Source organism: Streptomyces acidiscabies (assembly GCF_020010905.1).
GTDB lineage: Bacteria > Actinomycetota > Actinomycetes > Streptomycetales > Streptomycetaceae > Streptomyces > Streptomyces acidiscabies.
Window position 1 is genome coordinate 2,877,479 of record NZ_JAGJBY010000002.1, and the last position, 115,343, is coordinate 2,992,821.

At 70.8% G+C, this 115,343-nt stretch carries 86 protein-coding genes and 3 pseudogenes (2 of these 89 running past the window's edge); 46 read left to right on the forward strand and 43 right to left on the reverse strand.

Features of this window, described 5'->3' with window-relative positions:
• The 3 genes in view from J8M50_RS39355 to J8M50_RS39365 are tightly spaced (at most 24 nt apart) and all read right to left on the reverse strand, a layout consistent with a single transcriptional unit that may run on beyond the window.
• On the reverse strand, positions 1–660 hold the beginning of the coding sequence (locus tag J8M50_RS39355) for a UvrD-helicase domain-containing protein (RefSeq protein WP_010356358.1). 831 nt of this gene lie to the left of the window's left edge; the window shows 660 of its 1,491 coding nt (coding positions 1–660); its start codon is at positions 658–660; its stop codon lies off the left edge, out of view.
• A gap of 24 nt (positions 661–684) precedes the next feature.
• Positions 685–1,215: a hypothetical protein gene (locus tag J8M50_RS39360; protein WP_050987312.1), complete on the reverse strand. Its 531-nt coding sequence runs from the start codon at positions 1,213–1,215 to the stop codon at positions 685–687.
• On the reverse strand, positions 1,215–2,099 hold the full coding sequence (locus J8M50_RS39365; RefSeq protein ID WP_078481083.1) for a DUF6083 domain-containing protein: 885 nt from the start codon (positions 2,097–2,099) through the stop codon (positions 1,215–1,217). Before J8M50_RS39365 ends, J8M50_RS39360 begins: the two co-directional genes overlap by 1 nt.
• 1,264 nt (positions 2,100–3,363) lie before the next feature.
• On the opposite strand from J8M50_RS39365, the gene J8M50_RS39375 reads away from it, so the two are divergent.
• The gene (locus J8M50_RS39375; RefSeq protein WP_223786394.1) at positions 3,364–3,738 is read left to right on the forward strand and encodes a hypothetical protein; all 375 of its coding nucleotides are present in this window, start codon (positions 3,364–3,366) and stop codon (positions 3,736–3,738) included.
• Between the two features lie 149 nt (positions 3,739–3,887).
• Here J8M50_RS39375 and J8M50_RS39380 read toward each other — a convergent pair whose 3' ends face one another.
• Positions 3,888–5,045, reverse strand: a complete 1,158-nt coding sequence (locus tag J8M50_RS39380) for a hypothetical protein (protein WP_040837356.1) — start codon at positions 5,043–5,045, stop codon at positions 3,888–3,890.
• Positions 5,046–5,374: 329 nt separating this feature from the next.
• Here J8M50_RS39380 and J8M50_RS39385 point away from each other — a divergent pair, with 329 nt between their 5' ends.
• The 7 genes from J8M50_RS39385 (at position 5,375) to J8M50_RS39415 (ending at position 17,706) form a co-directional block, all read left to right on the forward strand.
• Positions 5,375–6,925, forward strand: coding sequence for a TIGR02677 family protein (locus J8M50_RS39385; protein ID WP_010357535.1), 1,551 nt, complete (start codon positions 5,375–5,377; stop codon positions 6,923–6,925).
• Complete coding sequence (locus J8M50_RS39390; protein WP_075660952.1) at positions 6,922–8,202, forward strand: TIGR02678 family protein; 1,281 nt, start codon at positions 6,922–6,924, stop codon at positions 8,200–8,202. The genes J8M50_RS39385 and J8M50_RS39390 overlap by 4 nt, the downstream gene beginning before the upstream one ends.
• Positions 8,186–12,460 (forward strand): TIGR02680 family protein, encoded by a 4,275-nt coding sequence (locus J8M50_RS39395; protein ID WP_158002824.1) that lies wholly within the window; start codon positions 8,186–8,188, stop codon positions 12,458–12,460. Before J8M50_RS39390 ends, J8M50_RS39395 begins: the two co-directional genes overlap by 17 nt.
• Before the next feature lies 1 nt (position 12,461).
• A complete protein-coding gene (locus J8M50_RS39400) occupies positions 12,462–13,730 on the forward strand; it encodes a Wadjet anti-phage system protein JetD domain-containing protein (RefSeq protein WP_010357540.1) in 1,269 nt (422 codons plus the stop codon).
• A 225-nt stretch (positions 13,731–13,955) separates the two neighbouring features.
• Complete coding sequence (locus J8M50_RS39405) at positions 13,956–14,642, forward strand: nucleotidyltransferase domain-containing protein (protein ID WP_010357541.1); 687 nt, start codon at positions 13,956–13,958, stop codon at positions 14,640–14,642.
• 356 nt (positions 14,643–14,998) lie between these two features.
• The gene (gene fusA / locus J8M50_RS39410) at positions 14,999–17,122 is read left to right on the forward strand and encodes an elongation factor G (protein ID WP_010357542.1); all 2,124 of its coding nucleotides are present in this window, start codon (positions 14,999–15,001) and stop codon (positions 17,120–17,122) included.
• A gap of 164 nt (positions 17,123–17,286) precedes the next feature.
• Positions 17,287–17,706 (forward strand): hypothetical protein, encoded by a 420-nt coding sequence (locus J8M50_RS39415; RefSeq protein ID WP_010357543.1) that lies wholly within the window; start codon positions 17,287–17,289, stop codon positions 17,704–17,706.
• A 9-nt stretch (positions 17,707–17,715) separates the two neighbouring features.
• Here J8M50_RS39415 and J8M50_RS39420 read toward each other — a convergent pair whose 3' ends face one another.
• Together J8M50_RS39420 and J8M50_RS39425 are read right to left on the reverse strand one after the other, a co-directional pair.
• Positions 17,716–18,108 carry an SCO5389 family protein gene (locus J8M50_RS39420; protein ID WP_010357544.1) on the reverse strand — a complete coding sequence of 131 codons (393 nt, stop codon included), beginning with the start codon at positions 18,106–18,108 and terminating at the stop codon, positions 17,716–17,718.
• Positions 18,109–18,180: 72 nt separating this feature from the next.
• Positions 18,181–19,128 carry an ATP-binding protein gene (locus J8M50_RS39425; protein WP_010357545.1) on the reverse strand — a complete coding sequence of 316 codons (948 nt, stop codon included), beginning with the start codon at positions 19,126–19,128 and terminating at the stop codon, positions 18,181–18,183.
• A 613-nt stretch (positions 19,129–19,741) separates the two neighbouring features.
• Here J8M50_RS39425 and J8M50_RS39430 point away from each other — a divergent pair.
• The 6 genes and pseudogenes from J8M50_RS39430 to J8M50_RS39455 all read left to right on the forward strand — a co-directional run.
• Positions 19,742–20,269: pseudogene (locus J8M50_RS39430) on the forward strand (GNAT family N-acetyltransferase); the annotation flags it as partial.
• A 608-nt stretch (positions 20,270–20,877) separates the two neighbouring features.
• Complete coding sequence (locus tag J8M50_RS39435; protein ID WP_010357547.1) at positions 20,878–22,371, forward strand: ABC transporter substrate-binding protein; 1,494 nt, start codon at positions 20,878–20,880, stop codon at positions 22,369–22,371.
• Positions 22,372–22,375: 4 nt separating this feature from the next.
• Entirely contained in the window at positions 22,376–24,139 is a 1,764-nt protein-coding gene (locus J8M50_RS39440) for an ABC transporter permease subunit (RefSeq protein WP_010357548.1), read from the forward strand.
• Positions 24,136–25,431 carry an MDR family MFS transporter gene (locus J8M50_RS39445; RefSeq protein WP_010357549.1) on the forward strand — a complete coding sequence of 432 codons (1,296 nt, stop codon included), beginning with the start codon at positions 24,136–24,138 and terminating at the stop codon, positions 25,429–25,431. The genes J8M50_RS39440 and J8M50_RS39445 overlap by 4 nt, the downstream gene beginning before the upstream one ends.
• A 34-nt stretch (positions 25,432–25,465) precedes the next feature.
• A complete protein-coding gene (locus J8M50_RS39450) occupies positions 25,466–26,122 on the forward strand; it encodes a hypothetical protein (RefSeq protein WP_040837727.1) in 657 nt (218 codons plus the stop codon).
• A gap of 36 nt (positions 26,123–26,158) precedes the next feature.
• Positions 26,159–26,836, forward strand: a complete 678-nt coding sequence (locus J8M50_RS39455) for a YcnI family protein (protein ID WP_010357551.1) — start codon at positions 26,159–26,161, stop codon at positions 26,834–26,836.
• Between the two features lie 83 nt (positions 26,837–26,919).
• Here the strand turns inward: J8M50_RS39455 and J8M50_RS39460 are convergent, their stop codons facing one another.
• Positions 26,920–27,777: a CDP-alcohol phosphatidyltransferase family protein gene (locus J8M50_RS39460; protein ID WP_010357552.1), complete on the reverse strand. Its 858-nt coding sequence runs from the start codon at positions 27,775–27,777 to the stop codon at positions 26,920–26,922.
• Positions 27,778–27,885: 108 nt separating this feature from the next.
• Here J8M50_RS39460 and J8M50_RS39465 point away from each other — a divergent pair, with 108 nt between their 5' ends.
• The 5 genes and pseudogenes from J8M50_RS39465 to J8M50_RS39485 all read left to right on the forward strand — a co-directional run.
• Complete coding sequence (locus tag J8M50_RS39465; protein ID WP_010357553.1) at positions 27,886–28,863, forward strand: zinc-dependent alcohol dehydrogenase; 978 nt, start codon at positions 27,886–27,888, stop codon at positions 28,861–28,863.
• A gap of 134 nt (positions 28,864–28,997) precedes the next feature.
• The gene (locus J8M50_RS39470) at positions 28,998–29,396 is read left to right on the forward strand and encodes a 6-pyruvoyl trahydropterin synthase family protein (RefSeq protein WP_010357554.1); all 399 of its coding nucleotides are present in this window, start codon (positions 28,998–29,000) and stop codon (positions 29,394–29,396) included.
• The gene (locus tag J8M50_RS39475; protein ID WP_010357555.1) at positions 29,393–30,616 is read left to right on the forward strand and encodes a glycosyltransferase family 4 protein; all 1,224 of its coding nucleotides are present in this window, start codon (positions 29,393–29,395) and stop codon (positions 30,614–30,616) included. Before J8M50_RS39470 ends, J8M50_RS39475 begins: the two co-directional genes overlap by 4 nt.
• Entirely contained in the window at positions 30,613–31,524 is a 912-nt protein-coding gene (locus J8M50_RS39480; RefSeq protein ID WP_010357556.1) for a methyltransferase domain-containing protein, read from the forward strand. Before J8M50_RS39475 ends, J8M50_RS39480 begins: the two co-directional genes overlap by 4 nt.
• Before the next feature lie 215 nt (positions 31,525–31,739).
• Positions 31,740–32,483 (forward strand): annotated as a pseudogene (locus tag J8M50_RS39485) (lysylphosphatidylglycerol synthase transmembrane domain-containing protein); the annotation flags it as partial.
• Positions 32,484–32,617: 134 nt separating this feature from the next.
• Here the strand turns inward: J8M50_RS39485 and J8M50_RS39490 are convergent.
• On the reverse strand, positions 32,618–33,400 hold the full coding sequence (locus J8M50_RS39490) for a creatininase family protein (protein ID WP_178854896.1): 783 nt from the start codon (positions 33,398–33,400) through the stop codon (positions 32,618–32,620).
• Positions 33,401–33,448: 48 nt separating this feature from the next.
• Here J8M50_RS39490 and ribA point away from each other — a divergent pair, with 48 nt between their 5' ends.
• The 4 genes from ribA (at position 33,449) to J8M50_RS39510 (ending at position 37,584) form a co-directional block, all read left to right on the forward strand.
• On the forward strand, positions 33,449–34,108 hold the full coding sequence (ribA, locus tag J8M50_RS39495; RefSeq protein WP_010357560.1) for a GTP cyclohydrolase II: 660 nt from the start codon (positions 33,449–33,451) through the stop codon (positions 34,106–34,108).
• An 80-nt stretch (positions 34,109–34,188) separates the two neighbouring features.
• Positions 34,189–35,334: an NAD(P)/FAD-dependent oxidoreductase gene (locus tag J8M50_RS39500; protein ID WP_010357562.1), complete on the forward strand. Its 1,146-nt coding sequence runs from the start codon at positions 34,189–34,191 to the stop codon at positions 35,332–35,334.
• Positions 35,331–36,380, forward strand: coding sequence for a saccharopine dehydrogenase (locus J8M50_RS39505; RefSeq protein ID WP_010357564.1), 1,050 nt, complete (start codon positions 35,331–35,333; stop codon positions 36,378–36,380). The genes J8M50_RS39500 and J8M50_RS39505 overlap by 4 nt, the downstream gene beginning before the upstream one ends.
• Positions 36,381–36,429: 49 nt before the next feature.
• Positions 36,430–37,584, forward strand: coding sequence for a saccharopine dehydrogenase family protein (locus J8M50_RS39510; RefSeq protein WP_010357566.1), 1,155 nt, complete (start codon positions 36,430–36,432; stop codon positions 37,582–37,584).
• Here J8M50_RS39510 and J8M50_RS39515 read toward each other — a convergent pair.
• The 3 genes from J8M50_RS39515 to J8M50_RS39525 all read right to left on the reverse strand — a co-directional run bounded on the left by J8M50_RS39515 (position 37,581) and on the right by J8M50_RS39525 (position 40,828).
• Positions 37,581–38,813 carry a serine hydrolase domain-containing protein gene (locus J8M50_RS39515; protein ID WP_010357567.1) on the reverse strand — a complete coding sequence of 411 codons (1,233 nt, stop codon included), beginning with the start codon at positions 38,811–38,813 and terminating at the stop codon, positions 37,581–37,583. The two genes, J8M50_RS39510 and J8M50_RS39515, sit on opposite strands and share 4 nt — an antisense overlap.
• An 84-nt stretch (positions 38,814–38,897) precedes the next feature.
• Positions 38,898–40,259 (reverse strand): MFS transporter, encoded by a 1,362-nt coding sequence (locus J8M50_RS39520; protein WP_010357568.1) that lies wholly within the window; start codon positions 40,257–40,259, stop codon positions 38,898–38,900.
• Complete coding sequence (locus J8M50_RS39525) at positions 40,256–40,828, reverse strand: TetR/AcrR family transcriptional regulator (protein WP_010357569.1); 573 nt, start codon at positions 40,826–40,828, stop codon at positions 40,256–40,258. The genes J8M50_RS39520 and J8M50_RS39525 overlap by 4 nt, the downstream gene beginning before the upstream one ends.
• Before the next feature lie 85 nt (positions 40,829–40,913).
• Between J8M50_RS39525 and J8M50_RS39530 the strand changes: the two genes are divergently transcribed.
• On the forward strand, positions 40,914–41,360 hold the full coding sequence (locus tag J8M50_RS39530) for a PPOX class F420-dependent oxidoreductase (RefSeq protein WP_029184349.1): 447 nt from the start codon (positions 40,914–40,916) through the stop codon (positions 41,358–41,360).
• Positions 41,361–41,418: 58 nt separating this feature from the next.
• On the opposite strand, the gene J8M50_RS39535 is transcribed toward J8M50_RS39530, so the two are convergent.
• Both J8M50_RS39535 and J8M50_RS39540 read right to left on the reverse strand, forming a co-directional pair.
• The gene (locus J8M50_RS39535) at positions 41,419–42,768 is read right to left on the reverse strand and encodes an MFS transporter (protein WP_010357571.1); all 1,350 of its coding nucleotides are present in this window, start codon (positions 42,766–42,768) and stop codon (positions 41,419–41,421) included.
• A 179-nt stretch (positions 42,769–42,947) separates the two neighbouring features.
• Positions 42,948–43,613, reverse strand: coding sequence for a TetR/AcrR family transcriptional regulator (locus J8M50_RS39540; protein WP_010357573.1), 666 nt, complete (start codon positions 43,611–43,613; stop codon positions 42,948–42,950).
• A 133-nt stretch (positions 43,614–43,746) separates the two neighbouring features.
• Here J8M50_RS39540 and J8M50_RS39545 point away from each other — a divergent pair, with 133 nt between their 5' ends.
• Positions 43,747–44,634: a shikimate dehydrogenase gene (locus tag J8M50_RS39545; protein WP_010357574.1), complete on the forward strand. Its 888-nt coding sequence runs from the start codon at positions 43,747–43,749 to the stop codon at positions 44,632–44,634.
• On the opposite strand, the gene J8M50_RS39550 is transcribed toward J8M50_RS39545, so the two are convergent.
• Genes J8M50_RS39550 through tkt form a run of 8 tightly spaced genes read right to left on the reverse strand, consistent with a single transcriptional unit; the run spans position 44,609 to position 54,956 of the window.
• Positions 44,609–46,063, reverse strand: coding sequence for a hypothetical protein (locus J8M50_RS39550; protein WP_010357575.1), 1,455 nt, complete (start codon positions 46,061–46,063; stop codon positions 44,609–44,611). The two genes, J8M50_RS39545 and J8M50_RS39550, sit on opposite strands and share 26 nt — an antisense overlap.
• Positions 46,064–46,114: 51 nt before the next feature.
• Positions 46,115–46,702, reverse strand: a complete 588-nt coding sequence (locus tag J8M50_RS39555; RefSeq protein ID WP_010357576.1) for a histidine phosphatase family protein — start codon at positions 46,700–46,702, stop codon at positions 46,115–46,117.
• Positions 46,703–46,710: 8 nt separating this feature from the next.
• A complete protein-coding gene (gene gnd, locus J8M50_RS39560; RefSeq protein WP_010357578.1) occupies positions 46,711–47,586 on the reverse strand; it encodes a phosphogluconate dehydrogenase (NAD(+)-dependent, decarboxylating) in 876 nt (291 codons plus the stop codon).
• 2 nt (positions 47,587–47,588) lie between these two features.
• Positions 47,589–49,238, reverse strand: coding sequence for a glucose-6-phosphate isomerase (gene pgi, locus J8M50_RS39565; protein WP_010357579.1), 1,650 nt, complete (start codon positions 49,236–49,238; stop codon positions 47,589–47,591).
• Positions 49,231–50,166, reverse strand: coding sequence for a glucose-6-phosphate dehydrogenase assembly protein OpcA (gene opcA / locus J8M50_RS39570; protein ID WP_010357580.1), 936 nt, complete (start codon positions 50,164–50,166; stop codon positions 49,231–49,233). The genes pgi and opcA overlap by 8 nt, the downstream gene beginning before the upstream one ends.
• Positions 50,163–51,728, reverse strand: a complete 1,566-nt coding sequence (gene zwf / locus J8M50_RS39575; RefSeq protein WP_010357581.1) for a glucose-6-phosphate dehydrogenase — start codon at positions 51,726–51,728, stop codon at positions 50,163–50,165. Before zwf ends, opcA begins: the two co-directional genes overlap by 4 nt.
• The gene (gene tal / locus J8M50_RS39580) at positions 51,725–52,864 is read right to left on the reverse strand and encodes a transaldolase (protein ID WP_010357582.1); all 1,140 of its coding nucleotides are present in this window, start codon (positions 52,862–52,864) and stop codon (positions 51,725–51,727) included. The genes zwf and tal overlap by 4 nt, the downstream gene beginning before the upstream one ends.
• Before the next feature lie 19 nt (positions 52,865–52,883).
• Positions 52,884–54,956, reverse strand: a complete 2,073-nt coding sequence (gene tkt, locus J8M50_RS39585; RefSeq protein WP_010357583.1) for a transketolase — start codon at positions 54,954–54,956, stop codon at positions 52,884–52,886.
• 160 nt (positions 54,957–55,116) lie between these two features.
• Between tkt and J8M50_RS39590 the strand changes: the two genes are divergently transcribed.
• On the forward strand, positions 55,117–56,025 hold the full coding sequence (locus J8M50_RS39590) for a helix-turn-helix transcriptional regulator (protein ID WP_010357584.1): 909 nt from the start codon (positions 55,117–55,119) through the stop codon (positions 56,023–56,025).
• Here J8M50_RS39590 and J8M50_RS39595 read toward each other — a convergent pair.
• From J8M50_RS39595 to J8M50_RS39620, 6 genes are all read right to left on the reverse strand, one after another.
• Positions 56,022–56,588 carry a hypothetical protein gene (locus J8M50_RS39595; protein WP_010357585.1) on the reverse strand — a complete coding sequence of 189 codons (567 nt, stop codon included), beginning with the start codon at positions 56,586–56,588 and terminating at the stop codon, positions 56,022–56,024. The two genes, J8M50_RS39590 and J8M50_RS39595, sit on opposite strands and share 4 nt — an antisense overlap.
• A 119-nt stretch (positions 56,589–56,707) precedes the next feature.
• On the reverse strand, positions 56,708–57,040 hold the full coding sequence (locus J8M50_RS39600) for a hypothetical protein (protein ID WP_010357587.1): 333 nt from the start codon (positions 57,038–57,040) through the stop codon (positions 56,708–56,710).
• A 146-nt stretch (positions 57,041–57,186) separates the two neighbouring features.
• Positions 57,187–58,572, reverse strand: coding sequence for a glycoside hydrolase family 16 protein (locus J8M50_RS39605; protein ID WP_010357589.1), 1,386 nt, complete (start codon positions 58,570–58,572; stop codon positions 57,187–57,189).
• Between the two features lie 196 nt (positions 58,573–58,768).
• Positions 58,769–59,515 carry an IclR family transcriptional regulator gene (locus J8M50_RS39610; RefSeq protein ID WP_010357590.1) on the reverse strand — a complete coding sequence of 249 codons (747 nt, stop codon included), beginning with the start codon at positions 59,513–59,515 and terminating at the stop codon, positions 58,769–58,771.
• Between the two features lie 3 nt (positions 59,516–59,518).
• Positions 59,519–60,865, reverse strand: a complete 1,347-nt coding sequence (locus J8M50_RS39615) for an MFS transporter (RefSeq protein WP_040837729.1) — start codon at positions 60,863–60,865, stop codon at positions 59,519–59,521.
• An 87-nt stretch (positions 60,866–60,952) separates the two neighbouring features.
• A complete protein-coding gene (locus J8M50_RS39620; RefSeq protein WP_010357592.1) occupies positions 60,953–61,492 on the reverse strand; it encodes a MarR family winged helix-turn-helix transcriptional regulator in 540 nt (179 codons plus the stop codon).
• Between the two features lie 92 nt (positions 61,493–61,584).
• Between J8M50_RS39620 and J8M50_RS39625 the strand changes: the two genes are divergently transcribed.
• From J8M50_RS39625 to fxsT, 9 genes are all read left to right on the forward strand, one after another.
• Positions 61,585–62,502 (forward strand): SDR family NAD(P)-dependent oxidoreductase, encoded by a 918-nt coding sequence (locus J8M50_RS39625; protein WP_010357593.1) that lies wholly within the window; start codon positions 61,585–61,587, stop codon positions 62,500–62,502.
• A gap of 14 nt (positions 62,503–62,516) precedes the next feature.
• Positions 62,517–63,383, forward strand: coding sequence for a 4-hydroxyphenyl-beta-ketoacyl-CoA hydrolase (locus tag J8M50_RS39630; RefSeq protein ID WP_010357594.1), 867 nt, complete (start codon positions 62,517–62,519; stop codon positions 63,381–63,383).
• A gap of 11 nt (positions 63,384–63,394) precedes the next feature.
• Positions 63,395–64,909 (forward strand): acyl-CoA synthetase, encoded by a 1,515-nt coding sequence (locus J8M50_RS39635; protein ID WP_010357596.1) that lies wholly within the window; start codon positions 63,395–63,397, stop codon positions 64,907–64,909.
• Complete coding sequence (locus tag J8M50_RS39640; protein ID WP_010357597.1) at positions 64,906–65,361, forward strand: MaoC family dehydratase; 456 nt, start codon at positions 64,906–64,908, stop codon at positions 65,359–65,361. The genes J8M50_RS39635 and J8M50_RS39640 overlap by 4 nt, the downstream gene beginning before the upstream one ends.
• A 120-nt stretch (positions 65,362–65,481) precedes the next feature.
• Entirely contained in the window at positions 65,482–65,637 is a 156-nt protein-coding gene (locus J8M50_RS39645; protein WP_158002825.1) for a hypothetical protein, read from the forward strand.
• 51 nt (positions 65,638–65,688) lie between these two features.
• Positions 65,689–67,629, forward strand: a complete 1,941-nt coding sequence (locus J8M50_RS39650; protein WP_010357598.1) for an FxsB family cyclophane-forming radical SAM/SPASM peptide maturase — start codon at positions 65,689–65,691, stop codon at positions 67,627–67,629.
• Positions 67,626–68,429 carry an AAC(3) family N-acetyltransferase gene (locus J8M50_RS39655; protein ID WP_010357599.1) on the forward strand — a complete coding sequence of 268 codons (804 nt, stop codon included), beginning with the start codon at positions 67,626–67,628 and terminating at the stop codon, positions 68,427–68,429. The genes J8M50_RS39650 and J8M50_RS39655 overlap by 4 nt, the downstream gene beginning before the upstream one ends.
• A 32-nt stretch (positions 68,430–68,461) precedes the next feature.
• Positions 68,462–70,015 carry a TIR-like protein FxsC gene (locus J8M50_RS39660; protein WP_141655626.1) on the forward strand — a complete coding sequence of 518 codons (1,554 nt, stop codon included), beginning with the start codon at positions 68,462–68,464 and terminating at the stop codon, positions 70,013–70,015.
• Positions 70,012–74,076, forward strand: coding sequence for an FxSxx-COOH system tetratricopeptide repeat protein (fxsT, locus tag J8M50_RS39665; RefSeq protein ID WP_010357601.1), 4,065 nt, complete (start codon positions 70,012–70,014; stop codon positions 74,074–74,076). The genes J8M50_RS39660 and fxsT overlap by 4 nt, the downstream gene beginning before the upstream one ends.
• A 7-nt stretch (positions 74,077–74,083) precedes the next feature.
• Here the strand turns inward: fxsT and J8M50_RS39670 are convergent, their stop codons facing one another.
• The 9 genes from J8M50_RS39670 to J8M50_RS39710 form a co-directional block, all read right to left on the reverse strand.
• Positions 74,084–74,977 (reverse strand): alpha/beta fold hydrolase, encoded by an 894-nt coding sequence (locus J8M50_RS39670; protein WP_010357602.1) that lies wholly within the window; start codon positions 74,975–74,977, stop codon positions 74,084–74,086.
• A gap of 135 nt (positions 74,978–75,112) precedes the next feature.
• The gene (locus J8M50_RS39675; RefSeq protein ID WP_029184352.1) at positions 75,113–75,934 is read right to left on the reverse strand and encodes a PaaX family transcriptional regulator; all 822 of its coding nucleotides are present in this window, start codon (positions 75,932–75,934) and stop codon (positions 75,113–75,115) included.
• Between the two features lie 29 nt (positions 75,935–75,963).
• Positions 75,964–77,637 carry a PHP domain-containing protein gene (locus J8M50_RS39680; RefSeq protein WP_010357604.1) on the reverse strand — a complete coding sequence of 558 codons (1,674 nt, stop codon included), beginning with the start codon at positions 77,635–77,637 and terminating at the stop codon, positions 75,964–75,966.
• Between the two features lie 17 nt (positions 77,638–77,654).
• A complete protein-coding gene (locus tag J8M50_RS39685; RefSeq protein WP_010357606.1) occupies positions 77,655–79,532 on the reverse strand; it encodes a LamG-like jellyroll fold domain-containing protein in 1,878 nt (625 codons plus the stop codon).
• 42 nt (positions 79,533–79,574) lie between these two features.
• Complete coding sequence (locus J8M50_RS39690) at positions 79,575–82,490, reverse strand: glycoside hydrolase family 2 TIM barrel-domain containing protein (protein ID WP_050987349.1); 2,916 nt, start codon at positions 82,488–82,490, stop codon at positions 79,575–79,577.
• Entirely contained in the window at positions 82,490–83,326 is an 837-nt protein-coding gene (locus J8M50_RS39695) for a carbohydrate ABC transporter permease (RefSeq protein WP_010357609.1), read from the reverse strand. Before J8M50_RS39695 ends, J8M50_RS39690 begins: the two co-directional genes overlap by 1 nt.
• A 12-nt stretch (positions 83,327–83,338) precedes the next feature.
• On the reverse strand, positions 83,339–84,292 hold the full coding sequence (locus tag J8M50_RS39700) for a carbohydrate ABC transporter permease (protein ID WP_010357610.1): 954 nt from the start codon (positions 84,290–84,292) through the stop codon (positions 83,339–83,341).
• Complete coding sequence (locus tag J8M50_RS39705) at positions 84,292–85,578, reverse strand: ABC transporter substrate-binding protein (protein ID WP_029184353.1); 1,287 nt, start codon at positions 85,576–85,578, stop codon at positions 84,292–84,294. The genes J8M50_RS39700 and J8M50_RS39705 overlap by 1 nt, the downstream gene beginning before the upstream one ends.
• A gap of 134 nt (positions 85,579–85,712) precedes the next feature.
• Positions 85,713–86,771, reverse strand: coding sequence for a carbohydrate kinase family protein (locus J8M50_RS39710; RefSeq protein WP_029184354.1), 1,059 nt, complete (start codon positions 86,769–86,771; stop codon positions 85,713–85,715).
• Positions 86,772–86,934: 163 nt separating this feature from the next.
• Here J8M50_RS39710 and J8M50_RS39715 point away from each other — a divergent pair, with 163 nt between their 5' ends.
• The 4 genes from J8M50_RS39715 to J8M50_RS39730 all read left to right on the forward strand — a co-directional run bounded on the left by J8M50_RS39715 (position 86,935) and on the right by J8M50_RS39730 (position 93,466).
• Entirely contained in the window at positions 86,935–87,699 is a 765-nt protein-coding gene (locus J8M50_RS39715) for a DeoR/GlpR family DNA-binding transcription regulator (protein WP_010357613.1), read from the forward strand.
• Positions 87,696–89,033 (forward strand): 6-phospho-beta-glucosidase, encoded by a 1,338-nt coding sequence (locus J8M50_RS39720; RefSeq protein ID WP_010357614.1) that lies wholly within the window; start codon positions 87,696–87,698, stop codon positions 89,031–89,033. Before J8M50_RS39715 ends, J8M50_RS39720 begins: the two co-directional genes overlap by 4 nt.
• 69 nt (positions 89,034–89,102) lie before the next feature.
• Complete coding sequence (locus tag J8M50_RS39725) at positions 89,103–92,147, forward strand: alpha-mannosidase (protein ID WP_010357615.1); 3,045 nt, start codon at positions 89,103–89,105, stop codon at positions 92,145–92,147.
• The gene (locus J8M50_RS39730) at positions 92,144–93,466 is read left to right on the forward strand and encodes an alpha-L-fucosidase (RefSeq protein ID WP_078481200.1); all 1,323 of its coding nucleotides are present in this window, start codon (positions 92,144–92,146) and stop codon (positions 93,464–93,466) included. The genes J8M50_RS39725 and J8M50_RS39730 overlap by 4 nt, the downstream gene beginning before the upstream one ends.
• 323 nt (positions 93,467–93,789) lie before the next feature.
• Here J8M50_RS39730 and J8M50_RS39735 read toward each other — a convergent pair whose 3' ends face one another.
• Complete coding sequence (locus tag J8M50_RS39735) at positions 93,790–94,935, reverse strand: ATP-grasp domain-containing protein (RefSeq protein ID WP_010357617.1); 1,146 nt, start codon at positions 94,933–94,935, stop codon at positions 93,790–93,792.
• A 294-nt stretch (positions 94,936–95,229) separates the two neighbouring features.
• On the opposite strand from J8M50_RS39735, the gene J8M50_RS39740 reads away from it, so the two are divergent.
• Entirely contained in the window at positions 95,230–96,102 is an 873-nt protein-coding gene (locus tag J8M50_RS39740) for a metallophosphoesterase family protein (protein ID WP_029184356.1), read from the forward strand.
• Positions 96,099–96,785: a 4'-phosphopantetheinyl transferase family protein gene (locus J8M50_RS39745; RefSeq protein WP_010357620.1), complete on the forward strand. Its 687-nt coding sequence runs from the start codon at positions 96,099–96,101 to the stop codon at positions 96,783–96,785. Before J8M50_RS39740 ends, J8M50_RS39745 begins: the two co-directional genes overlap by 4 nt.
• A 3-nt stretch (positions 96,786–96,788) precedes the next feature.
• Here J8M50_RS39745 and J8M50_RS39750 read toward each other — a convergent pair whose 3' ends face one another.
• From J8M50_RS39750 to J8M50_RS39760, 3 genes are all read right to left on the reverse strand, one after another.
• Complete coding sequence (locus J8M50_RS39750; protein ID WP_010357621.1) at positions 96,789–96,998, reverse strand: hypothetical protein; 210 nt, start codon at positions 96,996–96,998, stop codon at positions 96,789–96,791.
• 141 nt (positions 96,999–97,139) lie between these two features.
• Positions 97,140–97,667, reverse strand: a complete 528-nt coding sequence (locus J8M50_RS39755; protein WP_010357623.1) for a hypothetical protein — start codon at positions 97,665–97,667, stop codon at positions 97,140–97,142.
• Positions 97,668–97,699: 32 nt separating this feature from the next.
• Positions 97,700–98,347, reverse strand: coding sequence for a helix-turn-helix domain-containing protein (locus J8M50_RS39760; protein ID WP_010357624.1), 648 nt, complete (start codon positions 98,345–98,347; stop codon positions 97,700–97,702).
• A gap of 279 nt (positions 98,348–98,626) precedes the next feature.
• On the opposite strand from J8M50_RS39760, the gene J8M50_RS39765 reads away from it, so the two are divergent.
• Positions 98,627–99,298, forward strand: coding sequence for an MmyB family transcriptional regulator (locus J8M50_RS39765; protein ID WP_029184357.1), 672 nt, complete (start codon positions 98,627–98,629; stop codon positions 99,296–99,298).
• A 3-nt stretch (positions 99,299–99,301) separates the two neighbouring features.
• Here the strand turns inward: J8M50_RS39765 and J8M50_RS39770 are convergent, their stop codons facing one another.
• The 3 genes from J8M50_RS39770 to J8M50_RS39780 are packed head-to-tail and all read right to left on the reverse strand — an operon-like array spanning position 99,302 to position 101,459.
• Positions 99,302–100,243: a PDR/VanB family oxidoreductase gene (locus tag J8M50_RS39770; protein ID WP_010357626.1), complete on the reverse strand. Its 942-nt coding sequence runs from the start codon at positions 100,241–100,243 to the stop codon at positions 99,302–99,304.
• Complete coding sequence (locus J8M50_RS39775; protein WP_010357627.1) at positions 100,240–100,398, reverse strand: hypothetical protein; 159 nt, start codon at positions 100,396–100,398, stop codon at positions 100,240–100,242. The genes J8M50_RS39770 and J8M50_RS39775 overlap by 4 nt, the downstream gene beginning before the upstream one ends.
• Entirely contained in the window at positions 100,395–101,459 is a 1,065-nt protein-coding gene (locus J8M50_RS39780) for a Rieske 2Fe-2S domain-containing protein (RefSeq protein ID WP_010357629.1), read from the reverse strand. The genes J8M50_RS39775 and J8M50_RS39780 overlap by 4 nt, the downstream gene beginning before the upstream one ends.
• A gap of 395 nt (positions 101,460–101,854) precedes the next feature.
• Here J8M50_RS39780 and J8M50_RS39785 point away from each other — a divergent pair, with 395 nt between their 5' ends.
• The 4 genes and pseudogenes from J8M50_RS39785 to J8M50_RS39800 form a co-directional block, all read left to right on the forward strand.
• Positions 101,855–102,187 carry a DUF5132 domain-containing protein gene (locus J8M50_RS39785; protein WP_010357630.1) on the forward strand — a complete coding sequence of 111 codons (333 nt, stop codon included), beginning with the start codon at positions 101,855–101,857 and terminating at the stop codon, positions 102,185–102,187.
• A gap of 133 nt (positions 102,188–102,320) precedes the next feature.
• A pseudogene (locus J8M50_RS50305) lies at positions 102,321–102,461 on the forward strand (HMA2 domain-containing protein); the annotation flags it as partial.
• Positions 102,462–102,551: 90 nt separating this feature from the next.
• Positions 102,552–104,693, forward strand: coding sequence for an ABC transporter ATP-binding protein (locus tag J8M50_RS39795; RefSeq protein WP_267894014.1), 2,142 nt, complete (start codon positions 102,552–102,554; stop codon positions 104,691–104,693).
• Positions 104,694–105,316: 623 nt separating this feature from the next.
• On the forward strand, positions 105,317–115,343 hold the start of the coding sequence (locus J8M50_RS39800) for a non-ribosomal peptide synthetase (protein ID WP_010357633.1). The gene runs 13,529 nt beyond the window's last position; only the first 10,027 of its 23,556 coding nucleotides appear in the window; its start codon is at positions 105,317–105,319; the stop codon falls past the right edge of the window.

Here is a 115,343-nt window from a genome sequence, read left to right on the forward strand (position 1 = left end):
GACCCGCTCCAGGACGGGGTTGGTGTCCTGGGCCTCGTCTAGGAGGAGGAAGTCGGCCTCGATCTTCGGCTCGGTCAGGGCCCACATCTTCAGGTAGTGGTCGTGGTCGAACCGGACCACCCCGTCCTCGGCATTCTGCAGATCGTTCCATGCCTTTCCGACGAATGGCATGACGGCTTCGGCGAGTTGGGCACGCTCGTTCGGTGTGACCAGCCTGCGCAGAGCTGGCACATGATGGGGGGCCGGGGTCCTGTCGGCGGACTGGCAGAAGCGGGTGACCGTACGCAGCACGGTGTGGGACAGGGTCCGATGGCTGATCTCGTGATCACCGATACGGACGGGGGATCCCACGCCCAGGGCGCGCCCGATCCGCCAGGCGGGCTGGCGCGGGCTGTTGAGCCGGCGAGTGAACCGGTGGCCGACAGCCGCGAAGGCCGTGGCGTGAGCCGTCCTGCACTGCACGGAGCGCGGGAACCGGGTGGCGGCGTCGACGGCGATGTCCTTGTTGAAGGCGAGGTAGCGGCCTCGGCGTCGAGTGGTCGCGGCCAGCAGAGCCAGCGTGCTGGTCTTGCCGGTGCCGGCGCCGGCCTGCAGCACCATGTGGTGGCCGTCCCGGAAAGCGTCGACGGCGTGGGTCTGTTCGTCGGTGGGGATGTGCAACAGGGGCTCCGCAGTGGAGAAGGGTCAAGGGGTCGTGTGTACGGTGCTTCGCCTCAGGTCGTCCGCTTCGGGCGAGGAACCCGTTGGTTGGCGCCGGCGGTCGAGCAGGACGCGTGCCGCACACGCGAGTAGGGCTTCAGGCGTGTGATCGACGAGAAGGTCCTGGAGCTGTCTGGTCAAGTGGCGGGTGCGAGCTTGCTCGGCCCGTTCAAGTGCTCCTACGACGGCCTGGGCAAGGAATTCCGCGGGCTTCTGTCCCCGAGCTGTCGCGGCCTGGCGGATCGTGGAGTGCATGGTGCGGGTGAAGGCGACGTTGAGCAGGACCTGACCTGATGCGTCGGGGTAGTGGGTCGTCAGGACGTCGATGGGCAGGAGCCGGTCGAGTTCGTGGCGGAGGGACCGCAGCGCGTGTCGTGATGACTTCGCCCCGCGCACGGCCATCAGGCGGGTGCGGTCCGCGTTCGCGGCGAGCGGCACTCGGCGGCAGGCTCTGTGCAGTTCTGCTCGGGTGACCGGCCTGGTCAGGATGATTTCTACGGCATGCCGTCTTCTCATCACCGGACCGCCTTCTGCGCCCCGCCGCCCGGCTTCGGTCGGCGGCTGTGGGTGGGGAGACGTCGGTGTACGTACGTGTGGTGGACGAGCGGGTCGAAGGGTTCCCAGTCCGTCAGTTCCAGATCCGCAGCTGTTGGGGTGGCCGCGTGCTGAGGGCAGCGCTGTGTTCGCCAGCGGAGCTGTTCGGCGTACGTCAGGGAACTCAGGTCGTACAGGGCCATCATCTCGGCAGGCAGAGCCAGTTGCCCCTGGGTGGCCGTTGCGGGAACCAGTTTCCAGACGCCCGCTGGGCCGTCGGAAGCGAGCATCTTGAGGGTGCATTGGTCGCGTCGCCGAGTCTGGGCCACACACTGGAGCTCTTCCAGGGGGCGCGCGGCGAGGTACCGGACGAACAGGATCTGGACGACGGGTCTGGCGGGCCGGCAGGGGTCCTGCGGCTGCCGGGCCGCAGGACCCGTCGGTGCTGCCGCTGGGGTGAAGCTTCCGGCGTCCACCAGGCGGCGCGTGTTCACGGCCAACGTCCGACGGAGGCTCGTCAGCTCGGGGATTGCGGCGATGTCGGCAATACGGACTGGGCAGACACGGGCGTGGGTCAGTCGGCACCAGTCGCTGCCGTCTCCGGAGGGATACGCAAGGCCGGAGCTGACGTGCCAGCGGTGGTCGGCGGGCACCGCGGCCGTCGGCAACTCCTGGGGATGCAGGCGGACGGGACGATCCCGGACTCGCTGATACCACTCGACTTGATTGCCGCATTCACTGCAGCGGTCGCGCTGAGCACAACGCAGAAGTCTGCTGGGGCTGTCGGGATCGACACACAGCGAGCGTCGCGGGTGGGCTGGGACCGGGCTGCCGTCCAAGCGGCGGGGTACAGGTGAAGGGCGCATGTGCGCGAAGGTGCCAGCCCACACGCCGTAGAGCGACGTCTGGGCCGTGAATGTCCACCAAACAGCCTCATCAGGGCGACATGCGTTCGACTTGACGCCCAGGCGTTCGCATCGAGCTGCCCGATCGACTGAACACCCGCCAGGCCCGGACGGCTCGTCAGTCACTCATCGGTTGCGGGGGTTCATGCCCGGGGAACAGGGCACGAAGAGCTCATCGAGCGGAGTGCCGAGCGCGTGGGCGAGGGCGGGCATTGACTGGACGGTGCCGATCGTACGGCCCTGCTCGATCTCGATGAGGATCCTCCTGGCCAGGCTATTTCTGGCAGCGAGCTCGCCGTGGGGCCATCCCGCACCGCGCGCGGCCGGGCCATATCCAGACGCAGAGTCTCGAAGTCCGGGTCGGCGGGAAGATCGTCATCCACCCAGGGGAAGGTGCGGACACCGGCCCTGTCATTGCAGGCCGCTGCCTCATTTCGGCCTGTCAGGGGCGAGGGCGACGGGCAGAGGGCTGCACTAGCGTGTGCGCCCGAGTCCAGTCCGGCAGAGCGCCGGCGCAGTGAGCGACGGGAGGAAGACGCGCGCCATGAGGCTCTGCTCCGTACGCCCGGGAGTCCGGCGCACCTGGACGGTCGAACTGCGCCCGCAGGCCGGCGGACCGGTACTCGTATGCCAGCAGTGCACCCACAGCGGGCGGCCGCTCGTCGGCTCCGCCGCTCGAGCGGAGCTCTTGGCCCACCTGGCTGCGCACGCCAGTCAGGATCCGCTTCCCGCGCACCTGCGGACCTGTCAGTGCCACGAGCGGGGTTGTCGCCAGCATCCCCGCCACCGTGGGTGCGATGGCCCGATCCGGCTCCTCCTCGTCCGGGAACGAGGCGGACGCCGGTGGCGCCTCTCCGACGCCTGCACCTCGTGCGCGGCGGTCACCTCTCAGGCCGCCGTCGTCCCCGAAACAACCCTGGCCGCCACAGCTCCACCATCCGGACAGCCGCGCGCCCGACGCAGACGATCCCCAAGAGGGCCGGATAGCCAGATTCGGGTGCGCGAGATGCTGAACTATCTCTCCACTGCCCTGCCCGGGGAGACAGGAGCCGGTGCCCGCATGCTCGCCCTTCAGTGCGCACTACGCATGAACGACTCGGCTCAAGTCAGGCTGCCCTACGGCGTACTGCGCAGTCTTCGCCTCGAATCGGCTGCGGACGTATGGCGCGAGCTCGACGAAACAGGACTGTTGCGTACGCGTACCTGCCCATCCGCCCCTCGTGTGATGGCAGTTCAGATACTCGACGCGGGTCTGCTCACCCAACACCCGGCACGGCCCGACCGGCTCCGCGCCGCCGACTGGGCGTTGCGCGGCGCCTGCTCCGCTCGTACCTCTAACCCGCTACTACGACTTGCCGCCCTGTCCTTCGTCGCCCGCACTGCCCTCGGAAGTGATCACGGCGTGGCGGAGATGGACCATGTGGCGCGAGAGTGCGGAGTGCCTGCCGCCGCTCTTCCCCCGCTACTGGAGCAGTTGGTAGCTGCGGGGATTCTCATGACCTGGCAAGCGGCACTGGACACAGGACTGGACGGAGAGGTGTCATGGAGGCTGGGTCCGAAAGGGCTGCATCCGCGTTCTGCCATCGAGGACGCCAACTGAACGCCCTGGACTGGCTGATCCACCGCCAACGGCGACCTGAAACCAGAGTGAGGAAGTCCGGGGCACATCCGTCCGGCGGCCGGGAAGGCCGAGCTCGGCTACCTGTTCCTTCCGGAGGCGTGGGCCCACCCCAGGACGGTAGGACAAACTCAGGCCTCGGCGGGAAGGCCCCGGGACGCCACGAGCTCGTTGGTCAACTCCACCGTGGCCAGGTACCACCAGAAGATCCAGTCGAGGAAGGCTTCGCCGTAGTCGCCGCGCTGGTCGGCCCGACGGTGACGCAGGTCGAAACGGTTGGCGATCTCGAAAAGAGCGCCCTCGTCCTTTCCAAGGTGTTCCTTGATCAGAGCGCGGCGCTCCTCCAGGATGCGGGCGAGGTTGAAGATCGCCGACCTCTTGCTCTCGGCTGACGTTCCGCGTCCTCGGAAGAGTGCGATGGCGTGGTGCACGCCAGCGGTGATGTCGGGCGGGCTGTCATGAAGCGCTCGGTGCACGAGCTCGGAGCGGGCATCATCGGTGACGGCGACGAGTCGACCGAGGTCCTCTCCCTCTGCGGCCAGCTCGTACTCGATGCCGGCTTTGTGCAACAGCCGGTTCACGCGCCACCGGTACAGGATGCGAGCCGGGCCGTTGTGGAACTCCGCGTGATGCCAGCCGCAACCGCCGTAGCTGTGAAAGTGTCGCCGCCGGGGGCGGCTGATCAAGTCGTGGAACACCTCGACGAGGCCGTAGAAGGTGTCCTCGTCCCATGTCTGCGGAGCCAGGGGCCACAGGTCGGGACTTCCCAGTCGGCGCTCGATCACCTCCGAGGCGTCGGGCAGATCATCGTGGTCGTCCACGCAGTAGTGACCGAACGACTCAACCAGGTATCCGTTCTCGGCGAAGTCCCCGACGAGCCGTGCGAATTCCTCCTGGGCGTCCTGCTCTGCCCGGCTGCCGGGAGAGACGACGACGTTGCCGTGCCGCTGCGACCAGTACGGCCGGGGCGCAACCGCGTGCCGCAGCTCGGACGCTCGCTTGACGAGTTCCCCGAACCAGTCACGCCGATCCTCCACACTGGGCACGCGGCGCCAGCGGCTCGTCGTGGTGGCCCACGGGTCGTCCGCCGGATCTCTCCGGCCGGGTGCCTCCTCGAAGTCCAAGGCCGCGCCCCCTGCGAGGGTCTCCGTCAGGAACCACTTCGCCTGCTCCTCCCAGGAGGAGCCCGTCATCCGAAGAATGCGCTCTCCCTCGGTGACGAACAGCTCTATGGGCCAGCGGAGTTCGTAGTTACTGAAGTCCAAGCTCACCGCAACATCATCACCCATCTGCAGACGCCACGAACATGAGTTACGGGTCCTGTCCGAGTCCTGCTTGAGGTCCTGCCACTGCAGACAGCCGTGACCCGCCATGCCCAGGGATGCTGGAGGGGTGACTGCCCGTCCTGGTACTGCCGCACGGCATCGATTTCCAGAAGTTCCCGTCCTTGATCGAGAGCCGACACTATTGACCGGCCGGCCGCTTCACTGACACAAACACGGACGCCAGAGAACCAATCCGCTGTACCCTCCGTAAACGGGAGTTCTGCAGCGCAAGCGGCACCTGGTGGCATTGGGGGGCTCGATGCGTCTGTGATCAGGGGGCAGGAGTAGCGCAGGTGGCCGCATTCGGCGGGCGTATGAAGATCGTGGCTTACCTCAACCACGAGAAGACGCTGTTTTACCGCTTGGTCCTGGATGTATTGCTGGATGAGGAAGCCCGACTCGGCGTCCACCTCAGCACGGAACAGATCAGGCAGCGGGTCCAGGACAAGCTTGCGAGCGAGCCGGAACTGCTGGAGGCCCTTCCGGCGGTTGATGGCCTGCTTGAAGACCTGTACGGCTGGCGGAACGTGGACCGGATTCACAACACCCGTTACACCACCACGCCCGAGGAGTACCTTCAGCGAGACCATCTGTATCAGCTGACCTCGGCCGGCGCCCGGGTCCATCGCGAGATGACCCGGATCGACGAGGACATGTCCGATGCCGGCTCTCTGCAGGCCTCAATGCTTCCGGAGGTTCTCGCGTCCCTTGCGGCACTGTTGCGGGCCATTCGCGAGGAGGACTGCGACCTCAGCAGCACCCTCGGCGCTTTCCGACGCACGACCGAGGGATTCGTGCGGTTGTCGGAGGACGCGAAGCTCTTTGTCCAGGGCCTGGGCGGCTCGTTGGCTTCCGAGGAGATTCGGGACACCGAGGCGTTCATCGCCTACAAGAACGTCGTGGTGGGGTATCTGCAGTCCTTCACGGTTGTCCTACACCAAAGCGCCGCTCCGATTGTGAAGCTGATCATTCAGTTGGAGCGGGCGGGGCTTTTGGCCCGGCTCACCGAGATGGCGGCGCTTGAGGCCGCGCCCGTCCTGGGTGTCAGCCACGAGGAGGTCGTCCTGCGTGACGCGCAGCGGATGCAACAACAGTGGGAGGGGCTGCGCCGCTGGTTCGTGGCTGCCAGCGACCGTCCTCCGGTCGCCGAGTTGCTGCTCGACCGGGCCTCCGATGCAATCGCCTTCATCGTCATGACTATCGGGCACATCAACGACCAGCGGTTCCGGCGGGCGAGCAGGACGGCCGATCTGGTGGCCTTGGCCGGCTGGTTCGACGGCTTCGACAGGACCGGCGGCGGGCGCGATACCAGCGCCTTGTGGCGTACGGCTTTCGGCTCCTACTCATCCCGACACCTGGGCCATCCCGGTGCGTTCGAGGACGACTGCGATACGGGCCCCGAGGTCGGCTGGTGGCAGAGTGAGCCGGCTCCGGTGTCGGCAGAGTTGCGCTCGCGTGGCCCTCGGGCTCACACGGGAACTCCGCCGCGGGTCCGTGACCCGCGGCGTGCCAAGAGCCTGCTGGCCGCCCGGCAGCAGCAGGAACACGCGGCTACGGAGGCCGCGGAGCGGTCACTGGCAGACAGAGGCCCGGTGCGGCTGTCGGAGCTCGGTCAGTTGGACTCCGCCGAGGCGGAGGTCTTCCTGACCTGTCTTGGACTCGTTCTGTCCACGCACAGGCGAAGCAGGGGCATTCGACGTGCGCGTACCCCCGACGGCCGTCTGCTGATCACGCTGGGACCTGCGGCTGAAGGGGCTGCCGCCGCGGTGGAGCTGCGGGGCGGGGTGTTGAGCACTCAGGACTTCGAGTTGACGCTGCTGGTGGATGAGCGTGGGCGCCGGTGAACGCGTGGACAGGGCAGGAGGGACACGAACGCCGTGAGGTTGTTCGCGCCCTGCTGCACACCCCCGTGCTTCGGCGCGAGGGCCGACACAGGCGGCTGGTCGATCAGGCTCGTAGGCACGAGAAGGAACTACGCGCCTGGTTCGACCGGCAGTTGGGATGGCCGCTGGTGGTCGAGCGCGATCTGATACGGCTGCTCAAGATCCCCGAGAGTCCCGGGCGCTATCCCGATCCGACCGTCCCCACCCCGAGGCAGTGCGCACTGTACTGCCTGCTGTTGGCGGTTCTGGTCGACTGCGGTGGGCAGACCGTGATCAGCGAGCTCGCTGACCGTGTGACCGCACTCACAACCGCGCACCGCAGTCTGCGCAGGTTCGACGCCACCTCGACGCGGGAGCGCCGCGATCTGGTCGCGGCGCTCCGGCTCCTCGCCGAGGGCGGCGTGCTGCGGTCTCCCCGGGAGGCGGGCGTCACGGCCGACTCCGAACAGGCCTACGTCGCGGGTCAGGGCAACGCCCTCTACGACGTAGACCACCGCCTGGCCGCCTCGGCCGTGGTCTGCCCGGTCCCACCCAGTCAGGCCGAAAGCCCGGACGCGCTGCTGCGTGTCGCCGAAGACGAACCCGGGCTCGGGGCCAGGACCGATTCCGAGCTTCGGCAGGCACTCATGCGTCGTCTGGTCGACGACCCGGTCGTCTACGTGGAAGACCTGCCATCGGACCAACGGGAGTATCTGTCCGTTCACCGGGAGGAGTTGGCGGCGGAACTCGTCCTCGGACTCGACACCCGGGTAGAGGTGCGGGCCGAGGGCCTCGCGATCGTCGACTTCCGTTTCTCCGATTCCGAGTTCCCTGCGGCCAGCGCCGTCTCAGTGGCGGCGCTGGCCCTGGCCGACCTGCTGGCCGGAGAGGCCATCCCGGGGCAGACCGGCAGCTTCGTGGTCGGGCACGACCGTCTCCTCGAGCTGGTGGACCTGGTCGCGGAACAGATCCGCCGCGTCGTGCCGAACATCGAGCGCAAGCCCGTGGACGGCGCCGTCGTGCTGAGGTACTCCGTGCCCGTGCTGATGCAGTTCGGACTCGCCGATCCTCATGAAGACGGTGTACTCGTCCGTCCCGCCCTCGCCCGCTACCGCGACCCTTCCGGACGCGGGGCCCGTGTCACCGGGGAGGCATTGCTGCTCTTCGGCCAAGATCTCGATACGCCGCCCCGCCGCAGCAAGACACAGGCCACTCGCCCCTCGATTCCGGAAGGCCGCCCCGATGGCATCGTCGACTGATCGAACGCCGACACCCGCGCTGCAGCGCATTCTCGGCGGGGAGCTGCCCGTGCCGGAACGGGAGCGGTTCCAGCAGTTGCGCCTGGGTCTCATCGGTATGTGGGAGTACGAGGAGCAGGAGTTCGTCTCCTACCGCAACGGACTGATTCTGCGCGGGCGGAACGGGGCCGGGAAGACCAAGGTGATGGAGGTCACCAGCCCGCTGCTGCTGGACGCGCGGCTCAGCGCGCGGCGCCTGGACCCGTTCGGCTCGACTGCACGCCCGATGCGGGACAACCTGTTGCATCGAGGGCGCGGCCATCGCGTCGGGTACAGCTGGTGCGAGTACGGGCGCGTCACCGAGGACGGCAGCTACGAGTTCGTCACCATCGGCATGGGAATGAGAGGCAGCACGTCCGTCAAGGGAGGGGTCCACAAGCCCTGGTTTTTCGTCACCTCGAAACGTGTCGGCCAGGACTTCAGCCTGCTGAACGAGCAGAGACAGCCACTCCTGCGTAAGCAACTGGCGGTAAGGCTCGGCGCCAGCGACGTCTTCGAGGACCGGCGCGCGTACCGAACGGCTGTCGCGAAGCGCCTGTTCGGCGTCGGTGTCGGAAAGCTGGCCGCCCTGGTGGAACTCCTGCTGGTCCTGCGCAAACCGAAGTTGAGCGAGAACTTCAACGGCGAGCAGCTCAGCCGGATGCTGAGTAACGGACTGCCGCCGGTCAGTACGACGTTGCTGGACGACTTGGCCATCCGCTTCGATCAGTTGGCCCGTGACCGCGACGACCTTGAACAGCAAGAGCGGCATCAACTGGGCATGTCCACCTTCCTGTCGGTGTACTCCCGCTACGCGCGCCGGTGGACCAGGAGCGTCGCGGAGCGGTTGGCCGAGGCGGATTCTCAACTCACCAAGGCGCAACAGGGCAGTAAGAGCGCTGCTGAGGAGGTCGACCGGACTGGGAAAGCGCTGAAGGAGGGGCAGGAGCAGCGGCGGCGTTTCCTCGACGAGCGCGAGACCTTCCGGATTGCCGTCGAAGAACTTCGTACCGACCCGCTGATGGATCAGCATGAACTCCTTAGGCGGCTTCTGGAACAGGCCGAGGAAGCGGAAACGAAGCTCCCCGATCTCCGACAGCGGCTGAAGACGGCAGCGTCCGCCATCACTAAGGCGGAAAGCGCAGCCGCCAAGCAGTCCCGGCTTCTCGAAGCTGCCGCTGCCGTGCTCTTGGACGCCGAGCAGCAGGCCAAGACGCGGGCGGCCAAGACCCGCATCGAGGATGCTCATACCGAGCTCGCCGCATCTGTCCGCGAGGACCCCGCTCAGACGGAGGTCACGCTTTTGGGCCACGTGGAAACCCGCGCGAACGTTCTCCGCCGCGCCGTCGTCCTGGCCCAGGCCTCGCAGAACGCCAAGGCCGCACGCGACCAAGCAGACGAAGGCCTCCAAAAGACCTTGGCGCTGCGTGGAACGGCCAAGCGCACCGTGGACGAAGGCGAAAGACAACTCGCACGCCAGATAGCCGAGTTGCGGGTCAAGCTCGTCGACTGGAGCGAGCGGTGCAAGGAGTTGCGGCTGACTGACGGCGACCTGGGTGAGCTCCAGTCACTGACGCCGACCTTCGGACTTCCGGGCGCCACCACCCTCTCCCAGGAGGTCGCCCGTCTCGCCCGCCCCCGAGGCGACCTGCTCGCTCAACAGGCATCCGATCTGGCCACCGAACTGCGTGTCCTGCAGGAGGAAAGGGGCCGAACCGCCGCCCTGCGGCTGCGCGTCGCCAAGGAGAAGGATCCCCTTCCGACGGCCCCGACGCACGAGCGGCGGGATCGCAGCGAAGCCGCCGACGGTGCTCCGTTGTGGCGGCTGCTCGAGTTCGCCCCGGACATCGACGACCGGGCTCGGGCGGGCCTGGAGGCCGCCCTGCTCGGTTCAGGAGTACTGGACGCATGGGTCACCCCTGAGGGAGGCCTGCTGGACGGCAGCACTCTTGACAGTCTCCTGCCCACTGACCGGGAACCTGTGCTCGGCCGTTCCCTCGCCGACGTGCTGCACGCCGTCGACCACGAGATGGTCCCATCGCGGGTGACCACGAGCATTCTCGCTGCTATCGCGCTCGCCCCCTCAGACTCAGAGCAGTCGCCGGGCGATTGGGTGTCGACCAACGGCTCCTGGCGGATCGGCCCGGTCCACGGCCGTACCACGGCGACGCAGGCCGCTTTCATCGGCGCCGCTGCCCGCCAGGCCGAGCGCCTCCGTCGCCTGCAGTCGCTGGACAATCAGCTCGCCGAGCTGGACGGCCGGATCGTACAGATCGACAAGCGGCAGCAGCACCTCACCGAGCGGCAGGACGACCTGCTGGCCGAGTGCAACGAAGTCACCGACTTCGACCAGCCGCTGCGGGACTGCCGCGTGGCCCTATCGGCGGCCAGACACGTATATGAAGCGCACGACACACAAAGCAGACTCGACAAAGCCGCGCTGGACAAACGCGAGACCATCTGGAAGGAGGCGCGTGCAGAGCTCGATAGCTACTCCAGACAATGCTCGACCGGCACTCGGTTGGAAGCGCTCGCCACGGAGCAGCAGGCGCTCACCGAATACGCGACCAGTCTGGGAAACCTTTTCCGCCGTTTGGGCGCCTGGCTGGCCCAGGCAGAGCAGTGCACCAGCGCCGACGCACTGCTGACCACTTGTCGCGACCACCAAAAGCTGGTCAGGATCGACCTGGGCAATGCCGAGCGCGACGCCAAGACGAAGCGCCAACAACACGACGTGCGGCGCAGTGTCGTCGGGGCGGACGTCGACGACGTCTTGAAGAAACTCACCATTGCCCAGACGGGCCTCGCAAAGAACCTCGCCATGGAGAACAAGAGCCTGGCAGCACTGGAGGCCGCAAACAAGCGGGACACCCTCGCTCAATCGGCGTGCGCGCTGGCCCGCGAAGTCGTCGAGCAGCGAAAGCAGGCCTTGGACGACCAGGCCAGAGGGTACAGGGAACTCGACCGGCTCGGATTCCTCGCCCTGGTCTCCGCAGAGGGACCGGCCTTGGGATCCCTCGACGCTGTCACTGCTGCACTGGCTCTGATCCCGCAGCTCATCGACGATCCCTCGGATTCGCGCGCCCTCGACCAAGCACGGGACGAAGTGGACAGCGCCCGCCAAGACCTCGAGACCGTGTTGGCGGGCCCGGACTGGAAGGTACGAGCCGGCAACGAGGACCGGCTCGTCTCTGTTCGTCTGTTCCACAACGGTCAGCACCTCACTGTCGCGCAAGGGCTCGCCATCGTGCAGAGGGAGGTCCACGAACGGAACCGTTTGCTTGACGCGAGTGAACACGATCTGTTCACGGAAGTCCTGCTCGGACAGGTGGGGGACCATTTGCGCCGCCGCCGTGCGCGGGCCAAGGCGCTCATCGAAGAGATGAACAGGCTTCTCGGATTGCGCCGCACAGCCTCGGGGCACGTCATGCGCTTGGTCTGGGAGCCGGACCCCGACGAGGGTGAGGAGACTCGGGAGGCACTGGCGACGCTGGACCAGCAGGCCAACCGATTCCTGCCCGACGAGGCCCGCGAGCACTTGATCGCTTTCCTCAGCCGACAGATTGGCGTGGCCAGGGAGGCGGAAGGCGGTGTGGACTGGAAGAGTCACCTGCGCATCGCCCTCGACTACCGGACCTGGAGCCGGATCCGCGTCCAGTACAAGACCGGCCCGCAACAGAGATGGACAGACATCGACGCTGGCATGCACGGCAAAGGATCCGGCGGCGAAAAGGCCGTCATGCTACAGCTCCCGCTTTTCGCCGCTGCCGCGGCCCACTACGCCGGAGCTGCGCGGACCGCTCCGCGCCCGGTGTATCTGGACGAGGCGTTCGCCGGCATCGACGCCGAGATGCGTGGCGAGTGCATGGGACTTCTCGTCCAACTCGACCTCGACTTCGTCATGGCGAGCCACGACGAATGGGGTTTCTACGAGGAGGTCCCTGGTGTGGCGACCTACCAGCTGTTCCGCGACCCGCAGACGGAGGGAGTCCTCACCACCCCCATCCTCTGGGACGGGGCCCAGCGGCACCCCATGCTCGATCCGGCGCTGCTCGGTGGCAGCGGCCTCGACTTCGACGCTGACGACCGGCTCGACGACGAACAAGCCGACGACGAGACCGACGAGGACGAAGACCTGGACGACGAACCCGAAATGGAGGAGGAGTTCGAGGACACGGACGAGGACGCCACCACCTACCGCCGGACCGGTGGGCTGCTGGATGACATGGACCTCGACTGACATGGGAACCCACGTCGCCCTCCACCCCGATCTCATGGAGTGGGCGGTCAGCCCGGGCGGGGCCCTGTTCTGCGCCCGCGTGCGCCAGCACATCGCCAACGGTGGCAAGCTGAATCGCCGTCTGCGTCTACAGATGACAGACCGTGAACGCGCCGATCTCATAGACCTGTTCGGCGACGCCGTCAGTGCGACCGACGTCCAGCTTGCACGCGCAGACACATTGCTGCGCAGCAGCCGGCACACCTTGCCGCTCCGGATGCTGATCATCGGTGCCGGCGGGCCGATCCGCACGAAACGCGGCCAGACCCGGTACCGGGCAATCATCAAACGGGAACGTCTGATGAGGGAACGCGCCGAGACTCTGGCCGCCATCGCCGACGTCTCGGAACTGGCCACAGAACACAGACTGCTTGCATCCCTGCCGAACGACAACAGACGTGTGCCCCCCAAAGGCTCACGCGCTGGCACTCCTCACTGGGACACGTACTGCGCCGCGTTGCGGGCGGCAGCCGAATGGTTCCGCACCGCGAGCCGAGACTGGAAATGCAGCGAGCGTGAACTGGCAGCGCGGGCACTGGGCGGAACCAAGACGTGGACCGAAGCCTCCAAGGCCGCCTTCTCCAAGCTGGTCGGCCTCCCGTTCACCGAGGCCGTCCACACCAGCGACACGGGCCTGAGGATGACCGGCCCGGCCGAATGGCACCGACAAGGCCTCGTGGCGGACCTCTCCCTCGCTGAACCCTTCATCGAGCTCCCCGGCTGGACGGTCACGAGAGACGGCCGGTTCGACCTCCAGGCTTGTGGCATCCTCCTCATCGAGAACCAGGAGACCTTCGAAGCGGTCACGTCGCGCACCAGCGTCCCCAGGGACTGGCTCTGCATCTGGACCGAGGGATTCGCCTCCGGAGCACTGGCGCACTTCCTGGGTATCCGCGTACCCGAGTCGATGCCGATCGCGGCCTGGGGAGATCTCGACCCGCCGGGCATCGACATCATCCTCGACCTTTCCGCGAAAAGCGGCCGCATCATTCACCCGATCGCGATGGACGCAGACCTGTACCGCCGCGGGCGCAAACTCGTGGAGGAACCGTCACAGCTCGAAAAGTGGCTGAACGAGGCAAAGAAGCATACCGAGACCGTCCCGAGCCCCTTCAAGGGCCTCGTGACCGCCATGATCGAGCACGGAGGGCTTCGCTGCGAACAGGAAGGCATGCACGAACAGGTCCTCCCGTACCTGCACCACTGGCTGGCCGAACTGAAACCGTTCTGAGTGTGCCCTCGGCTGGGCCTCTCGATAAGCGCAGGTCAGAGCCACTCTCATTTCCAATGTCCCAAAATCGCGCTAGTACGATGCCTGTCGAACTGATAGTGCGCAGGTCAGAGACCTTGTCAACTCTCATTTTCAGCGTCGGTCCTCAGCGGAAAACCTGGAGGTGGGCGGGGCGGCCGGGACGGCATCATGTCCGGGTCAAGGCGATCACCACGGGGGTAGGGCATGACCGTCCAGAACATTCTGCTGTCCGGCGTCGTCGGTTCGACCGCGTACGGGCTCGCTCGCGAGGGCTCCGACATCGACCGCCTCGGCATGTTCGCGGTTCCCACGGAGGAACTGCACGGTCTGCACCGGCCGAAGGAGTCCTACGTCACCACCGCACCCGACCGGACCCTGCACGAGGCGGGGAAGTGGTGCCGGCTCGCCCTGTCCGGCAACCCTACGGTGATGGAACTCGTCTGGCTGCCCGACGAGTTGTACGAGACGCGGACCGGCCTCGGGGACGAACTGATCGGCATCCGGGAGTCGTTGCTCAGTGCCGGGCGGGTCCGGGACGCCTATCTCGGGTACGCCACGCAGCAGTTCAGGCGGCTTCAGGGGCGGGGGGACGGGTCGTTCTCGGCGGACACGCGGAAGCGGACCGCCAAGCACGCGCGGCATCTCAAGCGGCTGTGCCAGCAGGGGTTCGAGCTGTACAGCACCGGGCGGTTGACCGTGCGCGTCGAGGACCCGGAGAGCTATCACCGGTTCGGGGAAGAGGTCGCTGCCGACGCCGATGCGGCCTTGCCTGTGCTGGAGCGCTTCGAGGAGGCGTTCGCGGTGACTCGTACGGTGTTGCCGGAGGAGCCGGACGAGCGGGTTGTCGAGGCGTGGTTGCGGAGGGTGCGGCGGGAGTTCTGTGCAGGGTAGGTGAGGGTGGAAAACCGTGTGACCCGGTTGTCCCTTCCTCCCTACACTCACGTCTGTCGTCGCGCCGCCCATGACAAGGGGTGCGCGTTCATCGAGCCGTAGAAGGGGAGTTGGCCATGTGTGAGCACACCGCTGTCGCCACTCCCCGCGCCCGGTACGAGGTGATCCTCGTGTCCTGGGGTGCCCGGTGCTCGCTGCGCGCCCGGCACCGGTCTCTGTGACGAAGTTCTGACCAACGTCAACTCGCTTGCGGTCACAGCAGTTTGACGTTCCGTCATGTCTGTTTCCACAGGCGGGACTTCGTCCTCCCATCGCGCCTTCCCTCACTCGGACGCACCTCGAAAGGCCATAGGGCCATGCGCGACAACCTCGACCGCCAGCTCTCCGCCGTACGCAATCTCGGCATCCTCGCCCACGTCGACGCGGGCAAGACCACCGTCACGGAGCGGATTCTCTATGCCACCGGAACCACCCATAAACGAGGGGAAGTTCACGACGGGACGACCGTCACCGACTTCGATCCTCAGGAACGCGACCGGGGTATCACCATCTTCGCGGCAGCCGTCAGCTGTGACTGGGACGGGCACCGGCTCAACCTGATCGACACCCCCGGGCACGTCGACTTCGCCGACGAGGTCGAGCGCGCTCTGCGGGTGCTGGACGGGGCAGTTGCCGTGTTCGACGCGGTGGCCGGTGTCGAGCCGCAGAGCGAGTCCGTGTGGCGTCAGGCGGATCGGCACGGGGTGCCGCGTATCGCCTTCGTCAACAAGCTCGATCGCGCGGGCGCCGACCTCGACCGGGCCGTCGCCTCCATCCGTGAACGCCTTCACCCGACGCCGCTGGTGGTCCAACTGCCCATCGGTTCCGAGGAGTTGTTCACCGGGGTCGTCGACCTCGTCCAACTGCGGGCGCTGACATGGGCCGACGGTGACGACGGTGTCGTATCCGCCGAGATACCCGAGGAGTTGCGGGACGAGGCGCTGCGTCGGCGACGGCTGCTGGAGGAGGCCGTGGCCGAGCGGCATCCGGTGGCGCTGGAGGAGTTCTGCGGGCGGGGGACGGTGTCGGCGGCGACGCTGGTCGCCGCGCTGCGGGAGCTGTCGATCAGCGGGGACGGCGTGGTCGTGCTGTGCGGCTCCGCCTATCGCAACCGGGGGATCGAGCCGCTGCTCGACGCGGTGGTGGCGTACCTGCCGTCACCGTCGGACGTGCCTGCGGTGCGGGGAATGCCGGTGGAGGGTGGGCGGCACGCGCCAACTGCCGGACCCGTCATAGGAGATGCGCCGGTGTCCGACGCCGCCTCGGCCCCCGTCGAGTCCCGCCCCGCCGACCCCTCCGCTCCCTTCGCCGCGCTCGTGTTCAAGGTCGCCGTCACGCCCACCGGACGGCTGACCTACCTGCGGATCTACTCCGGGACCATCGAGAAGGGAGACGTCGTGCGGGACGCGACAGCCGGGCGCAGTGAGCGAGTTGGGCGGATTCTGCGCGTGCAGGCCGATCGGCATGCGCAGCTGGAGCGGGCCGTGGCCGGGGACATCGTGGCCGTCGTCGGGGTCAAGTCCGCGCGGACCGGGGCGACTTTGTGCGCGCCGGACGCTCCGCTCGTGCTGGAGCCACCCGGTGTGGCGGAGCCGGTCGTCTCCGTCGCGGTCGAGGCGTGCCGGGGCGCGCAGGCCGAGAAGCTGGCATCCGCGCTGGCCCGACTCGCCGAGGAGGACCCGTCGTTGGCGGTGCGGACCGATCCGGAGACGGGTCAGACCGTGCTGTCCGGCATGGGGGAACTGCATCTGGAGGTCGCCGTGGAGAAGATCCGGGGGACGCTCGGGGTGGACGTCAACATCGGCCGTCCCCGGGTGACTTACCGCGAGACCGTCGGGCGAGGCGTGTCCGGTGTCGTGTACCGGCACGTCAAACAGGACGGTGGTGCGGGGCAGTTCGCCCAGGTCGTGCTCGAAGTCGAGACGTACGACGGGGAGTTCGTCTTCCGGTCGGCGGTCATCGGCGGGCGGGTGCCGCAGGAGTACGTCCGTGCCGTCGAGGCCGGCTGCCGTGACGCCCTCGCCGAAGGGCCGCTCGGCGGGCACCGGGTGACCGGGCTGCGCGTCACGCTCACCGACGGGGCGACGCATGTGAAGGACTCGTCCGAGCAGGCGTTCCGTACGGCGGGGAGGTTCGGGCTGCGGGAGGCGCTGCGGGGCTGCGCGATGGTGCTGCTCGAACCGGTCGCCGAGGTCACGGTGACCGTGCCCGAGGCTGTCGTCGGCCTGGTGCTCGGGGATCTCGCGGCGCGGCGGGGGCGGGTCGGTGGGTCCTCGGTGCGCTCTGGTGCGGCGGTCGTCACGGCTACCGTGCCGCTGGCCGAACTCTTCGGTTATGCGGGGCGGTTGCGGGGGCGGACGCAGGGGCGGGGCGTGTTCACGGCTCGGCCCACGGGGTATGCGCCGGCGCCGGCCGGCTTGATGTCGGGCGGCGGGCGGTGACGGTCGCCCGTAGATAGGGGGCGTGGCCCTCGGCGCGGTCAACGGAAAACTGGATGTCACCCTATCGAGTGACATTTCGAATTCTGGGCACGTGTTCGAGGGGCGGTCCGTTGGCCGGGTGTCGGGAGATTTTCCCGGCACCCGGACCAGACGGAGGTAATGAGATGGGCCTTCTCCAGTGCAACCCGCCGATCCCGCCACCGGCTCCCGGCCTGCACCGTTTCGTGCTGGTGCACGAGGAGTTCGAGGGCGGTTCCTTCGACGACGAGCGGTACGAGGGGCTGCGGGTGAACCCACCCGATGGGTGCAGGCCGGTCAACGGGGGGTGCTTCGCCCTCCGTTGTGAGCGACCCGGCCCGACGATGCTCGACGCGATCGCCGAGACGCTCGCCGAGATCCGCCGTGCGCACGGACTCGTGATGAACAGCCTCGGGATCGACCCGAAGGAGTGGATGGACGACGGGAAGGACGGATTCGGGGCGCAGATCGTGGCCCACCTGGTGCTGATGGCCCGCTACCGCGCCGAGTCCCTCGGGTACGGACGCGCGGAGCTGGTGCGGCTGCTCGACGCGACGGGGGTGTGAGGTGCCGGTTCAGCAGTCCCGGAACTCCGGGGACTGGTTGAGGAGCTGGGAGCGGACGGAGGTGAAGCGGGCGTACGTCTCCCCGGTGCGGGCGTCCGGGTGGAAGGCCGCCACGCGGTGGCAGTTCTGGAAGGCGAGGGCCACACCGAAGTGGCGCTCCAGGCTGGTGCGGATGGCGTCGCTGGCGAGGGCGCGCAGGAGCTGGCCGCGTTCGTGCTCGGAGGGGGGCGGGGTCTGGTTGTCGGTGAACTCGGCGGTGCCGCTGGTGAGGTCGGCGGCGAGGGAGGCGATCAGGTCGTAGGCGTAGGGGAGGGAGGTGCGGACGGTGTCCACGAAGTCCTCCTCGCGGACGTCACCGGCTTCGGCCTGGGCGAGGAGGGTGGGGGAGACGTCGAGAGACATGGGGGTCCTGTTCGAGAGATGGGGGTGAAAGGAGAGGCCGTTTTACGGCGGGGGCGGGATGGTGTGCCCCGGTCAGGCGCTCGGGAGGATGCCCGGTACGTACTCCGGGTCCACCTGGGCCGCCAGGTCCAGGCCGGTCGCGGTGTTCGCCCAGGCGCGGGCGTTGCGGAGGTGGAAGTCGACGGCGTGGCGGTGCAGCGCCGGCCAGTCCTTGGGGCGGGCGTCGACCGCGGCGCGCAGGACATCGAGGGCGTGGCGGTTGGTGTCCTCCAGCTCGCCCTGGGGGGTGCCGCGTTCCGCGGAACGTACCCAGGAGGAGTGGGTGAGGTAGGTGAGCAGGTGGTCGCCGGTCTGCTCCTTGAGGAAGAGGAGGTCGTCCTCGCCGGTGACCTTGTTGCCCACGACGGCCAGGGGGATGCCGAACTCCCGGGCGTGGTCGCGGTACTGGCGGTACACGGAGACGCCCCGCCGGGTGGGTTCGGCGACCAGGAACGTCATGTCGAACCGGGTGAACAGTCCCGAGGCGAAGGCGTCCGCGCCGGCGGTCATGTCGACGACGACGTACTCGCCGGGGCCGTCCACGAGGTGCCCGAGGTACAGCTCCACCGCGCCGAGCTTGGAGTGGTAGCAGGCCACGCCGAGATCGCTCTCGTCGAACTCGCCGGTCACCATCAAGGGGACGCCGCCGATCCGCTGGACATGGCGCGCGTGGAGCTCGTCATCACCGAGGAGGCTCAGCAGGCGGGAGCCGCGTCCGGGCGGGGTCGTCTTGACCATCGCCTCGCGGGACGGGATCAGCGGGTTGGTTCCGCGCAGCAGATCCTTGATCTCGCCGATGTGCCCGGCGAGCGGGGCTGCGGTGAACGGCTCGGCATCGGGGTCGAGTGCCTCGGCCAGGTGCTGGTTGATGTCACCGTCCACGGCGAGGACGGGGGCGCCGGTTCGGGCCAGGTGTCGGGCGAAGAGAGCGGAGAGGGTGGTCTTTCCGCTGCCGCCTTTGCCGACGAAGGCAATGCGCATCGCTGGTGACTCTCTGTGGGGCGGGGGTGAGGGAGGGCTGGGGTGTTGAGGGGGCGGGACTTGGCAGGACGGAGATGGTGTGACGGGGCGGGGTCAGGGGCGTCGATGAGGTGGCGCAGGTACGGCTTGTTGAGGAGGGGGTTGAGGCGGGGACGGTGGCCGAGTCCGAGAGGAGCGCCGGGGTGGAGGGGCACGCCGAGGTGGAGACGAAGGGCCTGCTTGGCAGGGTGGGGACGAGGGCTGCTGGGTCGGGGACTGTGGGCGGCGTCGGCGTGGTGGTCGTGTGAGGGCTGGGGGCGTAGATCCCGTGAAGCACTGGGGCGGGCGTCATCCGGAGTGGGGAGGCTCAGGCTGTGAGGGGTGATGACGGACGTCTTGCCGTACCGGTTGCCGTCTGGTGCCACGTGGTGGTGCCTGCGTCGGTCGTCGGGTGGGCGGGGTGTGTGGTCCGGCTGCCTTCAGGTGTCTCTCGTCGCGAGGCTCGGCGTTTTGAAAATGGGTTTCATGTGACTAGGTTTTAGGAGGGCGAGTGGGGGCTGTCAAATCGAGGGGGTGGAGCGGTTGCCGGTGGCCTCTTGATCGCACTGGCGTGCTAGCTGCGTATGATGTGCAAGTGCGTGATTACTGCATAAGGCCAGCCGGCCCGGAGGACCTCGACGAGGCGCGGGCCGTCATGCTCGATACGGTGTACCGGGACTTCGGGACGGGGTACGTGCCGAGATGGCACGGGGACATCATCGATCTGGCCGGTGCGTACGTGGCGCCGGTGCGGCACACGTTGCTGGTGGCGGTGGACGCCGGGGGCGAGGTCGTGGCGACGGGCGCGTTGGACTCGCGCGGCCCCCTGCACCCACCGAACCCCCGGCACCTCGCCGAGTGCTACCCCTCCGGGACGACCGCGCAGCTCAGACGGATCTACACCCGGCGTGAACACCGCCGCAGGGGACTGGCCCGACGCCTGGTCGCGGAGTTGCTCGACTTCGCGGCGGCGGACGGGGGTTACCGCTCCGTGTACCTCCACACGGACCCGTCGGTGGAGGGCGCGGAGGGCTTCTGGCGCTCGCTCGGCGAGGTGGTACTCGACGAACGGAACCCCACCCAGGGCGCGGCCCAGTCGGTCATGCACTTCGAGGTCCCGTTCGACGCGGTCCGCCGGGGCAGGGCCCTCACGCACAAGGCCCGCCCAGCCCAACCCTCTGCGAACAAAACCCCGGCGAACCGAACCACCGCAACCCTGACCTCGGCAGGCAGCACCGCCATAGGCGGGACCCCGACGGACCAAGCTTCCACAGCGCCGATCCCCGCAGTCCGCGTCTCCGCAGCCTCGGCCTTCACAGCGCCGACCCCTGCGGGCCGAGTCTCAGCAACCCTGGTCTCCGCGCCCCCGCCCTTCGCGGACCAGGCTCCAGCGGACGAGCCTCAGTGAATCGGGCCCCCGCAGACCAAGCCTCTGCATCCCCAGCTCCTGCGGACCAGGCCCTCGCAGGCCGCGTCTCCGCAGCATCCGCCCCCGCAGACCGACCCCCTGCGTACAAGACTCCGGCAGACCAGGTCGCCGCACCCCTGGCCTCCGCAGATCAAGCTTCCGCAGCCCCGGGTCCTTCCGGCCGCGTTACCGCAGGCAGGGTCTCTGCGGACCGAACCCCTGCGGACCAGGCCCCCACGGACCGAACCCCCGTAAACCACCCCGCCCCCGCCAGGCACCGCATAGCCACCTCCCCGTCCCCCCTCCTGACAGACCGGTAGAACATGCGCACCCCCCGCCTCCTCCTCGCCCTCTCCGCCCTCCCCCTCCTCGCCGGCTGTTTCGCGTCAGGCGCCGGCGGTGATGACAACGCGTCCGGCAAAGACGACAGCGCCCGTCTCCGGGTTGCCCTCGCCTTCCCGCCCGCCGAGAAGCTCTCCCCGTACGGTGCCGACGCGACGATTCTCAGTCGGCTCGGGGTTACCGAGGGGCTGACCGCGTTGGATGCGAACGGGGCGCCCGCGCCGGCCCTGGCTCAGTCGTGGAAGCGCGTGGATGCTCGGACCTGGGTGTTCGAGCTCAGGGACGCCACCTTTCAGGACGGCACCCGTGTCACCCCCGCCGCCGTGTCCGGCTCGCTCGGGCGTGCCGTGCAGGCCAAGCCCGCCCCCGCCGCGCTCGCCGGTGTGACGCTCAGTGCCGAGGCCGACGGCGTCAGCGGCGTACGGATCACGACCGCCGTCGCCGATCCCGTGCTGCCGTTGCGGCTGACCAGTCCGAGTCTGGCGATCCTCGCGCCGAAGGCGTACGGCGCGCAGGGCGCGGCGGACCCGGTCGGGACCGCCACCGGGCCGTTCGAGATCAGCAAGGTGAACGGTACGACCGCCGCCACACTCGACCGTTTCGACGACTACTGGGGCGGACGCGCCCAGGCGTCCGGCATCGACGCCCGCTTCATAGCCGACGGCACCGCACGCGCCAACGCCCTGCGCACCGGCGAGGTCGACGTCGCCGAGGCGATCCCCGTCGCGCAGGCGGCCACCCTCGACGCCGCGACCCGCAAGGAGACGGCGACCACCCGCACCACCAGCCTCCTGCTCAACAGCAGGACGGGCCCCTTCAAGGACCCGGCGCTGCGGGCCGCCGCAAGGGCCGCCGTCGACACCTCGACGCTGGCCAAGGGCGTGTACGAGGGCCACGCGGACGCGGGCACCGGCATCTACGGCCCCGCCGTCACCTGGGCCGCGGGCAAGCGCACCGCACCCGTCGGCCGAGCCACCCCCGGCAAGCCGGACAACACGGCCGTCACCCTCGCGACGTACGACAACCGCCCCGAACTCCCCGAAGCCGCACAGGTGCTGAAGCAGCAGCTGGAGAAGGCCGGGTTCAAGGTCACCCTGGAGGTGAGGGAGTACTCGCGCCTGGAGGGCGACGCGCTGGCGGGCAAGTTCGACGCGTTCGTGCAGGCCCGCAACACCCTCCTCGACACCGGCGACCCGGTCGCGGTCCTGGCCAGCGACTACACCTGCGACGGCGGCTTCAACATCGCGCAGCTCTGCGACAAGAAGGCCGACCAGGCCGTCGCGGCGGCGCAGGGCGTCACCGACACCGGCAAGCGCCAGGACGCGGCGATGACGGCCGAGGCCGCGATCCTCGGCACCGACGCGGTCGTCCCCCTCGTCCACCAACGGGTCATCACCGGCGTCGGCGCGAGCGTGCGCGGCGTCCTCCTCGACCCGTACGAGCGCACGCTCGTCGGCATCGGCACCCGGCGCTGACCGCGTGGCACGGGTCACGGCGCTCCTGTGGCGGGCAGCCCTCGCCGCCGGCCTGGTCTGCGGCATCGGCCTCCTCCCCTGGCTGACGGACACGGACCCGGCGCTGACCGTCCTCAAGGCCCGCGCCGTCGACCGCGACCCCACCCCGCAGGTCCTCGAAGACATCCGCGGGCAACTCGGCCTCGCCGACGGCCCGTTGCACCTCCTCGGCCAGTGGCTCTCCGGCCTCCCGCAGGGCGACGCCGGCCGCTCCTGGATCTCCGGCGAGGAGGTCACCCCGGCCGTACTCCAGGCGCTCGGCGCGTCCCTGCTGCTGGTGACGGTCGCCCTCGTCGTCGCGACCGTCACCGCCGCCCTGATCTGTACGCCCACCCTCCGCCGCACCCGGCGCGCCCCCGCGAGGTCCGGCTCCGCGATGCTCGCCGCGCTGCCGGAGTTCCTCACGGCGTCCGTGCTCGCCACGGTCGTAGGCGTCCAGCTCGGCTGGCTGCCCGCGCTCGGCTGGTACGGGCTCAAGTGGACGATCCTCCCGGCGCTCGCGCTCGGGCTGCCCGCCGGGGCCGTGCTCGGGCGGCTGCTGGACGACCTGCTGCCCGCGGCGTTCGCCGAGACCTGGGCGAAGGCGGCCACCGCGCGCGGAGTCCCCGGCGGCCGGATCGCCCGGCACGCGGTACGGCGCTGCCTGCCCGGACTGCTGCCCAACCTGGGCCTGTTCGCAGTGGGGTTGACCGGCGGATCGGTCGTCGTGGAGCAGATCTTCGACATCCCCGGCCTCGGCCGCACCACCCTCCAAGCCGCCCTCGCCCAAGACCTCCCGGTCCTCCAGGCGGGCACCCTCGCGCTGGTCCTGTTCGCCGCCCTCGTCACCGGCGCCGCCCGCCTCGCCGCCCGCCCCCTCCTCGGCCCCGCCCTGCGCGACGGCGCCCTCCCCACCCTGCACCGCCCCGACCCGCCCGCGCACAGACTCCCGCCGCTGCTGTACGGCGGACTCCTCGTCGCCGTCGTCGTGGCAGGCCTGCCCCGCGACCCGCTCGCCGTCGACACCACCCGGCGCCTCCAACCCCCGTCCGCAGCGCACCCGTTCGGCACCGACGCCCTCGGCCGCGACCTCCTCGCCCGCGTCGCGCACGGCGCGCTGGACACGCTGCTGCTCGCGGGCGGGATCAGCCTCGCCGCGTACGTCATCGGCGTCCTGCTGGGGCTCGTGCCGAGGCTGTCGGCGCCGCTCGTGGACACCGTCAACGCCGTACCGCCCGTCCTCGCCGCGCTGCTGGTCGCCGCCGTGTGGGGGAGCGGTGCGAGTACGCCCGCGCTCGCGGTGACCGTCGTCGCCTGGGCGCCCCTCGCCGCGCACACCTCCGCGCTGCTCGCCCAGGAGAAGGCGGCCGTCCACCTCGCCTCGACCCGCGCGCTCGGCGCCGGGCGACTCCACCTCCTGCGGCGCGCGCTGCTGCCCGCGATCCTCCCGCCCGTCGCCCGCCACGCAGCCCTGCGCCTGCCCGGCAACGCCCTCGCCCTCGCGACCCTCGGCTTCCTCGGCCTCGGCGCCCAACCCCCGTCCCCGGAATGGGGGTTGCTGCTCGCCGAGAACCAGCCGTACGCGGAACGCGCCCCGTGGGCCGTCCTCGCGCCCGCCGCCGCGCTCGCCGTCCTCGGCGCGCTCGCGGTGACCGCCGGAGGGCTGCGCGGACGCCGTACGAGCGACCCCGGCGACCCGCAGATTCCCGAACTACCCGAACCCGTACGAGAGTTGGTGGCGGCCCGATGACCCTGGCGACCGGCGTCGAGAAGACGGCGCGGCTCTCCCCTCTGCTGCGGCTGCTGATCCTCACCCAACTCGCCTTCAACGTCGGGTTCTTCGCGGTCCTGCCGTTCCTCGCCGAGCACCTCGGGACCGGGATCGGGCTCGCGGGGTGGCTCGTCGGGTTCGTGCTGGGGCTCAGGACGTTCAGCCAGCAGGGGCTGTTCGTCGTCGGGGGCGCGCTCACCGACCGGTACGGGGTGCGGCCCGTCGTCCTCGCCGGGTGCGTGCTGAGGATCGCCGGGTTCGTGTGGCTCGGGTTCGCCGGTCATGTCGCGTCCGTCATCGGGGCCGTGCTGCTCATCGGGTTCGCCGCCGCGCTGTTCTCGCCGGCCGTCGAGAGCGAGGTCGCGCGGCAGGCCGTCGTCTGGGAGGAAGAGGGCAACGGGCCCCGCACGCGCGTGCTCGCGCTGTTCACCGTCGCCGGGCAGGCCGGCGCGTTCGTCGGGCCGCTGATCGGGGCGCTGCTGCTGTCCGTCGACTTCCGTACGGTGTGCCTGGCCGGGGCCGGGATCTTCGTCCTCGTCCTCGCCGGACACGCGTGGCTGCTGCCGCAGCACATACCCGGGCGCCAGAAGACGCGGGTCAAGGGCGGGGTCGGGCCACTGCTGCGCAACCGGCGCTTCCTCGCGCTGTGCTGCGCGTACGGGGCCTATCTGCTCGCCTACAACCAGCTCTACCTCGCGCTGCCCGCCGAGGTCGAACGCGCGGCCGGGTCGCAGACGCCGCTGTCGTGGCTGTTCGCGCTCTCCTCCGCGCTCGTCGTCGCCGCGCAGCTGCCCGTCACGCGGTGGGTGGGGGAGCGGCTCAGCCTCCGTACGTCCATGGCGGGCGGGCTCGCGCTCATCGCCGCAGGGTTCGCGGTCGTCGCCGCGGCGCTGCCCGCGAGGGTGGAGGGCAACGTCGGGCTGCTGCCCGCCGCCGGGTTCGTCGTACTGCTCACGTTCGGGCAGATGCTGGTCGCGCCGGCCGCGCGGGCGTGGGTGCCCGACCTCGCGGCCGAGGGGCGGCTCGGGTTGTACACGGGGGCGTTGTCGTCGGTGTCCGGGCTGATCGTGCTGGTGGGGAGTTCGCTCACGGGGACGCTGCTGGATTCGGGGTTGCCCGCGGCGGTGCCGTGGGTGGTGCTGGCGGTGGTGCCGGTGGGGGCGATCGCGTTGTTGCCGCGTACGGAAACGGCCGGGTCCAGGGAAACGGCCGTGTACGCCGAACCCGTCGAGGAGAGCGCGTCGATTTCCAAGAACAGCCAAGGCGGGTGAAGCTGCGCGCGTGGGCGTGGCAGGATCCCGGGACATGAGTGCGTCGCCGGGGGTTCGGGGGTTGCGTGCCGCCGTGTTCGCGGCGGTGTGCGTGCTGCTGGCTGTCGGGGCGCATCTGGTGGCGGTGGGGGAGACGCCGTCCGCCGGTGCGCAGGGGCTGGGGTTCTGTGTCGTCTTCGGTGCCGGGTGGGTGCTCGGGGGGCGGGAGCGGAGTCTCGTCGGGATCGGCGGGGCGACGCTGGTGGCGCAAGGTGCGCTGCATGTGGGGTTCGGGAGGGTGACGAGGGGTGGGAGCGGGATGAAGGGCATGAACATGCCGCTCCCCTCGCACTCCGCTCACCTCGACTCCGCTCACTCCAACCTCGCTCACCTCGACCTCGCGCACCCCAACTCCGCTCACCTCACCCTCGTACACCACTCCACCCCCCACACCCTCGCCGCCCACTTCCTCGCCGCGCTGCTCACCTCCTGGTGGCTCCGGCGCGGCGAGGCCGCCCTCTGGTCCCTCCTGCGCCGCGCCGTCGCGCTGGTCCCCGGGCTCGTCGCCTGGTGGCGCGGGCCCGTGCGGATCGCCGCCGGCGCCAGCAGAGTCGTACGGCGGTGGCGGCATCTGCCCGCGCCGCGAAGCCTCCTGCTGCGGCACGCCGTACGGCGTAGAGGTCCGCCCGAGCCGGTTCCGTACCCGGCCTGAAGGAATCGACTCAATTCGTACGGAGATCAGTCAGCCATGTTCCGCACACGTACCGCGGCCCTCGCCGTCCTGCTCGCGGCGGGCGGTGTCCTCGCGGCGGCCGGCGCCGCGTCCGCGCACGTCACCGTCCACCCGGAGAGCTACGCCCAGGGAGCCACCGACGGCCTCCTGACGTTCCGCGTCCCCAATGAGGACGACAAGGCCAGTACCTCCCAGGTACAGGTCTTCCTCCCCACCGACCACCCCCTCCTCGGCGTCCTGGTCCGCTCCCAGGACGGCTGGACCCCCAAGGTCACCACCGCCAAGCTGAAGACCCCGGTCAAGACCGACGACGGGACGATCACCGACGCGGTCTCCGAGATCACCTGGACCGGCGGGAAGATCGCGCCGGGCCAGTTCGAGGACTTCGACGTCGCCTTCGGCCAGCTCCCCGAGGACGCGGCGAAACTGGAGTTCAAGACCCTCCAGACGTACGACAGCGGCAAGGTCGTCCGCTGGATCGAGGCGGCAGGCCAGGGCGACGACGACCCGGAGAACCCGGCGCCGGTCCTGACACTGACCTCGGGGAAGCCGGCGGCGGCACCCGTCGCGAAGAGCGCCGCCGACCACGACTCGACGGCCCGCGAACTGGGCATCGGCGGACTGGCGCTCGGCGCGGTCGCGCTGGGGGCGGGGGGCTTCGCGGTGGCGCGGGCGCGCTCGCCAAGGTCGTAAGCATCACGTCGTAGAAACGAAAAGGCGTAGAAACGAAAAGACCCGGACTCCCCCCGCGGGGTCCGGGCCTGTCGTACGAGAAGTCAGCGTGCCGCGAGCACCGGCCGCTCCTGGGCAGCCAGCGCCGCCACGATCGGCTCCGAGATCACGACGACGGGCTCGGGCCGGACGACGACCGGCTCGGCGACAGCCGCGCTCTCCACAACCTTCTCCGCCTTCTTCTCGGCCCCCGGCCGCGTCCGGAACAGCCACAGCACGTCCCGGCCGAACGACCAGATCAGCGCCGCCAGCGACGTACCAGCGATCGCCAGGTTCGCCGCGTACGGCAGCAGTTCGGAAGCCGCGAGGAGCAGGCACACACCCTGCGTAGCCGCGACCGTCTTGCGCGCCATGCTGTGCGGCAGCGCGGAGTTGAGCCACGGCCAGACGTACGCGGCGGCGACGAACACGTACCGCATCGCGCCCATCAGCAGCGCCCACGGCCCGAGCTGGGTGGAGACGTACACGCTGAGCACCAGGATCAGGAACGCGTCGACCTCCATGTCGAACCGCGCGCCGAGCGGCGTCGACGTCCCCGTACGGCGGGCCACCTTGCCGTCCACGCCGTCCAGGATGAGGGCCACCGCCGTGAGGCCGACCAGCAGCGTGACCGGCGGCGCGGACTCGAAGGAGTCGGCGACCAGGGCCGTCACCCCGCCGACCAGGACCGCGCGGCCGAGCGTGACGCGGTTGGCGGGGCCGAACGTGCGGATTCCGGAGCGGTGGCAGGCGCCGGACAGCAGGGCCCAGGTACCGAGGGCGAAGACGAGGCCGGTAGCCCAGCCCGCCGTCCCCATGCCGATCACCGAGCCGAGCAGGGCCAGCAACAGGAGCTGAGCGCCCGCTCCCAGAGCGGTCTCCTGCTGGACCAGCCTTGCCTCGTACGTGTTGTTCAGGGCCACCGCACATCCTCCGGCCGAGTGACAGAGTCGATCATCGCCGCGTACTGTGCGCGGCCTGTGCCACATCTCGGTACGTGAACCGGATGCAGATCGTTCAGGAGGTTTTCTATGAAGGGCGCCGCACGCGCGTTCTGGGTCAGCCGTCCGGGTGAGGGGGAGCTGCGTGATACGGCGGTTCCCGCGCCCGGCGAGGGCGAGGTGCTGGTGCGGACGCTGTGGTCGGGGATCAGCCGCGGCACCGAGACGCTGGTGTTCGGCGGCAAGGTCCCCGAGAACCAGCACACGGCGATGCGCGCGCCGTTCCAGGAGGGCGATTTCCCGGCGCCGGTGAAGTACGGGTACCTCAATGTGGGCGAGGTCGAACAGGGCCCGGCGGAACTCGTCGGCAAGACGGTGTTCTGCCTGTACCCGCACCAGACGAGGTACGTCGTACCAGCCGCAAACGTGATGGTCGTACCGCCCAACGTCCCCGCCGAACGAGCCATCCTCGCCGGCACAGTAGAAACCGCCGTCAACGCCCTCTGGGACGCCGCCCCCATGATCGGCGACCGCGTGGCGGTCATCGGCGGCGGCATGGTCGGCTCCTCGGTCGCGGCCCTCCTCGCCAGGTTCCCCGGCGTGAAGGCCCAGCTCATCGACGCCGACCCCACCCGAGCCGACACGGCCGCGAAACTCGGCATCGACTTCGCCCTCCCCCAGGACGCGGCCGGCGACCTCGACCTCGTGATCCACGCCAGCGCCACCGAGGCCGGCCTCAACCGGGCCCTCGAACTCCTGCGCCCCGAGGGAACCGTCGTAGAACTCAGCTGGTACGGCGACCGCCGGATCGCCCTCCCGCTCGGCGAGGCGTTCCACTCCCGGCGTCTGACGATCCGCAGCAGCCAGGTCGGCACCGTCTCGCCCGCGCGCGCGAGCCGCTCCTACGCCGACCGCCTCGCGCTCGCCCTCGACCTGCTCGCCGACCCGGCGCTCGACGCGCTGATCACCGGTGAGTGCGCGTTCGAGGAACTCCCGGCCGTGCTCCCGAAGCTGGCCTCCGGAGAGATCCCCGCGCTGTGTCACCGCGTGCGCTACCCGGCGCCTTGACGGGCGTCGTACGCCTGACCTGAGAAAAGAGTGAGTGGCCGCTGAACAAGGGGAAGCGGCCGGCCGTACTACACGGCATCCTCCGGCGCGAGAAGGCCGGGGGACCAGACGTGCCGCACCTGGAGGGTCGTCCGTTGTTCAGTGTCACCGTCCGCGATCACATCATGATCGCCCACAGCTTCAGCGGCGAGGTCTTCGGACCCGCGCAGCGCCTGCACGGAGCGACGTTCCTCGTGGACGCCACCTTCCGCCGTGAGCAGCTGGACGACGACAACATCGTCGTCGACATGGGACTCGCGAGCCAGGAGCTCGGCGCCGTGGTCGCGGAACTGAACTACCGGAATCTGGACAACGAGCCGGATTTCGCGGGGGTCAACACCTCCACCGAGTACCTGGCGAAGGTCATCGCCGACCGGCTCGCCGAGCGGATCGCGAAGGGAGCGCTCGGGGAGGGCGCGCGGGGCATCTCCGCGCTCTCCGTCACGCTGCACGAGTCGCACATCGCCTGGGCGAGTTACGAGCGTGCGCTGTGACCGACACGACGATGGAGCGGACGCCGGTCCGGCTCGACAAGTCGGCGCTCGCCTACGTGCCGAAGCAGCAGCCGGTGCAGCCGGTGCAGCCGGTCGCCAGGAAGAACGGGGACCTGATCCCGATGTCCCTGCGGACCGTGCACTTCGTCCTGCCCGGCGGGGTCGACGACCCGAGCCGTCCCAGCGGCGGCAACGCCTACGACCGCCGCGTCTGCCTGGACCTGCCCGGCTTCGGCTGGCAGGTCCGCAAGCACCTCGCCGCCGGTGAGTGGCCGCGCCCCGCCGCCGAGGACCGCGACGCGCTCGCGCGCACACTGCGCGACCTGCCCGACGGGTCGGTCGTCCTGCTCGACGGGATCGTGGCCTGCGGGGTCCCCGAGGTCGTCGTCCCCGAGGCCGAGCGGCTGCGGCTCGCCGTCCTCGTCCACCTCCCCCTCGGCGACGAGACGGGCCTCGCGCCCGAGGTCGCCGCCGAACTCGACGCCCGCGAACGGGCCGTGCTGCGCGCGGTGCCCGCCGTCATCGCCACCAGCGACTGGGCCGTACGCCGCTTGGTCTCGCACCACGGCCTCGCCCCCGAGAAGGTGCACGTCGCCGCCCCCGGCGCCGACATCGCGCCGCTCGCCTCCGGCACCGACGGCGTCTCGCACCTGGTGTGCGTCGCCGCCGTCACCCCCCGCAAGGGCCAGCACCGGCTCGTCGAGGCGCTCGCCACCGTCACCCACCTGCCGTGGAGCTGCGACCTGGTCGGCGGCGTCGACCAGGACCCCGAGTACGTCGCCCACCTGCGCGAACTCATCGCCCGCCACGGCCTGGAAGACCGCCTGCACCTGGTCGGAGCGAAGACCGGCGCCGCCCTCGACGCCAGCTACGCCTGCGCCGACCTGATGGTCCTCACCTCGTACGCCGAGACGTACGGCATGGCCGTCACCGAGGCCCTCGCGCGCGGCATCCCCGTCCTCGCCACCGACGTCGGCGGCGTCCCCGAGGCCGTCGGGCGCGCACCCGACGGCGGGGTGCCCGGGATCCTCGTGCCCCCGGAGAACCCGGCCGCCCTCGCGGCCGAACTGCGCGGCTGGTTCGGGGAGGCGGACGTGCGCCGCCGCCTCAAGTCCGCAGCCCGCGGCCGGCGCGCCGCACTCGGCGGCTGGGCCGCCACCGCCAAGAGCCTCGCCGGCGTCCTCGGCCGGCTTCCCCGCGAGTCCTGGAGGGCCGCATGAGCAGCGCGGACGTCATCCCCGGCGCCGGACCGGTCGCCGAACGCGCCACCGTACGGCTGCGCGAGTCCGGCCCCGACGACCCGCCCCGGTACGCCCCCGAGTGGCTCCAGCTCCGTGAACCCGCCGACGCGGGCGCGCGGGCGCTGGACCTCCTCGACCCGCTGCGGATACGGCTCGCGAACCTCCCCCGGGGGAAGGCCGGGGTCGTGGTGCACGACCTCGGGTGCGGGACCGGGTCCATGGGGCGCTGGCTGGCGCCCCGCCTGGACGGGCCCCAGCACTGGGTCCTCCACGACCGGGACCCCTACCTCCTGCACTTCGCGGCCGTCGCCTCGCCGCGCGCCGCCGCCGACGGCAGCCGGGTGACCGTCGAGACGCGGCGCGGTGACGTGGCCCGGCTGACGCCGGACGCGCTCAGCGGGGCGTCCCTCGTCACCGCGTCCGCTCTGCTCGACGTGCTGACCCGCGAGGAGATCGACGCGCTCGTCGACGCGTGCGTGGGCGCCGGGTGCCCGGCGCTGCTCACGCTGTCCGTCGCCGGTCGCGTAGAGATGTCCGACCCCGACCCGCTCGACACGGAGATCCAGGACGCCTTCAACGCCCACCAGCGGCGGGACGGGCTCCTCGGTCCCGACGCGGCGGACGTGGCCGCCGAGGCGTTCAGTGCGCGGGGGGCCACGGTGAAACTGCACCCCAGTGCCTGGCGACTCGGGCCCGCCGAGGCCGCGCTGACCGCGCAGTGGCTGCGGGGATGGGTGGGCGCGGCCGTCGAGGAACGCCCCTCGCTCGCCGCCCGCGCGCAGGCGTACCTGGAGGCGCGGCTTGCTGCCGCCGCTGCCGGGGAGCTGCGGGTCGTCGTCCACCACACGGATCTGCTGGCGCTGGCCCGGCCGGTGGGGAGCGTCTGATGGCCGAGGGGTCGGGGGGTGTCGGAACGGGTGGGGTGGGCGTGAGGCCTTCGTCCGAGGTGCGGCAGGGCGTGGAGGTTCTGTCGCACGGGGACGAGGGTGAGGCGGCCGGCGTCGAACGCTCGGCGTCGGGTTCGCGGGGCTGGGTACGGGTTCTGCGGACCCACTTCGGGACGCTCGCCGGGGTCCTCATCATCGGCGTGCTGCTCTGGCGCATGGGTACCGGCGTCTTCCTCGACGGGCTGCGGCGGATCGACGCCGGGTCGCTGCTGCTCGCGCTCGCCATCGGCGGGGTGACCACCTTCTTCAGCGCCTGGCGCTGGGCGCTGGTCGCGCGGGGGCTGAAGATCCGGCTGCCGCTCGGGGCCGCGTTCGGCGACTACTACCGGGCGCTGTTCCTCAACGCGGCGCTGCCGGGCGGGATTCTCGGCGACGTCCACCGGGCCGTGCGGCACGGGCAGAGCGAGGGCGATGTCGGGCGGGGTGTGCGGGCCGTGTTCTGGGAACGCGCCGCCGGACAGCTCGCGCTGGCCGTCGTCGGTCTTGGCGTGCTGCTCGCCGTACCCTCGCCGGTCGCCGGGGAGGTGCGGCACGTCGTTCCGCTGGTCGCGCTCGCCGGGGTCGGTGCGCTGGCCGTTCTGCTCGCCGTCCGCATGAACCGGACGCCTGTGTCGTCCCGGCGCGGGAGGGCGGTACGGGGGATGCTCGGCGAGGGGCGGGGGGCGCTGCTGTCCCGCCGTAACGGGCCGGGGGTCGCGCTGTCCTCGGTCGTCGTCCTCGCCGGGCACATCGGTACGTTCGTCATCGCCGCGCGGGTCGCCGGGGCGTCCACCTCCGTCGTACGGCTGCTGCCGCTCGCCGTGCTGGCGCTGCTCGCGATGGGGGTGCCGCTGAACGTCGGCGGGTGGGGGCCTCGGGAAGGGGTCACGGCGTGGGCGTTCGGGGCGGCGGGGCTGGGGGCCGACATGGGGTTCTCGGTGTCGGTGGTGTACGGGGTGCTGTGTTTCGTGGCGGCGCTGCCGGGGGCCGGGGTGCTGGTGGTGCGGTGGTGGACGGGGATGCGTGCCACCCCCGTACCCGCCCGGGCGTCGTCCTACTCCGTCTCTTCCGAAATCCGCGAACTCAGCAGCGAGAAATACGCCCCGAAGGAATCCACGAGGCTCGCCAGAAGCCGTTCCCCTTTTTCCGCCGAGCCGAGCGAAGGCCGGCCGATGACACCCGAATCGGTATAGGCGGACATTCCCGAGGTGAGGAGATGACGGCGGTCGTCGGCGGTGAAATCGGCGGACTCGTAGCCGGGCCTGACGACTTCCGGGTGCGCGTGCAGAAGGATGGACGTCTCGATTTCACCGGCGTGCATGTCGGTGAGGAGGGAGGTTTCGACCCCGGCGTGGACGCGGGCCTCCTCCCAGTCCTCCGGGGCCGGGAAGAGCGCGAGGTGCTCGCCCCGCGCGGACGCCTCCTGGACGACGTTGCCGAGGACGTAGTTCCCGCCGTGCGCGTTGACCACGACCAGACCCTCGACCCCGGAACGCCGCAGCGAGTCCGCGATGTCACGGACCACGGCGTGCAGGGTCACGGCGGAGATGCTGACCGTGCCCGGCCAGCCCGCGTGCTCGTGCGAGCAGGCGATGGTCACGGGCGGAAGGAGGTGCACGGGATGCGAGGCCGCGATCTCGCGCGCGATCGCGCAGGCGACGAGCGTGTCGGTGGCCAGCGGGAGATACGCGCCGTGCTGCTCGTAGCTGCCGACGGGAAGGACCGCGATCCGCGTTGAGACAGCAGCCCCCCGCGTCCGTACGTCATCGGTGGTGTCCGTCGGCAGTGCCGAGGCCACCGTCCCACGCCCCGCCGCCCGTATCTCCGGACCACTCATCGCTTTCCCGCCCTTTCGACTCCCCATCGGACTCTTAGGAACCAGATCATGACAGAAAAAATCGGTGTACTCGGCAAGAAGACCCCGCAGCGCACGGGCGTGGAACGCGTGGTGAATGCCCCTCTTCCTACGGTCTATGGCAAATTCCAGGCGGTCGGTTACATGGACCACGACCGGGGTGACGAACAAGTCGCGCTGGTCTACGGCGAGATCGGCACCGAGGACGTCCTGACCCGGCTGCACTCGGAGTGCCTCACGGGTGACGCGTTCGGCTCGCAGCACTGCGAGTGCGGCGACCAGCTGGACTCCGCGCTGCGTGCGGTGGTCGCCGAGGGCAGCGGTGTCGTCGTCTACCTGCGCGGCCACGAGGGCCGGGGGATAGGCCTGTTGGGCAAGCTGCGCGCGATGGCGCTCCAGGCGGAGGGCCTGGACACGGTCGAGGCGAACGTCGCCCTCGGCTTCCCCGTCGACGCCCGCGACTACGGCGTGGCCGCCGAGATCCTGCGCGACCTGGGCGTGAAGTCGGTGCGCCTGATGTCCAACAACCCGCGCAAGCGCGAGGCGTTGACGGACAACGGCATCGAGGTCGCCGAGGAGGTGCCGCTGCTGATCCCGCCGTGCGAGAACAACATCACGTACCTGCGCACCAAACGCGAACGCCTCGACCACCGCCTCCCGCACCTCGACGCGGTCGCCCACTGGTCCTGAACTCCCGCTGTCCGGACGGCCATCGCACGCCCCGGCCTCGGCAGACGGGCCGGGGCCGCCGCCCACAAGGAGTCGCACGCTTGAACACGCATGCCTCGGTCGTCGTCATCGGCGGCGGGGTGATCGGCACCAGCGTCGCCTGTCACCTCGCCGCCGCCGGGGTCCGCGACGTGGTGCTCGTCGAACGGGACGAACTCGCCGCCGGGTCGACCTCGAAGGCCGCCGGAGGGGTCCGCGCCCAGTTCTCCGACGAGGTCAACATCCTGCTCGGCGCCCGCAGTCTGGAGGCGTTCGCGCGGTTCGGCGAGGACACGGGCCAGGACATCGGCCTGCACCGCACGGGTTACCTCTTCCTCCTCACCACCCCCGAGGAGGTCGCCTCCTTCGAGGCGGGCATCGCGCTCCAGAACTCCCTCGGCGTCCCGAGCCGCTTGATCGACCCGGCCGAGGCACAGCGCCTCAACCCGCTGATCACCACCGACGGCCTGCTCGCCGCCGCGTACTCGCCCGACGACGGGCACTGCACGCCCGAGTCCGTCGTCCACGGCTACGCGGCCGTCGCCCGCCAGCACGGCGTACGCATCCTGCGCCGCACCGAGGTCACCGGCATCGAAGTGCGCGGCACCGCGATCACCGCCGTGCACACCGGCATCGGCCGCATCACCACGAACACCGTGGTCTGCGCGGCGGGCGCCTGGTCGAAGTCGATCGGGGCAATGGTGGGTGTGGATCTGCCCGTTCAGCCGCTGAGACGTCAAGTCGCCGTCACGGAAGCCCTTCCCGGGCTGCCGCCTGACCTCCCGATGACGATCGACTTCACCACCAGCTTCTACTTCCACCCCGAGGGCCCCGGCCTGCTGGTCGGCATGTCCGACCCGGACGAGCGGCCCGGCTTCGCCACCGACGCCCACGACCGCTGGATACCGCGCCTCGCCGCCGCGATGGAACACCGGGCGCCCGCCCTGCTCGACCTGCGCCGCACGGGCGGCTGGGCGGGCCTGTACGAGGTCACCCCGGACCACAACGCGCTGATCGGCGAGGCGAGTTCGGTCTCCCGGTTCCTGTACGCCACCGGCTTCTCCGGCCACGGCTTCCTCCAGGGGCCCGCCGTCGGCGAGGTGATGCGCGACCTGGTCCTCGGCCGCGTACCCTTCGTGGACGTCACCCCCCTGAGCGCCGGCCGCTTCGCCGCCGACGCCCCGCGCCCGGAGGCCAACCGCGTATGACCGCCGTCCACTTGTGGCTCCGCCACGAACCCCGCGCCACCGAACGCCGCACCCCGGTCGTCCCCGCCGACGCCCGCCGCCTGACCGAGGCCGGCATCACCCTGACGGTGGAGGACTCGCCCCAACGGATCTTCCCCACCGAGGAGTACGAGGCTGTCGGCGCCCAAGTCGCGCCCGCGGGCTCGTGGGTGTCGGCGCCGGGCGACGCGGTGATCCTGGGCCTGAAGGAACTCCCCGACGACCCCGCCGAGTTGGTCCACCGGCACATCTTCTTCGGCCACGCCTACAAGCGACAGCCCGGTGCCGAGGCCCTGTTGACACGTTTCGCCCGAGGCGGCGGTGCCCTCCTCGACCTGGAGTACCTCACGGACGACGACGGCCGACGCCTCGCCGCGTTCGGGTACTGGGCCGGGTTCCTCGGCGCCGCCCTCGCCGTCCTCCAGCACCGGGGGCGCCTCGCGGGGGAGTTGACGCCGACGGACGAGAAGTCGCTGCGGGAGCTGCTGAGTTCCGTACCTGGAGATGCGGACATCGCGGCCCTGGTCATCGGCGCGCTGGGCCGCAGCGGGCGGGGTGCGCGGGACGCTCTCGCGGCGGCGGGCGTGGCACCGACCACTTGGGACGTCGCGGAGACCCAGAACCTGGACCGCGACGCCCTGTTGGGCCACGATCTGCTGGTCAACTGCGTTCTCGCGACGACCCCCGTACCCCCGTTCGTCCGCCCCCAGGACCTCGACGACCCCGGCCGCCGGCTCCGCACGGTCGCCGATGTCACCTGCGACGTCGGCTCGCCCCTCAACGTCCTGCCGGTCTACGACCGTACGACCGAATGGACCGACCCCGTACGGCGGTTGCGTGACGAGCCGCCGTTCGACCTGATCGCGATCGACAACCTGCCCTCGCTGCTGCCGCTGGAGTCGAGCACCGACTTCTCGGCCAGTCTGCTGCCGCAGCTGCTCGCTTTCCGTACGGATGACGGGCCTTGGGCGCGCTGCCTGGCGCGTTTCGCGTCGGCGTCGAGCGAACTCGGCATCAAACAGGGCTAGTCGGGAAGGGTCAGTCCCGGAAGTGACGTCGAGGCAAGGGGAGGCAGCGGTGTCGCAGCAGCACATACCCGCGAGCGGTACGGTCCACTGGATAGGCGCCGGCCTCTCCACGGGCAGCGGACTGACCGCGCTCACCGCACAGGCGGACCGCGTCCGCCTGTGGCACCGCACCGTCGACCGCGCGGCCGAGGCGCTCGACCGCCTCGGCATCGCCGACCGGGCCGAGCCCCGCGCCTACACGCTCGACGCGCTCGCCGCCGAACTCGCCCCGGGGGACGTGGTGGTGTCGATGCTCCCGGCCGGCGACCATCCCGCGCTGCTCGCCGCGTGCGTCGCCGGGCAGGCCCACTTCGCCTGCTCCAGCTACGTGTCCGACGAGATCGCGGCGCAGGCCGAGGCGGCGCGGGCGGCGGGCCTGACCGTGCTCACCGAGGCGGGGCTCGACCCCGGCATCGACCACCTCTTCGCGCACAGCCTCGTCTCACGGGCCCGCGCGGAGATCGGCGCGGAGAACAGGGCGACCTACTCCCTCACCTCCTGGTGCGGCGGCCTCCCCGCCGTCCCCAACTCCTTCCGCTACCGCTTCAGTTGGGCGCCCCTCGGCGTCCTCAACGCCCTGCGCTCACCCGCCCGTCACATCGAGTCCGGCGTGGAGAAGGTGACGCCTCTCCCCTGGGAGGCGACGCGTGAACTCGCCCTCGGCGGCGAGACGTTCGAGGCGTACCCCAACCGCGACAGCGTCCCCTTCATCGCCCAGTACGACCTGCCGTCCGGCTGGCTGGCCGACACGTTCGTGCGGGGCACCCTCAGGCTCCAGGGCTGGCAGCAGGCGTGGGACTCGGTCTTCGCCGAGCTGAAGAAGGGCGACGACGCGCGGATCGCCGAACTGGCGGGGGAGTTGGCCCGCACCTACCCCACGACCCGCGCGGACCGCGACCGCGTGGTCCTGGGCGTCTCCCTGTCGGTCCGCAGCCCCAACGGCCGCACCTGGTCCGGCAGTTACCTCCTCGACCGGGTCGGCACGGCCGAGGAGTCCGCCATGGCCCACACGGTCTCCCGCCCCCTCGCGCTCGGAGCCCGCCACATCCTGGACTCCTCCCTGCCGCCGGGGTTGAGCCGAGCGGCGGAGACGGCGGTCCGCTCGGAGGAGTGGCTGAACGAACTCGCGGAGGAAGGGCTGGAGTTCACGATGCGGGTCGGCTAGCGTGCGAGCGCCTCGTGCACGAACCTCTTGATCTCCGGGTACAGGGCGTGTGACGAACGCGGCCGGACCTGGGTCATGAACTGGACCGTCACATCGTGTTCCGGGTCCACCCAGAACGTCGTGGTCGCGACGCCGCTCCAGCCGTAAGTCCCCTTGCCCGCCGGGGCCTTGGTGCGGTCGGGGTCGATGACCACCGAGACGCCCAGGCCGAAACCCAGGCCGTCCTTGCTGGGTTCGTCGTGGGACGGGCGGCTGCCGAAGGTGCGTATGTCGGCGCCGCCGGGGAGGTGGTTGCGGGTCATCAGGTCGACGGTGTCCGGCGAGAGCAGCCGTACGCCGTCCAACTCGCCGCGCCCGCGCAGGAACTCGGCGAACCGGTGGATGTCGTGCGCCCCCGCCACCATGCCACCGGCGCCGGACAGGAACCGGGGCCGCCCGCCCCTGAGCGGCAGCCCGGCGACCGGTCTGATCCCCCCGTCCTCCGTCTCCCCGTACAGCTCCGACAACCGCCCGGCCTGCACGTCGTTCACACAGAACCCGGCGTCGGGCATGCCCAGCGGCCCGAACACCCGCTCCGCGAGGAACGCGTCCAGCGGCTGCCCGGACACCACCTCGACGATCCGCGCGAGGACGTTCGTCGCCACCGAGTAGTTCCACTCGGTGCCGGGTTCGAACTGGAGCGGCAGCGAGGCGTACACGTCGACCGTGCCCGCGAGGTCCGTGCCGGGCGCCACCGACGAGTCGAGGCCCGCCTCGCGGTAGAGGGCGTCCACGGGGTGCGTGCCGTAGAACGCGAACGTCAGCCCGGCGGTGTGGGTGAGGAGATGCCGGACCAGTATCGGGCCGTCGGCGGGGCGCGTCACCAGGTCGCGCCCGCTGCCGCTGACGTACACACGCGGCTCGGCGAACGACGGGATGTACTGGGCCACCGGGTCGTCCAGGCCGATCCGGCCCTCCTCGACCAGGAGCAGCGCCGCCACCGACGTCACCGGCTTGGTCATGGAGTACAGCCGCCAGAGCGTGTCCGGCTCGACCGGGAGTCCGGCGGCGACGTCACGGTGCCCGTGCGTCGTGAGGTGGGCGACCCGGCCGCCGCGCGCCACGGAGACGAGGTAGCCGGGGAGGTGGCCCGCCGCCACCTCGTGCGCGATGTACTGGTCCATCCGGTCCAGCACCTTCGGATCCAGCCCGACCTCACTCGGGTCGACCTCTTGCCGCAGCAGTGCCATCGTTCTCCTCCGGGGGCGACTGTCGAGACACACCGGCCCACCTGCTCCGGAGCACCTCACTCCCCAATCGTTCCGCAGGTGGCGTCAGAGGGAACCCCTTTCGGACGTGTGCCGTGTGTGGGGTGCGTCGCTTCTGGTAGTGCGGGGGAGCGTGGGGTGTCCGGTATGGGAGGCAATGCGAGGTGCCTGTCCCGGCAGCATCCGGCACACCGGCACCGCGAGCACCGTCAGCCCCGCCAGCACCACGAGCGGCACACGAGCCGATCCCATCAGCACCGTCGCCACCGCCACCCCCAGCACCGGCCCCACGTTCATCGCCGTCTGCTGCAACCCGCCCGCCACCCCCGCGAACGCCACCGGCGCCTCCTTCACGACGACATGCGTCCCCGCCACCATCACCGCCCCGAACCCGGCGCCCACCAGAGCGAACCCCACACAGAACACCGCCTGCGCCGAGGCCCCCGCCAGCACCAGTAGCCCCGCCGCGAGCAACGCGATCGCCCCGGCGGTCGTACGGCGGCTGCCCGCCCGCTTGAGCAACATCGCGCACACGGGCGCCGATCCGATGAGCGCCACCGCCAACGGCAGGCTGAGCAGGGCGCTGTGGAAGGGCGTCAGGCCGAGGTCTCCTTGCAGGAGGTAGACGCACGCGAACAGGCCCCCGTTGAGCGTGGCCGACGCCGTCATGAGGACCGTGAGTCCGGCTCCCACGGCAACGTCCGGTGGCAGCAGAGGAGTTGAGGTCCGGCGTTCGTGCCGTACGAAAGCCAGCGCGGCGGCGACGCCGAGGACAGCGGTCGAGGCGGTCAGGGTGACCAGCGCGTGGACCAGCGACGCCAGGGTCACCGCCAGCAGCAGGGCGCCGGGCAGGTCCAGGGGCGTGGACGGGCGCGGGGTGTCGGCCTCCCGGACCGCCAGGGCGAGCAGGCCGAACACCAGGGTCGGGGCGAGCGTGAGGACGAACACCGCGCGCCAGCCGTACGCCGTCGCCAGCGCCCCGCCCAGCACCGGGCCCGCTGCGGCGGCGATGCCGATCGCCGCGGTGCGTACGGCGAGCGGGGTGCGCAGGAGGTCCGGGGGGTACGCGGCGCGCAGCATGCCGAGGCCGGCCGGCTGGAGCAGGGCGCCGAACACGCCCTGGACGACGCGGAGTCCGATCACCCAGCCGATGCCGGGTGCGACCACGAGGCCCGCCGAGGCGGCGCCGAAGCCGAGCATGCCGATGGCGAACATGCGGCGGTGTCCGTACCGGTCGCCTAGGCGTCCCGCGAACACCAACAGGCCCGCCACGGCGATGAGATACCCGGTGCTGGTCCACTGGACCTGGTCGAGGCTCGCCCCCAACTCCCGGCGCAACGTGGGCTGGGCGACCGTGAGGCAGGTGCCGTCGAGCGCTACGACCATGGCGCCGGTGACGCTCGCGGCGAGGGCGAGGGGGCGGTTCACGCCGCGCCCAGGTGGGCGTCCAGGACCGTCCGCAGCAGAGGGGTGAAGTCCTCGGTGCCGGTGGCCAGTTGGAGGCTGCCCCAGGTCCAGAGCTGGGCCATGCCGTGCAGGTTGGCCCAGAGGGCGGCTGCGACGGCTGGGGCGTCCGCGTCGGGGCGTACCCGGCCGACCGACTCCACCAGGGCGGAGAACAGGGGGAGGCTGGTGTCGCGGAGGCCCAAGTGACCGCTCTCCAGGAGGTCGTGACGGAACATCAGTTCGTACATTCCGGGGTTGTCGAGAGCGAACTCCAGGTAGACGCGGGCGAGTTGCTCGACGCGGAGGCGGGCGTCCAAAGCTTCCGTCACCTTCCCGGCCCGTGCGGCGAGGTCGGTGAAGCCCCGGCGGGCGATCGCCGAGAGCAGCTCCAGGTGCGTGGGGAAGTGGCGGCGGGGCGCGCCGTGCGAGACACCGGCCCGGCGGGCGATCTCGCGCAGGGTGAGCGCCTGCACGCCCTCGCGGGCCAGGAGTTCCACGCCGGTGTCGATGAGGCGGGCGCGGAGGTCGGAGGAGGGCTGGTCAGCGGACATAGACACTGTCCACCAGTGGACCGTAGACAGTGTCTACCCAGGGCCGGGGGAATGCGGCGCTCGCCGACCGGGGTTGACCACGGACATGACTCAGGACACGACGGACGACGCCCTCCTCGCCCTGCTCTCCGACACCCGGGGCGGAGTGCTCGTCACCCTCAAACGCGACGGCCGCCCCCAGCTCTCGAACGTCACCCACCACTACGACCCCGACGAGCGCACCCTGCGGATCTCCGTCACCGCCGACCGCGCCAAGACCCGCAACCTTCAGCGCGACCCCCGCACCAGCTACCACGTCACCAGCGACGACCGCTGGGCCTACACGGTCGTGGAGGGCACCGCCGACCTCACCCCCGTCGCCGAGGACCCCGCCGACGACACGGTCGAGGAACTGATCCGCCTCTACCGCGCCGTCCTGGGCGAGCACCCCGACTGGGACGACTTCCGCGCCGCGATGGTCCGCGACCGGCGGCTCGTGGTCCGGCTCCGGGTGGAGCGGGCGTACGGGATCCCGGCGAAGAAGGCCGGCTGAACCCCCGTACACGGCAAGGTCCCCGGAGCCCGAAGGCGTCCGGGGACCCGGCGGAAGGTCAGGCCGAGACGGACTCGCGGTCAGGCTGTTTTCCCGGGGTGCGCAGGCCCAGGGACTCGGTCGGGATCTTCGCCGTCTCGCGGGCCGTGAGGACGGCGATGACCGGCGGGACGCACAGGGCCGCCGTGAACAGGGCCACCGAGAACCAGTCGTCGCCGTCCGGGCCCGCGATCTCCGCCGCGAACGTGACCGCGAAACCGGCGATGGCGAAGCCGATCTGCGTGCCGATCGCCATGCCCGACAGGCGGACCCGGGTCGTGAACATCTCGCCGTAGAACGACGGCCAGACGCCGTTCGCGGCGCTGTAGACGACGCCGAACGTGAGGATGCCGAGCAGCATCATCAGCGGGTACGAGCCGGTCGAGATCGACCACAGGTAGGCGAACATCATGGCCCCGCTGCCCGCCGCGCCGACCAGGAACACCGGGCGGCGCCCGATGCGGTCGGAGAGCGTCGCCCACAGGGGGATCGCCGCGAGGGCGACGAGGTTGGCGAGCGCGCCGACCCACAGCATCGACGTACGGCTCATGCCGACCGCGTCGCTGGTCGCGTACGACAGGGCCCAGACCGTGAAGATCGTGCTCACGGAGGCGACCATCGCGCCCGCGATCACCCGCAGGACGTCCGACCAGTGCTCGCGGAGCAGGACGAGCAGCGGCATCTTCACGACGCCCTCGGTCGCCGCCTGCTGCTCGAACGCCGGGGTCTCGGCGAGCTTGCGGCGGATCACGTACCCGGCCACCGCGACCACGATGCTCAGCCAGAACGGGACGCGCCAGCCCCACGACAGCAACTGGTCCTCGGGCAGGGACGCGACCGGGATGAACACGAGGGTCGCGATGAGCTGGCCGCCCTGCGTGCCGCTGAGGGTGAAGCTCGTGAAGAAGCCCCGTCGGTGCGAGGGCGCGTGCTCCAGCGTCATCGACCCCGCGCTGGCCTGCTCGCCCGCCGCCGAGATGCCCTGGAGGACCCGGCACAGCACCAGCAGAACCGGAGCGAGGGTACCGACCTGTTCACGCGTGGGCAGACAGCCGATCAGGAACGTCGACAGGCCCATCAGTATCAGCGTGAAGACCATGATCTTCTTGCGGCCGACCCGGTCCCCGAAGTGGCCGAGGAACAGCGCGCCGACCGGCCGCGCGGCGTACGCGACCCCGAACGTCCCCAGCGACAGCAGGGTCGCCGTCGCCGGGTCGGACTCGTCGAAGAACACGTCCGGGAAGATCAGCGCGGCGGCGCTGCCGTAGATGAAGAAGTCGTAGTACTCCAGGGCGCTGCCGATCCAGGCCGCGGCGGCGGCCTTCTTCGGCTGGCCCGGCGGGGCGGGGGCGGGGACGGGGACGGACAACGGAGGCTCCTTCGGGTACCCCACGACGGCGTGGGGCGAGCGGTGAGGAAGGGGCGGGGCAGGTGCGGGCCGGGTAGGGCGCTTAATTAACCCACTGGATAGTTAGTCTCGGTGGGAAGGGATGTTGCGCCGAGGTTTCCCCCGTGTCAAGAGGTCGCGCGGACAGTTCCCGACGGCCGTCAGTCCGCCGCGCGTTCCGCCGTCAGGTACGCGATCACCATGTCGCCGAGCATCACCCGGTACTGCTCGCGCCGCTCCGGGGCGACGAGGTCGCGGCCGAACAGAGCGCCGAACGTGTGCCGGTTGGCGACCCGGAAGAAGCAGAACGAGCTGATCATCGCGTGCAGGTCGACGGCGTCGACGTCCGCCGTGAACAAGCCGGACTTCTGCCCGGCGGCGAGGATGCGGCGGATCACGTCGAGCGCGGGCGAGCCCATCCGGCCGAGCTTCTCGGACGCCGCGATGTGCTCGGCGCCGTGGATGTTCTCGATCGTCACCAGGCGGATGAAGTCGGGGTGCGCCTCGTGGTGGTCGAACGTCAGCTCCGCGAGCCGGCGGATCGCCGCGACCGGGTCCAAGTGGTCCACGTCCAGGCGCTGTTCGGCCTCGCGGATCACGCCGTACGCGCGCTCGAGGACCGCCGTGAACAACTGCTCCTTGCCGCCGAAGTAGTAGTAGATCATCCGCTTCGTCGTACGGGTGCTGGCCGCGATCTCGTCGACGCGGGCGCCGTCGTACCCGGCCCGCGCGAACTCCCGGGTCGCCACGTCGAGGATCTCCGCCCGGGTACGGGCCGCGTCGCGGATGCGTCCGCCGGTGCGCGCTGGTTCGTCGACGCTGGTCATCGGAGTCCTTCGGGAGTGCGGACAGTGCGCAGATTCTAGAAGGCGGCGTGGCGGGGGGTTCCCGGCGGCGGGGTTCGGCTGCTATAGCTAACGTACTGGTTCGTACATTACGGCGACTGTTCAGGAGGGCCGCGTGGCCAAGGACTCGTACCTCGTCGGACTGATCGGCTCCGGGATCGGTCCGTCCCTCAGCCCCGCGCTGCACGAGCGCGAGGCGGACCGGCAGGGGCTGCGGTACCTGTACCGGCTGATCGACCTCGACACGCTCGGGGCGGGTCCGGAGGCGGTGGGGGAGCTGGTGCGGGCGGCGCGGGACCTCGGGTTCGACGGGCTGAACATCACGCATCCCTGCAAGCAGGTCGTGCCGGCCCACCTGGACGCGCTGTCGCCGCAGGCCGAGGCGCTGGGCGCGGTCAACACGGTCGTCTTCGAGGAGGACGGGCGGGCGGTGGGCCACAACACGGACGTCACCGGGTTCGCGGCCTCGTTCGCCCGGGGGCTGCCGGACGTGCCGCTGGAGCGGGTCGTCCAGTTGGGCGCGGGCGGCGCGGGGGCGGCCGTCGCCCATGCCGCGCTGACGCTGGGGGCGGGGCTGGTGACGGTCGTGGACGCGGTACCGGAACGGGCCGCCGCTCTGGCCGCCGCCCTGAACGGCCACTTCGGCGCGGGCCGCGCGGCGTACGCGACCCCGGACGCGCTTCCCGTGCTGCTCGCCGACGCCGACGGCCTCGTCCACGCGACGCCCACGGGGATGGCCGCGCATCCGGGGCTGCCCCTCCCCGCCTCGCTGCTGCGCGCCGAGCTGTGGGTCGCCGAGGTGGTGTACCGCCCGCTGGAGACGGAACTCCTGCGCGTCGCCCGGGCGTTGGGGTGCGCGACCCTCGACGGGGGCGGGATGGCCGTGTTCCAGGCCGCCGACGCGTTCCGGCTGTTCACGGGGCGGGAACCCGACAGCGGGCGGATGCTGGCGGACATCGGGGAGCTGGCGGGGCTGCCTACTGCCGGCTCACCGTCCGCGTGATGCCCGTGACCACCGTCGTCGCCAGGATCCAGCCCGTCACGATCAGGACGTACGACAGGGTCTGGTAGACGCCGGTCGGCGCGAACGCCCCCTCCTGGCCGAAGGAGATGACCGGGAGGAGCAGGTCGAGGGTGTAGAAGACGGGGTTGAAGCCGGGGGACTCGGCGGGCTTCAGGGGCGCCGGGTGGTGGAGGGCGAAGGTGACCGAGCCGACGGCCAGCAGGGAGAGCAGCCAGATGCCCGCGCGCAGGGGGCGGAAGCCGTAGCCGACCGTCGTGTCCTGGAGGTGGCCCCACAGGCGGCCGTACCAGGGGAGGGTGCGGCGGTGGCGGCGCTGCTTGGCGAGCTGGACCAGGCGGGCCGAGGCGTCGTCGCCGGTTCTGCGGTAGGCGGCGGTGAGTTGCTCGTACGCGTGCGGGTTGAAGGAGTCGTCGCGGTCCAGCATCGGGAGGCGGGACTCGACCGGGGCGTGCGGGGTCAGGAACGTGTACGTCAGGTCCAACAGGCGGACCTGGTCCGGGAGTTTCTCCGGGGACAGGTTCAACTGGCCTATCTCCGTGGCCCGGAGGTTCAGCATCCCGCCGATCGGAACGCCCCTGCGCAGCCACAGCTCCCCGATCACGCAACTGCTCGCGCGCAGCGCCGTCCCGCCGGGGTTCGACAGCGTGCAGTCGAGGAGGTCGATCCGGCCGGGGACACGGGTGCCGCGCAGGTCGATACGGCCCTGTGCGCGCAGGCGGCGGGCGACGATGTTCGCGCCCACCTCCATCGTCTCGGCCTGGAGGACGTTCGCGCCCGGGTGGGCGAGGTCCGCGTCCTCCAGGTCCAGCGAGCCGGCGACACGGGCGCCGTCCAGGCGGATCAGGCCCCGCGCCGTGAGGCCCCTCGCGCACAGGTCGTCGTCCACGGAGACCTGGTTGAGGCCCAGCGCCGGCAACCCGCTGTCGTCGCCGGTGACTTCCGCGTGGTCCAGGAAGAGGGCGCCCGCTATCTGGGTGCCGCCGAGGCGGACCGGGCCGGAGATACGGCACCGGGTCAGACGCAGGCTGCCGTCGATACGGGCGCGGGCCGCCGCGAGGCCGGGGAGGGTGCTGTCGCGCAGGTTCAGGTACTGCAACTGGGCCCCCGCGAAACGCGGAGTGCGGTCGAAGCGGCAGTAGTTGAGGCGGATCACCTGCTCGACGGTCGCGTACCGCAGGTCCAACTCCCCGGTGATCCGGGCTCCCATGAGCTTCAGCGCGGGCACTTCGCCGGGTTCGGCGGGGCCGTTGAGCAGCAGGGCACGCAACACCTTGGCACGGACGGCCCGTTCGGGGCCCCACTCGACGCCGGGCGCATCCCCGTCCGCATCACGGAAGTCCACGGTCGCCCCCGTGACGAAGGCCCGCCAGACGCGTCGCTCGGCCGGTGTCAGATCGTTGATCTCCATCGGTCGCGACTCTGGCGGGCCTGGTGGCGGGGTGTCAACGGGGGTGGGGCATCAAGCCCTCGCGTTCCACTCCGCGATCGCCGGCCACCCATGCTCCGTCGACAACCGGCTCACCGTCCCCGTCGCCAACTGGAACAACCGTCCCTCCGAAGCCGGCAACCCCAGCCGCCGCGCCGTCAGCACCCGCAGGAAGTGCGCGTGGGCGACCAGCACCACGTCGCCCTCCTCCAGCGCGGGCACCACGCGTGCGAGCACGCGGTCCGCGCGGGCGCCGATCTCCTCCGGGGACTCCCCGGGGTGACCCTCGGGACCGGGCGGTACCCCGTCGGTCCACAGGTACCAGTCGGGACGCGTCTCGTGGATCTCGACGGTCGTGATCCCCTCGTACCCGCCGTAGTCCCACTCGTGCAGGTCGGGTTCCGTCGACGCGCCGGTGATCCCGGCGAGTTCGGCGGTACGGACGGCGCGGGCCAGCGGGCTGGTCAGCGCGAGCGAGAAGGTCCGGTCCGCGAGGAGCGGCGTGAGCGACTTGGCCTGCTGCTCACCCTGGTCGGTGAGGGGCAGGTCGGTCCAGCTGGTGTGCCGGCCCGACGCGCTCCACTCCGTCTCCCCATGGCGGACCAGGAACAAGTCCCCCATGGCCGGACCTACTTGCTCTCGACGGCGTGCCCGCCGAACTGGTTGCGCAGCGCCGAGATCATCTTCATCTGCGGCGAGTCGTCCTGCCGGGACGAGAACCGCGCGAACAGCGACGCCGTGATCGCGGGCAGCGGCACCGCGTGGTCGATGGCGGCCTCGACCGTCCAACGCCCCTCGCCGGAGTCCTCGGCGTACCCGCGCAGCTTGTCCAGGTGCTCGTCCTCGTCCAGCGCGTTCACCGCGAGGTCGAGCAGCCACGACCGGATGACGGTGCCCTCCTGCCAGGACCGGAAGACCTCGCGCACGTCGGTGACGGAGTCGACCTTCTCCAGCAGCTCCCAGCCCTCCGCGTACGCCTGCATCATGGCGTACTCGATGCCGTTGTGGACCATCTTGGAGAAGTGCCCGGCGCCGACCTTGCCGGCGTGGACGTACCCGTACGGCCCTTCGGGCTTGAGGGCGTCGAAGACCGGCTGCACCCTCGCGATGTGCTCGGCGTCGCCGCCGACCATCAGGGCGTACCCGTTCTGGAGACCCCACACGCCGCCGGAGACGCCCGCGTCGACGAAGCCGATGCCCTTCGCGCCCAGCTCCTCCGCGTGCTTCTCGTCCTCCGTCCAGCGGGAGTTGCCGCCGTCGACGACCGTGTCACCGGCCTGAAGGAGGCCGCCCAGCTCGTCCACGACGGACTGCGTGGGGCCGCCGGCCGGGACCATCACCCAGACCACGCGCGGCGCTTCGAGCTTCTCCACCAGCTCCGACAGGCTTGCCACGTCGGAGAGTTCGGGGTTGCGGTCGTACCCGACGACGGTGTGGCCGGCGCGGCGGATGCGCTCGCGCATGTTGCCGCCCATCTTGCCGAGACCGATCAGTCCGAGCTGCATGGCTACTTCACATCCTTGAACTTGAGGTCACGGTAGGCGGCGACGAGAGCGGCCGTGGAGGCGTCGAGTCCGGGCACGTCCGCACCCGAGGTGAGGGCCGGCTCCACGCGCTTGGCGAGGACCTTGCCCAGCTCGACACCCCACTGGTCGAAGGAATCGATGTTCCAGATCGCGCCCTGTACGAACACCTTGTGCTCGTACAGCGCGATGAGCTGGCCGAGCACCGACGGCGACAGCTCGCCCGCGAGGATGGTCGTCGTGGGGTGGTCGCCCTGGAAGGTGCGGTGCGCGACCTGCTCCTCCGGAACGCCCTCCGCACGGACCTCGTCGGCCGTCTTGCCGAACGCCAGCGCCTGCCCCTGCGCGAACAGGTTGGCCATCAACAGGTCGTGCTGCGCCTTGAGTTCGTCGCTCAGCTCGCCGACCGGACGCGCGAACCCGAGCAGGTCGGCCGGGATCAGCTTCGTGCCCTGGTGGATCAACTGGTAGTACGCGTGCTGCCCGTTGGTGCCGGGCGTGCCCCACACCACGGGACCGGTCTCCCAGGAGACCGGACGCCCCTCGCGGTCCACGGACTTGCCGTTGGACTCCATGTCCAGCTGCTGCAAGTAGGCGGTGAACTTGGAGAGATAGTGCGAGTACGGCAGCACCGCGTGCGACTGAGCGCCCAGCACGTTCCCGTACCAGACCCCCAACAGGCCCAGGATCAAAGGCGCGTTGGCCTCGGCAGGGGCATTCTTGAAGTGCTCGTCCACCAGGTGGAACCCGTCGAGCATCTCCCGGAACCCGTCCGGACCGATCGCGATCATCAGCGAGAGCCCGATCGCGGAGTCGTACGAGTAACGCCCGCCGACCCAGTCCCAGAACTCGAACATGTTCGCCGTGTCGATCCCGAAGTCCGCGACCTTCTCGGAGTTCGTCGACAGCGCGACAAAGTGCTTCGCGACCGCCTTCTCGTCGCCGTCCAGGCCCCTGAGCAGCCAGGATCGCGCCGAGGTGGCGTTGGTGATCGTCTCGATCGTGGTGAACGTCTTCGAGGCGACGATGAACAGCGTCTCCTCGGGGTCGAGGTCGCGCACGGCCTCGTGCAGGTCGGAGCCGTCCACGTTGGAGACGAAGCGGAAGGTCAACTCCCTCGCGGTGAACGCCCGCAGCGCCTCGTACGCCATCGCGGGGCCCAGGTCCGAGCCGCCGATCCCGATGTTGACGACGTTGCGGATACGACGGCCCGTGTGACCGACCCACGCACCCGACCGCACCTGCTCCGCGAACGCGGCCATCTTGTCGAGCACCGCGTGCACGGCCGGTACGACGTTCTCGCCGTCGACCTCGATCACGGCGCCGCGCGGCGCCCGCAGCGCGGTGTGCAGCACCGCACGCTGCTCGGTGATGTTGATCTTCTCGCCCCGGAACATCGCGTCCCGCAGCCCGAACACGTCGGTCGCAAGAGCGAGTTCACGCAGCAGCGTCAGCGTCTCGTCGGTGACGAGGTGCTTCGAGTAGTCGATCCGCAGATCGCCGACCCGGACGACGTACCGCTCGGCGCGGGCGGGGTCGGAGGCGAACAGCTCGCGCAGCCCGGCCCGTTCGGAGGAATGCGCCAACAGCGCTTCCCACTCGGGCCGTTCGGTGAGCAGAGGTGTCTCAGACATGTGCGGGGGTCTCCTTGGTGCCCTCGCCGCGCAGGGCGACGGCGTACATCTCGTCCGCGTCGAGGCGACGCAGTTCCTCGGCGATGAGTTCGGAGGTGGTGCGCACCTTCAGCGCGAGGGTGCGGGACGGCTGGCCCGGCAGCGACAGCGTCGCGAGGGGGCCGTCGGGACGGTCGATGACGACCTCGCCGTCCGCCGTACCGAGCCGGACGGCCGTGACGACCGGCCCTGCCGTGACCACGCGGTCGATCGTGACCTTGAGGCGCGCCTCCAGCCAGCGCGCGAGCAGCTCGGCGGCCGGGTTGTCGGCCTCGGCCTCGACGGCGCCGGAGATGATCGGCACCCGGGCCTGGTCGAGGGCCGCCGCGAGCATCGAGCGCCACGGTGTGAGGCGGGTCCAGGCGAGGTCGGTGTCGCCGGGGGCGTACGACCGGATGCGCGCGGACAGCGTCTGGAGGGGGTTCTCGACCGCGTACAGGTCGGTGATCCTGCGCTGCGCCAGCGCGCCCAGCGGGTCCTTCGAGGGGTTCTCGGGGGCGTCCACCGGCCACCAGACGACGACCGGCGCGTCCGGCAGCAGCAGCGGCAGGACCACCGAGTCGGCGTGGTCGGACACCTCGCCGTAGGTGCGCAGCACGACGGTCTCGCCGGCGCCCGCCTCGGAGCCGACCCGGACCTCGGCGTCGAGCCGGGACTGGGTGCGCTCGCGCGGGGTGCGGGCCTGGCGCTTGATGACGACCAGGGTGCGCGAGGGGTGCTCGTGCGAGGCCTCCTCGGCCGCCTTGATCGCGTCGTACGCGTTCTCTTCGTCCGTGACGATGACCATCGTCAGGACCATTCCCACGGCGGGGGTGCCGATCGCGCGGCGACCCTGCACCAGCGCCTTGTTGATCTTGCTTGCCGTGGTGTCGGTGAGGTCGATCTTCATGGCCTGCGCCAGCTCCGTCCGTCTCGTGCGAGCATCTCGTCGGCTTCCTGGGGGCCCCAGCTGCCGGACGCGTACTGGGCGGGCTTCCCGTGCGTCGCCCAGTGGACCTCGATCGGATCGAGGATCTTCCAGGACTCTTCCACTTCCTGGTGGCGGGGGAAGAGGTTGGCGTCCCCGAGCAGTACGTCCAGGATGAGCCGTTCGTACGCCTCGGGGCTGGACTCCGTGAAGGATTCGCCGTACGCGAAGTCCATCGTGACGTCCCGGATCTCCATCGAGGTACCCGGGACCTTCGACCCGAACCGTACCGTCATGCCCTCGTCCGGCTGGACCCGGATGACGATCGCGTTGGAACCCAGCTCCTCCGTGGCGCTGGAGTCGAACGGCGAGTGCGGCGCCGTCTGGAAGACGACCGCGATCTCCGTGACCCGGCGGCCCAGGCGCTTGCCGGTGCGCAGGTAGAACGGGACCCCGGCCCAGCGGCGGTTGTCGACGTTCAGCTTGATCGCGGCGTACGTGTCCGTCGTCGAGGCCGGGTCGATGCCGTCCTCCTGGAGGTAGCCGCTGACCTTCTCGCCGCCCTGCCAGCCCTCGGCGTACTGGCCGCGCACGGTGTGCTCGCCGATGTTCTCCGGGAGCTTCACGGCCTTGAGGACCTTCAGCTTCTCGGTGAGCAGCGACGCCGCGTCGAACGCGGCCGGCTCCTCCATCGCGGTGAGCGCCATCAGCTGGAGCAGGTGGTTCTGGATGACGTCACGGGCCGAGCCGATGCCGTCGTAGTACCCGGCGCGCCCGCCGATGCCGATGTCCTCGGCCATCGTGATCTGCACGTGGTCCACGTACGACCGGTTCCAGATCGGCTCGAACATCTGGTTCGCGAAGCGCAGCGCCAGGATGTTCTGGACGGTCTCCTTGCCGAGGTAGTGGTCGATCCGGAACACCTGGTCCGGGTCGAACACGTCGTGCACGATCCGGTTCAGCTCCTCGGCCGACGCCAGGTCGTGCCCGAACGGCTTCTCGATGACCGCCCGCCGCCAGGAACCCTCCGGCGGGGTCGCCAGGCCGTGCTTCTTCAGCTGCTGGACGACCTCGGGGAAGAACTTCGGCGGTACGGAGAGGTAGAAGGCGTAGTTGCCGCTCGTACCGCGCGCCGCGTCCAGCTCGTCGACGGTCTGCCGCAGCTGCTTGAACGCGGTGTCGTCGTCGAAGGCGCCGGGGATGAACCGCATGCCCTCGGCGAGCTGCTGCCACACCTCCTCGCGGAACGGCGTACGGGCGTGCTCGCGCACCGAGTCGTGCACGACCTGCGCGAAGTCCTGGTCCTCCCAGTCCCGGCGGGCGAACCCGACGAGCGAGAAGCCCGGCGGGAGCATCCCGCGGTTGGCGAGGTCGTAGACGGCCGGCATCAGCTTCTTGCGCGACAGGTCACCCGTCACCCCGAAGATCACCAGCCCGGACGGCCCCGCGATCCGCGGCAGCCGCCGGTCCCGGGGATCCCGCAGCGGGTTCTCCCAGTCGGCCGGGTCCACGGCCGTGGCACTGACAGTGTCTACGGCGTTCATTCCGCGCCCACTCCCTTGTTTCCCTTGCTCTCCAGCGACTTCCTGACCGCGCTCAGCAGGTCCTCCCAGGCGACCGCGAACTTCTCGACACCCTCCTGCTCCAGTCGGGTGACCACTTCGTCGTACGACACACCCAGCGCCGCCACCGCGTCGAGGTCCGCGCGGGCCTGCTCGTACCCGCCCGTGACCGTGTCACCGGTGACGACCCCGTGGCCCGCGACCGCGTCCAGTGTGGCCTGCGGCATGGTGTTGACCGTGCCGGGCGCGACCAGCTCGTCCACGTACAGGGTGTCCTTGTAAGCAGGATCCTTCACCCCGGTCGAAGCCCACAGCGGACGCTGGCGGTGCGCGCCCGCGCTCTCCAGGGCGGCGAAGCGCTCGGAGGCGAAGACCTTCTCGTACGCCTCGTAGGCCAGCCGCGCGTTCGCCAGGGCCGCCTTGCCCTTGAGGGCGAGGGCCTCGGTGGTGCCCAGCGCCGTGAGCTGCTTGTCGATGTCGGAGTCGACGCGGGAGACGAAGAAGGAGGCCACGGAGTGGATCGTGGACAGGTCGAGACCGGCCGCGCGCGCCTTCTCCAGGCCCGCGAGGTAGGCGTCCATGACCTCGGCGTACCGCTCCAGGGAGAAGATCAGCGTCACGTTCACGCTGATCCCGAGGCCCACGACCTCGGTGATCGCCGGGAGGCCGGCCTTCGTCGCCGGGATCTTGATCATCACGTTCGGCCGGTCCACCAGCCAGAACAGCTGCTTCGCCTCGGCGACGGTCGGAGCCGTCTCGTGCGCGAGACGCGGGTCCACCTCGATCGAGACCCGCCCGTCCCGCCCGCCGGTCGCGTCGTACACCGGCCGCAGCACGTCCGCCGCGTCCCGTACGTCGGCCGTCGTCATCATCCGTACGGCCTCGTCGACCGTGACGCCGCGTACGGCCAGGTCGGCGAGCTGCTCCTCGTAGCCCTCGCCCGAGCCGATCGCGGCCTGGAAGATCGAGGGGTTGGTGGTGACGCCGACGACGTGCTGGGTGGCGATCAGCTCGGCGAGGTTGCCGGAGACGAGGCGCTTGCGCGAGAGGTCGTCCAGCCAGATGGAGACGCCCTCAAGGCTGAGGCGTTCCAGGGGTGTTGCGGTCACTTCGATCATCTTCTTTCTGGCGTTCTGATCAACTACGCGCGGCAGCGAGGGATTCCCGTGCCTTCGCTGCGACGTTCTCTGCGGTGAAGCCGAACTCGGCGAACAGGGTCTTCGCGTCGGCGGAGGCGCCGAAGTGCTCCAGGGACACGATGCGTCCGGCGTCGCCGACGTACCGGTACCAGGTCAGGCCGATACCGGCCTCCACGGCGACGCGGGCCTTGACGGCGGCGGGGAGAACGGTCTGCTTGTACTCCGGGGTCTGCTCCTCGAACCACTCCACCGACGGCATCGAGACCACTCGGGTGGGGGTGCCCTCGGCCTCCAGCAACTCCCGTGCGGCAACGGCGAGTTGGACCTCGGAGCCGGTCGCGATCAGGACGACCTCGGGGGCCTCGCTCGCCTCGGCCAGGACGTAACCGCCCTTCGCCGCGTCCGGGTTGGGCGCGTACGTCGGAACTCCCTGGCGGGTCAGGGCCAGTCCGTGCGGGGCCGGGTGCGTGGAGTGGCGCTTGAGGATCTCCGCCCAGGCGATCGCCGTCTCGTTCGCGTCGGCGGGGCGGACGACGTTCAGGCCCGGGATCGCGCGCAGCGACGCCAGGTGCTCGACCGGCTGGTGGGTCGGGCCGTCCTCGCCGAGGCCCACCGAGTCGTGCGTCCACACGTAGGTGACCGGGAGCTGCATCAGCGCGGACATGCGGACCGCGTTGCGCATGTAGTCGGAGAAGACGAGGAAAGTCCCGCCGTAGATACGGGTGTTGCCGTGCAGCGCGATGCCGTTCATCTCGGCGGCCATCGAGAACTCGCGGATGCCGAAGTGGACGGTCCGGCCGTACGGGTCGGCCTCCGGGAGGGGGTTGCCCTTCGGGAGGAACGAACTCGCCTTGTCGATCGTCGTGTTGTTCGAGCCCGCCAAGTCGGCGGAGCCGCCCCAGAGTTCGGGGACGACCGGGCCCAGCGCCTGGAGGACCTTGCCGGAGGCGGCGCGCGTCGCGACCGACGTGCCCTCCTCGAAGACGGGCAGCGCGTCCTGCCAGCCCTCGGGGAGCTGGCCCGCCACGACACGGTCGAACAGGGCGGCGCGCTCCGGGAGTTGGCCGCGCCACTCCGCGATCCGCTTGTCCCACGCGGCGTGCGCCTCGGCGCCCCGGTCGAGGGCCTGGCGGCTGTGCGCGAGGACCTCGGGGGCGACCTCGAAGGACTGCTCCGGGTCGAAGCCGAGCAGGCGCTTGGTGGCGGCGACCTCGTCGGCGCCGAGCGCGGAGCCGTGCGAGGCCTCCGTGTTGCGGGCGTTGGGGGCGGGCCAGGCGATGATCGTGCGCAGGGCGATGATGGAGGGGCGGTCGGTCTCCGCCTGCGCCGTCCTCAACGCCGCGTACAGGGCGGGGACATCGACGTCGCCCTCGTCGGTGGGTGCCACGCGCTGAGTGTGCCAGCCGTACGCCTCGTACCGCTTCAGGACGTCCTCCGAGAACGCCGTCGCCGTGTCGCCCTCGATCGAGATGTGGTTGTCGTCGTAGACGAAGACCAGGTTGCCGAGCTTCTGGTGGCCGGCCAGCGAGGACGCCTCGGCGGAGACGCCCTCCTCCAGGTCGCCATCCGAGACGATCGCCCAGATCGTGTGGTCGAAGGGGGAGGTGCCCTCGGGGGCCTCCGGGTCGAAGAGGCCACGCTCGTAGCGGGCCGCCATCGCCATGCCGACCGCGTTCGCCAGGCCCTGGCCGAGGGGTCCGGTCGTGGTCTCGACGCCCGCCGTGTGGCCGTACTCCGGGTGGCCGGGGGTCTTCGAGCCCTGCGTGCGGAACGCCTTCAGGTCGTCGAGTTCAAGCTCGTATCCGGCCAGGAAGAGCTGGGTGTAGAGGGTCAGCGAGGTGTGGCCGGGGGACAGCACGAAGCGGTCGCGGCCCGTCCACTCCGGGTCCGCCGGGTCGTGCTTCATCACCTTCTGAAAGATCGTGTACGCGACCGGGGCCAGGCTCATCGCCGTGCCCGGGTGGCCGTTGCCGACCTTCTGCACCGCGTCCGCCGCGAGCACGCGGGCGGTGTCCACGGCTCGGCGGTCGAGGTCGGTCCACTCCAGGGCCTTGGGTGTCTGCGCGCTCATCGTCAGAGATCCCTCTTCAAGAAGTCACTTGTGCGACCGGTAACACGGTCGTTACGTCTCCAAAACTAAAAGTCGGACTTTTTCTGTGGAAGGGCTGCATGTGTCAGCCTGTGGTGAAAGTGGGACACGGAGATCACGAGCGAGGCGGCGCGAGCGGGACATGGCGGACAGAACCATCCAAGGCGGCGAGGGTGACGGGCCGGTGGCCGGAATCCGAACGTTCCCCTTCCCCGTCGACCTCAGCGTCGCGGGGGTGGGCATGCAGGTCGGGCCTCTCGACGCCGGGCGCGCCTGGCACGCGCCCGAGGCCCGCCTCGACCGGGTCCACCGGATCGACTTCCACGTGGTCCTGCTGTTCGAGGACGGGCCGGTGCGGCACATGGTCGACTTCACGGAGTACGAGGCCCGTGCGGGCGACGTCCTGTGGATCAGGCCGGGGCAGGTCCACCGCTTCTCCCGCGTCCCCGACTACCGGGGGACCGTCCTCGCGATGCAGCCGGGGTTCCTGCCGCGCGCGACGGTCGAGGCGACGGGGCTGTACCGCTACGACCTCCCCCCGCTGCTGCACCCCGACGCGGAGCGGCTCGCCGCGCTGCGGGGTTCGCTGGCGCACCTGCGGCGCGAGTACGAGGACGCCGAGACGCTGCCTCTGAGCCTCCACACGGCGGTGCTGCGGCACTCCCTGACGGCGTTCCTGCTGCGCCTCGCCCACCTCGCGGCGACCAGCTCCGCCGAGGCGGAACGGCGGATGGACACGACGTTCACACTCTTCCGCGACGCGGTCGAACGGGACTTCGCGACGAACCACAGCGTGAGCGCGTACGCGGACGCCCTCGGCTACTCCCGGCGCACGCTGGTCCGCGCGGTGCGCGCGGCGACGGGTGAGACGCCCAAGGGTTTCATCGACAAGCGGGTGATCCTGGAGGCGAAGCGCCTCCTGGCCCACACGGACCTGCCCATCGGCCGCGTGGGCGCGGCCGTCGGCTTCCCGGACCCCGGCAACTTCTCGAAGTTCTTCCACCAGCACACGGACATGACGCCGGCGGCGTTCAGGGCGGAGCTGCGTTAGCGGAGGTCGGTCACACGGAGGTACCCGGCGCCGGGCTCGTGGTCGCAGGTCAAAGGCTCGCTGGGGAGCGGGGTGGTGAAGTATGCGGGGTCGAGGCGGAAGCGGATACGGGTGCCTTCCGCCGGGGGCGGGGTGAACTCGGCTGGTTCGGCGACGGGTTGGAGACGCCGGAGGGTCTGCCGGAAACCTCGTCCGTCCCGCCACACTTCGACGACGGTCTCCGCACTGAGGACTGCCGCTGCTGCGGCCGAGTAGCGGTTCGGGCCGAGCAGCGAGTCGTTGTACCCCGGGACGGGGCACCCCTCGGCGTCCAGCGCATCCGCACGGTCGTCCGCGATCGAGAACTCCAGATCGGCGTGGATCTCCACCTCGACCCGCGAGGAGTGCGGCTCGGCCACCTTGGCCGCCGGGTGCAGAGCGTGGCCCACCACGGCGCTCAGCACCTCACCGGTCAGGCGGGGGTCGCGCAGCCCGACACGGAAGTGCATGCCGGGTCTCCGGAGGACAAACTCCTCCATGGAGGGCACGGTGATGTGGCTCGCGTCGTACTCGCTCGCGGTCATCCACGCACGCTACGCGGCGTCACCCGAGGCGGTGGTCACGTCCACCTGGTCGTCGTGCATGGTCATGCGCGCCGGGTCCGGCCGGGACTCGTGCCGGCCGGACCTCCCTCGGGTCCCTCCTACCACCACCTGACCTGGAACTTCACCGAGTTGAAGTTTTCGGGGCCGCGCTGCCCCGACTCGTAGAAGGCCACGGTCTCGGCGGGCTGGCAGTCTCTGCCCCGGTACAGGATGGCGACGCGGTCGGTGCTGTTGGTTGCCTGGGTTCCTTCCCATGGGGTGTTGTAGCAGTGGTTGTCCTCGGGGTCGGGCAGGTGGTTTCCCGGTGGCCAGCCTCCGTTCAAGTAGTAGTAGGCGAAGGTGCCTCGTGCTGCCTGGGCGGGTGTCGTGAACGCGGTGCACAGGGCCGTGGCGGCCATGACCACGGTCAGGGTCTTGCGGAGGTGTTTCATGAAGTCGCTCTCTCGGGGGGCGTGTTGCGGACGGCCAGTGTGTTCGGCCGGATACGCCCGTGGAGCGGCTGTCACCCGGATGGCCCTGGGGGAAACGATCCCGCCTCATCCGTCCGAGGTACCCCTCGCCGAAGTGAAGTGCCCTTTCAGTGCCCGAAGTCGAACCAGTTGACGTTCACGAAGTCGTTCGGCTGGCCGCTCGTGAAGGTGAGGTAGACGTCGTGGGTGCCGGTGACGGAGGAGATGTTGGCGGGGACCGTGCGCCAGGTCTGCCAACTGCCGGTGCTCGCCAGCGAGAAGCTGCCGATCGGGGTGGAGGTGCGGCTGTCCAGGCGGACTTCCACCAGGCCGCTGACGCCGGATGCCGCGCCGCTCGCCACGCGGGCGTAGAACTGGGTCGCCGGGGTCGAGCCGAAGTTGACGCCCTTGTACTGCGCCCAGTCGCCGTTCGTCAGGGAGCCGATGTTCTGGCCGCCGCCGGTGTCGGAGGTGGTCTCCGTGGTGGTGCCGGACTGCGCGTCGTAGGACTCGGCCTGGATGGGGGCGTAGGCGTCACGGGACCCGGTGGGAGGGGGAGTTGTGCCGCCGCCGGTGGACTGGAGGACCTGGACGTAGTCGACGAGCATCGGGTGGCCCGGCACGGTGCCGCTGTCGAGGCCGCCGCCGTACGCGTCCGGGAAGGCGCCGCCCATCGCGACGTTCAGGATGACGAAGAAGCCGTGGTTGGTGGCGTTGGCCCAGGTCGTGGCGTCGACCTGATTTGCCGTCACCGTGTGGAAGTTGACGCCGTCGACGTAGAAGCGGATCGCCTCGGGGGTGACCGAACGGTCCCATTCCAGCGTGTAGTTGTGGAATCCGGACTGGCAAGTAGTGCTAGGGCAGGCGACGTTGTTGCCGATGCCGGTCGTCTCGTTGCAGGGCCCACCGGGGTTGGTGCCGCAATGGACGGTCGACCAGACCCGGTTGAGACCCTGGACGTTCTCCATGATGTCCAGCTCGCCGACGCTGGGCCAGTTCTGGTAGTTGCCCCGGTAGGGCGCGCCCAGCATCCAGAAGGCCGGCCAGTACCCCTCGGCGGCCGTGCCGGTCACGTTCGGCATCTGGATGCGCGCCTCGACGCGGAGCTTGCCGCCCGCCGGGGGCTGGAAGTCCGTACGGTTCGTCTCGATCCGGCCCGACGTCCAGTTCCCGGCGGAGTCCCGCAGCGGCGTGATCCGGAGGTTGCCGCCGCCGTCGAGGGAGACGTTCGCGGTGCTGTTGGTCATCGTCTCGACCTCGCCGGTACCCCAGTTCGCGGGGCCGCCGGGGTACGAAGTGCCGGTGCTGTACTGCCAGTTGGAGGTGTTGACGCCGGTTCCGGCGGCGCCGTTGAAGTCGTCCAGGAAGACCTGGGACCACCCCGACGGCGGGGTCGGCGCGGAGGCGCCCGCGGGGAGGGTGGCCGCTGTCGCGAGGGCGGCGGCGAGGCCGAGCGTGGACAGGACGGCGAGCAGGGCGCGACGCCGTCTGGGGATACCGGAGGCTGCGGTCATGGGGGACCTCTCGGGTGCGGGTTTTGTGGGGAGTGCGGGTGCCGAGAAAGCCCTTGAGAGCGCTCTCAAGACGCCGACAATGTCCACCCTGCCCAGAAGGCCGTCAAGAGTTGAAGCGGGGAATTGCCGTACAGGGAAGGCGAGTTCACCCGATGAAGACGGTTATGTGACGTGCCCGCGTCAATGAAACAGGGGTCTATGCCGGCCGCCATCCCAGCGCCCGCGATATCCCCCGCGCCGCCACCCGCACCGCGGGCGCCAACACCCCCACCTGCGCCCCCTGTTGAGGCACGACCACCGACACGGCGGCCACCACCTCACCGCCCGGCCCCCGCACCGGAGCCGCCACCGACAGCGCGTCGTCCGTCACCTGACGGTCACTCACCGCCACGCCCGTACGCCGGACTTCGGCGAGGACGCGGCGCAGACCGGCGGGATCGGTGATCGTGCGGTCGGTGAACGACCTCAACGTGCCGGTGCAGTACGCCTCTTGGAGGCCCACATCACCGTGCGCCAGCAACACCAGCCCCACGCCGGTGACATGGAGCGGCCAGCGCGCCCCCACCCGGATGTGGACGCCCACCGAGGACCGCCCGCTGAGCCACTCCGTGTAGACGACGTCGTGGCCGTCACGGACCGCCATCTGGACGTTCTCGTGGGTGGCTTCGTAGAGGTCCTCCAGGTACGGGAGGGCGATCTGGCGCAGGGCGAGGCCGCGCGGCGAGAGCGCGGCGACCTCCCAGAGCCGCAGGCCGACGTGGTAGGCGCCGGACCCGTCCCGCTCCAGGGCGCCCCACGTGGTGAGGGCGCCGACGAGGCGGTGGGCGGTGCTGAGGGTCAGACCGGCCCGCCGGCTGATGTCCGTGAGCGTCAGCGCCGTATGGTCGTGGTCGAACGCGGCGAGGACGGACAACAGCCGGTCGGGCGCGGAACGTTGGGTCATGCGTCACCCCGATGTGGTCTCCCGCGCCGGGGACGGTGCGGCGACGGGCTCAAGAGTGTCGTACGACGTCTCGCGCATGCGCCAGACGGTGAGCGCGGTGATCGCCGCGCCGGCGCACAGAAGCAGCGAAACCGGCGTGCTGGAACCGCCGTTGGACGCCAGGAGGCTGCTCGCGATCAGCGGGGAGAACCCGGCGCCGATCAGGGTGGCGCCCTGGTAGCCGAGGGAGGCGCCGGTGTAGCGGACGTCCGTCGGGAACATCTCGCTGAGCAGGGCGCCCAGCGGGCCGTACATCGTGGACTGGGCGATGCCGTGGCCGAGGACCAGCGCGAGGATCAGCAGGCCGGGGGAGCCCGAGTCGACCAGCGCGAGGACGGGGAAGGCCAGCGCGGCCGAGGCGACGGCGCCCGCGAGGACGACCGGGCGGCGGCCGACGCGGTCGGACAGGGCGGAGGCCGTGGGGAGGACGGCCAGCGCCACGCAGGAGGCGATCGTCACGGCCGCCAGGACCTGGGGGCGGCTGTAGCCGTGGTCCACCGCGTACGAGATCATGAACCCGGTCAGCAGCGACTGCGCGGTGAACGCGCCGATCCCCACACAGGCCGCGAGCAGCACCGGCTTCGGACGGCGCAGCAGCTCGAACACCGGGGGTTTCTCCGGCCGTTGACCGGCGACGAAGAGCGGGCTCTCGGTGACGCGCAGGCGCACGAAGAGCCCTACGGCGAGCAGGACGACGCTCAGCAGGAACGGCACCCTCCAGCCCCACGTACGGAACTCGTCGTCCGGCAGGGTCGAGACGAGCGTGACCACCCCGGCGGAGAGCACGGAGCCGAGCGGGGCTCCGAGTTGGGTGGCGCTCGACCACAGGCCGCGCCGCTCGCCGTGCGCGTGCTCGGCGTGCTCGACGACCATCAGGGTCGCGCCGCCCCACTCGCCGCCGATCGCGATGCCCTGGACGACACGCAGCGCGACCAGCAGGACGGGCGCCCACACGCCGATCGCGTCGTACGTCGGCAACAGGCCGATGAGGAAGCTGCCCGTGCCCATCAGGGCCATCGTCAGCAGCATCATCGACTTGCGGCCGACCCGGTCGCCGAAGTGGCCGAAGATCAGGCCGCCGAGCGGGCGGGCGAGATAGCCGGCGGCGAAGGTGCCGAACGCGGCGATGGTGCCGACGGCCGGGTCGGCGTCGGGGAAGAACAGGTCGCCGAAGACGAGCGCGGCGACGGTGCCGTACACGAGGAAGTCGTAGAACTCGACGGCGGTGCCGAGCAGCCCGGAGAGGGCCACTCGGCGCAACTGAGCGGTTTCCGGGGACGGTTGGCGGACGGTCTTGCGGGACGACTGCACGGGGAGCTCCCTGGGCCGGTGCCTGGAATGGTCCGTGAAGTTAGGCACTTAAAGAGCGGCCGTCAAGATCTTGCACAACAATCACGGTCAGGCGACGTCCTCTCCGGCCATCCGCAGCAGCAGCCCGTGCAGCACCTCGCGCTCGGCCGAAGTCAGCGGCCCCGTCAGCTCGTTGGTGACCCTGAGGCCCGCTTCGTCCGTGTCCCGCAGGAACGCGCGGCCCGCCTCGGTGAGCACGACGGTGCGGCTGCGCCGGTCGTCGGGGGAGGGGCGGCGCTCGGCGAACGTGAGCCGCTCCAGGTCGTCGACCAGGCCGACGATCGCGCTCGGGTCGTAGCCGAGGCGTGCGCTCAACTCCCGTTGCAGGGCGCCCTCGCAGCCCGCGAGGTAGCGCAGTACCGCGTAGTGGCGCAGGCGCACGCCGGACTCCTGGAGGAACGTGTTGAACAACTGGCCCGAGCGCAGGCCGAGTCGGTACAGCAGATAGCCCGTGTCGGCGTGCAGGCCGCGCATCCATGGCTCGTCCGCGTCGATCTGGGCGGGGCTCGCGGTGTCGTGCGGGCTGGTGATGGCGGGCTCCTCGGGGTCGGTGCCGGGTCGGGCGGTCTGTCGTACGGATTCCAGCATGAACCATCTGTAGGTCGGCGACAACTATTGACGACAACAATCATTGCTCTTAGCTTCTATCTCCACGCCGCTCCTCACCGAAGGGACTTTCCGTGCCCCGTATCGATCTCACCGGCAAGGCCGCCGTCGTCACCGGCGCCGGCCGTGGCCTCGGACTCGCCTACGCCCGCGCGCTGGCCGCCCACGGCGCCTCCGTGGTCGTCAACGACGTCGACGAGGAGGCCGCGGAAAACGCGGTGAAAGCGATTGCAGAAACGGGCGGGACCGCCGTCGCCGAGGTGGTGCCCGTCGGGACGACCGAGGCCGCCGAGCGGATCGTGGGGCGGGCCGTCGAGGCGTTCGGGCGGCTCGACGTGCTGGTCACCAACGCCGGGATCCTGCGCGACAAGGTGCTGTGGAAGATGACGGACGACGACTTCGACGCCGTGATCACCACGCATCTGCGGGGCACCTTCACCTGCGCGCGCGCCGCCGCTGTCCACATGCGCGAGCGCGGCGAGGGCGGGACGCTGATCCTCGTCGGCTCGCCCGCCGGGCAGCGGGGGAACTTCGGGCAGACCAACTACGCGGCGGCCAAGGCCGGGATCGCCGCGTTCGCCCGGACCTGGTCGATGGAGCTGGCCCGCGCGCAGATCACCGTCAACGCGATCGTGCCGGTCGCCGCGACCGCGATGACCGAGACGATCCCCGCGTTCGCGCCGTACGTCGAGGCGATGAAGCGCGGGGAGCCGCTGCCCGGGTTCCTCCGCAAGGGCGAGGGGTTCGGGACGCCCGAGGACTGCGCGGCGCTCGTACCGTTCCTCGCGTCCGACGCGGCGCGCGGGATCACCGGGCAGGCGATCGGCATCGGCGGCGACAAGGTGACGCTGTGGTCGCATCCGCAGGAGGTGCGGGCGGCGTACGCGGACGGCGGCTGGTCGCCGGAGACGCTCGCGGAGGCGTGGGGTACGTCGGTGGGGGCCCAGCCGGAGACGGTGGGGATTCCGGCGCCGAAGGTGGGGGAGGCGTGAGCGCGCGCCCGGCGATGGACGTCGAGGCCCTCACCGCGATCGACGTCCACACCCACGCCGAGGTCTCCTCCAAGGGCAACGTCTCCCTCGCCGACGACCTCCACGACGCCTCCGCCGCCTACTTCAAGGTCGAGGGCAAGCGGAAACCGACCCTGGAGGAGACGGCCGCCTACTACCGCGAACGCAACATGGCCGCCGTCATCTTCACCGTCGACTCCGAGTCCGCGACCGGCACCGCCCCCGTCCCCAACGAGGAGGTGGCCGAGGCCGCCGCCGCGAACGCCGACGTCCTGATCCCCTTCGCGTCCATCGACCCGTTCCGGGGCAAGGCGGGCGTCAAGCAGGCCCGGCGGCTCATCGAGGAGTACGGGGTCAAGGGGTTCAAGTTCCACCCCAGCATCCAGGGCTTCTTCCCCAACGACCGTGCTGTGGCCTACGAGTTGTACGAGGTGATCGAGGGGTACGGCTGCATCGCGCTCTTCCACACCGGCCAGACCGGCATCGGCGCGGGCGTCCCGGGCGGCGGCGGCATCCGCCTCAAGTACTCCAACCCCCTGCACGTGGACGACGTCTCGGCCGACTTCCCCGACCTGAAGATCATCCTCGCGCACCCCTCCTTCCCCTGGCAGGACGAGGCGCTCGCGGTCGCCACCCACAAACCCGGCGTCCATATCGACCTCTCGGGCTGGTCGCCGAAGTATTTCCCGCCCGGGCTCGTGCAGTACGCCAACACGTTGCTGAAGGACAAGGTCCTCTTCGGCTCCGACTTCCCCGTCCTCACCCCCGACCGCTGGCTCGCCGACTTCGCGAAGCTGCCGATCAAGGACGAGGTCAGGCCGAAGATCCTGAAAGAGAACGCCGCCCGCCTGCTGACGATCTAGAGGGGCCGCAGATGCGCAACGAGGGACTGGGCTCCTGGCCCGCCCGCCGGGCCCGGAAGACCCCGCACCGCACCGCCCTGGTCCACGGCGACACGCAGTACTCGTACGCCGACCTGTACGACCGCACCACCCGCCTCGCCCACGCCCTGCGCGCGCGGGGATTGAGGCGCGGCGACCGCCTCGCCTACCTCGGCCCGAACCACCCCTCCTACCTGGAGGCCCTGTTCGCGGCCGGCACGCTCGGCGCGGTCTTCGTCCCGCTCAACACCCGCCTCGCGGGCCCGGAGATCGCGTACCAGCTCGCCGACTCCGGCGCGAAGACGCTGATCTACGCCCCCGGTCACGCCGGTCTCGTCGCCGGACTCCCCGGCGGCACCGACGTACGGACGTACCTCGAAGTCGGCGCGGAGTACGAACAGGCCCTGGAGCAGGCGCTGTTCGATCCGGTCGACGAACCCGTCACGGCCGACGACACCTGCGTCATCATGTACACCTCGGGCACCACCGGACGCCCCAAGGGCGCCATGCTCACCCACGGCAACCTCACCTGGAACGCCGTGAACGTCCTCGTCGACACCGACCTCATCGCCGACGAACGGGCCCTGGTCTCCGCCCCGTTGTTCCACACGGCCGGGTTGAACATGCTGACTCTGCCGGTCCTCCTCAAGGGCGGCACCTGCGTCCTGGTCGAGGCGTTCGACCCCGACGCGACCTTCGCTCTGGTCGCCCGGCACCGGATCACGTTCATGTTCGGCGTGCCGACGATGTTCGACCTGATGGCCCGTCACCCGGGGTGGGCCGACGCCGACTTGACCTCGCTGCGCCTGCTCACCTGTGGCGGCTCGCCCGTGCCGTCCCCCCTCATCGCCGCTTACCAGGAACGGGGGTTGACCTTCCTCCAGGGGTACGGGATGACCGAGGCGTCGCCCGGGACGCTCTTCCTCGACGCCGAACACGCGGTCAGCAAGGCGGGTTCGGCGGGGGTGCCGCACTTCTTCAGCGATGTCCGCGTCGTACGGCCGGACTTGGTGCCGGTCGCGGCGGGGGAGACCGGGGAGGTCGTGGTGCGCGGTCCCCATGTCATGCCCGGTTACAGGGGGTTGCCCGAGGAGAGCGCGGCCTCCTTCACCGACGGGTGGTTCCGCAGCGGGGACGCGGCGACGGTCGACGAGGACGGGTACGTCCATATCGTCGACCGGATCAAGGACATGATCATCTCCGGCGGGGAGAACATCTACCCCGCCGAGATAGAGGACTTGATCCTCACGCACCCCGGTGTCGCCGAGTGCGCGGTCATCGGCGTCGCCGACGAGAAGTGGGGCGAGGTGCCGCGCGCGGTCGTCGTGCCCCGCGAAGGGGCCAGCCCCGATCCCGACGCCATCCTCGCGGGGCTCGCGGGGCGGCTCGCCAAGTACAAGATCCCCCGGTCGGTCGTGCTCGCGGACGAACTCCCGCGCACCGCCTCCGGAAAACTCCTCAAGTCCCGGGTGCGCAAGCGCTACGGCAACAGCGAAGGAACGTCATGACCATCACCGTCAACGGCCTCGGCGAACTGAAGAAGCTCGCCGGGAGCGACCTCGGGACCAGCGAGTGGATCGAGGTGACACAGGGGAAGATCGACACGTTCGCCGACGCGACCGGGGACCACCAGTGGATCCACGTCGACGTGGAGAAGGCGAAGGCGGGGCCGTTCGGGGCGCCGATCGCGCACGGGTACCTCACGCTGTCACTCTTCATACCCCTGTTCTCAGGGCTCCTTGAGGTCGAGGGCGTCGCCACCAAGGTCAACTACGGCCTGAACAAGGTGCGTTTCCCCACGCCGGTGAAGGTGGGCTCGCGAATCCGCCTCGCGGCGCGGCTGGCCGATGTGACGGATGTGGCAGGTGGGGTACAGATCACGGTCGACGGCACGATCGAGATCGAGGGGGGTGCGAAACCGGCGGCGGTCGTTCAAGGAGTGCTCAGGTTTCTTGCCTGAGACGGTGGGGAACCGCCGAACTAGCCCATCGGACGTAACGGCGCTCCTCCCCGGGCTGTGCCGCTGCGCCGGGAGAGATAGTGTGCCCCCACCATGACGCTCCGCCGCCTAGGGACAACCGTGAGAACCACTGCACCGGCCGACAGGCCGAAGGCCGACAGCGCACGCCGCCTCGACGCCCCCACCGACCCGAAGAACGCCAGGGGAGTGCGCCGGGCCCTCGCCGGTACACGGTCCGCCCAGGGCGCGGGGGTGACCTTCCAGTCGTCCATCTGACCACCGTCCGACCGACCGCCGAGAACCCCTGAATCCGCTCCCCTCCTCGCGATGACCGCCCCCCTCGTCCCGCTGCGCCAGCTCGTGCTCAAGGTGCACAGCCGGTGCGACCTCGCCTGCCGTCACTGCTACGTGTACGAGCACGCGGACACGAGCTGGTCGGCCAAGCCCAGGGTGATCTCCGAGGAGACGGTCTCCAGGGCCGCCCGGCGGCTCGCGGAACACGCGCGGACGCACCGGCTCGCCTCCGTCCAGGTCATCCTCCACGGAGGCGAGCCCCTGCTCGCCGGAATCCCCCGCCTGCGGTACGTCTGCGAGCAACTCACCGCCGCCTTACGGGGAGTTGCCGACCTGGATCTCCGTATCCACACCAACGGCGTCCAGTTGACGACCCGTCACCTCGACCTTTTCACCGAGTACGGCGTCCGCGTCGGCGTCTCCCTCGACGGCGACCGCGCTGCCAACGACCGCTTCCGCCTCTACCGCGACGGCCGCAGCAGCCACGACAAGGCCCTCGCGGCGCTCGCCCTGCTGAACGAGCACCCCCACCTCTACGCCGGAATCCTCTGCACGGTCGACGTCCGCAACGACCCCGCCGCCGTCTTCGACGCCCTCGCCGCCCTCACCCCTCCCCGTATCGACTTCCTTCTCCCGCACGCCACTTGGGACACCCCGCCCTACCGCCCCGAGGGCCGCGCGACCCCCTACGCCGACTGGCTGCTCGCGGTCCACGCCCGCTGGAGCGAGCGGGGCCGCCCCATGCCGGTACGGCTCTTCGACTCCGTCGTCAGCACCCTCGGCGGCGGCCCGAGCCACACCGAGGCGATGGGCCTGGACTCTGCCGACGTCGTCGTGATCGACACCGACGGCGGCTACGAGCAGGCCGACTCCCTGAAAACCGCGTACGACGGCGCCCCCGCCACCGGCTACGACGTCACCCATCACTCCTTCGACGACGTCTCCCGCCACCCCGGTATGGCCGCCCGGCAACAGGGCCTGGCCGGGCTCAGTGAGCAGTGCCGCGCCTGCCCGGTCGTCCGCTCCTGCGGCGGCGGCCTCTTCGCGCACCGCTACCGCTCCGACGGCACGGACTTCGACAACCCCTCCGTGTTCTGCGCCGACTTGAGGGAACTGGTCGACCGACTCGCCGCCCGCACCGGCGCGGACGCGACCCGCCCCGTCCCCGGCTTCGACGCCCTGGCCGACGGCACCGACGACGGCACGGCCGTGCGAGCCCTCACCGAAGGCCGTGCGGCGGTCACCCTGGCTCTCCTCAGGGAGCTGGAGGCCGAACTCCCGGACCCCGCAAGCCCGTTGTGGACGGACGCCTGGCAGCGCGCCGCCGACCCGCACACCCTGGCGACCGTCCTGGCCCACCCCTACACCCGCCCCTGGATCCTCGACTGCCTCGAAGGCACCGCCTCCCCGGACCACCTCGCCACCCTCGTGGCACCAACCCCGGTACACCGCCTGCGCTGCGGCCCCCTCGACATCGCCCTCGACGACCGCGACCCCCACCGCGACTGCTTCGGCGCCCCCCTCCACCCCGGCCTCACCCCCGACGACGTCACCCGTTGGGAGCAAGTCCTCACCAAAGCCTGGGAGTTGATCGACCGGGCCCTCCCCGGCACCGCCGCCGCGATGGCCGCCGAGGTCGGGACGGTCACCCCCCTCACCGCACCGCCCCGCACCGCCGACGCGGGCCCGGCCGCGCTCGGCGCCCGCCTCGACGACGAACCCGCCGAGGTGGCCGCCCAGTTGGTGCACTGCTTCCGCCTGGGCGTCCTGGACACGCTGCTCGACGTGTGCGAGCTGTACGACGAGGAGGACCCACACGTTGGCACACTCCTCGCCGGCACGTACGCGGGCGCCGCGACCGACGCCCTTCTCGGCACTCACCAAGTCCAGGCTCAGCTACGGGAGTTGGCCGGGCATCCCGCCCTCACCCCCCTCGGCCGCAGGTTCGTCGACGGCATCGGGCGGACCCTGTGAGCGCCGAGTTCGCCCGGCTGGGCGTGCGTCCCGGGGCCACCGTCCTGGTGCACGCCTCGCTGCGCCGGATCGGCGTCGGACCCGGCACGGTCCTCAGGGCGCTGCTCGATGCCGTCGGGCCCGAAGGGACGGTCGTCGTCCCGACGTTCACCGCAGGGAACTCCGACACCTCACCGGCGTACCGGTGGGAGACGCTCGGCATGACGGAGGCTCAGATCGGCGAACACCGGGCCAGGATGCCCGCGTTCGACCCCGAGGGCACGGCCTCGCAGGGGATGGGGCGGCTCGCGGAAGCCGTACGCCGGTCGGCGCGGGCCGTGCGCAGCGCGCATCCGCAGACCTCGTTCGCCGCGATCGGCGCGCGGGCGCGGGAATTGATGGCCGGGCACGACGAGGAGTGCCACCTGGGGGAGCGGTCGCCGCTCGCCCGGCTGGAGGCGGCCCGCGCCCAAGTCCTGCTGCTCGGCGTGGGGTTCGAGGTGTGCAGCGCGTTCCATCTCGGGGAGGCGCGGGTGCCGGGGGCGGCGCGGCGGACGTACGGGTGCGTGGTGCGGCGGGGCGGGGTGCGGACCTGGGTGTGGTACGAGGACGTCGCCCACGACGACCGGGACTTCGGGGAGCTGGGCGCCGCGTTCGAGGCCGAGACGGGGGTGGTGCGGCGTGGGCGGGTCGGGGGCGGGGAGGCGGCCCTGTTCCCGCTCGCCGCCGCCGTCGCGTACGCGAGGGTCTGGCTGGCCGGAAATCGTACACACGGGCTTTCCGCAGACCCGTCACAAGACGGGGCCCGCTCCCTACACTGAGTTCCGGGGTGGCACGGGGATCGGGGGAGCGTGTGCAGCCTACGGAACCGGTGGGGGCCGAGGCCGACGGGCCGTACTTCTTTCTGAGTTACGCCCATGTGCCGCGCGGCGGGTCCGACCGGGCCGATCCCGATCTGTGGGTGCACCGGCTCTTCCGTGATCTGTGCGACGTCGTGCTCAATCTGACGACCGTGCCCGCCGGGGGTGCCGGGTACATGGACCGGTCGATGCGCGCGGGGGAGGACCTGAGTGACGAACTCGCCAGGTCCCTCGCGCACTGCCGGGTGTTCGTGCCGCTGTACTCGCCGCGCTACTTCATCAGCCCCTGGTGCGGGCGGGAGTGGACCGTTTTCGGCCGCCGGCCCGGCTCGATGCCCGGCGCTGTGGTGCCCGCGCTGTGGGCGCCGGTGCTGGAGCACCGGTTACCGTCCTGCACGCGGGACGTTCCCCATCCCGAGCACGAACACACCCAGCGCTACCGGGAGTTCGGGCTCTACGGGCTCGCCAAGCTGCGGTCGTTCCGCAGCGACTACGAGAAGGACGTCCACACGCTCGCCCGGCGGATCGTCGCGGCCGGGGACGCCGTCGACGTCTCGCACGGAGACGGTGGCAAGGACAGCCTGGACGCCGCGCAGGACGCGTTCACGCACGCCGCGTCCCCGCGCCCGGCGGAGCCCCGGCCCCGGCCGACCACCCGGCGCCGCCTGCGCATCAGCGTCGCCGCCGCCTCCCGGACGAACCTCCCCGAGGGCCGCGACCCCGCGTACTACGGGCGTACGCCCCTCGACTGGCGGCCCTATCACCCCGCATCGCCGTATCCGCTGGGCAAGTTGGCGTCCGACATCGCCGAGCGGCTCGACTTCCAGCCGGATGTGCGGGAGTTCGACCATCGTGCTGTGCCGGCCGACGGGCCCGAGGTGCTGCTCCTGGACCGCTGGCTGCTGCGCGACCCCGAACACCGGGCCCGGCTGGGGGAGTTCGACGCCGCCGACCGGCCCGCGACCGGCGTCGTCGTCCCTTGGAACGGCGCGGACCGCGACGACGAGGCGGACGGGCGCAGCGTCGCCGCCGAGGTCGAGGCCGTCCTGCCCCGCCGCACCCGCCGCCAGCGCCAGGCGGGCCGCCCGCCGGTCCTGGGCCCCGACCCGGCCACGTTCAGCCGCCAGCTCCCCCGCGTCGTGCACTGGGCGGCGACCGAGTACCTCAGACGGGCCCCCGCCCGTGTCCCGCCCGGCGAGGGCCCGCAGCGCTTCCGGCTGGGCGACATGGGCCGCGAGGAAGAGAAGAGCCGACAGGGAAACCGGAGTTGGCCACAGGGCCGGGGCTGGGACGAGGGCCAGGGCAGGCAGGACAGCCGCAGCCACCACCAGCCCCAGGCCGACCAGCCCCAGGCCGACCAGCCCCCGGCTCACCAGCCGCCGACCGACCAGCCCTCGGCTCACCAGCCCCGGCCCAAGCCGCCCCCGACCTCCCAGCCGCCCCCGACCCCCCAGCACCCCCCGAACCACCAAGCTCACCAGCGCCACCAGGGCAGCCCTTTGGCGTCGCCCGACCGTCGTCGTGCCGAGGAGGAGGGACCGCGATGAGCAGCCTCGACGAACAGGGTGGCCGCGCAGGCCGCATCGTGACGTTCTACTCGTACAAGGGCGGCACCGGACGGACCATGGCGCTCGCCAACGTCGCCTGGATCCTCGCCGCCAACGGCAAACGCGTCCTCGCCGTGGACTGGGACCTGGAGGCGCCGGGCCTGCACCGCTTCTTCCACCCCTTCCTCGACCCGGCCACGGTCGGCGCCACGACCGGCGTCATCGACCTGCTCACCGAGTACGCGTGGGCCGCCACCGACGACGACGGCGAGGGCCGTCCCGACGACTGGCACCGCGAGTACGCGCGCGTGCAGCGGCACGCCGTCTCCGTCGACTGGGCCTTCCCCGAACCCGGCACCCTGGACCTGGTCACGGCGGGCCGCCAGAACCGCGACTACTCGGCGATCGTCGCCACCTTCGACTGGGACAACTTCTACGACCGCCTCGGCGGCGGCCTCTTCTTCGACGCCCTGCGCGACGACATGCGCGCCAACTACGACTACGTCCTCATCGACAGCCGCACCGGCCTCTCCGACATCGCCGACATCTGCACCGCCCACCTCCCCGACGTCCTCGTGGACTGCTTCACCCTCAGCGACCAGTCCATCGACGGCGCCGCGTCCGTAGCCCGGGACATCGGCGAACGGTTCCGCCCGCGCAACATCCGCATCCTGCCCGTACCGATGCGCATCGACGAGGGCGAGAAGGAGAAGGCGGACGCCGGACGGATGCTCGCGCGCGCCAAGTTCGACGGCTGGCCCGCCGGTCTGACGGGCGATCAACTCACGAACTACTGGCTGTCGGTGGAGGTCCCCTACCGGCCTTACTACGCGTACGAGGAGACGCTCGCGACCTTCGCCGACGAGGCCGGGAACCCGATCTCCCTGCTCGCCGCGTTCGAACGGCTCACCGCCGTGGTCTCCGCGCAGGCGGTCACCGCGCTGCCCCGCATGGACGAGGAGCAACGCCTCGGCGTCAAACGGAAGTTCGTCCGCACCCGCGCCGCGCTCCCCGCCGACCTGCACCTCAGTTACGTGTCCGAGGACCGCATGTGGGCGGAGTGGATCACCGCCCTGCTCTCCCGCGCGGGCTTCCGGGTGATCCCCCGCTACGCGGGCGGCGAGGGCGACGGCGCCGACAAGCCCGCCGACCGTACCGTCGTCGTCCTCTCCCCGGCCTACCAGCGCTCCGCGCGCGCCCGCCAGGTCTGGGAGACCGCCACCGGCAACGACCCCACCGGACGGCGCCAGGTCCTCGCCGTACGCGTCGGGGACATCCGGCCCGCGCCCGCGTTCACCGACTGGCCCAGCGTCGACGTCGTCCGCACCAACGAGAAGACCGCCGCGACGGCCCTGCTGCGCGCCCTCGGCAAGCCCCCGCTGACCGGTGACCTCGGCGACGACACCGTGGGGACGGCCGCCGCCCGCTTCCCCGACACCCAGCCCCGCTTCTGGAACGTGACCCCCCGCAACTCGTCCTTCACCGGCCGCAGCGCCCTGCTGGAGAAGCTGCGCGACCTCCTCGGCCCCAGCGGCACCGGCGGGCGCAGCGCCGCGTACGCGCTGTACGGGCTCGGCGGCGTCGGGAAGACGCAGATCGCGCTGGAGTACGTCCACCGGTTCGCCGCCGACTACGACCTCGTCTGGTGGATCTCCTCCGAGCGCAGCGAGTTCGTGGTCTCCGCGCTCGCCGACCTCGCCCCCCGGCTGGGCCTGCGCGGCGGGGAGGACGCCGCCCAGGTCGCCCAGGAGGTCCGCGACCATCTGAGGCAGTCCGGGCCCTCGCTGCGCTGGCTGCTGGTCTTCGACAACGCCGACGAACCCCAGGAGGTCAGCCATCTGCTGCCCGGCGGCAGCGGACACGTCCTGATCACCTCCCGCAACCAGACCTGGCTCCAGTACGGCGAGGCCCTGGAGATCGATCCGTTCCTGCGCGAGGAGAGCGTCGAGCACCTGCTGCGCCGGGCGCCCGACCTCAGTGCCGAGGACGCCGACCGGGTCGCCGCCGCCGTAGGAGACCTGCCGCTGGCGCTCGAACAGGCCGGTGCCTGGCTCGCGGAGACCGCCACCCCCGTCGACGACTACCTCCTCGAACTCGACCGGCAGGCCGAGCACGTCCTGTCGCTCAGCCAGCCCGCCGGCTACCCGCAGCCCGTGGCCGCCACCTGGAACGTCTCCATCGAACGCCTCAAGGAACGCTCCCCGGCCGCCGTACGCCTGCTGCAACTGTGCGCGTTCTTCGCCGCCGAGCCGATCTCCATGAAGCTGCTGTACGGCGACGAGATGATCCGGGTACTGGCCGCCGAGGACCCCTCGCTCCAGGAGAAGATGGTCCTCGGCCGGGTCATCCGCGAGATCGGCCGGTTCGCGCTCGCCAAGGTCGACCGCTCCCAGCAGAGCACCATCCAGGTCCACCGCCTCGTTCAGGCCGTCATCCGCTCCCAGCTGACGCCCCGCGAGCAACTGGAGGCGCAGCACGTCGTCCACCGCATCCTCGCCGGGGCCCGCCCCTCCGGCGAGGAGCCCATCGACGACCCCGAGAACCAGCCCACGTTCGCCGCGATCTGGCCGCACCTCGACGCGTCCGAGGCGAGCATCTGCGACGACCCCGAGACCCGCCAGCTCCTCATCGACCGCGTCCGCTACCTGTGGAAGCGCGGCGAACTCACCGCCGCCATCACCTTCGCGGAGAGCCTGCGCGCCCTGTGGGAGGAGAAGCTGGCGGACTCCCGGGCGCGCATCGCCGAATTCGCCGAACTCTCCCCGGAACCCGACGACACCCCCCGGCTCCCGGCACAGTCCGGCGGACGGCCCCCGCGCACCCTCACCGAGGAGCGCCTCTATCTCACCAACCTCCGGATCCAGCTCCTGCACCTGCGCTTCCACATCGCCAACATCCTGCGCTCCTTCGGCAAGTACGTCGAGGCCGAGCAGGTCGGCTCCGACGTCCTCGCCCAGCAGCGCTCCCTGCTCGCCCCGGACCACCCGCACATCCTCATGACCACCAGCGGCCTCGCCACCGACCTCGGCTCCGTCGGCCGCTTCACCGAGGCCCTCCAGAAGGCCGCCCAGGCCTACCTCGGTTTCAAGGAGGCGTTCGGCGAGGACCATCCGCGCACCCTCAGCGCCAACAACAACCGCGCCGTGTGCCTGCGCCTGCTCGGCCGCTACAACGAGGCCCGCGACGTCGACCAGGAGATCTACGACCGGCGCCGCAACGACCTCGGCGCCAAGCACCCGCACAGCCTGATCAGCGTCTCCAACCTCGGCCGCGACCTGCGTGAGACCGGCGAGTACGACGCCTCGATCTCCCTGCTGCGCGGCGGCAACGCGGCGTACGCCGAGACCTTCGGCGAGCTGTACCCGGAGACGCTGCGCAGCGCCAAGAGCCTCGCCGTGTCGCTGCGCAAGGCGGGCCTCATCGACGAGGCGCGCGCCCTCACCCACCAGACCCGCGAGAACTACCGCCTGCGCGAGACCCCCACGACCACCCCCGACGTCCTGGACTGCACCCTCAACTACGCCGTCGACCTGTACGCCACCGGCGCCCGCGAGGAGGCGCTCGCCCTCACCCAGGACATCGTCCGGCAGTACCGCGTCGCGCCCGGCGAGCGCCATCCCGCGACCCTCGCCGCCCTCAACAACTGCGGGATCTTCCTGCGCGGCGCGGGCCGCGTGCAGGACGCGCGGGTGCTGCTGGAGAGCAACTACGCCACCCTGCGCGAGGTGCTCGGCGACGCCCACCCGTACGTGCTGGCCTGCGCGGTCAACCTCGCCAACACCCTCGCCGAACTGGAGGAGCTGCACCGCTCGGAGGAACTGGAGCGGCTCGCCGTCACCGGGTTCCAGAAGGCGCTCGGGTACAAGCACCCGGACACGATCGTCTCCCGCGCCAACCTGGCCGTCACCCTGCGGGCCCTCAGGCGGATACCGGAGGCCGACCAGTTGCAGGAGAGCGCGCAGGCCGACCTGGAACGGCTCCTCGGCGAAGGGCATCCGCACACGGTGAGCGTGCGCGAGGGCAAGCGCATCCACCGGGACCTGGAGCCGCCCCTCATCTGACGGACCGTCAAGTCTGCGACGGCACCAGCCGGTTGGGCCCGCCCGACAGCCACGTCACGATGTCCGGCAGCACCCGCAGCGCCGCGAAGTGCGCCGCCCTCGGATGCACGACGACCGTACGGCCCGGGATGTGCTCCGCCAGCCACCGCGTGTGGCTGGCCGGCGCGAACACGTCCTGCTCGCCGTGCCACAGCAGCACCGGTACGGAGATCGCGTCCAGGGCGAACCCCCACGGCACGCAGAACGACAGCGCGTCGTCCACCCAGCCGTCCGCCGAGACGCTGAGCGCCTCCGCGTAGCTGCGGATCAGCATGCCGCGGATACCGGCGTCCGCGATCACCCTGAGGTCCGACTCCGTGAGCTCCCACCGGAGTTGGGACAGCAGCTTGCGCGGGTCGGCGCGGATCGCGACCGAGCGGGCGCGCAGACTCGCGGCGAGGTGGTCGGGGCCGGTGACGGCCTGCGCGTACTCGTGGACGTTCGACGCGGACATCCCCGCGAACCAGTCCAGGCCCGCCGCGTCGCGCGGGGCCAGGCTCACCAGGACCGCGACGCGCGTCACCCTCCCCGCGAGCAGCGCCGCGCATGCCAGGGCGTGCGGGCCGCCGCCGGAGCGGCCGACCACGGCGAAACGCTCCACGCCGAGCGCGTCCGCGATCGCCGCGACGTCCTCGGCGACATGCGCGACCGAACGGCCCGGGAGACGGTCCGAACTGCCGTACCCCGGACGGTCGTAGGTGATCAGACGGACCCGCCGGTGGTAGAGCAGCATCGGGCGGGGCGCCGGGCCGATCCGGCTGCCGGGCGTGCCGTGCAGCAGGAAGACGGGGAAGCCGCGCGGGTCGCCCGCGATCTCCACCGCTAACCGCCTGCCGTCCCCCGTGAACACCTCGGTACGCATCCGCGGCCCTTTCTGGAAAGGAAGCCCCCGTCAACTGCGGTACACGCTGCGGTCATCTCCCATCGTGACCCAGATCATCCGGATGTGCGCGGGTGTTGGCCTTTTCGGGTGGTGACTCCGGCCGGGAACCGACCCTCAACTCCGGGTCGGGACAAGGTCGATGAGGCGGGCCGCCGCTTCCTCCGCGAGGGGCGTGAGGCGTTCGTGGACGCGGCGGAACGTCTTCTCCGCGCCGTCCGCCGGCCAGTCGGCGGGGAGGTGGCGGACCGGGAGGCGGGGGTCGCGGCGGATGATGTTCAGCCAGTCCGTCTGGAGCAGCAGGCGGCCCGCCAACGCGTCGTCCGCCGACGGGAGTTCACCCTCCCAGTGCTGCCAGCGCTCCTTGAACGCCGCGTACCGGGACGCCAGTTCGTCCAGCTCCCAGGTCTCCTCGATCATCGCCGTGATGTCCGTGCCCACGTCCGCCTGCGCGCGGAACACCTTCACGTGCGCGGACAGCCCCAGCTCCTCGACCAGTTCGGCGACGTCCACCTCGCCCGGCGCGATCCACAGCCCGCTGAACAGCGGGCCGAACCCGTGCCACGCCAGCTTCGAGCGCAGGTCGTGCCGTTGCCGCTGCCACGACTCCGGCAGCGAGAACCCGAGCAGCGTCCACGAACCGTCCCACTGCCGGTTCACCGCCCCCGTGTGCCACACCCGCCGCTCGCCGTCCCGCAGGACGGCCTCGGAGTGCGCGGTCAGCCCGAAGTACATCCGCCGCCCCTCCCGCTGGCGCCGCAGCAGCCCCCGGTTCACCATCCGGGTGAGCGTCGACCGCGTCGCCTGCTCCCCGACCCCGGCCCGCGCGAACACGTCGATGACGCTGCCGGAGTACACACAGACGGAACGCCCCAGTACCTGATCACCCAAGAACGTGAGCATCAGGGACTGGGGCCGCACCGATTCTTCCGTGGTCACACGGCCAACGGTACGCCGGGTGGCAGGGGTCAGCGCACTACGTCCACGAAGATCGGGTTCGCGTAGAACCAGGTGTCCGCCCACGGGTCGCCGTCCCCCGGGGCGTGGGGGATCGGGCCGTGCGGGTCGACGGACGCGCCGAGGTAGCCCGTGCCGGTGCGGTTGCCGTCGCTGCCGCGCAGCCGGAGGTAGAAGGAGTCGTCCTCCACCGTGACCGGGATCCGCAGGGTGTACGTCCCCTTGAGGCCGGAGACGTCCTTCGTGCGGACCACCTTCGTGTCGGGGGCCTTCCACGTGTCGGCGTCCGTGACCGGGCCGGTGACCGTGCCCCGGATGACGTCGACGTGGGCCAGCTTCGGGAGGATGCCGTGGGGGTTCACCCGGGACGCCGTGGTGACCGTGATCTCCAGGGTCAGCTTCTCGCCCTTGCGGACCCGCAGCCGGCCCCCGAGGGTGACGCCCCGGCCGTGGCTGTGCTGGCGCTTGAGGCGCACCTCAAGGCCGTCCAGCAGGTGCCCGTGGTCCGCCCAGACCCGGCCCGCGCGCATACCGGCCATGACCGCGCGGTAGCCGTAGCGGGTGACACCGACGTGCGTACGGCTGAACTGGCCCGGCCAGAAGTCGCTGCCCGGCTGCGGGGACGTCGTGTCGACCGGGTCGGGCAGCTTGCCGGTGTTGTCGAAGTTCTGCCCGGCCGGCCAGTCGCCGTTCTTCCAGGTGTCGAAGACGACCCGGTGCGCGTCGGAGTTGCTGGTGATCGAGAACAGGCTGCCTTCTGCCAGCATCGAGTCCCAGAGCCCCCCGACGGTCGCCGTCGCCCAGTCGAAGCCGCCGTACGTCAGGTACGCCTCCTTCGGGTACCCCGCGAAGGAGTTCGCCGACGGCGCGTTCTCGTACTCGCCCCGGATCGAGTTCGCCCCGCGCCAGCCGGGGATCGCCGCGCCCTGAGCACCCGGCGCCCCCTCCATGCCGATCATGATCTCGGGGGCGGCGTCGCGCCAGGCCCGCAGCTCGTGCGGGGAGTCGATGCCGAGGCGCAGCGGGTGGTTGGCGAGCACGAGGACGTCGTCCACGTAACCGCAACGGCGCTGCTCGGCCAGCCACTTGATCGCCTTGACGGCGTGGGCCTCGTTGCGCGCGGTGTTCGGGTTGCCGGGGGCGCCGTCGGTGTACTGGAGGAGCTTGCCGTCGTAGGCGCTCTCGAACCGGGTCAGGACGTCGACCTCGTTCGGACCCGGCGGCGTGAACACCGTGCAGTGCTCGGCGGCCGGGATGTACCACTCCAGGCCCTGGAAGATGAGCTGGCGCGGGTTCTCCTTGCGGGCCTTGAGGATCTCCGCGTGCTCCAGCGGGGCCCCGTACTGCGCGTGCCCGAAGTTGGAGTGCTCGGTGAACACCATCCAGTCCAGCCCGAACTCGGCGGCCTTCGCGGCGAGTTGCGAGAACGTGTACTTCGCGTCGTGGCTGTACACGGAGTGGATGTGGTGGTCGCCGACGAGGTAGGCGAGGCGCGGGTCCTCGCCCCCGAAGCCGTGGCCCTTGGCGGCGGCGGACGCGGGCGAGGCCAGCGCCGGGGACAGCGCGAACGCCGCCCCGAACAGGCCCGCGCTGCGCAGGAGTCCACGTCTGGAGACGCCCTGCGGATCGAGGTCGGCGGGCGCGACGGAGGGGTCGGCCCAGGTGGGGAGCTGCTGCTCGGTCATGACGGTCTTCCTGGGGTTCAGTGGTTCATGAACGCGGTGACGGGCAGCGCCCGTTCGGTGATCCGGACGTCGCCGAGGCGGGCGTGCAGGATCTGGTCGATCTGCCCGGCGTACTCGTAGCCGCCGAGCAGCCACGGCAGGCCGACGGAGGTGATGCCGGTCGAGACGGCCTTGGGGTTGCGCACGACCGGGCACCCGTCGACGTACAGCGTCGTGTGCTTCCCGTTGTTGACGACGGCGACGTGCCACCAGGTCTCCAGCGGCGTCTGCTGGCCCCAGTTGGTGGCGATGCCCTGCTGGTTCAGCGGACGCATCGCCCACTGCGGCTCGCGGTCGTTGGACAGCGATAGCGTGGCCAGCGGCTCGTCCGGGTCGTCCCCGGTCTTGTGCGCGGCGCCGCCCGTGCCGGTCCGGCTGACGATGCCCGACCACGCGTGGTGGGACGGGTCCCAGTCGGCCGGGAGGCGGTAGAACGCCTCGATGGTGTACCCGTTCCTGAACACGGCCTTGTTGATCGGCGCCGTGGGGACGGTCTTCAAGTAGGCGCCCTTCAGCGGCGACTTGAACCCCTGGAACTCCAGGCTGCCGTGGCCGGGCTGGTCGGGGTGGTGGTCGGCCGACCAGCCGAGCGAGCCGCCGCCGACACTCACCAGCGTCAGGTCGTTGCCCTTGCCGGACAGGTCGCGCACGGTCCCGCCCGCAGGAGCCTTGTCGAACCGCCAGTACGCGACCGTGCCCGGCACGAGCACCTTCGACACCGGCCGAGCCGCCCGCACCGGCGCCGGGGCGAACCCCTCGAAGCGCGCCGCGAAGTCGATGTCGACGCTGAACCGGTCGGCGTCACCGCTGAGTTCGATCTCCTGCCGCTCGAACTCGTTGAGCCCCTTCTTCGCCCGCCCCAGGATCCACGGCGACACCGTCTCGACGTCGATGACGTTCCGGTCCAGGTCGAAGCGGTACAGCCGGATCATCGCCGCGCCGCCGAAGTACCGGTTCTGATAGTTCGTCAGATGCAGGTGGACGTCATTTCCCGCGCTGTTCTTGCGCGTTGCCCGCCCGGCCGGCCAGTAGTGTCCGTTCAGCGTGAGGAAGATCTGGTCGTGGTCCTTGACCAGCTGGTCCCACAGCTGCTGCCCGTAGTCCGACAACTGGTCGTCGTCCACGACGAGTTCGTGCGTCGTGAGGATCACCGGCGTCTTCGGGTGCTGGGCGAGGACGCTCTTCGCCCACGCGTACCCCTTGTCGGACAGCCGCCAGTCCAGCGCGAGGACCAGCCACTCACGGCCCCCGGCGTGGAACAGGTGGTACGTGTTGTACCCGTCCGGGGACGCCCCGCCGAACGTCGGCTTGGCCGCGAACCGCTTCGGCCCGAACGCGTCCAGATAGGACGAGGCCCCGCGCTGGTCGGTCGTCGAGGACTTCACGTCGTGGTTCCCGGCCAGCACGCTGTAGCCGACACCCTTGCGGTCCAGCAACTTGAACGCGTCGCCGATCGCCGAGAACTCGGCGGCGGCACCGTTCTGCGTCAGGTCGCCCAGGTGCGACAGGAAGACGATGTTCTCGTCCTTCCCGTGCTCCAGCAGGTACTTGAGGGACGCCTCGACGGGCTTCGCGTCGATGCTGGGCCCGTCGAAGAGGTACTGCGTGTCGGGCATCACGGCAAGCGTGAACCGACGGCTCTTCGAGTCCGGCCGCCAGGAGGAGGGGTGGCCCTTTTCGAGGGAGGCCGCTTCAAGGGAGGCCGCCGAGGCGGTCCCGGCCGGCAGCGCGACCCCGGCGGTCGCGGCGGCACCGAGCAGCGCCGTCGCGCGCAGGAAGCCGCGCCGTCCGGCACCGGCCTGCGGAGCCTCGCAGGGCTCCTGGCCGGAAGAGTCATGGGCATGCGAAGTACACACAGGTGCTCCGGTGGATGGTGCTGAGGAAGGGGAAGTTTTGGGTTAGAGCACGCGCAGGGTCCAGCTCCAGTGATGGCAGCCCGTCGCGACCAGGTAGGAGGGGAAGGTGTCGGGCCCGCACGAGGCGGTGCCGAGACCCCGGTGCGCCGCGTCGACGTGCACCACGCAGCCCGCGCGCGGCACGAGTTCGTCGTGGTGCGCCACCGCCGTCAGGTCGCCCGCGCGGTGGCGCGTGACGGAGACCTGGCGCGGGGAGTCCAGGGTGACGGCGAGCCCGGTGGCGTCCGGCGCGGACAGGGTGAAGCGCCGTACGCCGTGCCGGCCGCCGCTCTCCTGCGGGCGCAGGTACGGCGTGAACAACCGGTCGACAGGCTCCGCATGGTGGCCCACGGGAGCACCGGCCGCGCGGTCCGGGTACGACTCCCAGGGACCCTGCCCGAACCACTCCAGCAGGTCGAGCCCGGGCACCGTCTCGAAGACCGAGCCGACGCGCGCCACGTCGTGGAACGCCTCGGGCACCTGGGCCGACTCGTCGACGTGGATGCCGCCCTCCACCGGCGTGAGGATCTGCCGGTGCCGTACGACACCCGTCGCGCCCGCGTACTCGGCGTCGACGATGACGACCGCGCCGTCCCGCTGCACCGACACCACCTTGCGCACCAGCCGGTCGAGCCCCCACGCCCGCCAGCGCGCCGCGATGCCGCCCAGCTCGTCGTTGTCGGTGGGCGCCCGCCACAGCGAGAGCACCGGTGCCGAGGTGAGCAGCGGATGGACGAGCAGACCGTCACCGTCGATCTCGACCCGGCCCTTGGGAGCCGGTGTCCCGGCGGCCGAGGGACCCCGCAGCCGCACCTGCGGCACGCAGAGCTCCGTCCCCGCAGGCGCCCACGGCAGCTCTTGTGCCGTCGTCACCCGCAGGGTCAGCCACGCCTCGCCGCCGTCCTGAGGCAGCGTGAACGGCACGGGTACGACACCGGAGTCACCCGGCGCCAGATCCGGCAGTTCTGCCACGGAGACGAGGTCGGTGCCGTCGGCGAGCGACAGCCGCCATTCGGCGTCCAGCCAGTCGAGACCCCGGAAGTGCTGGCGGTTGGAGACCACGAGATCGCCGTCGTCGTCCAGCTCCAGCCGGACCGGCGCCGCGATCTCCCGGTGCTCGAACAGCACCGGCTTCGGGGTCCGGTCCGGGAAGACGACGCCGTCCGCGATGAACGCGCCGTCGTGATCGGGTTCGCCGAAGTCACCGCCGTACGCCCAGCGGTGGCCGGGTCCGGCGACGCCGCTCTCGTAGAGCCCGGCGCCCCCACGCCCGGCCGGTCGTCCGTCGTTCACACGTTGGAGGATTCCGTGGTCCCAGAACTCCCAGATGAACCCGCCCTGAAGTCCAGGCGTTGACTCGATGGCGGACCAGTGGTCCGCGAGCGTGCCGTTGCTGTTGCCCATCGCGTGCGAGTACTCGCACCAGATCAGCGGCTTCGTCTGCGTCCCCGAGCGGGCGTGCGCGAGCACCTCGTCCAGCGAGGCGTACATCGGGCAGGCGATGTCGGAGGCGTCCGAGGCGGCGGCCCAGTCGAGCTTCGCGGCGCCCTCGTACTGAACCGGTCGAGTCGGGTCGTGCCGGCGCACCCATCCGGCCGCCGCGTCGTGGTTCGCCCCGTAGTCCGACTCGTTGCCCAGCGACCAGACGATCACCGAGGGGTGGTTCTTGTCCCGCAGCACCATCCGCGAGACGCGGTCCACGAAAGCGCCCAGGTAGCGCGGGTCGTCGGCGATCTCGTGCGCGTGGTCGTGCGACTCGACGTTCGCCTCGTCGACGACATAGACGCCGAGTTCGTCGGCGAGGTCGTAGAACGCGGGGTCGTTCGGGTAGTGCGAGGTGCGGACCGCGTTGAAGTTGAACCGCTTCAGCAGGGCGAGATCGGCGCGCATGTCCTCGTACGACACCGTCCGGCCCGTCAGCGGGTGGAAGTCGTGCCGGTTCACCCCGCGCAGGAACACCCGCACGCCGTTGACCAGCAGATCCCGGCCGACGATCTCGACGTCCCTGAACCCCACCCGGTGCCGGGAGACGTCGGCCACCGAGCCGTCGGCGCGGTGCAGGCGGACGGCGAGGTCGTACAGCACCGGCGTCTCGGCGCTCCACGGCTGTACGCCAGTGACCTGGTGATTCAGGCGGACCTCGCCGAGGAACGCGGAGACGCGGCCGTCCTCCTCGTTGAACCGGTCGAGTTCGGCGTCCTGGGTGAGGAGGACGCCGTTCAGCTCGCCGGTGACGTACCAGCCCTCCGGCAGCTCGCCCGAGGCGTGCCGCACCTTGCAGTCGACGCGCAGCGCCCCGTCGGCCGAGGCGCGCACGTCGACGTCGGCGAGGTGCAGGGGGTCGGTCGCGTACAGAAGGACGGACCTCGTGATGCCCGCGTGCCACCACTGGTCCTGGTCCTCGATGTGCGAGACATCCGACCATTTGACGACCGTGAGGCGGACCAGGACCCGCTCACCGGGACGCGCGAACTCCGTGATGTCGAAGTCGGCCGCGAGGTGCGAGTCCTTCGAGACGCCGACCGGACGGCCGTCCACGTGGACGAGGAGCACGCTCTCGGCGGCGCCGACCTGGAGGGTGATCCGCTTGCCGGTCCACTCGGCCGGGACGTCCACGACCCGCTCGTACACACCCGTCGGATTCGCGGCCGGCACGGACGGCGGGACGTCCGGGAACGGCATCCGGACGTTGAGGTAGACCGGCAGGTCGTCCGTGTTCTGCATGGTCCAGGCGCCCGGCAGGGTCTGCGAGGACCAGGCGTCGCCGAGCGCCGCGTCCGGCGCCGGCAGGAGCTGGAAACGCCACTCGCCGTCCAGGGACAGGGCCCCAGTACGGCGGTCCACGGCGGACATGGGCGACCGCCCCCAGGAGGTCACCTCGGGTGACTCCCAGGGGCGGAGCGCGGACAGCGGGTCCATCACTTGATGGCCCCCTTCGCGAGGTCTCCGATGATCTGCCGGGCGCCGATCGCGAACACGATCAGCAGCGGGACGAGCGCGAGCAGCGCGCCGGTCATGACCATGCCGTAGTCCGTCGTACCGTGCGTGCCGTTGAGCTGCGACAACGCCACCTGGAGCGTCACGTTGTCCGGGTTGGTCAGCGCGATCAGCGGCCACGCGTAGTCGTTCCACTGGCCCATGAACGTGAAGATCCCGAGGAACGCGAGCCCGGGGCGCACCACCGGGAGCGCGACGTGCCAGTACTGGCGCATGAAGTTCGCGCCGTCGATGCGCGAGGCGTCGAGCAGCTCGTCGTGGATCGCGCCCTGCATGTACTGGCGCATCCAGAAGATGCCGAACGCGTTCGCCGCCGCCGGGACGATCAGCGACGTCATCGACCCGATCCAGCCCAGCTTCGCCATGATCACGAACTGCGGGATCGCGGCGAGCTGCGCCGGGACCATGAAGATGACCATCATCAGCGCGAACAGCAGCCTGCGGCCCGGGAAGTGGAACTTCGCGAAGACGAACGCGGCCAGCGAGTCGAAGAACAGCACCAGCACCGTCACGCTGGTCGCGACCAGCAGCGAGTTCCCCATCGACCCGAAGAAGTCGATCGAGTCGAAGAGATTGCGGACGTTCTCCCCGAGGTGCGAGCCCGGCAGCAGCTTCGGCGGGTAGGAGAAGATCTCCGACGAGGTGTGGGTCGACATGATGACGGCCCAGTAGAACGGGAACGCCGACAGCAGCAGCCCGATGACCAGTACGGCGTGCAGCGCGATACCGCGCCTGCGGGAGCCCTTGATGGAAGACATGGCGCGCGGCTCCTAGTCCTCGCCCCGGCGCTGCACCAGGCGCCAGTTGACGATCGAGAAGATGATGACGACGAGGAAGATCCCCCACGCCACGGCGGCGCCGTAGCCGAAGTCGTTGTTGTCGAAGGTCTGCTGGAAGAAGTAGAGGACCATCGTCTGGCCCGAGTGCCCCGGACCGCCCGCGTACGTCGAGTCGTTGGCCGTCGACTGGAGCAGCACCTGCGGCTCCGAGAACGACTGGAGCCCGGTCACCGTCGAGACGACCAGCACGAACAGCAGCACCGGCCGCATCATCGGCAGCGTGATCCGGAAGAACGTCTGGAACGGGTTCGCCCCGTCGACCTTCGCCGCCTCGTACAGCTCGCCCGGGATCGTCTGGAGCCCGGCGAGGAAGATGATCGCGTTGTAGCCGGTCCACTGCCAGGTCATCAGCGTCGCGATCGCGACCTTGATCCCCCACGGCGTGTTCAGCCACGCGATCTGGTCGAGCCCCACCGCCTGCAACAGGGCGTTCATCAGGCCGAAGTTGGTCGAGAACACCGACCCGAAGATGATCGCCACCGCGACCACCGACGTCACGTTCGGCAGGAAGTACGCGAACCGGTACACGTTCTTGAACCGCACGGCCGAGTTCAGCATCACGGCCGTCACCATCGCCAGGAAGATCATCGGGAACGTCGCGAGCGCCCAGATGACGATCGTGTTCCCGATCGAGTTCCAGAAGTCCGTGTCCGAGATCAGGTACCGGTACTGCGCGAGCCCGGCCCACTCCATCGACCCGAGTCCGTCCCAGCGGTGGAACGAGACGTACAGCGAGAACCCGACGGGGATCAGGCCGAAGCCGAGGAACAACAGGTAGAAGGGGGAGATCGCGGCGTACAGATGCCAGTACTTGCGCCAGCCCTTCTTCGGCTGGACAGCCGTCGCTCTCTCGACGACGGGAGGCTTCTCCAGGGCGGTGGCCATCAGTAGCTCACCCCCAGGTGCTTCGCGATCCGGCGGCACTTGCTCATGGCGTCCTTCCAGGCCTGCTCGGGGTTCTTGCCGAGGACGCCGACGTTCTTGATCTCGTCCTTGAGGGGCTGGCCGAGCGCGATGTCGAACGGGCTGTTGTAGGCCACCGGGATCTTCTGCGCGGCCGGACCGAAGACGTCCATGGTCACCTGCCCGCCGAAGAACGGGTCGGGCTCGGTCAGCTTCTTCATGCCGTACGACGCCGGGGTGGACGGGAACAGCCCCGCGTCCACGAACCCCTGCGCCTGGTTGTCGGCGTCCAGCAGCCAGGTGATGATCTCGAACGCCTTCTCCGGCTCCCGGCACTCCTTGGTGATCGCCAGGAACGACCCCCCGATGTTGGAGGGCCCGCCCGGACAGTTCGCCACCCGCCACTTGCCGGCCGTCTTCGGGACGCCCTGCTTGAGGTCGCTCGTCGACCAGGACGCGTTCAGGTTCGACGGCAGCTTGCCGTCCTCCTGCGCCGACAGCGCGTCCGGGGTGCCGCTGACGATGCTGGAGACGATCCCGCGCTTCTTCGCCTCCACCGCCCGCGCCCACGCCGTACGGACGTGGTCCTCGTCGCCGATGAAACGCCGGTCCTTGTCGACGTACTGCTTCGTGCCCTGGTTCATCGACATCGTGAAGACGCTGGTGATGTCGGTCAGCAGGAAGGTGCCGGGGAGCCGCTTCTTCAGCTGTTCACCGGCCGCGAAGAACTGCTCCCAGGTCGCGATCTCCCGTGACACGTCCGCCGGTTCGGACGGCAGGCCCGCCTTCGCGAACACGGCCGGCTGGTAGTAGTGCGCGACCGGACCGCAGTCGATGGGGAAGCCGATCATCGTCCCGTCGTCGGCGACCCCCTGGTCCCACTTCCACGACAGGTACTGGCTCTTCAGCTTGTCGGCGCCGAGCGTGCGCAGGTCCACGAACTGGTCCGCGTTCGGCAGGTAGGACGCCATGTCCTCGCCCTTGAGGCCCGCGATGTCGGGGATGTGGGCGCGACCGGCCATGGTCGTGATCAGCTTCGAGCGGTAGTAGCCGCCGATCTGGATCGCCTTCAGGTCGACCGCGGGGCCGTACCGCTTCTTGGCGTTCTTCACGACGGTGTCGCTCAGGCCGCCGTTCCAGTACCACAGCACCATGGTGTTGCCGGTCGAACCGGCCGGTACCGCGCAACTGGACGCGAGGCCGCCCAGCGCACCGGCGGCCCCGGTGGCCAGGCCCGCACGCAGCAAGCCTCTTCGTGAGAGCCGCACAGCTCCCACCGCCTTTCGGATCTGTTCTGCACTACTCGGGGGTCTTAAGGGGGGATCTCAAGAGGGGGGTTTCAAGAGGGGGATCTCGTGGGGGGGGATCAAGGGGGGTTCTCTGAAAGTGAGTTGATGGACCGTCAGTTCAGCCGCGCCGGAGGCGTCACCGGCGCGTACTGCACCGGCCGCCCCGGGTCGGCGGGCAGCCGGTCCGCCAGGAAGCCGTACGCGTGCCGCAGCCCGGGGTCCGTCACCGACCGCCACCAGCGGTCCACGCCGTACCAGCCCGGCGCCGCGAGCGCGCCGCCGTGGTGCTGTACGGAGAGCCCCGCGGCCAGTACCGCGAACTTGAGGCGCTCCTCCAGCGGCCACTCGCCGAGCGAGGCCGCGACGAAGCTCGCGCCGAACACGTCACCGGCGCCCGTCGCGTCCAGCACGTCCACCGGGAGCGCGGGGACCTCGGCGTACTCGCCGGTCGTCTGGTCCACGGCCACCGCGCCCTCGCCGCCGCGCGTGACGACCGCCACCGGCACCAGTTCGGTGAGCGTGCCGAGCGCGGCGACCGCGCTGTCCGTGCGGGTGTAGGCCATCGCCTCGCCCTCGTTCGGCAGGAACGCGTAGCACAGGGAGAGCTGGGTCAGCAGGTCCCGCGACCACTCCTGGGTGGGGTCCCAGCCGACGTCCGCGTACACCCGCGTGCCGTTCGCGGCGGCCTTCGCGATCCACTCGCGCGGCTCGGCCTCCAGGTGCACCAGCGCGGTACGCGCGGCGGGCGGGGCGGCCATCAGCACGTCCTGCGAGTACGGGGGCTCCTGGCCGTGCGTGACGAGCGCGCGGTCGGCGATGGGGGTCCCCCCTGACCGAGCGAAGTCGAGATCTTGGGGGAGCGCGAGGGCCACCGTCACCGGGGTCGGCCAGTCCTTCGCGACCCGGGACAGGGTGAGGTCCACGCCTTCCTGTCCGGCGATGACCTCCTGGCAGTACGCGCCGTAGAAGTCGTCGCCGAAGACCGTCGCGAGCTGCGTGCGCAGGCCGAAGCGGGAGGCGGCCACCGCGAGGTTCGCGATGCCGCCGGGGCCGCAGCCCATCCCGGCCGTCCAGACCTCCTCGCCGGGCGTGGGCGGCTTGCCGAGACCCGTGAGGACGAGGTCGTAGAAGAGCAGACCGGTCAGCAGGACGTCGGGGCGGTCGTCGTCCACGGTGGTGTCGGTGTGGTCCACGGGGGTGGCGCCTCTCGTCGGAACGTTCGTCAGAACTGTTCACATTCGGTGCACGGAATCGTGCGCTCTCTTCCAGATCTGGTCAATAGTCGAGCAGAAATGAGCATGGATTTGATTGAAGATGACGAGTAGTGTTCGTGTCGTGCTGGCAGAACGACGACATCAACTCATCCTCCGGGCCCTGCGCTCCGGCGGCCCCGCGGCTGTCACCGACCTCTCCGAGCAGCTCGGCGTGAGCCCCGCGACGATCCGGCGCGACCTGGTCAAGCTGGAGGAGGACGGGCTCCTGACCCGCGTCCACGGCGGCGCGGTCGCCGAGGAGGGCGACCAGCCCTTCGCCGAGGTCGCCGGGGTCCGCGTCGCCGAGAAGGACGCGATAGCCGCCCGCGCGGCGGCGATGATCGCGAACGGACAGTCGGTGCTGCTCGACATCGGCACCACCGCCTACCGGCTCGCCCGGCAGCTGCACGGCCGCCGCCTCACCGTCATCACCAGCAACCTCGTCGTCTACGAGGAACTGGCCGACGACGAGGGCATCGAACTGGTCCTGCTCGGCGGCGTGGTCCGCCGCGACTACCGCTCCCTGGTCGGCTTCCTCACCGAGGACAACCTCCGCCAGCTGCACGCCGACTGGCTCTTCCTCGGCACCAGCGGAGTCCGCCCCGGCGGCCAGGTGATGGACACGACCGTCGTCGAGGTGCCGGTCAAACGCGCGATGATCAAGGCGAGCGACAAAGTCGTCCTCCTCGCCGACCGTGCCAAGTTCCCGGGCACGGGCATGGCGAAGGTCTGTGGTCCAGAAGATCTGGACGTGGTGGTGACGAACGCCCCGGTCGACCCGGTGACCCACTCCTCCCTGGCGGAGGCGGGCGCCGAGGTGATCGTGGCAGGAAAGGTTCAAGCGTGAAGCTGACGATTCTTGGCGGCGGCGGATTCCGGGTGCCGCTCGTGTACGGCGCGCTCCTCGGCGACCGCGGCGAGGGCCGGGTGACCGAGGTCGTCCTGCACGACCTGGACGCGGGGCGGCTCGGGGCGGTCACCAGAGTCCTCACCGAGCAGGCCGCCTCGGTGCCGGACGCGCCGGTGGTCACCGCCACCACCAGCCTTGACGACGCCCTGCGCGGCGCCGACTTCGTCTTCTCCGCGATCCGCGTCGGCGGCCTCGAAGGCCGCGCCAACGACGAGAAGGTGGCCCTGGATCAAGGCGTCCTCGGTCAGGAGACGGTCGGCGCGGGCGGCATCGCGTACGGGCTGCGCACGGTCCCGGTCGCCGTCGACATCGCCCGGCGCGTCGCCCGGCTCGCCCCGGACGCCTGGGTCATCAACTTCACCAACCCGGCGGGCCTCGTCACCGAGGCCATGTCCCGCCACCTCGGCGACCGCGTCATCGGCATCTGCGACTCCCCGGTGGGCCTCGGCCGCCGCATCGCCCGGGTCCTCGGCGCCAACCCGAACGACGCCTACATCGACTACGTCGGCCTCAACCACCTCGGCTGGGTACGAGGGCTGAAGATCGCCGGACGCGACGAACTGCCCCGCCTCCTCGCCGACACCGACCTCCTCGGCTCCTTCGAGGAGGGCAAGCTCTTCGGCACCGACTGGCTCAAGGCGCTCGGCGCGATCCCCAACGAGTACCTGCACTACTACTACTTCAACCGCGAGGCCGTCCGCTCCTACCAGGAGGCCGAGAAGACCCGCGGCGCCTTCCTGCGCGACCAGCAGGCCCAGTTCTACGACGAGGTCGCCGCCCCCGGCGCGCACGCGCTGGACGCCTGGAACCGCACCCGCGCCGAGCGCGAGGCGACGTACATGGCAGAGAACCGCGAGACCGCAGGCGCGGGCGAGCGCGACGAGGACGACCTGTCCGGCGGGTACGAGAAGGTCGCCCTCGCCCTGATGCGGGCCATCGCCCGCGACGAGCGCACGACCCTCATCCTCAACGTCCGCAACCGGCACACCCTCTCCGTGCTCGACACGGACGCGGTCATCGAGGTGCCCTGCCTGGTCGACGCCAACGGCGCGCACCCGGTCGCCGTCGCGCCCCTGCCCGGCCACGCGGTCGGGCTGGTCAGCTCGGTCAAGGCCGTCGAGCGCGAGGTGCTGGCCGCCGCCGAGTCCGGCGCCCGTACGACCGCGGTGAAGGCGTTCGCTCTGCACCCGCTGGTCGACTCCGTGAACGTCGCCCGCAGGCTGGTGGAGGGCTACACGGCCGTTCACCCGGGTCTCGGGTACCTCAAGTAAGCTCCCGGCGGAAAGCGTCCAGAAAGCGCTTTCTGCGGTTGGTCCGGTATCTCTCCCTGGAGACCTCTCATGCATGACGAACGCCAGCGGATCGAGGAGCGCGTGGAGCGCCTCCACTCCCAGCGCATCAAGCCCGCGATCTACGCGGCGACCGTCCCCTTCGCCGTCGAGGCATGGCAGGCCCCCGGGGAGCCGGTGTCCTTCGAGGAGGCCGACGGGGCTGTTTACGAGCCGTTCGAGATGGGCACACCGTGGGGCCCGCCGTGGGGGACCACCTGGTTCCGGATGCGCGGCACCGTCCCCGCCGAGTGGGCGGGCCGCCGCGTCGAGTCGGTCATCGACCTCGGCTTCGTCGGCGACTGGCCCGGCAACCAGGCCGAGGCCCTCGTCCACACCGCCGACGGCACCCCGCTGAAGGCCGTCAACCCGCTCAACCAGTACGTCGCCGTCGCCAACCCCGCCGTCGGCGGCGAGGAGATCGACTACCTGGTCGAGGCCGCGTCCAACCCGGACATCCTCGCGGAGAATTTCTCCAAGATCACGCCGATGGGCGACATCCTCACGGCCGGCGACAAGCCGCTCTACACCTTCCGGCACGCGAACCTCGCCGTCCTCGACGAGGAGGTCTGGCACCTCGACCTCGACGTCCAGGTGCTGCGCGAGCTGATGGTCGAGCTGGGCGAGCATGACCCGCGCCGCCACGAGATCATGCACGCGCTCGACCGGGCGATGGACGCGCTCGACCTGGACGACGTGTCGGGGTCGGCCTCGGCCGTACGCGAGGTTCTGAAGCCGGTGCTGGCCAAGCCCGCCAACGCCTCCGCGCATGTCATCTCGGGCGTCGGCCACGCGCACATCGACTCCGCGTGGCTGTGGCCGATCCGCGAGACGAAGCGCAAGACGTCCCGCACCTTCTCCAACGTGACCTCGCTGGCGGACGAGTACGAGGAGTTCGTGTTCGCCTGCTCGCAGGCCCAGCAGTACGAGTGGGTGCGCGACAACTACCCCAAGGTGTGGGCCCGCATCCAGGAGTCCGTGAAGAAGGGCCAGTGGGCGCCCGTCGGCGGCATGTGGGTCGAGGCGGACGGCAACCTGCCCGGCGGCGAGGCCGTAGCCCGCCAGCTGATCCACGGCAAGCGGTTCTTCATCGAGCACTTCGGCATCGAGACCAAGGGCGTCTGGCTCCCCGACTCCTTCGGCTACACCGGCGCCTACCCGCAGCTCGCCAAGCTCGCCGGCAACGAGTGGTTCCTCACGCAGAAGATCTCCTGGAACCAGACCAACACCTTCCCCCACCACACCTTCTGGTGGGAGGGCATCGACGGCACCCGCATCTTCACGCACTTCCCGCCCGTCGACACCTACAACGCCCGCTTCAGCGGCGAGGAGATGTCCCGCGCGGTCCGCCAGTACCGCGAGAAGGGCAACGCCAACCGCTCGCTCGCGCCCTTCGGTTGGGGCGACGGCGGTGGCGGCCCCACCCGCGAGATCATGGAACGGGCCCGCCGTCTGCGGGACCTGGAAGGCTCCGCGAAGGTCGAGATCGAGCACCCCGACGAGTTCTTCGCCAAGGCCCGCGCCGAGTACCCCGACGCCCCCGTCTGGGTCGGCGAGCTCTACCTCGAACTGCACCGCGCCACCTACACCTCGCAGGCCCGCACCAAGCAGGGCAACCGCCGCAGCGAACACAAGCTGCGCGAGGCCGAGTTGTGGGCGACGACGGCCGCGCTGCACGCGCCGGACTACTCCTACCCGTACGAGAAGCTCGACCGCCTGTGGAAGACGGTCCTGCTCCACCAGTTCCACGACATCCTGCCCGGCTCCTCCATCGCCTGGGTGCACCGCGAGGCCGAGGCCGAGTACGCCCGCGTCGCCGGGGAGTTGGAGGAGCTGACCGCCGAGGCGATCGACGCCCTCGGGGGCGGCGGCCTGCGTGTCTTCAACACCAGCCCGTACGACCGCGCCGAGGTCGTCCGCACCCCGGACGGCACCCGCGCCTACGTCGAGGTGCCGGGCAGCGGCAGCGCGGTGCTGGCCGAGTCGGAGGTGCCGAACCCGGTCACCGTGGACGGGCTGACGCTCGACAACGGCTTGGTGCGGGTTACGTTTTCGGAAGACGGAACCCTGGGCTCGGTGTACGACCTCCGCGCCGGACGTGAAGTCCTCGCCGAACCCGGCAACCTGCTGCGCCTGCACACGGACCTCCCGAACTACTGGGACGCCTGGGACATCGACAAGCACTACAAGAACCGGTACGTCGACCTGCTCGACGCGGACTCGGTGACCGTCGTCGAGGCGGACCCGCTGATCGGCGCCGTGCGCATCGAGCGGTCCTTCGGCAAGGGCTCGACGATCGTCCAGACGGTCACCGTCCGCGCCGGCAGCTCCCGCATCGACGTCGAGACGGACATCGACTGGCACGAGGCCGAGAAGATCCTCAAGGCCGCGTTCCCCATCGACATCCGCGCCCCGCACTCCTCCGCCGAGATCGCCTTCGGCCACATCCAGCGCCCCACCCACACCAACACCACGTGGGAGTCGGCCCGCTTCGAGGTCTCCGGCCACCGCTGGGTCCACCTCGCCGAACCCGGTTACGGCGTCGCCGTGCTGAACGACTCGACGTACGGCCACGACGTGTCCCGCACGGTCCGCGAGGACGGCGGCACCACGACCACCGTCCGCCTCAGCCTGGTGCGCGCCCCGCGCATCCCGGACCCCGGCGCGGACCAGGGGCGCCACCGCTTCACCTACTCCCTGCTGCCGGGCGCGAGCATCGCCGACGCGGTCGCCGAGGGCTACTCCCTCAACCTGCCGCTGCGCCTCGCCGAGTCGACGGGCGCGGCGCAGCCGGTCGTCTCCGTGGACGGCGAGGGCGTGACCGTCGAGGCGGTCAAGCTCGCGGACGACGGCTCGGGCGACCTCGTCGTGCGGCTCTACGAGTCGAGCGGCGGCCGGGCGGCCGGGACGCTGCGCACGTCGGTGCCGATCACCGGGGCGCAGATCACCGACCTGCTCGAACGGCCTTCTGAGGACGTGGAGTTGGCGGCGGACGGGTCGGTGGCGGTCGCGCTGCGGCCGTTCCAGATCCTGACCCTGCGCCTGCGGCGCGCATGACCCTGTGGGACGGGCGCCCGGCGGTGCCCGTCCCACCGAACACCCCTATTTGGCCTAGGAGTTCAGCTGTGCCCATGCAACCCTGGTTCACCGACGCCAAGTTGGGGATCTTCGTCCACTGGGGCATCTACGCCGTGGACGGTGTCCCGGAGTCCTGGTCCTTCTACGACGACATCGTCCCCTACGACCAGTACGTCTCCCAGCTCGACCGCTTCACCGCGTCGAAGTACGACCCCCGCGCCTGGGCCGACCTGTTCGCCCGCGCCGGGGCCAAGTACGCCGTCCTCACCGCCCGCCACCACGACGGCGTCGCGATGTGGGACACCGAGCACAAACACCTGGGCCTGGACCGGGACTTCCTCACCGGATACGCCGACGCGCTGCGGGAGAAGGACCTCAAGGTCGGCCTCTACTACTCGCACTCCGACTGGAGCCACCCCGACTACGCGACGACCCGCAAGCCGGGCCGCCCGCCGGAGCAGGAGGACAACCGGTACTCCGAGTGCTCCGCCGAGGACGAGGACCTGGTCGCCTGGGAGAGGTTCATCGCCTACCGGGACGGCCAGATCACGGAGTTGGCGTCCCGGTTCCGCCCCGACCTGATGTGGTTCGACGGCGAGTGGGACCGCAGCGAGGAGCAGTGGCGCATCCCCGAACTCGCCGCGCTCATCCGGTCGTACACGCCGGACGTCGTCTTCAACGCGCGGATGCTCAGCGAGGGCGACTACGCGACCCCCGAGCAGGGCGCCCCCATCGTGCCGCCGGACGGGCCGTGGGAGCTGTGCCTCACGATCAACGACTCGTGGGGGTACCAGCACCACGACGACAACCACAAGTCCCTTGCCCAGCTGGTCCGTTACTTCACGGAGACGATCGGCGGGGGCGGCAACCTGCTGCTGGACGTCGGCCCGATGGAGGACGGCACGATCCCCGCACCGCAGGCTGAGCGCCTCGAAGGGCTGGGGGAGTGGATCCGTAAGCACGAGGAGGCGGTGTACGGGACCGTGCGCGGGCTTCTGGCGGGGCACCACTACGGGCCGAGCACCCTCTCCGCCGACGGGCGCACCCTGTACCTCGTCCTCTTCGACGCGCCGCGCGCGGAGATCGGCGTACGGGGTCTGGCGACCGGCGTGCGGGGTGTGCGGGTCGTGGGGTCGGGCAAGGAATTGGGGCACCGGGTGGTCGGGGGGCTGCACGACGCGGTGGGTGTGCTGTGGATCGACCGGCCTCAGGCGGCGGATCTCGATCCGTACGCGACTGTCCTGGCCGTCGAGTTGGAGGGTGAGTTGGAGCTGTACCGGGGAGCGGGCCGGTTCTGAGGACCGGTGCCCGCACGTTATTCGGGTCGGTCGGTCGCTCCCCGTGACAGCGGCCGACCGACCCGATCCCCCGATCGCTCCACGGACCTCCCGTACCCCGTTCGGTCCCCCGTGAGGTCCATGGAACTTGTGGTGCTCCCCCTTGTGGTGCTTCCCCAGGAACGTCGGCGCTTCCCCCCGTCGAGCCCCTTGCGCCCACATGAGTAAGAGCGCCCACCCCGCCCCCTGATACACCTCCACGCAAAAAAATCTCCCCCAGTTTTTCGCGACTGGTTTTCGCGACTGGGGGAGACGGCGGGTGACCTGCGCTTACCCGTGAAGCACTATGCGGACGCGGTGGCCTCCGAGGCAACCGTGCTCTCCACGACGGCCTCGCTCTCCACCAGCGCGGCGGGCGCGGCGACCGCCGGGAGCACCGGCTCGTCGACCCGCTGCTGCGGCAGCGTCACCGGACGCAGCTGGCGCGGTCCGGAGACGACCGTGTAGTCCTGGCCGAGGAACGGCGGCGCGATCTCGCCCGGGTCCTCGCCGAGCGCCAACTGCACAGCCGCCCAAGGGGCGTTGACCCCGCACTGCGAGAGCTGGTGCAGCCCTCCGGCGGGCCGGGTGTTGACGTCCATGAGGACCGGCTCGTCGCCGAACATCCGGAACTGGATGTTGGACAGGTAGTGCAGCCCGAAGCCCTCGGCGATCAGCCGGGCCGGCTCCAGCCACCGCTGGTCCAGCGTGAACCCGCGACGACGCCCGTTCTTCGTCCGCCCGATGGACATCCGGACGATGTTGTCGGGCCCGGTGAGGCAGTCCACCGACACCTCGGGCTGCTCCAGGCGCGGCATGACGATCCAGTCGACCTCTTCCTCGGCCTCCTCCAGCGCGGCCGTCACCATGTCCAACGGGACGTAGGGGGACGGGAATCCGGTGAGGTGCGAGAGGGAGAAGGGGGAGCGCGTGACGACGCGGAAGCCCACCCCGCCCGCGCCGGACGCCGGCTTGAAGCACGCCTTGTGGCCGTCGGCCTCCAACGCGTCGACAGCTTCGACGAGTTGTCCCGCGTTGCGCACGCGGAACCACGGCGGCACGCTCACGCCGACGGCGCGCACGGCCTCGTACGCCACGATCTTGTCCTCGAAGACGGCCACGGCCTGCGGCGTCGGCGCGAGCAGCGCGGTGCCGACCGCCTCGAAGTCCGCGCGGTGCGCGACGATCGCCGACTGGTGCAGGCGCGGCACGAACACGTCGATGGAGCGGCGCGCGCACTGGTCGAGCGCGAACTCGACGTAGGCGGCGGGGGAGAGGCCCTCGGGCTCCAGATCGGCGGTGTCGGCGGCGGCCAGCACGGGGGAGTCGGCGTCGCCGTGCGTCGCATGGATCTCCACGGCGCGGTCGCTGGGATTTCTCCGCAGCTGATCCATGAAGAAGACGTTCTCCGCGTACGTGCGGTTGAGCCAGACGCGTACGCGAGAGACCATGCGAGGCCGCCTTTCAGGGGTCGCGGGCAGAGCAAAGCGAGCCCGGCCCGGGCAGAAGGTTGGAGGGACACCAAACCGCCCTGCGCGAAGGGAAGTTCATGGCGGTGGTGTTGGAGGCGATCATACGGCCTGCGGGGGGTACCGCGTGCAACACGCGTGTTACGGATTCCCGGGCCGTGCTCCCGTGCCGTGGGTGGCGCGTGCGACGGCGTCGTACGGGACGGCCTTGTCGCGGGGCGCCGAATGTGTTGTCGTGGTGACCTTGGAGAGTTCAACGAAGGACGGGGGCGCGTGGTGACGACGACGGCCGGGGGAGCCGGGCGGCTGCTGGCCATCAGCGACCTGCACATCGGGTATCCCGAGAACCGGGCCCTGGTGGAGGAGCTGCACCCGGACACCGAGGACGACTGGCTGCTGGTCGCGGGCGACGTCTCCGAGAACGTCGCGGACATCCGCTGGACCCTCAAGACCCTCGCGAGCCGCTTCGCCAAGGTCGTCTGGGCGCCCGGCAACCACGAGCTGTGGACCCACCCCTCCGACCCGGTCACGCTGCGCGGCGTCGAGCGGTACGAGCACCTCGTCGCCGTCTGCCGCGACCTCGGCGTCGTCACCCCCGAGGACCCCTATCCCGTGTGGGAGGGCCCCGGCGGTCCGGCCGTGATCGCCCCGCTGTTCCTGCTGTACGACTACTCGTTCCTGCCGGCGGGCTGCGCGACGAAGGAGGCGGGCCTGGAGTACGCGCACGGCACGGGCGTCGTCTGCAACGACGAGTACCTCCTGCACCCCGACCCCTACCCGACCCGCGAGGCGTGGTGCCGGGCGCGCGTGGAGCTGACGCGGCGGCGGCTTGAGGCGCTGCCGGCTGACCTGCCCGTCGTCCTCGTCAACCACTACCCCCTCGACCGGCACCCCACCGAGGTGCTCTGGTATCCCGAGTTCGCGATGTGGTGCGGCACCACGCTGACCGCCGACTGGCACCGCCGGTTCCCGGTCGCCGCCATGGTCTACGGCCACCTCCACATCCCGCGCACCACCTGGCACGAGGGCGTCCGCTTCGAGGAGGTCTCGGTGGGCTACCCCCGCGAGTGGAAGAAGCGCCAGCAGCCGCCGGGGCGCCCTCGGCTGATCCTCCCGGCTCCGGTTTCAGCGAAGGGCGAGGGCCGGTGATCGAGCGGCTGTTGCCCGCGTCCGTGGTGACGGTCGAGGCGATCGGGCCTGCCGCCGCCGACCCGGGCGCCGAGGCGGGGCTGTACCCCGAGGAACGCGCGGTGATCACGAAGGCCGTCGACAAGCGGCGCCGCGAGTTCGCCACCGTACGCGCCTGCGCGCGGCAGGCGATGGAGAAGCTCGGCGTCCCGCCCCGGCCCATCCTGCCCGGCGAGCGCGGCGCGCCCGGCTGGCCCGAAGGGGTGCGCGGCAGCATGACGCACTGCGCCGGGTACTGCGCGGCGGCCCTCGTCCGCACCGCCGACCTCGCCTCCCTCGGCATCGACGCCGAGCCCCACGACCGGCTGCCGGAGGGCGTCCAGTCCGCGATCGCGCTGCCCGCGGAGGAGGAGCGCCTCGCCGCGCTCACCGCGAGCCGGCCCGGCGTCCACTGGGACCGGCTGCTGTTCAGCGCGAAGGAGTCGGTGTACAAGGCGTGGTTCCCGCTGACGGGGAAGTGGCTGGACTTCTCGGAGGCGGACATCACGCTGACACCGGTGGAGGAGACGTTCGGGACGGTGTCGGCGACACTGCTCGTGCCGGGGCCGGTGGTGGCGGGGCGGGAGGTCGGGCGGTTCGAGGGACACTGGATGGTCAGGGACGGGCTGCTGGCCACGGCGATCGCGATTCCGTACACAGCGTGAATCTCAGGGACACCATCCCCGTACGAGCTTGAAGAAATCCGCCTCGTTCCCCGTGAGGCCCGCCTGCCGCAATGCCTCCTCCGCCTCCGCGAGCACCGACTCCGGGACGACCCGCACCTCTCCGTCGTACGCGGCGGCCACGGTGTTCAGGAGTCGCAAGTACGCCTGGACTGCGGCGCGTTCACGGTCGGTCAGTACGGAGGTGGTGGGCATGGGCGGCTCTCCCCTGGTCGGCGTCGGCTGGTTGGTCTCGTCGTACCGTCCAGCTTGCCGCCCGCCACTGACAATCGCCCTCAACCCCGTTGCGATGCGCTCCGGTTCACCTGCATAGCGGACGTCATGTTCGGCCGCGCGTCACTTCCCGTCCTGCCGCAGATACCCGAGCGACGCCTCGATCCGCCCCGCCAGCCGGTCGCGGCGGCCCTTCTCCGGCGTCCCCGCGAGCAGCCCCCGGCAGCGGCTCGCCAGCAGCAGGCCGAAGGTCTCCGCCTCGCGCTCGTCGGCCTCGTCGAAGCGCGTGCGCGCGGCGACCCGGCGCACGGTCTCCTGGAGGTCGGCGCCGTCGCACAGCAGGCGCGTGGCGACGACGGCGCCCGCGACGGGGTGGCCGTGGTGCCCGGCGGTCATGTGCCACAGCTCGTGTCCGAGGATGACCAGTTGATGTTCGGGCGCGGTCCGTTCCTCGATCACCACGAGGTCCTGGTCGGTCATGTCCAGCCACAGCCCGCTCGCCGTACCGACCGGGAACGCGGCCGTACGGAAGTGCACGGGACGGCCCCGCCGGCGGCTCATCGCGGCGCACAGACCGGCGTACACGTCCCCGGGCGCCGCAGGTGCGTCGAGGGCCAGTCCGGCGAGGAGTTCGCCGCACAGCCGTCGCATCCGCCTGCTCATGCCCACCGTCCTCCGGGAGTTCACGACTCGGGTCGCTTGACGCTCTCCAGCAGCATGTCCAGCCACTCGGCGACCTTGTCGCGGTGCTGGTCGGTGGGGAGTTGGGCGGCGCGCCAGGCGATCCCGCGCACGCCGTGGTCCTGGAGGAGCCGCTCCAGCGGGTCCGCAGCGGAGGCGGCCTCGCGCGTGGCGAGCTGCTGGAGGAGTTCCTGTTCGGTGTGGAGCAGGACACTGGCGAGCGCCTCGGGGTCCTCGGCGGTCAGGAAGCCCGCGTGGACGCGGAAGAACCGCTGGATCGCGTCGCAGTGCTCCATCGTGGGCCGCCGGTCGCCGTTGATCAGCGCGCCCGCCTGCTGCCGGGACATGCCCGCGCCGTCCGCGATCTCCTGTTGCGTGTACTTGCGCCCGTCCGGCTTGAGGCGGGTGCGCCGCAGCAGCCCGAGCCGCTGGAGGAAGCGGGCCTGTACGTCGGGCTCGCCCGCCGGGCGCCCGCTCAGCAGCGCCTTGACGACGGGCTCGGGCACCCCGGACGACACCGACAGCCGGGGGACGTCGAAGACCTGCGCGTACGGCACGCCGAGGCGGTCGGCGAGCGCGGTGACCCGGGCGACGAGAGCCGACAGCGAAGCCGTCGCCGGGTCGCCAGCAGCCTCGTAGCCATCCGTCACGGAACAGGTCTCCTACATCTCTCGCGAACGCCCCGCGTCCCGACCGGCCGAAACCGCCTCCTCCGCACCGACGGTCACACTCATCCATACCGGCAGTCACGGTCAACTGCCCGGAGGGTAACCGGTTTTTCGAACTCACATCCAGGTCTCGCCACAACTGTGGCCAATTTCAGCCGTCAACAAACGCCGAATGCCACGATAGTTGACATGACGAGTGCGGGGACCGGAGGATCGGGGCGCCGCGAGACGGCCGCATCAGGCAAGAGGGGTGACCTCCCGATGGCATACAGGGCAGGTGGGCAGCGGCCTGTGCCGCCGTCCCGCCCCGAGGGGCCCGAGGCCCACGCGTACCTCCAGGACTACGCCGCGCTGCTGGACGCGGTCTCCTTCCCGTCCGTCGTGCTCGACCAGCGCTGGGGCGCGGTCATCGCGAACACCGCTTTCCGGACACTTTTCCGGGAGGTCGGCCCGCATCCCACGGCCATGCCCGACGACAACTTCCTGCGCTTCGTCCTCTTCCACCCCGACGCCTCGCTCGTCCTCGGCGACCACGAGTCGCGCTGGTGCCTGCCGATGCTCGCGCAGTTCGCCGCGGCCCTGGAACGGGACGGCGACGACCGCGAACTCCAGGCCGTACGGCGGGAGATCGCGCAGGACCCGATCATGGAGGCCGCCTACCGGCACGGCCTGCCGCGCTGGATCCGCGAGGTCGGCCCCGCCGCCACGGCCCTCGACGGCGCGGTCCGCCCCCTCCTGCACCCCGACCCGCGCTGGGGCGCCACCGACTGCCGCGTCGTCACCGAGGTGACCAAGGCCCTTCAGGACATGGGGTGTACGAGGCTGACGCTGGTCCTGCGGGAGCCTCGGAGGGCGCCGCACGGGGGGCGCCGGGGTGGGGCGCGGGCTGCGCGCAGGGGGGCGAGTCACCTGACGGTGGTGCCGGAAGTCTGAGTTTCAGAGATCCAGTACCAGCCGGTCGCCCTTGCACCTCGACACGCAGATCATCATCGTCTCTCCGGCTTCCTGTTCCTCCGCCGTCAGCACCGAGTCCCGGTGGTCCACCGCCCCTTCGAGGACGTCGGTCTCGCAGGTGCCGCACGTCCCCTCCGTGCACGAGTACAGGACCTCGACCCCGGCCGCCCGCACCGCGTCGAGCACCGAGACGTCCGCCCCGACCGTGACCGTACGGCCGCTGCGCTCCAGGACGACCTCAAACTCGCTATTGATGGCGCCTAGTTGGGGGGTGCGCGGCTGGAACCGCTCGACGTGCAGCGCTCCCGACGGGCACCGGCTCTCCACCGCGTCGAGCAACGGCCCTGGCCCGCAGCAGTAGACGAGGGTGTCGCCGGGCAACTCGTCCAGCACCGGCCCGAGTTCGAGCAGCGCCCCGGTCTCGTCCTGCGGCGCGACGGTCACCCGGTCGCCGTAGCGCAGGAGTTGGTCCGTGAACGCCATCGACCGCCGCGAACGGCCGCCGTACAACAGGGTCCACTCAGCGCCGGACGCCTCGGCGGCGGCGAGCATCGGCAGCAGCGGGGTGATGCCGATGCCCCCGGCGACGAAGCGGTAGCGGGGTGCGGGCAGGAGGGGGAAGTTGTTGCGGGGGCCGCGTATCCCGACTTTGTCGCCGGGCGCCAACTCGCCGTGCACATAAGCCGATCCGCCTCTGCCGTCCACCTCCCTCAGCACCGCGATCCGCCACTCGTGCCGGTCCGCCGGGTCGCCGCACAGCGAGTACTGCCGCTCCAGGCCGGGCGCGAGGAGGAGGTCGACGTGGGCGCCGGGCTCCCAGGCGGGCAGGGGGTCGCCTAGCGGGTGGCGCAGGGACAGCAGGCGTACACCCTCGGCCGGGGTGGCGATCTGATGGACGGTCAGCTCACCGTCGTACGCGGTCACTTGGCGCCCTCCGTCTCGTGGCCGCGCGGGTGCGCCAGCATCCACTCCCACATCTCCACCGGGTCCTGCGCGGTGTGTTCGCGTCCGCAGTGGCAGGTGCCGTGCAGGACGTCGGTGCCCGGGAGCCAGGCGACGCGGTAGACCTCGCCGGTCACAGGGCCCGCTCCACGGGCTTGGCGCCCTCCTCGACCAGACGCGCGAGGATACGGCGCGCGGCGAGGCCGCCGGTGTCGATGTTGATGCTCAGCTCCTGGTAGCCGTCGCGCTCCGAACCCAGCGTCCGCTGAAGGAGGTTGAGGGCGTCGACGTCCTGCATGACGACCGTGTGGTTGTTGCCGCGCAGGAACTCCGTGACCTCCTCGTCGTCCGTCGCCCAGTCCCGCGACACCATCCAGAAGTCGTACACCTTCCCGTCGCCGGACGGGGTGATCGCGTACGTGATCTCCGTGTGGAAGCCGTGCGGATCGCTGCCGTCCGCCTCGGGCGCCACCCCGACCGGGGCGATGCGGCTGTGCAGCAGGTACAGGCACGGCGCGTGGTACTCGATGTCCTGCCAGCGCGTGATGCGGCCCTCGATGCCGGTCGAACGGGCGTAGAACGGGGGGCACTCGGCGTCGTCCATGTGCCGGCTGACCCGGACGATCCCGGCGCCCTCGTCGACCTCCGTGGTGATCGGCGTCTCCGCGACCTCGGGGGTGCCGATGTAGCCGCCGTGCAGATACGTCTCGTGCGAGAGGTCGAGGAGGTTGTCGACCAGCAGGCCGTAGTCGGCGTCTATCGGCTCCATGCCGCGTACGGTCGTCCAGCCGGGGGCGTCGAGGTGGCGGGCGCGCGGGATCGCCGCCGGGTCGGCGAGGGCCGGGTCGCCGATCCAGACCCAGATCAGGGAGTCCTGTTCGACCACCGGGTACGCGGCGACGCGCGCGGTGCGCGGGACGCGTTTCTGGCCCGGCACGTACACGCACGTACCCGTCGTGTCGTACGTGAAGCCGTGGTAGCCGCACACGATCCGGTCGCCGTCGAGGCCGCTCGCCGAGAGCGGGTAACGCCGGTGCACACAGCGGTCGTGCAGCGCGACCGGGGTGCCGTCGGCCTCCGTGCGGTACACGACGATCGGCTCGCCCAGGACGGTGCGGCCGAGCAGCTCGCGGCCCACCTCGTGGCTGTAGGCCATGACGTACCACTGGTTCCTGGCGAAGGCGGTGATGTGCGGCATGGGGTTCCCGTCTCTCGGTCCTGGCGCCATCGTCTTGAGGTGCGCGGGGGTGTTGCAACGGGACTTCCGCCTGGCGGAAGGATCGCTGGTGCGGGGCGTGTGCGGGGCGTTGAGGATTTCGGTTGGCCGAAAAGGGCGGACGCGATCTGTTAATTCATGGGGAGAGGTCGGGGGAGAGGGTGCCTGTTTCGGGAAGTGTGAGCGGTCGGTGTGCGGTGATCACTTATTCGGGGGCTGGCCGAAAATACCGGCGGCGTGACACGTTCGGGTGAAGGTGTGCGAAGGGGCCGGGGGCCATACGGAGTACCTCGGATAGGCTTCTTCCGTCGCCATTCTTTTTGCGGCAGTCGCCGCCACATTCCACGATCACCCACCCCGGAAAGGGAAACCGAGTCATGCCTCCCGTAGTTCCCCCGTTTCTGATCGGTCTCATCGCCGCGCCTTTGGCCAAGCGCATCGTCGCGCCTTTGATGAAAGGGCTCGTGAAGACCTCGGTCGGGCTCGTCATGGAGGTGAAGCGCGCCGCCCACGAGGCGACCGAGGGGCTCCACGACCTCGCGGCCGAGGTGACCGCCGAGGTGATGGCCGCCCAGCTCGCGACCGGCGGGGCACCGGCCGCCGCCTCCGTGCCGACCGCCGCCGCGGCCCCGGTCGCGGCCGACACGGGCGCCGCGAAGACGGCTCCCCCCAAGGCGCGGCCCGCCGGCGGGGCCGGCAAGACGCACTGAGAACACGCGCCCGGAATTCGTCACACGACAGCCGCCCAGCACGCGGTGTCGCAGAGAGCATGGGAACCAGCTGGACATGGCACTACTGGTGGGGGCGGCGGCCGTCGGACGGCCGATCCGGAGCGACGTGAGAATGCGCTCGAACGTGCCGGGGCGGCAGCGGTGGAGTGTTCCACAGGCGGTCGGCCGGCCGCAGTTAGCGGATTCCCTGGCGGATACGCTGCGGAGGGTCCGGGGAATCAAATCGGTGCGCGTGAATTCCGTGACCGGGAGCGTTCTCGTGCTGCATGGCGCGGGGCTCACGAGTGCGGATGTCGGGGAGCTGTTGCGGCGAGTTCTCGGGCGGTTATCCGGGGCTTCCGCAGTGGAAATCGGTGCGCGTACGGAGAATGCGGCGCCCGAGCCCGAGCCCGCGACGAAGGCCGTTGAGCCCGGCACCCTTCGCGCCGCCCTCGCCGTCACCGGGGGCGTCGTGGGGGCTGCCGGGCTCGCGCTCGGGGGCGGGAAGGTGCTGCGCAGGCCGCTGGTCGCGTTGGGGGCGGTCGCCGGGGCGACGGCTGTCGTGGTGCGGCGGGCCATGGCTCGGGCGGGGGTGGTGGGGGACGGGGTTCCGGTAGGGGATGCGGGTGCCGTTGGAGGTGCTGCGGCGGGGGTGGTCGGGGGCGCTGCGGCAGGTGCGGTGGCAGGGGGCGCAGGTGTGGTCGGGGGTGCTGAGGGCCTCGCTGGCGCTGAGGGTCGGCGTTCCTCTCTCCGCGCGCTTCTCGATCTCGTCGGCCCTCACCGGTCCCGGCTCGGGCTCGCCACGGGGCTCTCCGCCGTCTGTCAACTCGCCGAGGTCGCCTGCGGGTTGTTCCTCGGGTGGGTCGCGCTGGTCCTGATCAAGGGGTCCTGCCCACCGCTCCTCGCCCTCGGAATCACCGGCGCCGCCGCCCAGTTGTGGTTCCTCGCCGGCGCCGCGGCCCTCGCCTGCGCCGCCGTCGCCGTCCTGTCGTACGCCGCGAACACCCAGTGGCGCGGGCTCGGCCAGGACGTCCAGCAGGACTGGCGGGACTCCACCTACGCCCACGTACAGCGCCTGGAACTGGGCCAGTTGGAGGGCGAGCGCACCACCCGGATCGCCGGGGTCCTCACCGACGAGGTCGCCCAGCTCGGCGGGTTCTTCGCGACCTGCGCCAACGACGTCGTCCAACTCGGCACGAGTTTCCTCGTGTTGGTGCCCGCGTTCCTCGTCTTCGCCCCGCAGATCGCGTGGATCGCGTTCCTGCCGATGCCCGTCGTAGCCTGGCTGTCGTTCCGTCACCAGGACCGGGTGGCCGACGACTACGCCGTCTCCAGCGAGCACCGGGCCGAACTGCACAGCCAGTTGGTCAACAGCCTTCAGGCGAGCGCCACCGTCAAGAGCTTCTGCACCGAGGAGTACGAGGCCGCCCGCCTCGACGCGCTCGGCGAGAAGTACCGGCTCGGCAACCGCCGTACCGACCGGCACACCGTCCGCCACGGCGAGACGATCCGCGCCGCCACTACCGCGTCCATGGTCGGCATGCTCCTCCTCGGCGGCCGGTCCGTCCTCGAAGGAGACCTGCCCTTCGAGGTGTTCAGCCCTCTCATCGGCCTGCCTCAGCAGGTCCTGTTCCGGCTCACCCGGCTCGGCGCGATCGTCGACCAGTACCAGCGCACCCTCACCGCCTACGACCGCGTCCAGCACTTGCGCGCCTTGCCGACCGAACCCGTCGGCAAGGAAGAGGAGTTGGACCGTACGACCGTCCAAGGGGCCATCTCCCTCAAGGACGTCACCTTCGCCTACCCCGGACGTCCGCCCGTCCTGGAGAACTTCTCCCTCGACATCGCACCCGGTGGCGTCACCGGCATCGTCGGCGCCACCGGCTCCGGCAAGACCACCGTCGCCCGGCTCCTCATGCGCTTCCAGGACGCGTCCGGGGGCCAAGTCCTGCTGGACGGGCGGGACATCCGCGACCTCGACCGCCACGACCTGCGCCGCGCCGTCGGGTTCGTCGCCCAGGACCCCTTCCTCTTCGACGGCACCGTCGCCGACAACATCCGCTACGGCAGCTTCGACGCGAGCGACGAGGACGTCGAGCGGGCCGCCCGCGCCGCCGAGGCCCACCCCTTCGTCGACGCCCTGCCCGACCGCTACGACACGCGCATCGGCGAACGCGGCGCCGCTCTCTCCGGCGGGCAGCGCCAGCGCATCGCCCTCGCCCGCGCGATCCTCAAGGACTCGCCGGTCGTCATCCTCGACGAGGCGACCTCCGCGGTCGACAACGAGACCGAGGCGGCGATCCAGCGGGCGCTGCGGTCGTTCGCGGAGGGGCGGACGCTGATCGTCATCGCGCATCGGCTGTCCACGATCCGGGGGGCCGATCGGATCCATGTCCTCGACAAGGGTGGGGTGGTGGCGGAGGAGGGGACGCATACGGAGCTGCTCGGGCGGGGCGGGTTGTATGCGTCGCTGTGGAGCTTGCAGTCGGGGGAACGGGCCGCGTAGGCAGGGGGGCGGGGGTTCGGGGGTGCCCGGGTGTAAGTCCGGGGTGGGGGAGCGGGGTTGGGGGGTGGGGCTGGGGTGGTGGGTGCCGGTGATCTCTGTGAGTGCCGGTGAACTCCGCTGGATGCCCGGGGGGTTGTCGGCGGGGGCTTGGGCGGCTCGGCGGGCGTGACCGGTGAGAGCGAGCCGGGTGGGGTCGGGTGGGGGCGGCTGAGTCGGGACTCCGGCTCCGGCTTCCCTGGCCTCCTGCCCCTGGCCTTCTGCCCCCCTGACCACCTGCCCTCTGACCTCGGGTTCCCGGCCCGGCTGTGGTTCCGGACCTGACCCCGACCCCGGTCCGTCTTCCACGCTTCGACTCCGCGCCGGTCCTGTTCTGGCTTCGCCCTCGGTCCGCCCCGCCTCCAGTCCCTCCCCGCCTCCGGTCCCTTCCTGTCCCGCCTCCGGTCCCTTCCTGTCCCGCCTCGGGTCTCTCCCTGTCTCGTCCTGCCCTGCTTCCGGTCCGTCCCTGTCCCAGGCTCCGGCAGTAAACCGGAGCAACCGGTTTCACCCACGTTTCTCCCCGCGTAGCCCTCTCTGATCTCCCCGCCCAGTCCCCCTTTCTCCCGCACCACCCCGGAGGTACTCCCATGTCTGCCCGCGACGGCGCCGCTCTTCCCGCGACCGCGGCCCAGCGCGAGATCTGGCTCGCCGAACAGCGCACGCCCGGCGTACTCCCGGTGTACCGCATCGGCGAATACCTGGAGATCGACGGCCCCGTCGACCCGGACCTGTTCGCGACGGCGCTGCGGCAGGCCGTGGCCGAGTACGACGGCCTGCGCGCCGTGTTCGGCGACGGTCCCGAAGGGCCCCGCCAGACCCTCCGGCAGACCCAGGACCCTGACCTTGCCCGTCTCGACCTCAACTCCCTTGAGGACGCTGTGAGGTGGATGCACGCGGACCGGCTGCGCCCCCTCGACCCGGCCCGCGACCCCCTCCACTCGCACGCCCTGATCCGCCTCGCCGACGACCACTGGCTCTGGTACCACGCCTACCACCACCTGGTCACCGACGGCGTCGGCCTCGTCCTCATGGCCGAGCGCGCAGCCACCGTCTACACGGCCCTGGCCTGCGGCGATACGGTCGACCCGGCGCCGTTCCCGACCCTGCGCGAGGCCGTCGACGCGGACGCCGAGTACCGCGCCTCCGCCCGCTTCACAGCGGACCGCGCGCACTGGGCCGACCACCTCGCCGGCCTCCCCGACCCGGCGCACCTCGGCAGCCCGACGACCGACCCCACGGTCCGCCCCCGCGTCGTCCCGCTCCCCCTGGACGGAAACCCGCTGCAAGCGGTTGCACAACGTACCGGTGCCCGCGCCTCCCGCACGCTGATCGCGGCCACGGCCCTCCAGGTGCACCGCCTCACCGGCGCCCGTGACCTCCTGATCGGCCTCCCCGTCACCGGCCGGTCCCGTTCGAACCGTGTCCTCGCCGCCTTCCCGGGCCTCGTCTCCAACGTCGTCCCCCTGCGCCTCGCGGTCCACCCCGGCATGACCTGGCAGGCACTCCTCGACGACGTGGACCGTGAGGTGTGGTCGGCGCTGCGGCACCAGCGCTACCGGGGCGAGGACGTCCACCGCGACCTCAGCCTGACCGGAGCGCCGGGCTCGGCGTGGCCGGTGGTGGTCAACTACCGCCCCTTCTCCCGGGTGTTGGACTTTGCCGGGCACCCGGCGACCGTCCGCGACCTCTCCGAGGGCGGGGCGACGGACCTCGCGGTGTGGGCGGTGGACCGGCAGGACGGGCGGGGACCGCAGGTCTCGTTGCAGACCGGCGCGGGCAGGTGGGAGGAGACGGAACACGCCGCCCAGGCGGGGGCGTTGGCGGGGCTGTTGGGGGGCCTGGCGGAGACGGACGGGGGGCAACTCCTCGGGCGGGTGCCGTTCTTGAGGAAGAGCTTGAGGACGAGCTTGAAGGGAAGCGCGCCTTCTCCGAAAGCTCCGGCTCCGCGAACCCCCGACCTGGCCGCCCTCTTCGAACGCCAAGCCGCCCGCACCCCGGACGCCGTAGCCGTCGTAGCCCCCGGAACCACCCTCACCTACGCCGAGTTGGACGCCCGCGCCAACCGCATCGCCCGCCTCCTCCTCACCCACGGCGCCGCCCCCGAACGCCTCGTCGCCCTGGCCCTGCCCCGCTCGGCGGACCTGGTCGCCGCGATCCTCGCGAGCCTCAAGACCGGCGCGGGGTACGTCCCCCTGGACCCCGACCACCCCACGGCCCGCCTCGCCGAACTTCTCGACGACACGCGCCCCGTGACGGTCCTCACCGACGCGGCGACCCGCGACCGCCTGCCCGCCGGAACGCCGACTGTCTTACTGGACACGGCACTTGACGATCTGTCACCAACAGCTCTCCGCCACACGATCGACCCCCTCCACCCCGCGTACGTCATCCACACCTCGGGCTCCACCGGCCGCCCCAAGGGCGTACTCGCCACCTACGGCGCCCTGTCGAACCTGATCCACCACCAACGCGCCACCCTGTACCCCGAGATCTCTAAGGGTGCCCCCCTCCGCGTCCCCCTCACCACCTCGGTGACCTTCGACGCCTCCTGGGACCAGCTCGGCTGCCTCTTCGCCGGCCACACCCTGCACATCCTGGACCGCGCCACCTGGGCCGACCCCACCGCCTTCGTCACCCATCTGCGCACCCACCGCCTCGACCTGGTCAACGCCACCCCCACCTACCTGCGCGCCCTCCTCGACCACGGCCTCCTCGACCCGGCCCACCACCGCCCGTCCCTCGTCATCGCGGGCGGCGAGGCCCTCCCGCCGGGCCTGTGGGACGAGTTGAGGAACGCGGACGGCGTCCGCTGCCTCAACTTCTACGGCCCCACCGAGTGCACGGTCGACGCCCTCACCACTCCGATCGAGGCCCCCCGCCCCACCCTCGGCCTCCCCCTCCCCGGCCTGCGCGCCCATGTCCTGGACGCCGCCCTCCACCCCCTCCCCGACGGCCTCCCCGGCGAGCTGTACCTCTCCGGCGAAGCCCTCGCGCGCGGCTACCTCGACCAACCGGCAACAACGGCAGCCCACTTCGTGGCCGACCCCTTCGGCGCCCCCGGCACTCGCATGTACCGCACGGGCGACCTCGTACGCCGCTCCCCGGACGGCACCCTCACCTACCTCGGCCGCACCGACGCCCAGCTGAAGATCCGCGGCTTCCGCATCGAACCCGGCGAGATCGAAGCCAGGTTGACGGACCGTCAGGACGTCGCGGAGGCCACGGTCGTCACCCGCGACGACAAGCTCGTCGCGTACGTCGTCCCCGTGCCCGGCGCCACCGCCGACCCGCAGGCCCTCTGCGACCACCTGCGCGCCTGCCTCCCCGACCACATGGTCCCGGCCGCGATCGTCGCCCTGGCCGCCCTTCCGCTGACCGCGAGCGGCAAACTCGACCGCGCCGCCCTGCCCGCCCCCGACACGACGCCCACCTCGACCGGCCGCACCCCGCGCACAGCCCGCGAAGAACTCCTGTGCACGCTGGTCGCCGACGTCCTCGGCATCCCCCAAGTCGCCCCGGACGACGACTTCTTCACCCTCGGCGGCCACTCCCTCCTCGCGATGCGCCTGCTGGCCCGCATCCGCTCCGCCTTCGACGTCGACCTGCGGCTAGCCGACCTCTTCGACGCCCCCACCCCGGCCGGCCTCGCCCGCGCGGTCGACTCCGGCGAGCACCGCACCCGCCCCGCCCTCACCCCGTACGAGCGCCCCGACGCGGTCCCCCTCTCCTCCGCCCAGCGCCGCCTCTGGTTCCTCCAGCGGATGGAGGGCACCGGCTCGACCTACCACATCCCCCTCGCCCTCACCCTGACCGGCGACCTCGACCGAACGGCTTTGACGCAGGCCCTGGTTGACGTCGTCACCCGGCACGAAAGCCTGCGGACCGTCTTCCCCGACGAACGCGGCGTCCCCTGCCAACGGGTCCTCGACAACCCCGAGATCCGGCTGACGGAGTCGACCGTCGACGCGGCCGACCTGCCGGCCCGCATGCTCGCGTCCGCCTGCCGCACCTTCGACCTCGCCACCGAACTCCCGTTCCGAGCCGAGCTGTTCGAGACGACGGCCGCCGACCACACCCTCCTCCTGGTCCTGCACCACATCGTCGGCGACGGCTGGTCCGTCGGCGCCCTCGCCCAGGACGTCACCCGCGCCTACGCCGCCCGCCGCGAAGGCCGGGCCCCCGACTGGGCCGAACTCCCGGTCCAGTACGCCGACTACACCCTCTGGCAGCGCGAGCTGCTGGGCGAGGCGACCGACCCGGACAGCCTCTCCGCGCACCAACTCGCCTACTGGACCGGCCAACTGGCCGGAATCCCCGAACAGCTCCAACTCCCCTTCGACCGCCCCCGCCCCGCCGCCACGACGTACCGGGGCGAACAGCTCCCGCTGACCATCGCCCCCGAACTGCACGACGAACTCCGCGAGTTGGCCCGCCGCCACGGAACGACCCTCTTCATGGTCCTCCAGGCATCCCTGGCCACCCTCCTCGCCAAGCTCGGCGCCGGACACGACATCCCCATCGGCACCCCCGTCGCAGGCCGCACCGACGAGGCAGCCGACGACATGATCGGCTTCTTCGTCAACACCCTCGTCCTGCGCACCGACCTGACCGGCGACCCCACCTTCGCCGAACTCCTGGGCCGCGTACGGAAGTCGGCGCTGGCCGCCTACGCCCACCAGGACCTTCCCTTCGAGCACCTCGTCGAGGAGCTCAACCCCACCCGCACCCTCGCCCACCACCCCCTCTTCCAGACCATGCTGGCCCTCCAGAACGCCCCCCTCGGCGCGTTCGACCTCCCCGGCCTGCACGCCACCGCCGACCTGGTCCCCACCCGCACCGCGAAGTGCGACCTCACCTTCAACCTCACCGAACACCCCGACGGCCCCCTCACCGGAACCGTCGAGTACAGCACCGACCTCTTCGACCCCGACACCGTCCGCAGCATCACCGAGCGCTGGGCACGGGTCCTGCGCACGGTCGCCGCCGACGCCGGAGTCCGCCTGAGCGAGGTCGACGTCCTGTCGGCCCCGGAACGCGCCGCGCTGCTCCCCGTACCGGTGGCCCGTGACGTGACCCCGGCCGGCGACATCGTGTCCGTCTTCGAGGCACAGGCACGGGAGCACGCCGACGCGGTGGCCGTCGTCGCGGGCACGGACCGACTGACGTACGGCGAACTCAACGCCCGCGCCAACCGTTTGGCCCACTGGCTCCTCGAACGGGGCGTCGGCCCCGAGGACTTCGTCGCCATCGCCCTGCCCCGCTCGGCGGACCTCGTCGTCGCGATCGTCGGCGTCCTGAAGGCCGGTGCCGCATATCTTCCCGTGGACCCCGAATACCCGGCCCAGCGGCGAGAGTTCATGGTCGAGGACGCTCAACCGGTCCTGGTGCTGGACGATTTGGGTGTGGTGGGGGAGGGCTACCCCGACACCGATCCCGGCGTAGAGATCTCGCCGGACCATCCGGCGTACGTGATCTACACGTCCGGCTCGACCGGCCGTCCCAAGGGCGTGATCGTTCCGCACGGCAACGCGGTGCGGTTGTTCCGTGCCACGGATCACTGGTTCGGGTTCGGTCCGGACGATGTGTGGACGCTGTTCCACTCGTATGCCTTCGACTTCTCCGTCTGGGAGTTGTGGGGACCGCTCCTGTACGGCGGCCGGTTGGTGGTCGTGGACTACCACGTGTCCCGCAACCCCGAGGCGTTCGCGGCGCTGCTGGCCGAGGAAGGCGTGACGGTCCTCAACCAGACCCCGTCGGCCTTCTACCAGCTCCCTTCCGACGCCTCCGGCCTCTCGCTCCGGTACGTGATCTTCGGCGGCGAGGCCCTGGAGCCCGCCCGCCTGACGGACTGGTACGCCCACCACGCGGACGACGCGCCGGTGCTCGTCAACATGTACGGCATCACCGAGACGACCGTCCACGTCACGTACGAGGCCCTCGACGCCGCGTCCGTCGGGCAGTCGTCCAGCGTCATCGGCACGGCCATTCCCGACCTGCGCGTCTATGTCCTGGACGAGCGTCTGAACCCCGTACCGCCGGGCGTGGCAGGGGAGTTGTACGTCGCCGGGGCCGGGCTCGCGCGTGGCTACCTGCGGCGGCCGGGGCTGTCGGCGGAGCGTTTCGTCGCCGACCCGTACGGCTTGCCGGGGACCCGGATGTACCGATCCGGGGACGTCGTGCGCTGGAACGCGCGCGGCACCCTGGAGTTCTTCGGACGCGCCGACGACCAGGTCAAAGTCCGGGGATTCCGGATCGAGTTGGGCGAGATCGAGGCGGCCCTCGCCGCGCACCCCGAGGTCGCGCAGGTCACCGTACTCGCCCGGCAGGACCGCGCCGACGACACGCGGCTCGTCGCGTACGTCGTCCCCGCGCCCGGCGAGGTCGCGCACTCGGCGACGCTGCGACAGCACCTGCGGGAGCGGCTGCCCGAGTACATGGTGCCGAGCGCGTTCGTCGCGCTGGACGCCCTGCCGCTGACCGCCAACGGCAAGCTGGACCGGCGCGCGCTGCCCGAGCCGCAGGTCGGGGCCGTCGGCTCCGGGCGGGCGCCGCGCACCCCGCAGGAGCAGATCCTGTGCGAGCTGTTCGCGGAGATCCTCGGCGTCCCCGAGGCCGGCGTGGACGACAACTTCTTCGATCTGGGCGGCCATTCACTCCTCGCGACCCGCCTCGTCGCCCGGGTCCGCGTCACCCTCGGCGTGGAACTCGAACTGCGCGCCCTGTTCGAGGCCGCGACCCCCGCAGGGCTCGCCGCTAGCCTCGCCGCCGCCGGACAGGCCCGCCTCGCCCTCGACGCCTCGCCGTCCCGCCCGGAACTGATCTCGCTGTCGTTCGCCCAGCGACGCCTGTGGTTCCTGCACCAGTTGGAGGGCGAGAGCGCCAACTACAACATCCCGCTGGCCTGGAGGCTCCAAGGCCCCCTGAACCGGGCGGCGTTGGAGGCCGCACTCGCCGACGTCGTGGTGCGCCACGAGAGCTTGCGGACCGTCTACCCGCAGCTCGACGGCGTCCCGTACCAGCGGATCCTGGACCCGGACGAGGCGCGCCTCCCGCTGCGGAGCGGGAACCTCACCGAGGACACGCTGGACACCGTCCTCGCCGAGGCGCTTCGGTACCCCTTCGACCTGGCCGTCGAACTCCCCCTGTACGTCCAGCTGTTCGAGGTCGCCGAGGGTGAACACGTCCTGCTGCTGGTGATCCATCACATCGCGGGCGACGGCTGGTCCCTCGGCCCGCTCGCCCAGAACCTCGCCGACGCGTACGCGGCCCGCTGCCGGGGCGAGGAACCGGTGTGGGCCCAACTCCCCGTCCAGTACGCCGACTACACGCTCTGGCAGCACCAACTCCTCGGCGACGCAAGGGACTCGGATAGCCTCTTCGCTCGCCAGGCCGCCTACTGGACGCAGACCCTCGCCGGGCTCCCCGAACAGATCCAGCTCCCCACCGACCGGCCCCGCCCGGCCGTCGCCTCCCACCAGGGCGGGTTCGTCCGGGTCCGACTCGACGCCGAACTCCACCACGAGCTGCGCGAGTTGGCCCGCACGCACGGCACCAGCCTCTTCATGGTCCTGCACGCCGGACTCGCCGGGCTCCTCGACAAGCTCGGCGCGGGCGAGGACCTCCCCGTCGGCACCCTCATCGCCGGCCGCACCGACCAGGCGCTCGACGACCTGATCGGCTACTTCGTCAACACCCTCGTCCTGCGCGGCGACACCTCGGGCGACCCCACCTTCGCCGACCTCCTCGCCCGCGTCCGCGACGTCTCCCTCGCCGCCTACGCCCACCAGGACCTGCCGTTCGAGTACCTCGTCGAGGCCCTCAACCCGGCCCGCTCCCTCTCCCACCACCCGCTGTTCCAGGTGATGCTGGTCCTCCAGAACGCGCCCCGGGCCGACTTCGCCCCGCCGGGACTCACCACCAGTACCGTCCAACTCACCACCACCACCTCCAAGTTGGATCTCATCTTCTCCATGTCCGAACGCCACACGGACGACGGAGAACCCGAAGGCATCGACGGCTTCGTGGAGTTCGCGGGCGACCTCTACGACACCGAAACCGTCCAGGGCATGGTGGACCGCTGGATCCGGGTCCTTCGGGCCGGCGTCACCGACGCCCGGGTCCGGCTGAGCGAGATCGACGTCCTGTTGGCCACGGAACGCGCTGCACTCCTGCCCGCTCCGGTCCCGGCACCGGGCGGCGACATCGTGTCCGTCTTCGAGGCACAGGCGCGGGAGCACGCCGACGCGGTGGCCGTCGTCGCGGGCGCGGACCGACTGACGTACGGCGAACTCAACGCCCGCGCCAACCGTTTGGCCCACTGGCTCCTCGAACGGGGCGTCGGGGCGGAGGACTTCGTCGCCCTCGCCCTGCCCCGCTCCACCGACCTCGTCGTAGCCGTCCTCGGCGTCCTCAAGTCCGGCGCCGCGTATGTGCCGCTGGACCCCGACTACCCCGCCGCACGGCGGGAGTTCATGGTCGAGGACGCCCAACCGGCGCTGGTTCTGGACGACTTGGGCATGGTGAGGGAGGGCTATCCCGACACCGACCCCGGCGTACGGATCTTGCCGGACCACCCGGCGTACGTCATCTACACCTCCGGCTCGACCGGCCGCCCCAAGGGCGTGCTGATCCCGCACGCCAACGTGGTGCGGTTGTTCCGCGCCACGGACCAGTGGTTCGGGTTCGGTCCGGATGACGTGTGGACGCTGTTCCATTCGTACGCGTTCGACTTCTCCGTCTGGGAGTTGTGGGGCGCACTGCTGTACGGCGGCCGGTTGGTGGTCGTGGACTACCACGTGTCCCGCAACCCCGAGGCGTTCGCGGCGCTGCTGGCCGAGGAAGGCGTGACGGTCCTCAACCAGACCCCGTCGGCCTTCTACCAGCTCCCTTCCGACGCCTCCGGCCTCTCCCTGCGATATGTGATCTTCGGCGGGGAGGCCCTGGAGCCCGCCTGCCTGGCGGACTGGTACGCCCACCACGCGGACAATGCTCCTGCCCTGGTCAACATGTACGGCATCACCGAGACGACCGTGCACGTCACGTACGAGGCCCTCAACGCCGCCTCTCTTGCGCAGTCGTCCAGCGTCATCGGTACCGCGATCCCGGACCTGCGGACTTACGTCCTGGACCGGCATCTGAAGCTCGTCCCGCCCGGCGTGGTGGGGGAGTTGTACGTCGCCGGTGCCGGGCTCGCCCGGGGGTATCTGAACCGGCCGGGGCTGAGCGCGGAACGTTTCGTCGCCGACCCGTTCGGCGGGTCCGGCACGCGGATGTACCGCACCGGTGACCTGGTCCGGCGGCGGACGGACGGGGTGCTGGAGTACGCCGGGCGCGCGGACGACCAGGTCAAAGTCCGGGGATTCCGGATCGAGTTGGGTGAGATCGAGGCGGCCCTCGCCGCGCACCCCGAGGTCGCGCAGGTCGCCGTACTCGCCCGGCAGGACCGCGCCGACGACACACGGCTCGTCGCGTACATGGTGGGGGGCACGGCACCGGACGACCTCCGCGCCCACCTGCGCGGACGCCTCCCCGAGCACATGGTCCCGGCCGCGTTCGTCGCCCTGGATGCCCTGCCGCTGACCGTGAACGGCAAGCTGGACCGCGCCGCCCTGCCCGCGCCCGACCTCACGCCGACGGAGTCGGGCCGCGCGCCGCGCACCCCGCGTGAACAGATCCTGTGCGACCTGTTCGCGGAGGTGCTCGGCGTCGCCCAAGTCGGCCCGGACGACGACTTCTTCGACCTCGGCGGCCACTCGCTGCTGGCCACCCGACTCGTCGCCCGGGTCCGCGCCGCGCTCGGCGTGGAACTTGAACTGCGGGCGCTCTTCGAGTCCCCGTCCGTCGCCGGGGTCGCCGCGAGCCTCGGTACGGCGGGCGAGGCCCGCCCGGCGCTCGTCCCGGCCGCCCGGCCCGAACGCCTGCCCCTGTCGTCGGCCCAGCGCCGGCTCTGGTTCCTGCACCGGCTGGACGGCGGCAGCGCGGCGTACCACATCCCGCTGGCCTGGCGCCTGACCGGACCCCTCGACCGCACCGCCCTCGAAACGGCTCTCGCAGACCTGACGGACCGTCACGAGAGCCTGCGCACCGTCTTCCCGGACGTGGACGGCGTTCCGTACCAGCACGTCCTGCCCGAACACCGCCCCCACCTCCCGGTCACCGAAGGCGTGAACCTCGCCGCCTCCCTGGCCCGCCCCTTCGACCTGGCGACCCAACCGCCCCTGCGCGCCGACCTGTTCACCGACGGGCCCGACGTCCACGTCCTCCTCGTCACCGTCCACCACATCGCGGGCGACGGCTGGTCCCTCGGCCCGATCAACCGCGATCTCGCGGCGGCGTACACGGCACGTTGCGCGGGCCAGGCCCCCGACTGGGCCGAACTCCCCGTGCAGTACGGCGACTACACGCTCTGGCAGGAGCAACTCCTCGGTGACGCGCGGGACTCGGAGAGCCTCTTCGCGCGCCAGGCCGCCTACTGGACGGGCGCCCTCGCCGAGCTCCCCGACCAGATCCAGCTCCCCACCGACCGGCCCCGACCGGCCGCGCCCACCTTCCAAGGGGGCCAGATCCGCGTCGAGTTGGACGCCGACCTGCACGTCGGGCTCCTCGACCTCGGCC

Coding starts and splice junctions, on each gene's coding strand:
- J8M50_RS39590 (WP_010357584.1), top strand. CDS start 55,117: ATGGCGGACAGAACCATCCAAGGCGGCGAGGGTGACGGGCCGGTGGCC.
- J8M50_RS39595 (WP_010357585.1), bottom strand. CDS start 56,588: ATGACCGCGAGCGAGTACGACGCGAGCCACATCACCGTGCCCTCCATG.
- J8M50_RS39455 (WP_010357551.1), top strand. CDS start 26,159: ATGTTCCGCACACGTACCGCGGCCCTCGCCGTCCTGCTCGCGGCGGGC.
- J8M50_RS39480 (WP_010357556.1), top strand. CDS start 30,613: ATGAGCAGCGCGGACGTCATCCCCGGCGCCGGACCGGTCGCCGAACGC.
- J8M50_RS39605 (WP_010357589.1), bottom strand. CDS start 58,572: ATGACCGCAGCCTCCGGTATCCCCAGACGGCGTCGCGCCCTGCTCGCC.
- J8M50_RS39445 (WP_010357549.1), top strand. CDS start 24,136: ATGACCCTGGCGACCGGCGTCGAGAAGACGGCGCGGCTCTCCCCTCTG.
- J8M50_RS39620 (WP_010357592.1), bottom strand. CDS start 61,492: ATGCTGGAATCCGTACGACAGACCGCCCGACCCGGCACCGACCCCGAG.
- fxsT (WP_010357601.1), top strand. CDS start 70,012: ATGAGCAGCCTCGACGAACAGGGTGGCCGCGCAGGCCGCATCGTGACG.
- J8M50_RS39730 (WP_078481200.1), top strand. CDS start 92,144: ATGACCCTGTGGGACGGGCGCCCGGCGGTGCCCGTCCCACCGAACACC.
- J8M50_RS39690 (WP_050987349.1), bottom strand. CDS start 82,490: ATGGACCCGCTGTCCGCGCTCCGCCCCTGGGAGTCACCCGAGGTGACC.
- J8M50_RS39735 (WP_010357617.1), bottom strand. CDS start 94,935: ATGGTCTCTCGCGTACGCGTCTGGCTCAACCGCACGTACGCGGAGAAC.
- J8M50_RS39555 (WP_010357576.1), bottom strand. CDS start 46,702: ATGGGGGACTTGTTCCTGGTCCGCCATGGGGAGACGGAGTGGAGCGCG.
- J8M50_RS39765 (WP_029184357.1), top strand. CDS start 98,627: ATGGCATACAGGGCAGGTGGGCAGCGGCCTGTGCCGCCGTCCCGCCCC.
- J8M50_RS39785 (WP_010357630.1), top strand. CDS start 101,855: ATGCCTCCCGTAGTTCCCCCGTTTCTGATCGGTCTCATCGCCGCGCCT.
- J8M50_RS39635 (WP_010357596.1), top strand. CDS start 63,395: ATGCGCAACGAGGGACTGGGCTCCTGGCCCGCCCGCCGGGCCCGGAAG.
- J8M50_RS39365 (WP_078481083.1), bottom strand. CDS start 2,099: ATGCGCCCTTCACCTGTACCCCGCCGCTTGGACGGCAGCCCGGTCCCA.
- J8M50_RS39525 (WP_010357569.1), bottom strand. CDS start 40,828: ATGTCCGCTGACCAGCCCTCCTCCGACCTCCGCGCCCGCCTCATCGAC.
- J8M50_RS39420 (WP_010357544.1), bottom strand. CDS start 18,108: ATGTCTCTCGACGTCTCCCCCACCCTCCTCGCCCAGGCCGAAGCCGGT.
- J8M50_RS39425 (WP_010357545.1), bottom strand. CDS start 19,128: ATGCGCATTGCCTTCGTCGGCAAAGGCGGCAGCGGAAAGACCACCCTC.
- J8M50_RS39415 (WP_010357543.1), top strand. CDS start 17,287: ATGGGCCTTCTCCAGTGCAACCCGCCGATCCCGCCACCGGCTCCCGGC.
- J8M50_RS39375 (WP_223786394.1), top strand. CDS start 3,364: ATGGCAGTTCAGATACTCGACGCGGGTCTGCTCACCCAACACCCGGCA.
- J8M50_RS39450 (WP_040837727.1), top strand. CDS start 25,466: ATGAGTGCGTCGCCGGGGGTTCGGGGGTTGCGTGCCGCCGTGTTCGCG.
- J8M50_RS39680 (WP_010357604.1), bottom strand. CDS start 77,637: ATGACCGAGCAGCAGCTCCCCACCTGGGCCGACCCCTCCGTCGCGCCC.
- J8M50_RS39380 (WP_040837356.1), bottom strand. CDS start 5,045: ATGGGTGATGATGTTGCGGTGAGCTTGGACTTCAGTAACTACGAACTC.
- J8M50_RS39630 (WP_010357594.1), top strand. CDS start 62,517: ATGGACGTCGAGGCCCTCACCGCGATCGACGTCCACACCCACGCCGAG.
- J8M50_RS39755 (WP_010357623.1), bottom strand. CDS start 97,667: ATGCGACGGCTGTGCGGCGAACTCCTCGCCGGACTGGCCCTCGACGCA.
- J8M50_RS39360 (WP_050987312.1), bottom strand. CDS start 1,215: ATGAGAAGACGGCATGCCGTAGAAATCATCCTGACCAGGCCGGTCACC.
- fusA (WP_010357542.1), top strand. CDS start 14,999: ATGCGCGACAACCTCGACCGCCAGCTCTCCGCCGTACGCAATCTCGGC.
- J8M50_RS39530 (WP_029184349.1), top strand. CDS start 40,914: ATGACTCAGGACACGACGGACGACGCCCTCCTCGCCCTGCTCTCCGAC.
- ribA (WP_010357560.1), top strand. CDS start 33,449: ATGACAGAAAAAATCGGTGTACTCGGCAAGAAGACCCCGCAGCGCACG.
- pgi (WP_010357579.1), bottom strand. CDS start 49,238: ATGTCTGAGACACCTCTGCTCACCGAACGGCCCGAGTGGGAAGCGCTG.
- opcA (WP_010357580.1), bottom strand. CDS start 50,166: ATGAAGATCGACCTCACCGACACCACGGCAAGCAAGATCAACAAGGCG.
- J8M50_RS39395 (WP_158002824.1), top strand. CDS start 8,186: ATGGCATCGTCGACTGATCGAACGCCGACACCCGCGCTGCAGCGCATT.
- zwf (WP_010357581.1), bottom strand. CDS start 51,728: ATGAACGCCGTAGACACTGTCAGTGCCACGGCCGTGGACCCGGCCGAC.
- gnd (WP_010357578.1), bottom strand. CDS start 47,586: ATGCAGCTCGGACTGATCGGTCTCGGCAAGATGGGCGGCAACATGCGC.
- J8M50_RS39780 (WP_010357629.1), bottom strand. CDS start 101,459: ATGCCGCACATCACCGCCTTCGCCAGGAACCAGTGGTACGTCATGGCC.
- tal (WP_010357582.1), bottom strand. CDS start 52,864: ATGATCGAAGTGACCGCAACACCCCTGGAACGCCTCAGCCTTGAGGGC.
- J8M50_RS39435 (WP_010357547.1), top strand. CDS start 20,878: ATGCGCACCCCCCGCCTCCTCCTCGCCCTCTCCGCCCTCCCCCTCCTC.
- J8M50_RS39640 (WP_010357597.1), top strand. CDS start 64,906: ATGACCATCACCGTCAACGGCCTCGGCGAACTGAAGAAGCTCGCCGGG.
- J8M50_RS39550 (WP_010357575.1), bottom strand. CDS start 46,063: ATGGAGATCAACGATCTGACACCGGCCGAGCGACGCGTCTGGCGGGCC.
- J8M50_RS39695 (WP_010357609.1), bottom strand. CDS start 83,326: ATGTCTTCCATCAAGGGCTCCCGCAGGCGCGGTATCGCGCTGCACGCC.
- J8M50_RS39610 (WP_010357590.1), bottom strand. CDS start 59,515: ATGACCCAACGTTCCGCGCCCGACCGGCTGTTGTCCGTCCTCGCCGCG.
- J8M50_RS39405 (WP_010357541.1), top strand. CDS start 13,956: ATGACCGTCCAGAACATTCTGCTGTCCGGCGTCGTCGGTTCGACCGCG.
- J8M50_RS39490 (WP_178854896.1), bottom strand. CDS start 33,400: ATGAGTGGTCCGGAGATACGGGCGGCGGGGCGTGGGACGGTGGCCTCG.
- J8M50_RS39650 (WP_010357598.1), top strand. CDS start 65,689: ATGACCGCCCCCCTCGTCCCGCTGCGCCAGCTCGTGCTCAAGGTGCAC.
- J8M50_RS39540 (WP_010357573.1), bottom strand. CDS start 43,613: ATGACCAGCGTCGACGAACCAGCGCGCACCGGCGGACGCATCCGCGAC.
- J8M50_RS39700 (WP_010357610.1), bottom strand. CDS start 84,292: ATGGCCACCGCCCTGGAGAAGCCTCCCGTCGTCGAGAGAGCGACGGCT.
- tkt (WP_010357583.1), bottom strand. CDS start 54,956: ATGAGCGCGCAGACACCCAAGGCCCTGGAGTGGACCGACCTCGACCGC.
- J8M50_RS39600 (WP_010357587.1), bottom strand. CDS start 57,040: ATGAAACACCTCCGCAAGACCCTGACCGTGGTCATGGCCGCCACGGCC.
- J8M50_RS39515 (WP_010357567.1), bottom strand. CDS start 38,813: ATGGCACTGCTGCGGCAAGAGGTCGACCCGAGTGAGGTCGGGCTGGAT.
- J8M50_RS39505 (WP_010357564.1), top strand. CDS start 35,331: ATGACCGCCGTCCACTTGTGGCTCCGCCACGAACCCCGCGCCACCGAA.
- J8M50_RS39725 (WP_010357615.1), top strand. CDS start 89,103: ATGCATGACGAACGCCAGCGGATCGAGGAGCGCGTGGAGCGCCTCCAC.
- J8M50_RS39400 (WP_010357540.1), top strand. CDS start 12,462: ATGGGAACCCACGTCGCCCTCCACCCCGATCTCATGGAGTGGGCGGTC.
- J8M50_RS39750 (WP_010357621.1), bottom strand. CDS start 96,998: ATGCCCACCACCTCCGTACTGACCGACCGTGAACGCGCCGCAGTCCAG.
- J8M50_RS39465 (WP_010357553.1), top strand. CDS start 27,886: ATGAAGGGCGCCGCACGCGCGTTCTGGGTCAGCCGTCCGGGTGAGGGG.
- J8M50_RS39670 (WP_010357602.1), bottom strand. CDS start 74,977: ATGCGTACCGAGGTGTTCACGGGGGACGGCAGGCGGTTAGCGGTGGAG.